This is a genomic window from Herbaspirillum sp. C9C3, from assembly GCF_013359625.1.
GTDB lineage: Bacteria > Pseudomonadota > Gammaproteobacteria > Burkholderiales > Burkholderiaceae_D > Herbaspirillum.
Genome location: NZ_JABFMQ010000006.1, coordinates 1 through 115,343, shown reverse-complemented (window position 1 = coordinate 115,343; position 115,343 = coordinate 1). Strand labels below are relative to the sequence as shown.

General features: G+C 62.7%; 98 protein-coding genes and 1 tRNA gene (1 of these 99 running past the window's edge). 50 read left to right on the top strand and 49 right to left on the bottom strand.

Annotated elements, in window-relative coordinates:
- Window positions 1–17, bottom strand: the beginning of a protein-coding gene (locus HNO82_RS08245; protein ID WP_175343349.1) for a hydratase. It extends 727 nt beyond the left edge of the window; only the first 17 of its 744 coding nucleotides appear in the window; it begins with the start codon at window positions 15–17; its stop codon lies beyond the left edge, outside the window.
- A gap of 129 nt (window positions 18–146) precedes the next feature.
- Here HNO82_RS08245 and HNO82_RS08240 point away from each other — a divergent pair, with 129 nt between their 5' ends.
- Together HNO82_RS08240 and HNO82_RS08235 are read left to right on the top strand one after the other, a co-directional pair.
- Window positions 147–590 carry a MerR family transcriptional regulator gene (locus tag HNO82_RS08240; RefSeq protein WP_175343348.1) on the top strand — a complete coding sequence of 148 codons (444 nt, stop codon included), beginning with the start codon at window positions 147–149 and terminating at the stop codon, window positions 588–590.
- Window positions 587–1,618, top strand: coding sequence for an aldo/keto reductase (locus HNO82_RS08235; protein WP_175343347.1), 1,032 nt, complete (start codon window positions 587–589; stop codon window positions 1,616–1,618). The genes HNO82_RS08240 and HNO82_RS08235 overlap by 4 nt, the downstream gene beginning before the upstream one ends.
- Before the next feature lie 31 nt (window positions 1,619–1,649).
- Here HNO82_RS08235 and HNO82_RS08230 read toward each other — a convergent pair whose 3' ends face one another.
- Window positions 1,650–2,288: a carbonic anhydrase gene (locus tag HNO82_RS08230; RefSeq protein WP_008330998.1), complete on the bottom strand. Its 639-nt coding sequence runs from the start codon at window positions 2,286–2,288 to the stop codon at window positions 1,650–1,652.
- A 290-nt stretch (window positions 2,289–2,578) separates the two neighbouring features.
- On the opposite strand from HNO82_RS08230, the gene HNO82_RS08225 reads away from it, so the two are divergent.
- Genes HNO82_RS08225 through HNO82_RS08215 form a run of 3 tightly spaced genes read left to right on the top strand, consistent with a single transcriptional unit; the run spans window position 2,579 to window position 4,310 of the window.
- The gene (locus HNO82_RS08225; RefSeq protein WP_008331000.1) at window positions 2,579–3,247 is read left to right on the top strand and encodes a CsgG/HfaB family protein; all 669 of its coding nucleotides are present in this window, start codon (window positions 2,579–2,581) and stop codon (window positions 3,245–3,247) included.
- 29 nt (window positions 3,248–3,276) lie between these two features.
- Window positions 3,277–3,648 carry a DUF4810 domain-containing protein gene (locus HNO82_RS08220; RefSeq protein ID WP_008331002.1) on the top strand — a complete coding sequence of 124 codons (372 nt, stop codon included), beginning with the start codon at window positions 3,277–3,279 and terminating at the stop codon, window positions 3,646–3,648.
- A complete protein-coding gene (locus HNO82_RS08215; RefSeq protein ID WP_034350810.1) occupies window positions 3,645–4,310 on the top strand; it encodes a DUF799 domain-containing protein in 666 nt (221 codons plus the stop codon). Before HNO82_RS08220 ends, HNO82_RS08215 begins: the two co-directional genes overlap by 4 nt.
- Before the next feature lie 102 nt (window positions 4,311–4,412).
- Here HNO82_RS08215 and HNO82_RS08210 read toward each other — a convergent pair whose 3' ends face one another.
- The 4 genes from HNO82_RS08210 to HNO82_RS08195 all read right to left on the bottom strand — a co-directional run bounded on the left by HNO82_RS08210 (window position 4,413) and on the right by HNO82_RS08195 (window position 11,808).
- Complete coding sequence (locus HNO82_RS08210) at window positions 4,413–5,744, bottom strand: sigma-54-dependent transcriptional regulator (RefSeq protein ID WP_175343346.1); 1,332 nt, start codon at window positions 5,742–5,744, stop codon at window positions 4,413–4,415.
- On the bottom strand, window positions 5,737–7,557 hold the full coding sequence (locus HNO82_RS08205) for a sensor histidine kinase (protein WP_175343345.1): 1,821 nt from the start codon (window positions 7,555–7,557) through the stop codon (window positions 5,737–5,739). Before HNO82_RS08205 ends, HNO82_RS08210 begins: the two co-directional genes overlap by 8 nt.
- 107 nt (window positions 7,558–7,664) lie before the next feature.
- Window positions 7,665–9,047: an MFS family transporter gene (locus HNO82_RS08200; RefSeq protein ID WP_008331010.1), complete on the bottom strand. Its 1,383-nt coding sequence runs from the start codon at window positions 9,045–9,047 to the stop codon at window positions 7,665–7,667.
- A 448-nt stretch (window positions 9,048–9,495) separates the two neighbouring features.
- On the bottom strand, window positions 9,496–11,808 hold the full coding sequence (locus tag HNO82_RS08195; RefSeq protein WP_034350812.1) for an NADP-dependent malic enzyme: 2,313 nt from the start codon (window positions 11,806–11,808) through the stop codon (window positions 9,496–9,498).
- 402 nt (window positions 11,809–12,210) lie between these two features.
- Here HNO82_RS08195 and thiL point away from each other — a divergent pair, with 402 nt between their 5' ends.
- The 3 genes from thiL to HNO82_RS08180 all read left to right on the top strand — a co-directional run bounded on the left by thiL (window position 12,211) and on the right by HNO82_RS08180 (window position 14,349).
- Window positions 12,211–13,176 carry a thiamine-phosphate kinase gene (gene thiL, locus HNO82_RS08190; RefSeq protein WP_175343344.1) on the top strand — a complete coding sequence of 322 codons (966 nt, stop codon included), beginning with the start codon at window positions 12,211–12,213 and terminating at the stop codon, window positions 13,174–13,176.
- Window positions 13,173–13,715: a phosphatidylglycerophosphatase A family protein gene (locus tag HNO82_RS08185; protein ID WP_034350814.1), complete on the top strand. Its 543-nt coding sequence runs from the start codon at window positions 13,173–13,175 to the stop codon at window positions 13,713–13,715. The genes thiL and HNO82_RS08185 overlap by 4 nt, the downstream gene beginning before the upstream one ends.
- A gap of 151 nt (window positions 13,716–13,866) precedes the next feature.
- A complete protein-coding gene (locus tag HNO82_RS08180; RefSeq protein ID WP_008331030.1) occupies window positions 13,867–14,349 on the top strand; it encodes a CinA family protein in 483 nt (160 codons plus the stop codon).
- Window positions 14,350–14,422: 73 nt separating this feature from the next.
- Here HNO82_RS08180 and pyrF read toward each other — a convergent pair whose 3' ends face one another.
- A complete protein-coding gene (pyrF, locus tag HNO82_RS08175) occupies window positions 14,423–15,241 on the bottom strand; it encodes an orotidine-5'-phosphate decarboxylase (protein WP_175343343.1) in 819 nt (272 codons plus the stop codon).
- 163 nt (window positions 15,242–15,404) lie between these two features.
- Here pyrF and HNO82_RS08170 point away from each other — a divergent pair, with 163 nt between their 5' ends.
- From HNO82_RS08170 to HNO82_RS08160, 3 genes are read left to right on the top strand one after another with little or no spacing between them, the layout of a single operon-like run.
- Window positions 15,405–15,998: a LemA family protein gene (locus HNO82_RS08170; protein WP_008331032.1), complete on the top strand. Its 594-nt coding sequence runs from the start codon at window positions 15,405–15,407 to the stop codon at window positions 15,996–15,998.
- A gap of 21 nt (window positions 15,999–16,019) precedes the next feature.
- Complete coding sequence (locus tag HNO82_RS08165) at window positions 16,020–16,895, top strand: TPM domain-containing protein (RefSeq protein ID WP_175343342.1); 876 nt, start codon at window positions 16,020–16,022, stop codon at window positions 16,893–16,895.
- A 1-nt stretch (window position 16,896) separates the two neighbouring features.
- Window positions 16,897–17,430: a TPM domain-containing protein gene (locus HNO82_RS08160; protein WP_175343341.1), complete on the top strand. Its 534-nt coding sequence runs from the start codon at window positions 16,897–16,899 to the stop codon at window positions 17,428–17,430.
- Window positions 17,431–17,547: 117 nt separating this feature from the next.
- Here HNO82_RS08160 and dacB read toward each other — a convergent pair whose 3' ends face one another.
- Window positions 17,548–19,002 carry a D-alanyl-D-alanine carboxypeptidase/D-alanyl-D-alanine endopeptidase gene (dacB, locus tag HNO82_RS08155; RefSeq protein ID WP_175343340.1) on the bottom strand — a complete coding sequence of 485 codons (1,455 nt, stop codon included), beginning with the start codon at window positions 19,000–19,002 and terminating at the stop codon, window positions 17,548–17,550.
- A 337-nt stretch (window positions 19,003–19,339) separates the two neighbouring features.
- Complete coding sequence (locus HNO82_RS08150) at window positions 19,340–19,522, bottom strand: hypothetical protein (RefSeq protein ID WP_008331036.1); 183 nt, start codon at window positions 19,520–19,522, stop codon at window positions 19,340–19,342.
- Between the two features lie 885 nt (window positions 19,523–20,407).
- On the opposite strand from HNO82_RS08150, the gene mgtA reads away from it, so the two are divergent.
- Window positions 20,408–23,170: a magnesium-translocating P-type ATPase gene (gene mgtA, locus HNO82_RS08145; RefSeq protein ID WP_175343339.1), complete on the top strand. Its 2,763-nt coding sequence runs from the start codon at window positions 20,408–20,410 to the stop codon at window positions 23,168–23,170.
- Between the two features lie 74 nt (window positions 23,171–23,244).
- Here the strand turns inward: mgtA and HNO82_RS08140 are convergent, their stop codons facing one another.
- Window positions 23,245–24,138: a LysR family transcriptional regulator gene (locus HNO82_RS08140; protein WP_175343425.1), complete on the bottom strand. Its 894-nt coding sequence runs from the start codon at window positions 24,136–24,138 to the stop codon at window positions 23,245–23,247.
- 108 nt (window positions 24,139–24,246) lie between these two features.
- Between HNO82_RS08140 and HNO82_RS08135 the strand changes: the two genes are divergently transcribed.
- A complete protein-coding gene (locus tag HNO82_RS08135) occupies window positions 24,247–25,197 on the top strand; it encodes an SDR family oxidoreductase (protein ID WP_175343338.1) in 951 nt (316 codons plus the stop codon).
- Between the two features lie 78 nt (window positions 25,198–25,275).
- On the opposite strand, the gene HNO82_RS08130 is transcribed toward HNO82_RS08135, so the two are convergent.
- From HNO82_RS08130 to HNO82_RS08080, 11 genes are all read right to left on the bottom strand, one after another.
- On the bottom strand, window positions 25,276–25,776 hold the full coding sequence (locus HNO82_RS08130; RefSeq protein ID WP_175343337.1) for a cupin domain-containing protein: 501 nt from the start codon (window positions 25,774–25,776) through the stop codon (window positions 25,276–25,278).
- Window positions 25,777–25,916: 140 nt separating this feature from the next.
- Entirely contained in the window at window positions 25,917–26,474 is a 558-nt protein-coding gene (locus HNO82_RS08125) for a TetR/AcrR family transcriptional regulator (protein WP_175343336.1), read from the bottom strand.
- A 9-nt stretch (window positions 26,475–26,483) separates the two neighbouring features.
- Window positions 26,484–26,954 (bottom strand): nuclear transport factor 2 family protein, encoded by a 471-nt coding sequence (locus HNO82_RS08120; protein ID WP_008331044.1) that lies wholly within the window; start codon window positions 26,952–26,954, stop codon window positions 26,484–26,486.
- A gap of 246 nt (window positions 26,955–27,200) precedes the next feature.
- Entirely contained in the window at window positions 27,201–28,319 is a 1,119-nt protein-coding gene (locus tag HNO82_RS08115) for a hybrid sensor histidine kinase/response regulator (protein WP_175343335.1), read from the bottom strand.
- Window positions 28,316–28,951 (bottom strand): chemotaxis protein CheB, encoded by a 636-nt coding sequence (locus HNO82_RS08110; RefSeq protein ID WP_008331050.1) that lies wholly within the window; start codon window positions 28,949–28,951, stop codon window positions 28,316–28,318. The genes HNO82_RS08115 and HNO82_RS08110 overlap by 4 nt, the downstream gene beginning before the upstream one ends.
- Window positions 28,948–29,799 (bottom strand): CheR family methyltransferase, encoded by an 852-nt coding sequence (locus HNO82_RS08105; protein WP_008331052.1) that lies wholly within the window; start codon window positions 29,797–29,799, stop codon window positions 28,948–28,950. The genes HNO82_RS08110 and HNO82_RS08105 overlap by 4 nt, the downstream gene beginning before the upstream one ends.
- Window positions 29,784–33,272, bottom strand: a complete 3,489-nt coding sequence (locus tag HNO82_RS08100; protein WP_175343334.1) for a response regulator — start codon at window positions 33,270–33,272, stop codon at window positions 29,784–29,786. The genes HNO82_RS08105 and HNO82_RS08100 overlap by 16 nt, the downstream gene beginning before the upstream one ends.
- A gap of 232 nt (window positions 33,273–33,504) precedes the next feature.
- Window positions 33,505–34,164: a DUF1345 domain-containing protein gene (locus HNO82_RS08095; RefSeq protein WP_175343333.1), complete on the bottom strand. Its 660-nt coding sequence runs from the start codon at window positions 34,162–34,164 to the stop codon at window positions 33,505–33,507.
- A 111-nt stretch (window positions 34,165–34,275) separates the two neighbouring features.
- Complete coding sequence (locus HNO82_RS08090) at window positions 34,276–34,494, bottom strand: hypothetical protein (RefSeq protein WP_008331060.1); 219 nt, start codon at window positions 34,492–34,494, stop codon at window positions 34,276–34,278.
- Between the two features lie 106 nt (window positions 34,495–34,600).
- The gene (locus HNO82_RS08085; RefSeq protein ID WP_175343332.1) at window positions 34,601–36,022 is read right to left on the bottom strand and encodes a sensor histidine kinase; all 1,422 of its coding nucleotides are present in this window, start codon (window positions 36,020–36,022) and stop codon (window positions 34,601–34,603) included.
- Between the two features lie 16 nt (window positions 36,023–36,038).
- Window positions 36,039–36,701 carry a response regulator transcription factor gene (locus HNO82_RS08080; protein WP_008331064.1) on the bottom strand — a complete coding sequence of 221 codons (663 nt, stop codon included), beginning with the start codon at window positions 36,699–36,701 and terminating at the stop codon, window positions 36,039–36,041.
- Between the two features lie 357 nt (window positions 36,702–37,058).
- On the opposite strand from HNO82_RS08080, the gene HNO82_RS08075 reads away from it, so the two are divergent.
- Complete coding sequence (locus HNO82_RS08075) at window positions 37,059–39,287, top strand: TonB-dependent receptor (RefSeq protein WP_175343424.1); 2,229 nt, start codon at window positions 37,059–37,061, stop codon at window positions 39,285–39,287.
- Between the two features lie 16 nt (window positions 39,288–39,303).
- Window positions 39,304–39,990, top strand: a complete 687-nt coding sequence (locus HNO82_RS08070; protein ID WP_175343331.1) for a Fe2+-dependent dioxygenase — start codon at window positions 39,304–39,306, stop codon at window positions 39,988–39,990.
- 33 nt (window positions 39,991–40,023) lie between these two features.
- On the opposite strand, the gene mdtD is transcribed toward HNO82_RS08070, so the two are convergent.
- The 5 genes from mdtD to HNO82_RS08045 form a co-directional block, all read right to left on the bottom strand.
- Window positions 40,024–41,439 carry a multidrug transporter subunit MdtD gene (gene mdtD / locus HNO82_RS08065; protein WP_175343330.1) on the bottom strand — a complete coding sequence of 472 codons (1,416 nt, stop codon included), beginning with the start codon at window positions 41,437–41,439 and terminating at the stop codon, window positions 40,024–40,026.
- Between the two features lie 112 nt (window positions 41,440–41,551).
- Window positions 41,552–42,406 carry an ABC transporter permease gene (locus HNO82_RS08060; protein WP_008331071.1) on the bottom strand — a complete coding sequence of 285 codons (855 nt, stop codon included), beginning with the start codon at window positions 42,404–42,406 and terminating at the stop codon, window positions 41,552–41,554.
- Between the two features lie 58 nt (window positions 42,407–42,464).
- Window positions 42,465–43,292: an ABC transporter ATP-binding protein gene (locus HNO82_RS08055; protein ID WP_008331072.1), complete on the bottom strand. Its 828-nt coding sequence runs from the start codon at window positions 43,290–43,292 to the stop codon at window positions 42,465–42,467.
- Window positions 43,293–43,429: 137 nt separating this feature from the next.
- Window positions 43,430–44,443 (bottom strand): ABC transporter substrate-binding protein, encoded by a 1,014-nt coding sequence (locus tag HNO82_RS08050; protein WP_175343329.1) that lies wholly within the window; start codon window positions 44,441–44,443, stop codon window positions 43,430–43,432.
- Between the two features lie 66 nt (window positions 44,444–44,509).
- A complete protein-coding gene (locus tag HNO82_RS08045) occupies window positions 44,510–45,565 on the bottom strand; it encodes an ABC transporter substrate-binding protein (RefSeq protein ID WP_175343328.1) in 1,056 nt (351 codons plus the stop codon).
- A gap of 167 nt (window positions 45,566–45,732) precedes the next feature.
- On the opposite strand from HNO82_RS08045, the gene HNO82_RS08040 reads away from it, so the two are divergent.
- From HNO82_RS08040 to HNO82_RS07975, 14 genes are all read left to right on the top strand, one after another.
- Window positions 45,733–46,404: a response regulator gene (locus HNO82_RS08040; RefSeq protein WP_008331081.1), complete on the top strand. Its 672-nt coding sequence runs from the start codon at window positions 45,733–45,735 to the stop codon at window positions 46,402–46,404.
- Entirely contained in the window at window positions 46,397–47,776 is a 1,380-nt protein-coding gene (locus HNO82_RS08035) for a sensor histidine kinase (RefSeq protein WP_175343327.1), read from the top strand. Before HNO82_RS08040 ends, HNO82_RS08035 begins: the two co-directional genes overlap by 8 nt.
- 201 nt (window positions 47,777–47,977) lie before the next feature.
- The gene (locus tag HNO82_RS08030; RefSeq protein WP_175343326.1) at window positions 47,978–49,249 is read left to right on the top strand and encodes an ABC transporter substrate-binding protein; all 1,272 of its coding nucleotides are present in this window, start codon (window positions 47,978–47,980) and stop codon (window positions 49,247–49,249) included.
- Between the two features lie 77 nt (window positions 49,250–49,326).
- Window positions 49,327–50,205, top strand: coding sequence for a carbohydrate ABC transporter permease (locus HNO82_RS08025; RefSeq protein ID WP_175343325.1), 879 nt, complete (start codon window positions 49,327–49,329; stop codon window positions 50,203–50,205).
- Window positions 50,193–51,005: a carbohydrate ABC transporter permease gene (locus HNO82_RS08020; RefSeq protein WP_175343324.1), complete on the top strand. Its 813-nt coding sequence runs from the start codon at window positions 50,193–50,195 to the stop codon at window positions 51,003–51,005. The genes HNO82_RS08025 and HNO82_RS08020 overlap by 13 nt, the downstream gene beginning before the upstream one ends.
- Before the next feature lie 9 nt (window positions 51,006–51,014).
- Complete coding sequence (locus HNO82_RS08015; protein ID WP_175343323.1) at window positions 51,015–52,052, top strand: NAD(P)-dependent alcohol dehydrogenase; 1,038 nt, start codon at window positions 51,015–51,017, stop codon at window positions 52,050–52,052.
- Between the two features lie 2 nt (window positions 52,053–52,054).
- Entirely contained in the window at window positions 52,055–53,275 is a 1,221-nt protein-coding gene (locus tag HNO82_RS08010; RefSeq protein WP_175343322.1) for an ABC transporter ATP-binding protein, read from the top strand.
- Window positions 53,211–54,092, top strand: coding sequence for an AraC family transcriptional regulator (locus HNO82_RS08005; protein WP_034350823.1), 882 nt, complete (start codon window positions 53,211–53,213; stop codon window positions 54,090–54,092). The genes HNO82_RS08010 and HNO82_RS08005 overlap by 65 nt, the downstream gene beginning before the upstream one ends.
- Before the next feature lie 32 nt (window positions 54,093–54,124).
- On the top strand, window positions 54,125–55,606 hold the full coding sequence (xylB, locus tag HNO82_RS08000; protein ID WP_175343321.1) for a xylulokinase: 1,482 nt from the start codon (window positions 54,125–54,127) through the stop codon (window positions 55,604–55,606).
- Between the two features lie 179 nt (window positions 55,607–55,785).
- Window positions 55,786–58,272 carry a type VI secretion system Vgr family protein gene (locus HNO82_RS07995; protein WP_175343320.1) on the top strand — a complete coding sequence of 829 codons (2,487 nt, stop codon included), beginning with the start codon at window positions 55,786–55,788 and terminating at the stop codon, window positions 58,270–58,272.
- 16 nt (window positions 58,273–58,288) lie between these two features.
- Complete coding sequence (locus tag HNO82_RS07990) at window positions 58,289–59,182, top strand: DUF4123 domain-containing protein (RefSeq protein WP_175343423.1); 894 nt, start codon at window positions 58,289–58,291, stop codon at window positions 59,180–59,182.
- Window positions 59,179–61,680, top strand: a complete 2,502-nt coding sequence (locus tag HNO82_RS07985) for a T6SS effector BTH_I2691 family protein (protein WP_175343319.1) — start codon at window positions 59,179–59,181, stop codon at window positions 61,678–61,680. The genes HNO82_RS07990 and HNO82_RS07985 overlap by 4 nt, the downstream gene beginning before the upstream one ends.
- A gap of 3 nt (window positions 61,681–61,683) precedes the next feature.
- Window positions 61,684–62,763, top strand: a complete 1,080-nt coding sequence (locus tag HNO82_RS07980; protein ID WP_175343318.1) for a DUF6708 domain-containing protein — start codon at window positions 61,684–61,686, stop codon at window positions 62,761–62,763.
- Window positions 62,764–62,774: 11 nt separating this feature from the next.
- Window positions 62,775–63,038: a PAAR domain-containing protein gene (locus HNO82_RS07975; protein ID WP_175343317.1), complete on the top strand. Its 264-nt coding sequence runs from the start codon at window positions 62,775–62,777 to the stop codon at window positions 63,036–63,038.
- Between the two features lie 31 nt (window positions 63,039–63,069).
- On the opposite strand, the gene HNO82_RS07970 is transcribed toward HNO82_RS07975, so the two are convergent.
- The 5 genes from HNO82_RS07970 to HNO82_RS07950 form a co-directional block, all read right to left on the bottom strand.
- On the bottom strand, window positions 63,070–64,479 hold the full coding sequence (locus tag HNO82_RS07970) for a DUF2130 domain-containing protein (protein WP_175343316.1): 1,410 nt from the start codon (window positions 64,477–64,479) through the stop codon (window positions 63,070–63,072).
- A 141-nt stretch (window positions 64,480–64,620) separates the two neighbouring features.
- A tRNA-Val gene (locus HNO82_RS07965) sits at window positions 64,621–64,695 on the bottom strand.
- A gap of 147 nt (window positions 64,696–64,842) precedes the next feature.
- Window positions 64,843–65,577 (bottom strand): DNA polymerase III subunit epsilon, encoded by a 735-nt coding sequence (dnaQ, locus tag HNO82_RS07960; RefSeq protein ID WP_008331101.1) that lies wholly within the window; start codon window positions 65,575–65,577, stop codon window positions 64,843–64,845.
- Between the two features lie 61 nt (window positions 65,578–65,638).
- Window positions 65,639–66,073 carry a ribonuclease HI gene (rnhA, locus tag HNO82_RS07955; RefSeq protein WP_034350828.1) on the bottom strand — a complete coding sequence of 145 codons (435 nt, stop codon included), beginning with the start codon at window positions 66,071–66,073 and terminating at the stop codon, window positions 65,639–65,641.
- 89 nt (window positions 66,074–66,162) lie between these two features.
- Entirely contained in the window at window positions 66,163–66,957 is a 795-nt protein-coding gene (locus HNO82_RS07950) for a class I SAM-dependent methyltransferase (RefSeq protein ID WP_008331105.1), read from the bottom strand.
- A 62-nt stretch (window positions 66,958–67,019) separates the two neighbouring features.
- On the opposite strand from HNO82_RS07950, the gene gloB reads away from it, so the two are divergent.
- Window positions 67,020–67,814: a hydroxyacylglutathione hydrolase gene (gene gloB / locus HNO82_RS07945; protein ID WP_175343422.1), complete on the top strand. Its 795-nt coding sequence runs from the start codon at window positions 67,020–67,022 to the stop codon at window positions 67,812–67,814.
- Between the two features lie 340 nt (window positions 67,815–68,154).
- On the top strand, window positions 68,155–69,681 hold the full coding sequence (locus tag HNO82_RS07940) for a transglycosylase SLT domain-containing protein (protein WP_008331107.1): 1,527 nt from the start codon (window positions 68,155–68,157) through the stop codon (window positions 69,679–69,681).
- 150 nt (window positions 69,682–69,831) lie between these two features.
- Here HNO82_RS07940 and HNO82_RS07935 read toward each other — a convergent pair whose 3' ends face one another.
- From HNO82_RS07935 to HNO82_RS07920, 4 genes are all read right to left on the bottom strand, one after another.
- The gene (locus HNO82_RS07935) at window positions 69,832–71,421 is read right to left on the bottom strand and encodes an ABC transporter ATP-binding protein (RefSeq protein WP_175343315.1); all 1,590 of its coding nucleotides are present in this window, start codon (window positions 71,419–71,421) and stop codon (window positions 69,832–69,834) included.
- The gene (locus HNO82_RS07930) at window positions 71,418–72,464 is read right to left on the bottom strand and encodes an ABC transporter permease (protein ID WP_175343314.1); all 1,047 of its coding nucleotides are present in this window, start codon (window positions 72,462–72,464) and stop codon (window positions 71,418–71,420) included. The genes HNO82_RS07935 and HNO82_RS07930 overlap by 4 nt, the downstream gene beginning before the upstream one ends.
- Complete coding sequence (locus tag HNO82_RS07925) at window positions 72,461–73,531, bottom strand: microcin C ABC transporter permease YejB (protein WP_034351175.1); 1,071 nt, start codon at window positions 73,529–73,531, stop codon at window positions 72,461–72,463. Before HNO82_RS07925 ends, HNO82_RS07930 begins: the two co-directional genes overlap by 4 nt.
- Before the next feature lie 70 nt (window positions 73,532–73,601).
- Window positions 73,602–75,428, bottom strand: a complete 1,827-nt coding sequence (locus HNO82_RS07920; RefSeq protein WP_175343313.1) for an extracellular solute-binding protein — start codon at window positions 75,426–75,428, stop codon at window positions 73,602–73,604.
- 372 nt (window positions 75,429–75,800) lie between these two features.
- Here HNO82_RS07920 and fabI point away from each other — a divergent pair, with 372 nt between their 5' ends.
- Both fabI and HNO82_RS07910 read left to right on the top strand, forming a co-directional pair.
- The gene (gene fabI, locus HNO82_RS07915; protein ID WP_008331118.1) at window positions 75,801–76,583 is read left to right on the top strand and encodes an enoyl-ACP reductase FabI; all 783 of its coding nucleotides are present in this window, start codon (window positions 75,801–75,803) and stop codon (window positions 76,581–76,583) included.
- A 389-nt stretch (window positions 76,584–76,972) separates the two neighbouring features.
- Window positions 76,973–78,499, top strand: a complete 1,527-nt coding sequence (locus tag HNO82_RS07910; RefSeq protein WP_175343312.1) for a DEAD/DEAH box helicase — start codon at window positions 76,973–76,975, stop codon at window positions 78,497–78,499.
- Between the two features lie 78 nt (window positions 78,500–78,577).
- Here HNO82_RS07910 and HNO82_RS07905 read toward each other — a convergent pair whose 3' ends face one another.
- From HNO82_RS07905 to HNO82_RS07890, 4 genes are read right to left on the bottom strand one after another with little or no spacing between them, the layout of a single operon-like run.
- Window positions 78,578–79,216, bottom strand: coding sequence for a PqiC family protein (locus tag HNO82_RS07905; protein ID WP_175343311.1), 639 nt, complete (start codon window positions 79,214–79,216; stop codon window positions 78,578–78,580).
- Window positions 79,213–80,841, bottom strand: coding sequence for a PqiB family protein (locus HNO82_RS07900; protein WP_175343310.1), 1,629 nt, complete (start codon window positions 80,839–80,841; stop codon window positions 79,213–79,215). The genes HNO82_RS07905 and HNO82_RS07900 overlap by 4 nt, the downstream gene beginning before the upstream one ends.
- Window positions 80,838–81,599 (bottom strand): paraquat-inducible protein A, encoded by a 762-nt coding sequence (locus HNO82_RS07895; RefSeq protein WP_008331136.1) that lies wholly within the window; start codon window positions 81,597–81,599, stop codon window positions 80,838–80,840. The genes HNO82_RS07900 and HNO82_RS07895 overlap by 4 nt, the downstream gene beginning before the upstream one ends.
- Entirely contained in the window at window positions 81,596–82,237 is a 642-nt protein-coding gene (locus HNO82_RS07890) for a paraquat-inducible protein A (RefSeq protein WP_008331138.1), read from the bottom strand. The genes HNO82_RS07895 and HNO82_RS07890 overlap by 4 nt, the downstream gene beginning before the upstream one ends.
- Before the next feature lie 535 nt (window positions 82,238–82,772).
- Here HNO82_RS07890 and HNO82_RS22355 point away from each other — a divergent pair.
- From HNO82_RS22355 to HNO82_RS07880, 3 genes are all read left to right on the top strand, one after another.
- The gene (locus HNO82_RS22355) at window positions 82,773–82,904 is read left to right on the top strand and encodes a hypothetical protein (protein WP_008331140.1); all 132 of its coding nucleotides are present in this window, start codon (window positions 82,773–82,775) and stop codon (window positions 82,902–82,904) included.
- Between the two features lie 124 nt (window positions 82,905–83,028).
- Window positions 83,029–84,732 carry a 2-isopropylmalate synthase gene (gene leuA / locus HNO82_RS07885; protein WP_175343309.1) on the top strand — a complete coding sequence of 568 codons (1,704 nt, stop codon included), beginning with the start codon at window positions 83,029–83,031 and terminating at the stop codon, window positions 84,730–84,732.
- 317 nt (window positions 84,733–85,049) lie between these two features.
- Window positions 85,050–86,780: a methyl-accepting chemotaxis protein gene (locus HNO82_RS07880; RefSeq protein ID WP_175343308.1), complete on the top strand. Its 1,731-nt coding sequence runs from the start codon at window positions 85,050–85,052 to the stop codon at window positions 86,778–86,780.
- A gap of 72 nt (window positions 86,781–86,852) precedes the next feature.
- Here the strand turns inward: HNO82_RS07880 and egtB are convergent, their stop codons facing one another.
- Window positions 86,853–88,205 (bottom strand): ergothioneine biosynthesis protein EgtB, encoded by a 1,353-nt coding sequence (gene egtB / locus HNO82_RS07875; RefSeq protein ID WP_217509846.1) that lies wholly within the window; start codon window positions 88,203–88,205, stop codon window positions 86,853–86,855.
- 45 nt (window positions 88,206–88,250) lie between these two features.
- The gene (egtD, locus tag HNO82_RS07870) at window positions 88,251–89,225 is read right to left on the bottom strand and encodes an L-histidine N(alpha)-methyltransferase (protein WP_175343307.1); all 975 of its coding nucleotides are present in this window, start codon (window positions 89,223–89,225) and stop codon (window positions 88,251–88,253) included.
- 314 nt (window positions 89,226–89,539) lie between these two features.
- Here egtD and HNO82_RS07865 point away from each other — a divergent pair, with 314 nt between their 5' ends.
- Both HNO82_RS07865 and HNO82_RS07860 read left to right on the top strand, forming a co-directional pair.
- A complete protein-coding gene (locus HNO82_RS07865) occupies window positions 89,540–91,381 on the top strand; it encodes an ABC transporter transmembrane domain-containing protein (protein ID WP_175343306.1) in 1,842 nt (613 codons plus the stop codon).
- A gap of 96 nt (window positions 91,382–91,477) precedes the next feature.
- Window positions 91,478–92,617, top strand: a complete 1,140-nt coding sequence (locus HNO82_RS07860) for an NADH:flavin oxidoreductase/NADH oxidase (RefSeq protein WP_175343305.1) — start codon at window positions 91,478–91,480, stop codon at window positions 92,615–92,617.
- 67 nt (window positions 92,618–92,684) lie between these two features.
- On the opposite strand, the gene HNO82_RS07855 is transcribed toward HNO82_RS07860, so the two are convergent.
- A complete protein-coding gene (locus tag HNO82_RS07855; protein ID WP_175343304.1) occupies window positions 92,685–93,326 on the bottom strand; it encodes a DedA family protein in 642 nt (213 codons plus the stop codon).
- A gap of 374 nt (window positions 93,327–93,700) precedes the next feature.
- Here HNO82_RS07855 and HNO82_RS07850 point away from each other — a divergent pair, with 374 nt between their 5' ends.
- The 4 genes from HNO82_RS07850 to HNO82_RS07835 all read left to right on the top strand — a co-directional run bounded on the left by HNO82_RS07850 (window position 93,701) and on the right by HNO82_RS07835 (window position 97,713).
- Window positions 93,701–94,486, top strand: coding sequence for an SDR family oxidoreductase (locus HNO82_RS07850; protein WP_175343303.1), 786 nt, complete (start codon window positions 93,701–93,703; stop codon window positions 94,484–94,486).
- Between the two features lie 41 nt (window positions 94,487–94,527).
- Window positions 94,528–95,460 carry a 3,5-dioxohexanoate:acetyl-CoA acetone transferase gene (kce, locus tag HNO82_RS07845; protein ID WP_175343302.1) on the top strand — a complete coding sequence of 311 codons (933 nt, stop codon included), beginning with the start codon at window positions 94,528–94,530 and terminating at the stop codon, window positions 95,458–95,460.
- 162 nt (window positions 95,461–95,622) lie between these two features.
- Window positions 95,623–96,594: a thymidylate synthase gene (locus tag HNO82_RS07840; RefSeq protein WP_175343301.1), complete on the top strand. Its 972-nt coding sequence runs from the start codon at window positions 95,623–95,625 to the stop codon at window positions 96,592–96,594.
- 57 nt (window positions 96,595–96,651) lie between these two features.
- Window positions 96,652–97,713 (top strand): NAD(P)H-dependent flavin oxidoreductase, encoded by a 1,062-nt coding sequence (locus HNO82_RS07835; protein WP_175343300.1) that lies wholly within the window; start codon window positions 96,652–96,654, stop codon window positions 97,711–97,713.
- A 12-nt stretch (window positions 97,714–97,725) separates the two neighbouring features.
- On the opposite strand, the gene HNO82_RS07830 is transcribed toward HNO82_RS07835, so the two are convergent.
- From HNO82_RS07830 to HNO82_RS07815, 4 genes are all read right to left on the bottom strand, one after another.
- Complete coding sequence (locus HNO82_RS07830) at window positions 97,726–99,204, bottom strand: efflux transporter outer membrane subunit (protein ID WP_249776961.1); 1,479 nt, start codon at window positions 99,202–99,204, stop codon at window positions 97,726–97,728.
- An 88-nt stretch (window positions 99,205–99,292) separates the two neighbouring features.
- Window positions 99,293–100,483, bottom strand: coding sequence for an efflux RND transporter periplasmic adaptor subunit (locus HNO82_RS07825; RefSeq protein ID WP_008331166.1), 1,191 nt, complete (start codon window positions 100,481–100,483; stop codon window positions 99,293–99,295).
- Window positions 100,484–100,592: 109 nt separating this feature from the next.
- Window positions 100,593–103,259 (bottom strand): glucans biosynthesis glucosyltransferase MdoH, encoded by a 2,667-nt coding sequence (mdoH, locus tag HNO82_RS07820; protein WP_175343299.1) that lies wholly within the window; start codon window positions 103,257–103,259, stop codon window positions 100,593–100,595.
- A complete protein-coding gene (locus tag HNO82_RS07815) occupies window positions 103,232–104,857 on the bottom strand; it encodes a glucan biosynthesis protein G (protein ID WP_008331171.1) in 1,626 nt (541 codons plus the stop codon). The genes mdoH and HNO82_RS07815 overlap by 28 nt, the downstream gene beginning before the upstream one ends.
- Window positions 104,858–105,200: 343 nt before the next feature.
- On the opposite strand from HNO82_RS07815, the gene HNO82_RS07810 reads away from it, so the two are divergent.
- Window positions 105,201–105,695: a dihydrofolate reductase gene (locus HNO82_RS07810; protein ID WP_175343298.1), complete on the top strand. Its 495-nt coding sequence runs from the start codon at window positions 105,201–105,203 to the stop codon at window positions 105,693–105,695.
- A 211-nt stretch (window positions 105,696–105,906) separates the two neighbouring features.
- On the top strand, window positions 105,907–108,159 hold the full coding sequence (locus HNO82_RS07805) for an arginine/lysine/ornithine decarboxylase (protein WP_175343297.1): 2,253 nt from the start codon (window positions 105,907–105,909) through the stop codon (window positions 108,157–108,159).
- A gap of 79 nt (window positions 108,160–108,238) precedes the next feature.
- Here HNO82_RS07805 and HNO82_RS07800 read toward each other — a convergent pair whose 3' ends face one another.
- Together HNO82_RS07800 and HNO82_RS07795 are read right to left on the bottom strand one after the other, a co-directional pair.
- A complete protein-coding gene (locus HNO82_RS07800) occupies window positions 108,239–108,769 on the bottom strand; it encodes a chromate transporter (protein ID WP_008331175.1) in 531 nt (176 codons plus the stop codon).
- The gene (locus HNO82_RS07795; RefSeq protein WP_175343296.1) at window positions 108,766–109,383 is read right to left on the bottom strand and encodes a chromate transporter; all 618 of its coding nucleotides are present in this window, start codon (window positions 109,381–109,383) and stop codon (window positions 108,766–108,768) included. The genes HNO82_RS07800 and HNO82_RS07795 overlap by 4 nt, the downstream gene beginning before the upstream one ends.
- A gap of 100 nt (window positions 109,384–109,483) precedes the next feature.
- Here HNO82_RS07795 and HNO82_RS07790 point away from each other — a divergent pair, with 100 nt between their 5' ends.
- The 5 genes from HNO82_RS07790 to arsH all read left to right on the top strand — a co-directional run bounded on the left by HNO82_RS07790 (window position 109,484) and on the right by arsH (window position 113,454).
- Window positions 109,484–110,410, top strand: coding sequence for a LysR family transcriptional regulator (locus HNO82_RS07790; RefSeq protein WP_008331177.1), 927 nt, complete (start codon window positions 109,484–109,486; stop codon window positions 110,408–110,410).
- A gap of 160 nt (window positions 110,411–110,570) precedes the next feature.
- Window positions 110,571–110,939, top strand: coding sequence for an ArsR/SmtB family transcription factor (locus tag HNO82_RS07785; protein WP_175343295.1), 369 nt, complete (start codon window positions 110,571–110,573; stop codon window positions 110,937–110,939).
- Window positions 110,940–110,991: 52 nt separating this feature from the next.
- Complete coding sequence (locus HNO82_RS07780; protein ID WP_175343294.1) at window positions 110,992–112,275, top strand: arsenic transporter; 1,284 nt, start codon at window positions 110,992–110,994, stop codon at window positions 112,273–112,275.
- A 47-nt stretch (window positions 112,276–112,322) separates the two neighbouring features.
- On the top strand, window positions 112,323–112,751 hold the full coding sequence (gene arsC, locus HNO82_RS07775) for an arsenate reductase (glutaredoxin) (RefSeq protein WP_175343293.1): 429 nt from the start codon (window positions 112,323–112,325) through the stop codon (window positions 112,749–112,751).
- Window positions 112,717–113,454, top strand: coding sequence for an arsenical resistance protein ArsH (gene arsH / locus HNO82_RS07770; RefSeq protein ID WP_175343418.1), 738 nt, complete (start codon window positions 112,717–112,719; stop codon window positions 113,452–113,454). The genes arsC and arsH overlap by 35 nt, the downstream gene beginning before the upstream one ends.
- A gap of 104 nt (window positions 113,455–113,558) precedes the next feature.
- On the opposite strand, the gene dcd is transcribed toward arsH, so the two are convergent.
- Window positions 113,559–114,128: a dCTP deaminase gene (dcd, locus tag HNO82_RS07765; RefSeq protein ID WP_008331199.1), complete on the bottom strand. Its 570-nt coding sequence runs from the start codon at window positions 114,126–114,128 to the stop codon at window positions 113,559–113,561.
- Between the two features lie 586 nt (window positions 114,129–114,714).
- Here dcd and HNO82_RS07760 point away from each other — a divergent pair.
- Entirely contained in the window at window positions 114,715–115,203 is a 489-nt protein-coding gene (locus HNO82_RS07760) for a hypothetical protein (RefSeq protein ID WP_175343292.1), read from the top strand.
- Window positions 115,204–115,343 lie beyond the last annotated feature (140 nt).

Sequence of the window (115,343 nt, the reverse complement as noted above, 5' to 3'; positions counted from 1 at the left end):
GCGGCAGCGATGTGCATGCGGAAAATCTCCGGAACAGAAGGGAAGGCAGCGCGCATTGTACTGGCTGCCAGCGCACTCCGACCAGGATGCCGATAATGGCGGGAGCGCTTGACTTGGAGCGCACTCCAACTTCTAGACTGGCTGCCATGACAACTTCTCTCACCATTGCCCAGGCGTCCGAGGCCACTGGCCTGTCGGTGCATACCCTGCGCTACTACGAACGCATCGGCCTGCTCGACCCGGTGGAGCGGCGCGACAACCGCCATCGCCGCTACACCCAGGAAGACCTGAACTGGATCGCCTTCTTGAAAAAGCTCAAGGCCACCGGCCTGCCGGTACGCGCCATGCTGCGCTATGCCGAGCTACGCCGCATCGGCAATACGGTGGAAAGCGTCAGCCAGCGCCGTGCCATGCTGCAGGCGCATACGCTGTGCGTACAAGATACCCTGGCCGAGTTGCAGGAGAACCTGGCGGTCCTGCAGCACAAGCTGGCCCTGTATGACGACCTGGAGCAGCAAGTACGCGCTGCACTGCCCGCCTCTGCTGGCGACAAGGCCGCCGCTCCCCAACCCGAAAGGATGACACCATGACGCAACCCCACACCTCGCACCTGCCAGCGCAATCACCCGTCGGCACCCGCCGCCTGGGCAGCAACGGCCCGCTGGTCTCGGCCATCGGCCTGGGCTGCATGGGCATGAGCGATTTCTATGCGCAGCGCGACGACGCCGAATCCCTGGCCACCATCGACCGCGCCCTCGAACTGGGCATCAACCTGCTCGACACGGCCGACATGTATGGCCCCTACACCAACGAAGAACTGATCGGCCGCGCCCTCCAAGGCCGCCGCGACAAGTTCTTCATCGCCACCAAGTTCGGCATCCGGCGCGATCCGGCCCATCCATCTGCACGCGGCGTGGATGGCAGCCCGGCCTATATCCGCCAGGCCGTGGAGGGCAGCCTCAAGCGCCTGGGCATCGAGACCATCGACCTCTACTACCAGCATCGCATCGATCCGAACACGCCCATCGAGACCACCATGGGTGCGCTGGCGGACCTGGTGCAGGCCGGCAAGATCCGCTACATCGGCTTGTCCGAAGCCTCCTCGGCCACTCTGGAGCGCGCCCACCGGGTACACCCGGTGACGGCCCTGCAGAGCGAATATTCCTTGTGGACGCGCGATCCTGAAACGGATGTGCTGGCCACCTGCCGCGCGCTGGGCATCGGCTTCGTGGCCTACAGTCCGCTGGGACGGGGCTTCCTGACCGGTGCGTTGCAGCGCTTCGAGGATCTGGCCGAGGATGATTTCCGCCGCACCAATCCGCGCTTCCAGGGCGAGAATTTCGCCCGCAACCTGCGGCTGGTGGCACAAGTGAAGGAAATGGCAACGCAGCACGGCTGCACACCGAGCCAGCTGGCACTGGCCTGGGTGATGGCGCAGGACCCGCACGTCGTGCCCATTCCCGGCACCAAGCGTCGCCGCTATCTGGAAGAAAACGCGGGCGCGTTTTCGGTGAAGCTTTCTTCCGAAGATCTGCAGGCGCTGGAGGCGGTCTTCCCGCGCGGCGCGGCCGCCGGCGAGCGTTACACCGAAGCCAGCATGCAGATGCTCAACCTCTGAAGGCTGAGGCGAGCGCCGCCCGCCGCCAGTCTCAGTGGTCGCTGCTGGCCGCCGGATGCAGAGCCAGCGGCACGAAGGTATTGGTGGCGGTATCGTGCGCCAGGATGGAGCCGGTCTCGATGTCGTAGACCCAGCCATGCAGTCCCAGGCGGCCCTGTGCCAGCGCCACCGCCACCGAAGGATGGGTGCGGATGTTGTTGAGCTGGGCGATCACGTTCTCGCGCACCATGCCATCGATGCGATCCTTCTCGGTCTCGTGGTGACGCGATTCATTGATCATCCGCGCGGCATCGGTATGGTGCAGCCAGTTGCGTACCGCCGGCATGTGGTCCAGGCAGGCACAGGTGGCCACCGCCGTCATGGCGCCACAATCGGAGTGACCGCAGATGACGATGTCCGACACCTTCAGCTGTGCCACAGCATACTCCACGGTCGCACTGACGCCGCCCGGCTCGGGGCCGAAGGAGGGCACGATGTTGCCGGCATTGCGGATGACGAACAGGTCGCCCGGTTCGCGCTGGGTCACCAGTTCGGGCACCATGCGGCTGTCGGAGCAGGAGATGAACAGCGCCTTGGGGGTCTGCCCGGTCGCCAGGCTCTTGAACAACTCTTTACGGGAAGGAAAGACATCCTGCTGGAAACGCAGGAAGCCATTGATGATGTCGCGCATGGGGGAATGGCCTTGATTCTCGATGAAGATGGACGCCCGGCGTCCGCGTGAGCCGGATCATATCATCGGCGCTTGCAGCGGCCGCGACGCACAATGATGAACGTCATCAGGAATAACGCCGTCTTGTTAAATTTGATCAAGATATCGCCAAATTACTACAGATTTTGCTCCTGTCCGCTGATAAAATTGCCGGATCGAAACTCGCTGGTGTGCAAGGCACGGGCGCTTTCGAGGTGTTTGAAGGGCAGTTGGGCTGCCCTTGTCGATATCAACAATTCGGGGAAACAACTATGTTCAGCAGGTATGTCACGACCGTGGCGGCAGTCGCCATGGCAACGGCGCTCGGGGGTTGCGCCACAGAGAATTCACGCAGTCTGCCGGTGGCCCAGGTGGCCAGCGCCAAGCAGGTGTACCAGGGGGCGCGCAGCCCGATCGCCGTCGGCAAGTTCGATAACCGCTCCAGCTATCTGCGCGGCATCTTCTCGGATGGCGTGGACCGTCTGGGCGGACAGGCCAAAACCATCCTGATCACCCATCTGCAGCAGAGCAACCGCTTCTCCGTGATGGACCGCGACAACATGGGCGAACTGGCCCAGGAAGCCAAGCTGAACAAGCAGACCCAGTCCCTCAAGGGCGCCAACTACGTGGTCACCGGTGATGTCACCGAGTTCGGCCGCAAGGAAACCGGCGATCGCCAGCTGTTTGGCATTCTCGGTCGTGGCAAGTCACAGGTGGCCTATGCCAAGGTCAACCTGAACATCGTGGACGTGAACACCTCGCAGGTGGTGTACTCGTCGCAGGGCGCAGGCGAATACAGCCTGGACAACCGCGAGATCATCGGCTTCGGCGGCACCGCCAGCTATGACTCCACGCTCAATGGCAAGGTACTCGACCTGGCCATCCGCGAAGCGGTGCAGAACCTGGTCACCGGCATCGATTCCGGCGCATGGAAGCCCTGACTCCCCAACACGAACGCAAGAGACCGACCATGATGAACAAGAAGCTCGCTGCCGGGTTCGCCCTCGGCCTGGCGCTGGCCCTCTCCGGCTGCGCCAAACACCAGCAGAAGTCCCTCTACGGCTGGGGCAATTATCAGGACCAGCTGTACGAACACTTCAAGACGGAAGGCAACGGCAATGAAGCCGAGATCGCCGCGCTGGAAGAAAACCTGCAGAAGATGCGCGCCAACAACGAGGCCGTGCCGCCGGGCTACCACGCCCACCTGGGCATGCTGTATGCCTCCATCGGCAAGGAAGACCAACTGGTCCAGGAACTGCAGACCGAAAAGGCGCTGTTCCCGGAATCGGCACCGTATATGGACTTCCTGATGCGCAACTACAAGAAGGGACTGAGCAAATGATGATCAACAAATTCAAGGCACTGGGCGCCCTGCTGCTGGTCCTGCTGGCCTCGGGCTGCGCCACCCACAAACAGCAACCGTATGACTACGCCGAATTCAAGGCGGCGCGTCCGGCCTCGATCCTGGTGCTGCCACCGATGAACAGCTCTTCCGAAGTCATCGCTCCCTACGGCATGCTCGCGCAGGCCACGCTACCCTTGGCGGAATCGGGTTACTACGTGATCCCGGTCTCCCTGGCGGCGGAGACCTTCAAGCAGAACGGCCTGGCCAACGCCGCCGACATCCACGAGGTGCCGGTCAAGAAGCTGCATGACATCTTCGGTGCCGACGCTGCGCTGTACATCAACATCACCGACTACGGCACCTCCTACAAGGTGGTGCAGAGCGATACGGTGGTGGCCGCCGATGCCAAGCTGGTCGACCTGCGTTCGGGCAAGACGCTGTGGCAGGGCTCGGCCAGCGCCTCCAGCGCGGAGCAGCGCCAGAACCAGAACAATGGCCTGTTGGGCATGCTGATCTCGGCCGTGGTCAACCAGATCATCAGCACCACCACCGATGCCAGCTACAAGATGGCCAGCGTCACCAGCAACCGCCTGCTGCGCGCGGGCAGCACCAACGGACTGTTGTATGGTCCGCGTTCACCGCAGTACCAGAAGGACTGAGTCCAAAGCCCCTCGCAGCGCTTGCGCAAGCAAGTCCTGCAGAGGGCAATGACGCCGCTGCGCAGCATCACCGCAGCGGCGTTTTTTACGTACGTAGCAGTCTCAAGCGGACGCCAGCTGATATTTGCGGATCTTGTCGTAAAGCGTCTTCTTCGGGATGCCCAGCCGCTCCGCGGCCTGCGCGACACTGCCCTCGCTCTCCCTGAGCGCCGTGGCGATCATCCCGGCCTCGAATTGCTCCACCTGTTCCGGCAGGGACAGCGTCAAGGACGCCGAGCCCCCCACGGCAGCGATCTGTTCCACTCCCAATACCCAGCGGTCGGCAAAGTTGCGCAGTTCGCGCACATTGCCCGGCCATTCGCGCTGCTGCCATTGCTGCATCTGCGCCGCCGTCCAGGCCGGTATCTCTCGCCGGTAGCGCATCGCGGCCGCCTGGCAGAAATGCGCCAGCAACAGCGGGATATCACTGCCACGCTGGTTCAAGGCCGGCAGGTCGATGGAAACCACGCCGATACGGTAATACAGGTCTTCACGGAACTGTCCCTCGGCGGAGAGCTTGAGCAGATCGACCTTGCTGGCCGCCACCACCCGGCAATCAATGGCCACGGACTCGTTGCCGCCCAAGCGTTCCAGGCGCCGCTCCTGCAGCACGCGCAAGAGCTTGACCTGCAACGCCAGCGGCATGCTCTCGATTTCATCGAGGAAGAGCGTGCCGCCATGCGCATATTCCAGCTTGCCGATGCGGCGCTTCTGGGCACCAGTGAAGGCCCCGGCCTCATGACCGAAGATCTCGCTCTCGAACACCGTTTCCGGCAAGGCCCCGCAGTTCAGCGCCACGAAGGGGCCCTTGCGGGCACTGGCGGCATGCAGCTGGCGCGCCACCACTTCCTTGCCGCTGCCGGTCTGGCCATTGATGAGCACATCCACATCGGCCGGACCGAGGCTGCGGATGAGCGTACGCACCCGCTCGATGGCAGGTGACTGGCCCACCAGCGGCGGCAGCTCCGGGTCGTGCGCCCAGGCCTCGCGCAGGCGGCGGTTTTCCAGGACCAGACTGCGCTTCTCCTGGGCGCGCAGGGCGATCTCGAGCAGACTGTCCGAACCGAAGGGCTTCTCCACGAAGTCATAGGCCCCGGCACGCATGGCCTCCACCGCCATGCTGACATCGCCATGACCGGTCACGACGATCACCGGCAGGTCCGGATCGATCTGCATGACATGGGTCAGCACCTGCAAACCGGACCAGCCAGGCAGGCGTACATCGGTCACCAGCACGCCCGGGAAATCGCGGGTCAGCAGCGGCAGGGCCTCTTCGGCGCTGGCGCAGGCGCTCACCGTAAAGCCCTCCAGCTCCAGTGCCTGGGCCGTGGCGCGGCGCACCGCCTGTTCATCTTCGATCAGCAGGGCGCTGGGGGCAGCGGCGTGTTTATCCATCAGATCCATTCTCCGTCTTCAGCAGGGGCAGGCGCACCACGAATTCCGCGCCGCCTTGTTCATGATTATGCGCACTCAGTTGACCGTTCATGGCCTGCACGATGGAGGACGAAATCGCCAGTCCCAAGCCCAGCCCCTTGCTCGACGACTTGGTCGTGAAGAAGGGCTCGAACAGATGCGGCACGACCTCGTCGGCAATGCCCGCGCCGGAATCGCGAATGCGCAGCACTGCCTGCTGGCGTGCCGTATCGACCTCCAGCATCACGCAGACACACTTGCGGGGCGCCTCCTCGACCGCATCGAGGGCATTGCGCAAGAGATTGACGATGACCTGCTCGGTGCGCACCGCGTCTCCGGTCACCTGCACGGTCAGCGGCATGTCGATGCGGGTTTCCACTTCCTGCTTCTGGAAGTCGCTGGAAAGCAGCCGTACCGAGGTCTCCACGGCCTGGCGCAGGTCGACCACCGCCACGGCCTGGCCGCTCTTGCGCGCAAACCCCTTCAACTGGCCGATGATCTTGCCCATGCTGACACTGGCATGGCTGATGTGTTCCAGGTTCTCGGCCACCTGGGCGGTCTGACCCCGCGCCAGGAATTTCACCGAGTTGTCGGCAAAGGCTCGGATGGCCGCCAAAGGCTGGTTCAGTTCATGCGTCATGCCCGCCGCCATCTGGCCCAGCATGGCCAGCTTGCCGGCCTGCACCAGCTCGTCCTGGGTAGTGCGCAACAGGCTCTCGGTCTGCTGCAGCTTGGCGTACTTGGCCGCGATGGCCTGGTTGGCCGCGGTCAGTTCCCCGGTACGCTGGGCGATCTTCTGGTCCAGTTCCTCGGCAGCACGGCGCAGGGCGTTGCGCGAGGCCAGTCGTTCCTGCAAGCGGCGCCGGTGCTGGTACCAGGCCAAGAGCGAGATGGCCAGCGCCAGCATCAACAGTGCCGCCGCCATGGTCGACTGCATCGCGGACCGCTGCATGCGTGCCTTTGACGGAAACAGCATCAACTTCCATCCCAGCCGCCCCACCGGGCGCGACACGTGCATGCCGAATCCGCGCTGCAAGGCCGGCGGCAGGGTCGTCACCGGCGTGATGGGCAGGTCCGCATACTGGTGGGTGCCCGCCAGCTCGCGCTGCACCGGTGCGCTCAGGGCTTGCAGGCTGTGGTACTTCCATTCGGGACGATTGCTCAGAAACACCACGCCGCCGGCATCAGTGAGCGTGATCGGATCATTGCTGCTGCGCCAGGTATGCTCAAACTCCGCCAGGTCCACCTTGACCACCATCACGCCGATGGGCAGGTCGCCCTCGGCCTGATCCTGGCGCCGAAAGATCGGCTGGGCGATGAAGTAGCCCGGTTCGCTGGAGATGTTGCCGATGCCGTAGAAGCGCCCAGCCCGCCCCTGGATGGCTTCGCGGAAGTAGGGGCGGAAACCGAAGTCGCGCCCGACATAACTGAATTCCTCATCCCAGTTGCTGGAGGCCAGCGTCACGCCGTGACGGTTGAGCATGAAGATATTGACCGCACGCGACTGTTGCTGGATGGTCTTGAAGGCGCGATTGAGGCGGTCCACCGACAGCGCATCCTCGGGATGCTGCAAGACCTGGCGCACATCGGACTGGAAGCCCAGCGCAAAGGGCAAGGCTTCATATTTCTGCAGGATCGATTCCAGATCCAGCGCGGCAATCTGCAACTGCGCGGCGGCCAGGGCCTGCTGGTCGCTCTCGGCCCGGCCCAGCGCCACGCGATAGGTCAACCCGCAGACCAGCAGGGTGGCCGCCAGGAACAGAGTCAGGATCAGCAGATTTCGTCGTGCGCGCATGAAGAGAACGGAAGAAAACAGCGCGGCGCCCCGCAGGGCGCCGCGTTGAAGGCATCATCATAACGCGCCGCGCGCCACCGCAGGCAGTGGCGCAACGGCGGGCACGATCAGGCCGGCTTGTGCAGCTTGCCGGCAGCGGCAGCGGCGTCGCCGTGCTCGTCGTCCGGGTTCATGGAGACATCGCCCTTGAGGTGACCGTCACGTTGCGGATCCGGCATGCGCAGGCTGATGATCAGCGCCACCAGGCACAGTGCACTGACGTACCAGTAGAAGGCCGATTCCACCCCCGCCGACTTCAGCGACAGCGCCACGAATTCGGCCGAACCGCCGAAGATGGCATTGCCCACCGCATAAGACAGGCCCACGCCCAGGGCGCGCACTTCCGGCGGGAACATCTCGGCCTTGATCAGGCCGCTGATGGAGGTGTAGAAGCTGACGATGGTCAGCGCCAGAATCGCCAGCGCCATGGCCACGCCGGGGCTGCTGACGTCTTTCAGGAAGTGCAGGATGGGGAAGGTACCGATCATGCCGAAGAAGGCGAAGCACAGCATGGAGTTGCGGCGGCCGATCTTGTCGGAGAGGGCACCGAAGATCGGTTGCAGGATCATGTAGACGAACAGCGCGCCGGTCATGACACCATTGGCCATCTTCGGGTCCATGCCGGCGGTGTTGACCAGATACTTCTGCATGTAGGTGGTGAAGGTGTAGAACATCAGCGAGCCGCCGGCGGTGAAGCCCACCACGTTCAGGAAGGCGCGCTTGTGCTGCAGCAAGCCCTTGAGGGTACCGGCTTCCTTCTTCTTGCGGGCACCGGCCGAAGAGGTCTCGGCCAGCGAGCTGCGCAGATACATCGCCACCAGCGCACCGACCGCGCCCAGCACGAAGGGAATGCGCCAGCCCCAGGCCATCAGCTCGGCCTTGGTCAGCCACTGCTGCATGGCGAACAGCACCAGCACGGCCAGCAGCTGGCCACCGATGAGCGTCACGTACTGGAAGGAGGCGAAGAAGCCACGGCGGCCATTGGGCGCCACTTCACTCATGTAGGTCGCCGAGGTGCCATATTCACCGCCCACCGACAGGCCCTGGAACAGGCGCGCCAAGAGCAGCAGCGCCGGCGCCCAGGCACCGATGGTGGCATAGGTCGGCAGGACGGCCACGGCCAGCGAGCCGCCGCACATCATCAGTACCGAGATCAGCATGGAGGTCTTGCGGCCATGCTTGTCGGCGATGCGACCGAACAGCCAGCCGCCGATGGGACGCATCAGGAAACCGGCCGCGAACACGCCGGCGGTATTCAACAACTGGGTGGTCGGATCGCCCTTGGGGAAGAAGGCCGGTGCGAAATAGATCGCACAGAAGGAATAGACGTAGAAGTCGAACCATTCCACCAGGTTGCCGGAAGAGGCGCCGAGGATGGCGAAGATGCGCTTGCGGTATTCAGCAGCGCTCAAGGGCGTGGTTTGCGCATGGCTTTGCGGGGTGACACTCATGGATATCTCCTGTGATGGCCACAGTCCGGTCCGGCGGACAGGACCTGCGGCGGGTCATCTTGCTTTGATGGAACCGGAACAAGGCATAACGCAGAGGCCAGCAGGACCAGGCGCGTGAAGACGATGCAGAGAGCGCATCAGGTGTCTGTCTCCGTGTTTGCTTTTTTGTTTTGAGCTTCATATTGCAGGCTTCGTGCCAGCATGAAAAACACGGCAAAAAAATCGCAAGCCATTGATTTCAAACGATTTTATTTAATCCAATCCAAACAGCTCCGCAAACCCGGTGCGGATTCCCGGAATGCTGCTGCGCGACATGTGCGGAAATCCATCCAAACCATCGGCTGGTGCCACGCTCGCCCGGGCCCAATGAAAAGCGGCGCATGTCTTTCGACATGCGCCGCTTTCACGGTCTTGCTGAGCCGGCTTGAGCCGTGGACTGACGCTGCGATCAGCGCTCCGACAGGGCATCCATGACGCACAGGGCGGTCATGTTGATGATGCGGCGCACCGTCGCCGACGCGGTCAGGATGTGGACCGGCTTGGCGCAACCCAGCAGGATGGGGCCAATGGCCACGCCGTTGCCCGATGCCGTCTTGAGCAGGTTGTAGGCGATGTTGGCGGCGTCGATATTGGGCATGACCAGCAGGTTGGCGTCGCCCTTCAAGGGCGAGTCCGGAATCACGGCGTTGAGCAGCTTGGAATCGAGCGCGGTATCGCCGTGCATTTCGCCATCGACTTCCAGGTCCGGCGCGATTTCGCGCAGGATGGCCAGGGCGTCGCGCATCTTGCGAGCCGATTCGCTGTTGCTGGAACCGAAGTTCGAATGCGACAGCAGCGCCGCACGCGGATGCAGGCCGAAGCGACGCATTTCCTCGGCGGCCAGCATGGTGATTTCGGCCAGCTCGCGGGCGTTGGGGTTCTCGTTGACGTGGGTATCGACCATCACCAGCTGGCGATTGGGCAGGATCACCGCATTCATCGCCGCATAGACGTTGACGCCTTCACGCTTGCCCAGCACCTGATCGATGTAGTGCAGGTGCAGTTGGGTGGTGCCGTAGGTACCGCAGATGAGACCGTCGGCATCGCCCTTGTGAATGGCCATGGAACCGATCAGGGTGTGACGGCGGCGCATTTCCAGCTTGGCGTATTGCTCGGTGACGCCCTTGCGGCGCGACATTTCCAGGAAGGTCTGCCAGTAGTCGCGGTAGCGGTTGTCGAAATTGGGGTTGATGACCTCGAAGTCGGTACCGGCACGCAGGCGCAGGCCGAACTTCTTGATGCGCTGTTCCAGCACTTCCGGACGGCCCACCAGGATGGGCTTGGCCAGGTTTTCATCGACGATCACCTGCACCGCGCGCAGCACGCGCTCTTCTTCGCCTTCGGCGTAGACGATGCGCTTCTTGGCCTCGGCGGCCTTCTTGGCGACCTGGAAGATCGGACGCATGAAGGTACCGCTGTGGTAGACGAACTGTTCCAGCTTCTCGATGTAGGCATCCATGTCCTGAATCGGACGGGCGGCCACGCCCGAGCTCTCGGCGGCACGGGCCACGGCCGGCGCGATCTTGATCATCAGGCGCGGGTCGAAAGGCTTGGGAATGATGTATTCCGGACCGAAGGACAGGTTGGCGATGCCATAGGTCGAGGCCACGATATCGGACTGCTCGGCCTGGGCCAGCTCGGCGATGGCGTGGACGGTGGCGATCTCCATCTCGCGGGTGATGGTGGTGGCGCCGGAGTCGAGCGCACCGCGGAAGATGTAGGGGAAGCACAGCACGTTGTTGACCTGGTTCGGATAATCCGAACGGCCGGTGGCGATGATGGCGTCGTCACGCACGGCCATCACTTCTTCGGGCAGGATTTCCGGGGTCGGGTTGGCCAGGGCCAGCACCAGCGGACGGGCGGCCATCTGCTTGACCATCTCGGGCTTCAACACGCCGGCGGCGGACAGGCCCAGGAAGATGTCTGCATCCGGAATCACTTCGGCCAGGGTGCGGGCGTCGGTTTCGCGGGCGAAACGTTCCTTGTCCGGGTCCATCAGTTCCTTGCGGCCCTTGTAGACCACGCCGGCCAGGTCGGTAACGAAGATGTTCTCGATCGGGAAGCCGAGGTCGACGATCAGGTCCAGGCAGGCCAGCGCGGCCGCACCGGCGCCGGAGACCACCAGCTTGACGTCCTTGATGTCCTTGCCAACGACCTTCAGGCCGTTGAGGATGGCGGCGCCGACGATGATGGCGGTACCGTGCTGGTCATCGTGGAAGACCGGGATCTTCATCTTCTCGCGCAGCTTGCGCTCGATGTAGAAGCATTCGGGCGCCTTGATGTCTTCCAGGTTGATGCCGCCGAAGGTCGGCTCCAGGGCCGCGATCACGTCGATCAGCTTGTCCGGGTCGGTTTCGTTGATTTCGATGTCGAAGACGTCGATGCCGGCGAACTTCTTGAACAGCACGCCCTTGCCTTCCATGACTGGCTTGGACGCCAGCGCACCGATGTTGCCCAGGCCCAGCACGGCGGTACCGTTGGTGATGACGGCCACCAGGTTGCCACGGGCGGTATAGCGGAAGGCGTTGAGCGGGTCGGCGACGATTTCTTCGCAGGCCGCAGCCACGCCCGGAGAATACGCGAGGGAGAGATCACGCTGGTTGGTCAGCAGCTTGGTGGGCGTGACCGCGATCTTGCCCGGGGTCGGAAACTCGTGGTAATCGAGCGCTGCCTGACGAAGTTGCTGACGCACTTCTTCTTTCTTACTGATCATCGAATCCATACTCTGTATTCTCTAGTTGACTTGCGAAGGGGGTCGATTCTAGCAGAGGTCGGCCCTCAATCATAGGCCGACCGCCCCATGCTGCCCCGCGCAAAGCCTTTTCCGGACTGGCTTTGCGGCAGGTCGACCGAAACCCGTGATGACCGCGAACATGGTCTTTCCGGGGCCAGATGACGACCGTTTGTCGCCTGATGTGCGCAGTTGCACGCAGCTTGATTTGCTGCACGAGAGGCTGCCACCGCCCCTGTCTGTCTGGTATTGGGGAAAACCCCTAGGCTTTGCGGCGCTGCGCGCTGACGCAACTGCAGCAAGACGCGAGGCCAAGTTGCGCTGCATCGCAACATCCCCTGTCGCGCCGATATTGTGCGACTGAAGCCGTGACGGATTGGTTACAATCGCGCCATGCTTTCCGAATTCGAACTCATTGCGCGCTATTTCAGCCGCCCACCCGCCCCCGACAGCCGCACGGCGCTCGGCGTGGGGGACGACTGCGCGCTGATGACACCGGCGCCGGGGATGCAGCTGGCCATTTCCAGCGACATGCTGGTAGAGGGCCGCCACTTCTTCCCCGATGCCGATCCCTTGCTGCTGGGCCACAAGTGCCTGGCCGTCAATCTGTCCGACCTGGCCGCCATGGGCGCGCAGCCGATCGCCTTCACGCTGGCCCTGGCCTTGCCGCAAGCGCGCGCCGAATGGCTGGCACCGTTCTCGCGGGGCATGCTGGCGCTGGCCGATGAACATGGCTGCGAGCTCATCGGCGGCGACACCACCAAGGGGCCGCTGACCATCAGCATCACCGTCTTCGGGGAAGTCCCGCCGCAACAGGCGCTGCGTCGCGACGCCGCGCGCGCGGGCGATGACATCTGGGTCTCCGGCACGCTGGGCGATGCCCGGCTGGCCCTGGCAGGATACCGCCAGGAATTGGACATCAACAGCGAGGCGCTGCAGCAGGCCGCCCCACGCATGCACGCACCAAGCCCGCGGGTGTCGCTGGGCCTGGCCTTGCGTGGCATCGCCCACGCCGCCATCGATATTTCCGATGGGCTGGCTGGCGACCTCGGCCACATCCTCGACCGTTCGCACGTAGGCGCCACGCTGGATGTGGATGCTCTGCCGCCCGGACCGGCCCTGCAACAGCGCGACCTGCATCTGCGCCGCCGCTTCTGCCTGTCGGGTGGCGACGATTATGAACTCTGCTTCACTGCCCCGGTGCGCCAGCGCGAGGCCGTTCTCCATGCCGCCCAGTCGGTCGGCACCGCCGTCACCCGCATCGGCCACATCGATGCGCAGGCCGGTCTGCGCCTGCTGGACGCGGCCGGTGAGCCGCTGCAGGACACACCGGATTCCTTCGATCATTTCCGTTCATGAACCAAGCTTCTTCGCCCTTCCCGCCGCCTCCGGCGTCACCGCGCAAACGCAAGGCGACTCCCCACTTCATGCTGGCCCATCCGGCGCACTGGATCGCGCAGGGCTTCGGCAGCGGCCTCTCACCCATCATGCCGGGTACCGCCGGTACCCTCTTCGCGTGGCTGTCGTATGCGGTACTGTCGACGCGCTGGCCGCATGTCTTCACGGCGGCAAACTGGCTGGCGATCATTGCGGCCGGTTTCATCATCGGCATCTGGGCATGCCATCGCACCGGCCAGGCACTGAACTCGCCTGATGACGGCAGCATGGTGTGGGATGAGATCATCGCCTTCTGGCTGGTCATGGTGCTGGTCATGCCGGCCAATTTGAAGACGCAGTTTGCGGCCTTCCTGGTGTTCCGCTTCTTCGACATGGTCAAGCCGCCGCCGATCGCCTGGTTCGACCGCCGCTTCAAGGGCGGCTTCGGCGTGATGTGGGATGACATCGTGGCAGCCTTCTATACGCTGCTGGTGTTTGCGTTCTGGCGCACTTATTGGTGAGGGAATTGGTAACGGGAAGTGAACAATCAGACCTTGTCTGATACAACACTTCCTGACATCGGAGTATGCTAGTTCGCGCACGTCGTTGATCAACCGACCGCAGTGCGCCCGCCACCCGGCGCAGACTGCGGCACAGCCGAGGATGACACTCATGGACAGCACCCTGGACCTGGCCACCCGCGTAGGCCACACCCTCAAAGCCCGTGGCCTGCTCCTGGCCACTGCCGAATCCTGTACCGGCGGCGGCATTGCCCACGCCATCACCGAAATCGCCGGATCCTCGGAATGGTTCGATTGCGGTTTCGTCACCTATTCGAATGCTTCCAAGAATGAGTTGCTGGACATCTCCGAAGCCCTGATCGCCCAGCATGGTGCGGTCAGCGAGGAAATCGCCGGTGCCATGGCCGAAGGGGCCGTGGCCAACAGCAGCTCGGATGTAGCCGTCTCCACCACCGGCATCGCCGGCCCGGGTGGCGCCGTGCCCGGCAAACCGGTCGGCACTGTCTGCTTCGGCTGGCGCGTAGGCGACAAGACCTATACCGAGCGCCTGGTCTTCAAGGGCGACCGCCAGCAGGTGCGGGCGCAGACCGTGGAACATTCGCTCAAGGGCTTGCTGAAGCTTCTGGCAGACTGAAGCAGTGAACATGAAGAAAAAGGCGGCGCTCCCCTGGGAACGCCGCCTTTTTCTTCACATCTGCTTGCGCGAATCAGCGGAATCGATTGATGGCGTCACGCGTCTCGATGGCCACGCGGCGGGCCGCAGCGGCGAAATCCTCGCCGGCTTGCGGCTTGGCGTAGAGGATGGCACGTGAAGAATTGATCATCATGCCCGTTCCCGAGGCCGTCTTCCCGGATTTCACCGTGGCTTCCACATCGCCCCCCTGCGCACCCACGCCGGGCACCAGCAGCGGCATGTCGCCGATGATGGCGCGCACCTGGGCCAGTTCATGCGGGAAGGTGGCACCGACCACCAGGCCGCACTGGCCATTGGTATTCCACTTCTCGGCCACCAGGCGCGCCACGTGCTGATAGAGCGGCTTGCCATCGACTTCCAGGAATTGCAGATCGGAACCACCGGCGTTGGAGGTACGGCACAGCACGATGACGCCGCGATCCTTCCATTCCAGATAGGGCGAGACCGAGTCCCAGCCCATGTAGGGGCTGACCGTGACGACGTCGGCGTCATAGCGTTCGAAGGCTTCGCGGGCATATTGCTCGGCGGTGGCGCCGATGTCGCCGCGCTTGGCGTCCAGCACCAGGGGAATCTCCGGGTAGTTGCTGCGCAGGTAGGCGCAGATGCGTTCGAGCTGCTCTTCCGCGCCCAGGGCGGCAAAATAGGCGATCTGGGGCTTGAAGGCGCAGGCGGCTTCGGCGGTGGCATCGATGATGGCGCGGCAGAATTCGAAGATGGCATCCGGCTTGCCCTGCAGCTCGGCGGGGAATTTCTTCAGGTCGGGGTCCAGGCCGACGCACAGCAGGGAATTGCGCGAAGTCCACGCAGCGTTGAGTTTCTCGATGAATGTCACGGTGATGCCTTTAACTGAAAGATGCGCTATTGTAGCGCGCCGGCCTGTCCCGATCTCGATTTTTGACTGATGTTCAGGGGTTTTCGCTGAACATCGGGCACTTCGTGCGGGTTCCATGGTCTCATGCGCTCCCTTTGCTTCACTTTGCTACGAGGAAAACAACATGAAAAAACTCTTCGCCTGGCTGGCCATTGCCATCACTGCCCTCACCCTCTCCGGCTGCGGCTACAACGAATTCCAGGCCAAGGACGAGGCAACCAAGGCCGCCTGGGGCGAAGTGGTGAACCAATACCAGCGCCGCGCCGACCTGATCCCCAACCTGGTCAACACCGTCAAGGGCTATGCCTCGCACGAGAAGGACACTCTGGAAGCCGTCACCCGCGCCCGCGCAGCGGCCACCAGCTTCCAGATCACCCCGGAGGTGCTCAACGATCCCAAGGCGTTTGCCCGGTTCCAGGAAGTGCAGGGACAACTGTCCTCGGCCCTGTCGCGCCTGATGGCGGTCTCCGAGAACTACCCGCAGTTGAAGGCCGACACCAGCTTCCGCGATCTGCAATCCCAGCTCGAAGGCACCGAGAACCGCATCACCGTGGCCCGTCAGCGCTATATCGCCGCTGTGAAGGATTACAACATCCTGGCGCGCAGTTTCCCCACCAACATCACGGCCAAGCTGTTCAGCTATGAAGTAAAACCCTCGTTCACGGTAGAAAACGAAAAAGCCATCTCGACCGCGCCCACGGTCAACTTTGGCAAGTAAGCCGGGGAGCCGCGATTGGCCATGCGCAAGCTGCTTCTGACCTGGCTGTTGACCGCGCTGCTGGTGTGGATCGCGCCGGCCGGCCCGGCCCGCGCCGATGACGGGCTGGTGCCGGTACCGCCGTTGTCGGCCCGCGTGATCGACCAGGTCCACCTGCTGCAACCGCAGCAGCGCCAGGCCCTGGAAGGCGTGCTGGCCGACATCGAACAGCGCACCGGCAGCCAGATCGGCGTGCTGCTGATGTCCTCCACCGCGCCCGAAGCCATCGAGCAATACAGCATCCGCGTGGCCGATGCGTGGAAACTGGGCCGCAAGGGCATTGACGATGGCGTGATCCTGATCGTCGCCAAGGACAATCCCAAGTCCCTGCGCCGTCTGCGCATCGAAGCCGGACGCGGGGTGCAGGGCAGCCTCACCGATGCACAATCCAAACGCATTCTGCAAGACGTGATCGCCCCGCACTTCCGCCAGAACGATTTCTACGGTGGACTGGCGGCCGGCGTGACGGCCATCACCACCCTGCTGGAACAGGAACAGCTGCCCCCCGTCAAACATCGGAGCAGCACCGCACAGGTACAGATCGACAATGGTGCAAGCTGGATCACGCTGCTGGTGATCGGGCTGTTTCTGGTGGTGTTCTTCTCGGTACTGCTCAGGTCGCGCCGCAGCAGCCGCAACGTTCTGAACAACAATGACTGGGGACACGGCGGCAGCACCACGGCTGGCGTCATCATCGGCAGCCTGGTCGATGAGGCCTTGCGCCAGGCCAGTTCCGGACGGGGCGGTTCGCGGTCGGGCGGGGGTGGATTCGGTGGCGGCTTCGGCGGCTCGTCGGGCGGGGGATTCTCCGGTGGCGGCGGCACATTCGATGGCGGTGGTGCCTCGGGAGACTGGTGACATGGCGCACAACAACGCATCCCCTTCCCTGCCGGCGCGCCTGCTGCGTCATCTGCGCATGACGCGGGCGGCAGCGCGGCGCATCTTCCCCTCGTCCACGCTCAAGGCGATCCAGGCCAGCATCGGGGAAGGTGAACGGCGCCATCGCGCGCAAGTGCGCTTGATCGTCGAAGCCTCACTGTCGCTGGGCGCGGTGCGGCGTGGTGAAAGCGCCCGGCAGCGCGCACACGAATTGTTTTCGCATTACCGCATCTGGGATACCGAAGAGAACTGCGGGGTGCTGGTCTACCTCAATCTGGCCGACCGCAAAGTCGAGATCGTGGCCGATCGCGGCATCAATGCGCGCATCACGCGCGAGCAGTGGCAGCAGGTGTGCAGGCAGATGACCTCAGGCTATGCCCAGGGCGACTACGAGGCCAGTACCTTGCAGGCGCTGGCCACCTTGCACGCCCTGCTGGAATCCGTCCTGCCGCGCGGGGACAACGGCAGCGGAAAAGCGACCAACGAGCTATCCGACAAACCCCTGCTGCTGTAGCGCCGCCTTCAGGGCCGGTCGCTGGCAGCCAACTTCCTATGGCTTTCTTCGGCAAAATGGTCCTGGCGGCGGTGATGGCGGGGCGGCAGTTGCGACTGACTCCGCCCGCCTCCCGGTTCAACCGTTCTCGTACACCCACTGCAACAAGGCATCCTGCGCCTGCTGCCCGTTCGGCGCCGCAGCGTGATTGATCAGGAACACCACCACATAAGTCTTGCCCGAGGCTGCCTGCACGTAGCCTGCGATCGATCTCACGTCATTGAGCGTGCCGGTCTTGATGTGCGCCTGTCCGGCGACACCTTGCTCCTTCAGGCGACGGCGCATGGTACCGTCGTAACCCACCAGCGGCAATGAAGAGACGAACTCCGGCATCAGCGGCGAGCGATACGCCTGCACCAGCACACTGGCCAGCAGCGCCGGGGTCACGCGATCCACGCGCGACAGACCGGCACCATTCTCGATGACCAGCCCGGCGGTATCAATGCCCTTGTCGCCCAGCCAGCCGCGCACCGCACGCGCGCCATTGGTGGTATCCCCTGGCTGGCCGCTCATCTCCGCGCCCAGCGTCAGCAGCACCTGACGCGCCATCACGTTGTTGCTGTACTTGTTGATGTCGCGGATGACTTCCGGCAGCGGCGGCGACTGCACTTCCACCATCAGCCGTGCCGATGGCGTGACCTGGCCGTTGACCACGCGCCCGGCAAAACTCCCCCCCAGGTCGGCCCACATCTGGACAAAACTCGCACCGACATATTGCACATTGCTCATGCGATAGGGATGGACATACCACACCCGCGGCCCGCAGTCGGCACTGTAGGTGCCGGCGAAATTGACCGCACTGGCGTCGTTGTTCATCTTGAGCTTGCCCTGCCAGTCGCCGCAGGGCTCCTGCGACAGGCGCGGCGGCGTGATGGTGACCCCGGCCATGGGCGGGTCCATGCTCACATTGACCAGGCCGCTGGCAGCGTCCGGTTCGAAACGCAGGGCCTGGGTACGATAGTTCAGCAACAACGCATCGGGACCGGCATTGTAGGGCTTCTGCGGGTCACCATCGAACTGCGCCGGATCATAGCTGGACTCGGCAAAATAGCTGCGATCCAACACTAGGTTGCCGCGAATGTCCTTGATGCCGCGCGCGCGCAACTGGCGCAGGAACAGCCAGAAGTTTTCCAGCACCAGCTTGGGATCGCCCCCGCCCTTGAGGATCAGGTCGCCATTGAGCACGCCCCCGGCAAGCGTGCCATCGATGTAGGCCTGGGTCTTCCAGGTGAAGGTAGGGCCGAGGATTTCGAGTGCGGCATCGGTAGTCACCAGCTTCATCACCGAGGCCGGATTGAAGGGCTGCCCCGTATTGTTGGCCGCCAGCATGCGCTTGCCGGTCTCGGCATCGACCACGACCACGCCGGTGCTGTTCTGCGCAATGCGCGCCACGCGCAGCGCGCCCACCACCGCTGGCGGCAAGCCCTGCGCCAGCGCAGCGCTGCCGGCGGCGCAGGCCACGGCGAAGACGGCACGAGTCAGGAAACGGGAAGCAGCAGACCGGGATGGGGTGAAGCAGGACGAAAGCAACATGGATGAACACGAAGATGAGAAGCGGAACAGGAGCAGGCATTATAGGGTAAGCATGCCGACACGGCGGGCCGTGAGCAGGACCGTCTGGCCATCGACAGCGAAATCGGGAAAAGATCAGGAAGGGACCGGCAAACATTCATCCATCCGGCCGATGGACGCAAAAAAGGCCGATGTTTTCGGGGCCGCCACGAGACCACTGTGAAAACATCGACCTAGGGAAATCAAGGCGGGGCGATCAGCATGACGAAATGATAGGCGTGCTTTCCTCGGAAAAATGCCTGCGCCGATGCCCCGGCCACTGCCGCAACGCGCGGCAAAGCGGGCCGCAGAAAGCCCGCTAAATTAGCACTGGCAGTGCTTCCAGTACTAAGAGGGCGAGCAGTGCGCCGAACACCGCACCCACTGCTCTCAAACTGGTTCGAACCACGCGGGACGCCACCGGCACCTCGCCGCATAGCAACAATCCGGCCAACGCCATGGGGATGAAGAACAAAAGATTGTTCATGATGAGGTTGGGCATGATGCGTCTCCTGGTCGAGTTTATTGGTTTGGCGCGGCTTGCTGCGCGTACTCTGTTCGGGCTTGCCTCGTTTCGAGTATAGGCCGACCACCATGGAAGACAAGGCTCACCGGGCGAGAATCGGTGCTGCACAGCAGCGTCCAGGACAACGAATTACAGTAGCCCGATCTGTATCGTGAAGCAGAAAGCTACCCTTCCCGCTTGTTGCAGATGCACAAATATTCCGCAACCGGGCTGAATTTGCCTTGACCCTGTTTTCAGCGCGGGCGTAGAATTCGCCCGTTCTCATTTTCTGGAGTCCCTCTCATGGGCACTTGTTCGGGTGACAGTTGTTGCCGGTTAATTCCGGGTTAAGCCTAGGCAAGGATTTCAGCAGGACGTTTCCTGTCGTCATCTTGCACCAGGCAGATGACGGCATTTCATGTCGGCAGCGCACGGCCTTTTCAGGCTGATTTTGAGCAGCGCCGTCGGCAACGATATTCCCTCACAACGACAGATCGACGATCGACCGCCGCAGACACGGCGTCAGGACGCAGGCTGCATCGCGACCGCCCTGCCGGCTTTTTGAGCCGGCAGCCGGATCGCCTGACGCCGTCCGCATCGTGACGCAGCGCCTTTCGCATGGCCAGCCGCCATGCGGCTGCACGTCTGTTTGCGCCATCAGGCGCCGATGACAGGGGCTCCGCTCAACCAGGCGGAGGCTGCAATGCGACAGACATATCCATCATGAACACGCGAAGACCCAGCGCGCCGCAGCCGCTCGCCCGTTCTGACGGGGGCCGGAGACGGCGCTGACCCCGATGCCGGTCTGCCTTTGCCGCAGCACCGACGCGATGCACACCGCTTCGTCCCCGGGACGAGGCCCAACAAGAAAAGAAGCACGCCATGAATCTGAACCTGCTGAAAGAAACCTTTGTCAGCTTCATCCGCGCACGCGGTATGGACCGTCACTTCCGCCGCCTGGGCATGGACATGTTCCGCAGCGCCCCGGTGACAAAGGAAGTCCCGCAAACCCTGGCCCAGCAGTTGAGCGAGGCCTCCCGTACCGAAGCCCGGGCCCTGCTGCAGCGCCTGCACACACGCCTGGATGGACTGACCGAATCGGAAGCCGATGCCATCCGCGAACACAGCGGCCCCAACGAAGTCGAGCACGAGAAGCCGCTCACCTGGTATGTCCACCTGTGGCACTGCTACAAGAATCCGTTCAACCTGCTCTTGACCCTGCTGGCCGGCGTTTCCTTCTACACCGAGGACATGAAGGCCGCCATCGTCATCGGCACCATGGTGGTGGTCTCCACACTGCTGCGCTTCGTGCAGGAAGCGCGTTCCAATACCGCTGCCGACAAGCTCAAGGCCATGGTCAGCAATACCGCCACCGTAATGCGCCACGACCAGGTCGAAGAGATCGCCGCCGAAGCCCAGCGCTACTTCGACGTGACCCTGCATCCCAAGGGTGCGCGCCGCGTCGAAGTGCCTATTCACAAGCTGGTGCCAGGCGACATCGTGCTGCTCTCGGCGGGCGACATGATCCCGGCCGACCTGCGCCTCTTGGCCGCCAAGGACCTGTTTGTGAGCCAGGCCGCGATGACCGGCGAATCGCTGCCGGTAGAAAAATTCGTCACCCCGAGCAATCTCGACACCAGCAGCCCGCTGGAACTGGACAACCTCTGCTTCATGGGCACCAACGTGGTCAGCGGCTCGGCCACGGGCGTGGTGCTGACCACCGGCAAGCGCACCTATTTTGGCGCGCTGGCTGAGCGCGTCACCGCCACCGACCGCACGCCGACGGCTTTCCAGGCGGGCGTCAACAAGGTCAGCTGGCTGCTGATCCGCTTCATGCTGGTGATGACGCCGGTGGTGTTCTTCATCAATGGTTTCACCAAGGGCGATTGGGTCGAGGCTTTCCTGTTCGGCCTTTCCGTGGCCGTGGGCCTGACGCCCGAGATGCTGCCCATGATCGTAACCTCGACCCTGGCCAAGGGCGCGGTGGCCTTGTCGCGCAAGAAGGTGATCGTCAAGCGGCTGGACGCCATCCAGAACTTTGGCGCCATGGACGTGCTGTGCACCGACAAGACCGGCACGCTCACGCAGGACAAGATTTTCCTGGAACGTCATACCGACATCCACGGCGAGCCCGATGATGAAGTGCTGCAATACGCCTATCTGAACAGTTATTACCAGACCGGCCTGAAGAACCTGTTGGACGTGGCCGTGCTGGAGCACGCCGAGCTGCAACGTGAAATGTCCATCGCCTCGGCCTATCGCAAGGTCGATGAAATTCCTTTCGACTTCCAGCGCCGCCGCATGTCGGTGGTGGTGTCCGAGCGCGAGGATCACCATGAGCTGATCTGCAAGGGGGCGGTGGAAGAGATCGTCTCGGTCTGCTCGCACGCCCGCGTCAATGGCGAAGTGGTACCGCTGACCCCGGCGCTGCTGGAAGAAATCCGTGCCACCACCGGCAGCCTGAACGCCGAAGGTCTGCGCGTGGTCGGGGTAGCCGCCAAGGACCTGCCGCCGACCAAGGAGGTCTACAGCCTGGCCGACGAATCGGACCTGGTACTGATCGGTTACATCGCCTTCCTCGATCCGCCCAAGGAATCGACTGCGCCCGCTCTGGCCGCACTGCGTACGCACGGCGTGAAGGTAAAGATCCTGACCGGTGACAATGAGCTGGTCACTGCCAAGATCTGCCGCGAGGTCGGGCTGGAGGTCAAGGGCATGCTGCTGGGTTCGTATGTGGAAAAGATGAGCGATGCCGAACTTTCCGAAGCGGTGGAGACGGTGACGGTTTTTGCCAAGCTCTCACCTGCCCACAAGGAGCGCATCGTGCGCGCGCTGCATGATCGTGGTCATGTGGTCGGTTTCATGGGGGACGGCATCAACGACGCCCCTGCCCTGCGCGCCGCCGACATCGGCATCTCGGTCGATACGGCCGTGGATATCGCCAAGGAAGCGGCCGACCTGATCCTGCTGGAGAAGAGCCTGATGGTGCTGGAAGAAGGCGTGCTGGAAGGGCGCAAGACCTTCGCCAACATGCTGAAATACATCAAGATGACGGCCAGCTCCAACTTCGGCAATGTCTTCTCGGTCCTGATTGCCAGCGCCTTCCTGCCTTTCCTGCCGATGCTGCCCTTGCATCTGCTGGTGCAGAACCTGCTGTATGACGTCTCGCAGATCTCGATTCCCTTCGACAACGTCGACAAGGAATTCCTGGAAAAGCCGCAGCGCTGGGATGCCGGTGACATTGGCCGTTTCATGGTCTTCTTCGGCCCGATCAGCTCGATCTTCGACATCACGACCTTTGCGCTGATGTGGTTTGTCTTCGGTGCCAGCTCGCCGGAACATCAAACCCTGTTCCAGTCCGGCTGGTTCATCGAAGGGCTGCTGTCGCAGACGCTGATCGTGCACATGATCCGCACGCGCCGCATCCCCTTCTTCCAGAGCCGCGCCTCATGGCCGCTGATGGGGATGACGCTGGTCATCATGGCCATCGGCATTGCGATCCCGATGACGCCGCTGGCGCATTACTTCAAGCTGGAGGCGCTGCCGCTGTCTTACTTCCCGTGGCTGGTGGCCATCCTGGTCGCTTATGCGGTGCTGATCCAGGCGATGAAGGGGTGGTATGCCAAGCGGTATGGGTGGCAGTGACATGTGCCCTGGCTTTTGAGATGAAAATGCCTGCTCTTCGGAGCAGGCATTTTTTTGACCAAGGCAGGCGCGCATCAGCCTCGGATATAGGCCCCCAATCCCGCCACCAACGCAGCAAAAGTCACGGCACAACGCGGACTGGCGCGCAGATCCTCGTGCATGGCGATCCAGGTTTCCATCTTGACCGAGAATTTCCTGGGCAGCAGATGCACCAGCGCCTCTTCCCTGGCCGCCACGCCCACCTGGCAAATACCGATACCGAAGCCCGCACGAATGGCGGCCAGTTGCGCCAGATCACTATCGGCCCGAAACGCCAGGCCGGTGCGCGAGAGCCAGGGGAATTGTTCCAGCACCTTGCGCACGTAGGCATTCTCCTGATCGAAGCCAATGAGCGCATGGCCGGCCAGCGCGGCGATTGACTGCGGGACTCCGTGCGCCGCCAGGTAACGCTGGTGCGCATGCAATCCAACTTCGATGTTGCCCAGCCGCTTGGCCACCAGCGCATCCTGGGCCGGCTTGAACATGCGCACGGCAATATCGGCCTCGCGCTGCAACAGGTCACCGGCCCGGTTCGACATTACCAGCTCGATGCACAGGCCCGGATGACGATGCTTGAGTTCGGCCAGGATGGGTGGCAGCACCTCCACGCTGATGACCTCACTGGCGGTCAGTCTCACCGTGCCTCGCACTTCCCTGCCGTGACTGCTGGCGACCCGGCGCAGCGCGGCAGAGGTGGCCGCGATGCCGGCCGCATAGGGCTTCAGTTCCAGCGCCGCATCCGTAGGTGAAAAACCATCAAAGGAACGCACGAACAGCTTGAGCCCCAGTGCCGCTTCCAGTTGCTCGATGTGGCGACCCACGGTGGGCTGCGTCAGGCCCATCTCGCGTCCGGCCGCCGAGAGCGATCCCGTTTCCAGGACCTTGAGGAAACTGCGGTACCACTCCCAGTTGGGTTCGATGTCGGCCATGGTATTCATTTATGTATAGCTGCTAGGCTGATTTATGCAATTTTCATTTATACCTCAATTTTGCATACTGGGGATGTTCACACTCACGCCCTCACCCAGGAGAACCCCATGTCCAGGATTGCCCTCTTCGGCGCCGCCGGCGTCATCGGTCAAAGCATCGCCTCTGCCATCAGTGCCCAAGGGCAACCCTACCGCGTGGTCGGGCGCAACGAAAGCAGCTTGCGCAAGGCCTTCGGCGCCGATCCCCTGGCCGAGATCATCACCTGGGATCCCGATTCCCCGGCTTCGGTCGAAGCGGCGGCGCACGGCATCGATACGCTGATCTACCTGGTGGGCGTGCACTACACGCAGTTCGAGCTGCATCCGGAACTGATGCGCAAGACCCTGGCCGGTGCCATCCGCGCGGGCGTCAAACAGATCCTCCTCATCGGTACGGTGTACCCCTACGGTCTGCCGCAGTCCTCGCCGATACGCGAAGACCATCCGCGCAACCCCCATACCTTCAAGGGCCGCATGCGCAAGGCGCAGGAAGACCTGCTGATGCAGGCGCACAAGGAAGGTCACCTCCGCACAGCCGTATTGCGCCTGCCGGATTTCTACGGCCCCGGCGTCGAAGCCAGTTTCCTGCATGGCGCGATCAAGGCCGCAGCCCAGGGCGGCACGGCCGACATGATCGGGCCGCTGGACCGTCCGCACGAGTTCGTCTTCGTGCCCGATGTCGGGCCGGTAGTGGCCAGGCTGGTCAGCACGCCTGCCGCCTTCGGCAAGGTGTGGCACCTGGCCGGTACCGGCGTGACGACACAGCAGGCCCTGGTTGCGGAAATGGAACGCCAGACCGGACGCAAGCTGAAAAAGCGCGTGGCAGGCAAGACCATGCTGCGTCTCATCGGACTCTTCCATCCGATGATGCGCGAGCTGGTGGAGATGCACTATCTGCAGACGCAGCCAGTGATCATGGACGATACGGCGCTACAGCAATTGATCGGGCCGATCAGGAAGACGCCTTATGACGACGGGATAAGGATGGCGCTGGAAGCCCAGGGCTGGAGGGGCTCCTGAGCAGGCGACAAGTGCGCAGCATCGGCAGATGCTGGCCGCCACCGACCTGCGTCGTACTTCCGTCGATCTGCACCACCGTCACTTTCGCGCCAGCCGTTCAATCAGTTCTCCATGCTGCGGCCAATCCCCCAGCAGCTGATCTGCCCGGGCGATTTCAAACGTATCAAATTCGAAGCCCGGCGCCACCGTGCACCCAACCAGGCTATAGCCCTCCTGAGTCGTGCACTCGGCCGCAAACCAGGCGCCTGCCGGGACCAGCGCCTGGAAATGGGCGCCCTCATGCTCCAGCGCATTGCCCAGGCACAAGGTCTGAAGCTCCCCCTGCGGCAGCAGGACATGGACGTGCAGGGGGTCGCCTTCATAGAAGTGCCACATCTCTTCCGAATCGATCCGGTGCCAGGTTGACCGGTCCCCGCCAGCAAGCAGGTAATAAATGGCGGTCGCCGCCGAGCGGCCAGCACCGCCCGATGCGCGCGCTACACGCTCCGGGCTGCGATGGCTCTCCCGAAAGAAACCGCCCTCCGGATGGGGTTCAAGATTGAGGTGGGAAATCAATTCTTCGGGGCGATGTCGGGACATGGTCAGGGTGATGGACAGAGTTGATGGGGATTGGCTCCATGGAGCCTTCGAAGTGGCTTGCTGCAATCCGCAGTGTAATTCGCCAGCGCTGTCCAGGAAATGGAAAAGGCCATCCCTGGCCCCTTGCTTGAATAGCGATATCAGCTTGAAAGCCGTTTCTCAAACCGCTTCAAGGTCTCCGCAAACACATCGGTACTGTCCAGCGCGCGCGCCAGCACCAGCGCCCCCTGTATTCCCCCCACGACCTCTTCGGCCAGGGCACGGGCTTCCTTGGGCTTGCGCCCGGTGCGCACCAGCGCCGAGGCCAGCGCCTCGATCCAGGCGGCAAAGTAATCACGCACCATCACCGCAAAGCGGTCGCGCTCATTGCCCAGCGCGAACACGCCCACCAGGCAAACCCGTTGCCCCGACAGGAAGTAGCGACTCACATCGCCGAACATGGCCTTGATCCCCGCAACCGCATCTTCGCTCTCGTTCAACGGATCAAACACATGCCGCCTGAACCACGCATCCACATGGCTCAGCACGGCTTCGGCCATTTCCTCTTTGCCACCAGGGAAAAAGTGATAGATGCTGCCCTTGCCCAGCCTGGTCCCTTCGCTGATGCGCGCCAGGCTCGCCCCCTCGAAACCGTAGGTGCGAAACACTTCCGCCAGCAAGGGGATCACATCGTCCTTTTCCGCAATGACTCTAGCCATTCATTTTCCTCAGATACCGAAATCGCTCAGCCCGGGATGATCGGCCGGGCGTGGGCCGCTATTGTCCCACAGGAATTTGCGTTCTTCCGGCTTGATCGGATGCTCGTTGATGCAGGCGTGACGATGGTGCATCAGGCCGTTCTCGTCGAACTCCCAGTTTTCATTGCCGTAGGCGCGATACCACTGGCCGGAATCGTCATGGTACTCGTAGGCGAAACGCACCGCGATACGCGCACCGTCAAAGGCCCACAGCTCCTTGACCAGCCGGTAATCCAGCTCGCGCGTCCATTTGCGCTTGAGCAAGGCGGTGATCGCTTCGCGGCCCTGGGCGAACTCGGCACGATTGCGCCACCAGCTGTCTTCGGTATAGGCAAGCGCGACCTTTTCGGCATCGCGGGTGTTCCAGCCGTTCTCGGCAAGACGGACTTTTTCGATGGCGGTTTCACGGGTGAACGGCGGAAGTGGCGGACGGATCGACATGGTTATTCTCCTTTAATGTACCGATCAATACACTATGTACTGATCGGTACAGACAATATAGACCGATCAACTTTGATTGGCAAGCATTTTTGCCGTGCCATGTCGCATTGGCGACACCCGCTTCGTGAGACCATCAACCTAGGGCCTGCTGCAAACGCGCAGGAGCGCCAGCACCAATGAAAAAGGCCCGCTTGGTGGAGCAGGCCTTCATCTCATGCAGTGGCGATCAACGGGGTTGAGCGTTCGTCAGCGCCTTGGCAATCTCACCGTCACCATGGTCTGCACCTGATCGTCCGAGGTCATGGTGATACTCCCCCCATGCGCCTTGACGATCTGCTGTGCGATGAACAACCCGAGCCCGAGTCCTTCCTTGCGGCCGACCTCGCGCTCGCCGCCACGGAAGGGGTCGAAAATCACCGGCAGCAAGGCCGCCGGAATCACGCCCCGATTGGCGATGGTCATCACCACTTCCCGCTCGCTGCGGCCATCGATACCGATGCAGATCGGGCTGCCCGGCGCACCGTGCTGCAAGGCATTGCCCAGCAGATTGGCCGCCACCTGGCCGAGGCGGTCGCCGTCCCAATAGCCGTTGTCATCGCCTTCGATGCGGCGCTCCACGACGCTACCCGCATAGGTGGTCTGGTACTCCTGCACCACCCGTTCGGTGATCTCACCCAGGCAGGCACTGGCACGTACCAGCGGGATGCCGCCGGCCAGTCGCGCACGGGCCAGGTCAAGCATGTTCTCGATCAGCTTGGCCATGCGCTTGCCGCCATTGAGGATTTGCTGCGAGGCCTTCTGCGCCACCTCATCCTTGTAGGTCCGCTGCAAGAGCGTTGCGGCCATCACCACCGCACTCAAGGGATTGCGCAGATCGTGACCGAGGATGGCCACGAACATCTCATTCATGCGCAGGGTCTCGGTGCGCTCCTGCAACTCCAGCGCCAGCAACTGCTTCTGGCGATACAGCTGGAAGAACACCTCGGCCTTGTTGCGCAGGATGTGTGGTTCGATGGGCTTGTAGAGAAAATCCACCGCGCCGCTCTCATACCCTTTGAACAGGCGACGCTCGTCCCGCACACCGGCCGTGACGAAGATCAGCGGCACGTTGCGGGTACGCTCGCTGCCACGAATCAGCTCGGCCAACTCGAAACCGTCCATGTCCGGCATCTGCACGTCCAGGAAAGCCAGCGCCACCTCATGCTGCAACAGCAGTTCGAGCGCTTCCAGGCCCGAACGCGCCAGCAGCAGTTCCACATCGTTCCGCTGCAGCAGGGCGGAGAGGGCCAACAAGTTTTCATCGAGATCATCGACCAGCAGGAATTTCACCCGCGGCAGGTCTCTCTCTTTATGCTTTTCTATCACCTGCTTTCCTTTTTCTGGTCATTCCCCGTTACGCCCAGCGAGCGCAACAAATCGGCGATCTGCGAGAGCGTGAGCACATGATCGATCTGTCCCAATGCCAATGCCTGTGCCGGCATGTAAGGCACCTGTGCCTGTTGCGGACTTTGTACCACGGTAACGCCGCCGGCGCGCGCAATGGCCTGCAATCCGGCCGCACCATCGTGATTGCCACCGGTCAGCACGATGCCCAGCAGGCGCTCACGATAGACATCTGCGGCCGATTCGAAGAGCACATCGATGGCCGGACGCGAATAGTTCACCAGCTCATCGTTGGACATGGCCAGTATCGGACCTTCGTCGCCGCGATCGACCAGCAGATGATAATCCGGTGGGGCAAAGTAGATCATGCCGGGCTGTACCGGCTCCTTGTCCTGCGCTTCCACCACCGGCTGGCGGCAGCGGTCGGCGAAGATGGTGGCCAGCAGACTGGGGCGCTCGCGCGGAATATGCAGCACCACCATGGTCGCCACACGCGCACCACGCTGCAGCGCCGGCAGGATTTCCGACAAGGCTTCCACCCCACCGGCAGAAGCACCGATGACGATCGCATCAATGGCACGCCCCCCCAGGGCCGGCAGCGGGACGGAGCTCACAGGTCCCCCTTTTTCTGGAAGATGCGATCTTCCCGCACCACTTCATCGAAGGCAGGACCGTGCGTCGAGAACCGCATCGACTCCTTTGAACCCAGTCCCAGGAAGCCCTTGCGCACCAGCGACTCGCGGAACAGGCCGAGCGCACGTTCCTGCAGATGGCGATTGAAATAGATCAGCACGTTGCGGCAGGACACCAGGTGCATTTCGGCAAAGACGCTGTCGGTGGCCAGGCTGTGATCGGAAAAGACCACGTTCTTGCGCAGTGATTTGTCGAAAACCACGGCCCCATAGGCGGCCGTATAGTAATCCGAAAGCGAGGTCCTGGCTCCGGATTTCTGGTGATTGCTGGTGAAACCGGGGATACGGTCGAGCTCGTAGACGCCCGCCTCGGCCTTCTTGAGGGCGGCCTGGTTGATATCGGTAGCATAGATGATGCTGCGTTCCAGCAGCCCTTCCTCGCGCAGCAGGATCGCCAGCGAATAGACTTCCTCGCCGCTGCTGCAACCAGCCACCCAGATCTTGAGCGAAGGATAGGTGCGCAGCAATGGAATCACCTTCTCACGCAGCGCAAGAAAATAGCTGGGGTCGCGGAACATCTCGCTGACCTGTACCGTCAGGTAATCCATGAGCGCCGGGAACACGGTCGCATCATGCAGCACCTTGTCCTGCAACTGCGACAGCGTCTCGCAGCCGAAACGGATCATGGCCGTGGCCAGGCGGCGCTTCAACGACGCGCCGGCATAGCCGCGAAAATCGCAGTGATACTTGAGGTAGATGGCATCGAGCAACAACTGCATCTCGATATCGAAATGCTGGTTGGCCAGCGCCTGGTTTATTTCGGCATCCATACACGTACCAGGGACAGCAGTTTTTCCACATCCAAAGGCTTGGCGATGTAATCGTTGGCGCCGGCGGCCAGGCATTTCTCCTGGTCATCCTTCATGGCCTTGGCCGTCAGGGCGATGATGGGCAGGCGCTTCCAGACGGCCTGCTTGCGGATCTCGCGCATGGCGGTCAGGCCATCCATCTCCGGCATCATGATATCCATCAGGACCAGGTCGATCGGCGCACCGGGCTGTTCCTGGCTGCGTTGCAGGGCCTCCAGGGCTTCGCGGCCGTTGCGGGCGATGTCGACCTTCATGCCCTTGGGTTCCAGCACCGAGGATAGCGCAAAGATGTTGCGTACATCGTCCTCCACCACCAGGATGCGGCGGCCTTCGAAGACCGTCTCGCGGTCACGCGCCACCTTCAGCATGCGCTGGCTCTCCGCCGGCAGCGTGGTTTCCACCTGGTGCAGGAACAGCGTCACTTCATCGAGCAGGCGTTCCGGCGAGCGCGCATCCTTGATGATGATGGAGCGCGAGAAGCGGCGCAGGTGCTGTTCTTCCTCGGCCGACAGCGAGCGTCCGGTATAGACGATCACTGGCGGGAAGGCCACGTGTTCCTGCTCGGCCATCCGCTCCAGCAGCTGGTATCCGGACAGGTCGGGCAGGTTCAGGTCCATCACCATGCAGTCGAAGGTGGTCTCGCGCAGGCGGGCCAGCGCATCGGCGGCGGTCCGCACACCCACCAGGTTGATGTTCTCCCCGGCCAGCAGCTGGCGGATGCTGTCGAGCTGGCGCGCATCGTCTTCCACTACCAGCACGTGGCGCAGGCCCTGCAGGAACTTGGCTTCCAGCTTGCGAATGGCACCCACCAGTTCCTCTCGCTGCACCGGCTTCAAGGCATAACCGATGGCGCCGCGCTCCAGCGCCTCGTGCGAATAATCGGCCACCGACACCACGTGCACCGGAATGTGGCGGGTCTTGGGATTGCGCTTGATCTGGTCCAGCACGCCCAGGCCGGAGAAGTCCGGCAGGTTCATGTCCATGAGGATGGCGCTGGGACGATACATCTCGGCGGCCGCCACGCCATCGTTGGCCGAATGCGTGACCACGCACTGGAAGCCCATCTCGTGCGACAGGTCGCGCAGGATCATGGCGAAGGCGGCATCATCCTCGATCACCAGGATCAGGCGCGAGGACGATTCGATGCGATGACGGTCATCGTCGATGGTGATGTCCTGCAGTTTCACCGGCGCACCCGGCACTACCTGCGGGCTGGGGATACGGACGTCCGGCGCGGTGGCCACCTGCGCGGCCTGCAGGGTCGCAGCCGCCGCCGAAGGCGCGGCAACGACCGCCGGCGTACGCACCACGGCCTGCTCGCCACTGTAGACCTGCGGCAACGAGAGCGTGAAGATACTGCCCTCGCCCACCCGGCTCTGCACCTGGATGTCGCCGCCCAGCAGATGCGCCAGGTCGCGCGAGATCGACAGGCCCAGACCGGTACCGCCGTACTTGCGATGAGTGCTGCCATCGGCCTGGCGGAAGGCTTCGAAGATGAACTGATGCTGGTCGGCACCGATGCCGATACCGGTGTCGCGCACGGCGAAGGCGATGCGGCCACCTGCATCCGGATAGATGCGCAGGCTGACCTCGCCCTTCTCGGTGAACTTGATGGCGTTGGAGAGCAGGTTCTTCAAGATCTGGCCCAGGCGCTGCATGTCCGTTTCCATGCGCTGCGGCACGCCCGGGTCGACCTCGACCTTGAAGCCCAGCCCCTTCTGCTGCGCCGTCATGGCGAAGCTGGCCTTGAGTTCCTCGGCCATCTTGCTGACCACGAAGGATTCGGAAACGATATCGAGCTTGCCCGCTTCCATCTTCGACAGATCGAGGATGTCATTGATCAGGGCCAGCAGGTCATTGCCCGCCGAGGAAATGGTTTGCGCGAAGCGCACCTGCTCCTCGGAGAGGTTGCCCTGCTTGTTGTCGGCCAGCAGCTTGGCCAGGATCAGGGTGGAGTTCAGCGGTGTGCGCAGCTCGTGGCTCATGTTGGCCAGGAACTCGCTCTTGTACTGGTTGGCACGCTCAAGCTCGGTGGCCTTTTCCACCAGCACCACCTGGGTCTTGGCCAGGTCATCCTTCTGGATTTCCAGCAGCTGGGTCTGTTCTTCCAGCTGGGCATTGGTTTCTTCCAGCTCGGCCTGCTGGGTTTCCAGGCGCAGTTGCGAGGCCTTCAAGGCCTGGCCCTGTTCTTCCAGCTCTTCGTTGTTGACGCGCAGCTCTTCCTGCTGGGCCTGCAATTCCTCGGACTGGCGCTGGGTCTCTTCAAGCAGTTCTTCCAGGCGGGTACGATCCTTGGAGGAGCGCACGGCAATGGCGATCTGGTCCGACAGCCGCGCCAGCAACTCTTCTTCCTCGGTGCGCAACTGGCGCAGGAAGCCCAGTTCGAACACTGCCTGCACCATGCCATCGGCCGAGGCCGGCACGATCATCAGTTCGCGTGGCGCATGGCGTCCCACGGAAGAAGCCACGGTGAGGTATTGCTCCGGCACCTCCTTGACGTGCATGACGCGGTTGAGCTTGGCAGCCTGGCCCAGCAGACCCTGGCCATCGCGCAGGTGCGGCGGCTGTTCGCTCTCCTCTTCTGCCAGCGCATAGGCAGCGAAGCGCCGGAACTCGCCGTGCTCGGTACGCAGATAGATCGCACCGACCTGTGCATTCAGGTAGGCGGTCAGGAAGGCCAGGGTATTCTCCCCCAGCGCGTCCAGGCGTTGTTCGCCCTGCAGTCGTTCGGCCAGGCCCATCTGTCCGGCACGGATCCATGCCTGCTTTTCGCGGGCGCGATAATCGCGCGAGGTGGTCACGGCCGCGGCCATGATCAGGACCAGCAGCAAGCCCGAACCACCCCACGCCACGGCGGTGGAGAACACCACGGCATCGCGCCAGTCGGCCTGGCGGCTGGCCAGCAGGTCACGCTCCTGTTCTTCCATGTCGTGCGTGAGTACGCGCACGCGGTCCATGAACATCTTGCCGCGATCGGATTGCACCACCGCCAGTGCGCCGACGGTATCGCCGTTGCGGCGGCGGCTGACGGTCTCGGCCAGCTCTTCGAGCTTGTCGGCGACCACGCGCTCGATCTGCGAGAGCCGCTGCAACTGATCCGGATTGTCGGAGAGCAGCCCGCGCAGCTTGGCAATCTCGCCGGGCAGCGCGGCGCGTGCCTGGTTGTAGGGACTCAGATAGGACTCGGTGCCGGTGAGCAGGAAGCCGCGCTGGCTGGTCTCGGCATCCTTGAGGGTGGAGACCAGCATCTGCAATTGCTCGCGCACCTTCATGGTGTGCGAGACGGCGCTGGCAGCCTCGCCCCGGCTGACCGAGGCCTCCCAGGTGAACAGGGCAATCAGTACCACCGCCAGGATGGCGACGGCAAACCCGATCAGCGGCCCCAGGGGCAGCGGTGGTCCGGAAAAGGCGCCCTTGCCCTGGCGCCTCAACATGGCAATACGTTCTTCAGCTTGGCTGGAATAAACCCGCACGGTGCGCTCCGTTGTTCGAATCGTTGGTCGAGCTGCGGGGGTTCTGTGTGTCGCTGTGTCCCCCTCCCCTTGGTCTTGCCACCGGGAAAGCCGCCGATTATACGGGCCGCTTCCGGTTTGCGCAGAGCGCCGGTAGGACAAAGTGCCGGCAGTTCAGTTCCACGGCACGGTCATCCTGACATGGACAGTCGTTTCAGCTGCCGGCCAGGCCGGCGGCGATATTGATGGACAAACCGATGATGGCGGCATTGAAGACAAAGCAGATCAGCGAATGCGCCAGCACCGATTTGCGCAGCGCGCGCGAGGCCACGGCCACGTCCGAGGTCTGCACCGCCACGCTGATGGTGAAGGCGAAATACAGGAAATCCCAGTAACCGGGATTGCGTATGCCATCGGGAAAACGCAACGGCAGGGCTTGCGCATCGTCGTCCTCGGCATAGAAAAGGCGCGCGTAATGCAGCGTGAAAATGGTCCCGATCAGAGACCAGGAGCCGAAGACGGTAGAGGCCGTGAAGGCATAGCGCAACAACCGTCCACGCTCGTCGTGATGACTGCTGCCGCCGAGCTCCAGCAGGATGGCCAGAAGACTGGCAATGGCAGCCACGCAGATCATCACCAGCACCACCTGGGCGCTCTCATCCTCGGTCTCGGCCAGACGCCTGACGGCCCCGGCATCGGCGCGCAACATCATCAGCCACAGGCTCAGCAGATAGAACCAGACGCCGACATTCCAGCCGATGAGGCTGCGGCCTGTCCAGTTGCCGGCAGGAGCAAGGAGGGCGGCGGCAATCCCCACGCCGATGCCGATGAGCAAGCGCGGGTGGACCTGGAGGATGTGGCGGGCGACAGACATTGTTCTTCTTGGTAGGGTGAGCCTTCTGGAGCGACGCCTGCATCCTCAGGCTGCGGCGTCACGCAGGGGCAGGTTAGCATGGCCTGTGCGCTCCCGCCAGCGGCGCGCGGCTCAGAATTCATGCTCCTTCAAGGCGCGCCTGGCGCGTTCGCGGGCGCTGGCCAGGGCTTCTTCCTCGGTCGGGAAAATGCCCACGGGAATGTAAGTTTCGGCAATCTCGGGCTCACGCGAGAGACGCACGAAGACTTGGGCCTCGAAGCCTTCATCGGGTTTTTCCACCGCATCGTAGCGGGCGATATGGGTGCCACTTTGCAAGACCTTGTCCGTCATGCTGCCTCCTGTGTCGTTCACGATGAAGCCCGTTTGACACAGCCGCAGGCATGAGGTTCTGTGCAAGCATGATGTCCTGCGGCAAGTACGGCCATCGCCGGCGACGTCAGGCCGCCAGAGGAAAGCGCACGGTGAAGATGGTGCCCTGCCCCTGCTCCTTGCAATCGACCGTGATGACGCCGCCATGGTCATGCGCGATCTCGCGCACGATGGCCAGACCCAGGCCGCTGCCGGCGATCTTGTCATTGGCGCGATAGTAGCGGTCGAAGATCAGCTCGCGGTGCTCGGGAGCAATGCCGGGACCGGAATCTTCCACCGTCAATACGGTGGCGCCCGCTTCTTCCAGGCAGCGCACCGTCACCGTCCCGTGTTGGGGAGAGTAGCGCACGGCATTGTCGATGAGGTTGTCGATCAGGTCGGCGAGCAGGAAACGGTCGCCGCGCAGACGCGCCGGTTGCAGATCGAAGCCGAGGTCGATCTGCTTCTTGTCGGCCTCCTCGATGAAGTGCTGCACCGATTCTTCCACCAGCTTGTGCAGCGACAGTTCTTCCAGCTTGCGGCTTTCGAACAGGCCCGGTTCGGAGCGGGCCAGTGCCAGCAGTTGCCGGCTCTGACGGATCATGCGTTCCACCGAGGAATTCATCATCGCCAGCGAGCGGGCGGTATCGGGCTGGTCCTGGTGCTTGTCGTGCAGCAGCTCCAGTTGCAGCTTCAGGCCGGTCAGGGGCGTACGCAACTGATGGGCGACATCGGCCATGAAGTTCTGCTGCGCCTCTTCGCCCTTGCTGATACGGGCCATGAGTTCATTCATCGCCACGATCAGCGGCTGCAGTTCCACCGGCGCGCCGAGTCCGTCGATGGCCCCCAGCTTGCCGTGGCCGCGCTGCTCCAGGTTGCGCTGCAGGCTCTTCAAGGGACGCAGACCACGCCGCACGGCGATCAGCACCACCGACAGCGAACCGAAGGTCAGCGCGCCATCCAGCAGCAGGAAGGACAGCAGGATGGTGTAATGGGCGCGGTCGCGCTTGCGCAGGGTCTCGGCCACGGCCACCGAGATCACGCCATTCTTGACCCGCACCTGCATGGCCGAAATACGGACCGGTTCACCGCGCATCTGGCCGTCATAGTTGAAGGGACGATCGTAGATCTCGCTTTCCGGCAATTGCGGGAATCCCTTGTCGCCCACCAGGATCTCGCCCTCGGTATTGCGCACGGCAAAGAAGGTGGTGTCGGAGTGATTGCTGCGCAGGATCTGTTCGGCCTGCTGGGTCAGCTCGGCCGTGGTGCGTTCCTGGCGATGGCGCACCTGCGCATACAGGCCCCAGGTGGAATCCATCAGGTTCTGGTCGAAGGCATGCTGGGCCGGCAGCCAGGCCAGCCAGTAGGTCAGGCCGGCCCCCACCAGGTTCAGCAGCAGCAAGGGCGCGATCAGCCACCTGAGCAGGTCGCGCCGGATGCTGAGGTGAGGGTTCCCGGAAGGACGCCGGGCCGCAGCAGTGCTGTCCGCCTGCTGGTCGATGACCGTCATGGTGCGGCGTACCGGTTCAGTTCTCGCTCTTTTCGAGCATGTAGCCGAAGCCGCGAATGGTGCGGATGACCACGCCCGAATCAGCGATCTTCAGGCGGATGCGCGAGACATAGACCTCCACCGCATTGATGGTGAAGTCCTCGCCCCAGGGCAGGACGGCATCGATGATCTGCTGCTTGGAAACCACGCGCGAGGCGTGCTGCATCAGGTATTCCAGCACCGTCCATTCGCGCAGCGACAGCTCGATCTTGCGACCATCGATATCGGCGCGCTTGGTGGCATTGTCCAGCGACAGACCACCCACGGTCAGTTGCGCCGGTTGCGGCGCGCTGCGGCGGATCAGCGCCTTGATGCGGGCCACCAGCTCGGGCGTGGCGAAGGGCTTGACCAGATAGTCATCGGCCCCCAGTTCCAGGCCATGCACACGGTCGGGAATGGTATCGCGGGCGGTCAGCAGCAGCACGGGCGTGTTGTTGCCGTTGGCGCGCATGCGGCGCAGGACCTCGAAACCATCGATGCCGGGCAGGCCGATGTCGAGTACCAGCACGGCCGCGTTGAAACGCTGCGACAGCGCATCGTTGCCGTTGTTGACGGTATGCACGGTGAAACCATGCGAGTTGAGTACCCGCGACAGACCGTCGGTGAGTACCGGGTCGTCTTCGACCAGCAAAACATTCATAGGGGGACTTCTGTTGAGAAAAACGGCGCAAAACATCTGCGTAACGCTGCATCGTATTGCAGCCCAGGCCATGCTGCAAATGAGGCGTTCGCCCAGGCGGGGGGCGGCATGCGCAGAGTGTTTCTTTTTTGTCACACTCAGTTCGGCGTCAGCTAGTTGACAGCACTTTGTCAGGCTTGCCCCTTAATCTTGCCAGCCATGCGAATGAGAATCCCAATCATTAGCATGTAAAAAACACTGGTCACCAGCCAGCCAAACGTCCCTCCTTGTCGAAGGACGGAGTAGCCAGCCATGCGAGGCGGTCCTGCGCGAGCGGACCGCCTCATCATTTCCTACTCCACTAGCGACAAGAACAACATGAACCGTCTCACGCCGATGGCCGCCGCATTGGTCGCCATCTTTGCCGTCCCCCTCGCCGCCCACGCGCAGCAGGCCACTCCCGACAGCGCCACCACCACCGCGCCGGCCGACAGCCAGCTCGCCCCCGTCACGGTGGAAGGCCGTCGGGATGATTTCGCCAGCACCGGCACCGCCCTCACCAAACTGCCCGCCGACCTGCACGACGTGGCGCAATCGGTGACCGTGGTCAACAAGGCGCAGATGCAGTCGCAAGGCGTGAGTTCGCTGGCCGATGCGCTGCGCAACGTGTCCGGCATCACCCTGGGCGGTGCCGAAGGCGGTCAGATCGGCAACAACATCAACCTCAACGGCTTCTCGGCGCGCACCGACATCTATCTCGATGGCTTCCGCGACCGTGGCCAGTACTACCGCGACACCTTCGCCATCGAGGAAGTGGAAGTCCTCATGGGCCCTTCCTCGATGCTCTTCGGGCGTGGCTCCACCGGCGGCATCATCAACCAGGTCAGCAAGAAGGCCAATCTGAAGGCTGCCACCGAAATCTCCGGTTCGGTCAGCACCAATGGTCTGGTGCGCAGCACGGTCGATGTGAACCGTCCGCTCTCGGACACCTCGGCCCTGCGCATCGAAGCCATGGCCCAGAACGGCGCGGCCAGCACGCGCAACCAGACCGACGTGCAGGACTTCGGCCTGGCCGGCTCTTATGTCTGGGGCATCGGTACCCCCACCGAGATCACCCTGTCGGCCCTGTTGCAACACAACCAGGACCAGCCCGATTACGGCCTGCCGGCACTGAACGGCCATCCCGTCAACGTTGACCGCAATACCGCCTATGGCCTGGACAGTGACCGCACCATCCAGGACGTGGCTTCGTTCAATGCAGGCATCAAGCACCGAATCGCCCCGGACGTCACGCTGCGCAATCAGACCCAGTTCAACTACGTGCACACCGATGCGGTGGAAACCGCGCCCAATACCATCGGCACGATCTCTTCCAGCGGCTTCACGGCGCTCACCAATGCCAGCAGCAGCCTGCCGCTGTCCAGTCTCTACGTGCGCGGTCAGAGCCATGACCGTGTGATCACCGACTATTCCATCTTCAACCAGACCGAACTGGCGGCCAAGTTCGCCACCGGCAGCGTCAAGCACGATGCCATCGTCGGTGTGGAAGTCGGCCACGACGGCTACGACAACCAGGCCTCTTACCGCAACGGCAGCTGCAATGGCCGCTCGCTCAATGCCTCCGGTGCCACCACCGGCTACCTGGATTGCGTGAGCGTGGTCAATCCGTCCTACAGCGCTGCCGGCAGCAGCGTAGCCGATACCGCCGGCAACCATGCCGGTGGCAGCGCCAACACCATCGCCGCCTATGTGGGCGACACCATCGCGCTGGTGCCGCAATTGAAGCTGGTGGGCGGCCTGCGCTATGACCGCTATGTGGCCAGCATCACCAATTCGATCAACTCGGGCAATACCACCGGTTCCACCGCACTGGGCTATGCCCAGCAGAGCGTGAACTTCCTGAGCGTACGTTCGGGCGCAATCTGGCAGCCCAGTGTCGCGCAGTCCTATTACGTTTCCTACGGCACCTCATTCAATCCTTCGCTGGAGCAGTTGACCGGTACCGCAGGCCAGCAGAACCTGGATCCGGAAAAGAACCGTTCCTATGAAGTCGGTGGCAAGTGGGATGTCGCCGAAGGCCTGGCGCTGACTGCCGCCGGCTTCCAGATCACCAAGGAAAACGCCCGCAGCCAGGTGGCTACCGGCGTCTACGCACTGGCCGGTACGGTCCGCGTGAACGGTGCGCGCGCCGGTGCCACAGGTCGCATCACGCGCGACTGGCAGATCGCCGCCAACTACACCTACCTGGATGCCAAGGTCATCGGCGGTGCCGTGGCCGACACGTCGGTAGGCAAGATCCCGGTCAACACCCCCAAGCACACCCTGACCACCTGGACCACCTACGACCTGGCCCCGCACTGGCAGGTCGGTGGCGGCGCGACCTATATGTCGCAGCGCTATGCCAACGCTACCAACACCGTGCAGGTCGGCGGCTACACCCGTTACGACGCGATGCTGGCCTACACCACCAAGGCCTACGACATCCGCCTGAACCTCTACAACCTGAGCAACAAGATGTATTACGATGCGCTGATCCAGTCCGACGGCGGCCGTTCGGTCCCGGGTTCGGGCCGTACCGCCCTGCTGTCACTGACCTATCGCATGTAAGAAAGAAGACGCGCCCATGCTCATCACCATCCCTCAGCTGCTGGACCCGCAAGCCCTGCAGCACGTACGCAACTTGCTGGACCAGGCGGGCCAAGCCTGGGTGGATGGACGCGTCACGGCGGGCTACCAGGGTGCGCCGGTGAAGTTCAACCAGCAGATCGACGAGCATTCGGAGGTCGCCCTGCAATGCCAGCGCATCATCGTCTCTGCGCTGGAGCGGCATCCGCGCTTCATCAGCGCGGCACTGCCCAACCTGATCTACCCGCCCATGTTCAATCGCTATGGCCAGGGCATGCACTTTGGTGCCCACGTCGACGGCAGCGTGCGCATCCATCCGCACACGGGACGCAAGCTGCGCACCGACGTTTCGGCCACGCTGTTCCTGGCCGACCCGGCTGACTACGATGGCGGTGAATTGCAGATCGACGACAGCTACGGCATGCACAGCGTCAAGCTGGCCGCCGGCGACATGGTGCTCTATCCGGCCACCAGCCTGCATACCGTGACACCGATCACGCGCGGCGTACGCATGGGCTGTTTCTTCTGGATTCAAAGCCTGGTGCGCGACGATGGCCAGCGCCAGATGCTGTTCGACATGGACAACGCCATCCAGCGCCTGAACCAGACCGATGCCGATGCGCTCGCACGGCGCACCCTGGTGGGCTGCTACCACAACCTGCTGCGACAATGGAGCGAGACCTGATCGCTCCTGCGCCGGCCCAATGATTGATATCGTTTATCGGAAGTAGCGCGGATCCATCTTGCGGAACACCCAGGCCGAGATCAGGGTGATCGCGCCCACGATCACGAAGGTGATCTGGAAGCTGGCGTTGGTCGCCGTGCCCGCCTCGTTCTTGAACAGATTGACCATGGTGCTGCCGATGGTCACTCCCAGCCCGATGGCCAGCATCTGCACCATCGAGAACAGACTGTTGCCGCTGCCCGCATCTTCCTTGCGCAGCCCCTTCAAGGTCACACTGTTCATGGCCGCGAACTGCATCGAGTTGGAGGCGCCGAAGACGGCCAGTTGCACGATCGACGCCGCCAGCGGCCAGCCGGGCGTGATCAGCGCGAAGGAGACGATGGACAGGCCGACGATGGCCGTATTGACCAGCAGGAAGCGGTCATAGCCGAAACGCTTGACCAGCGGGGCGATCCACGGCTTGGCGATGGTGCCGGCAATGGCCGCCGGCAGCAGCAGCATGCCCGCATGCAGCGGCGAATAACCCAGCCGCACCTGCAAGAGCAGGGGCAGCAAAAAAGGTACCGCCGAAGAACCGATGCGACACACCAGGTTGCCCGCCAGTCCGATGCTGAAATTGGGCTCACCAAACAGACCGAGCCGGAACAGTGGACGCGGATGAACGGACGCATGGCGCCAGTAGACCAGTACAGTCAGCGCTGCCAGACCGAACAGTCCGATGCTCCAGCCAGTACGGTTGTGATCGAAAGGCACGTCCAGCGCCAGCGAGAAGGCCACCATGCAGGCGGACAGCAAGACGCACCCGATCAGGTCGAAGCGAAGTGGACCGGCAAGCTTGTCATCGGGGAGAAAGTACAGTACGGCCCCCATCCCCAGTACACCTACAGGCAAGTTGATCAGAAAGATCCAGTGCCAGGACAGGCTTTCCACCAGCCACCCGCCCAGTACAGGGCCGACCACCGGCCCAAGCTGCCCGGCAATCGAGATCGAGGCCAGCGCGGCAATATACTGCGCGCCCGGCACGGCCCGCAACACGGCCAGGCGTCCGACCGGCAGCAACATCGATCCCCCCAGCCCCTGCACCACACGCGCGGCCAACAGCAATGGCAGCGTCGACGCCACCGCGCACAGCACCGAGCCCAGCGCGAACAGCAGGATCGCCGCAAAATACACGCGGCGCGTGCCGAAACGGTCGGCCAGCCAGCCGGAGGCCGGCGTGAGCGAGGCCATGGTCAGCGTATAGGCCACCACTACCGGGTGCATGTTCAGGACCGGTTCGCCCAGGCTGCGCGCCATGGCGGGCAAGGCGGTGTTGACGATGGTGGTGTCCAGCGTCTGCATGAAGAAGCCCGACGCGACGATCCACAGCAAGGCACGCTGGGTCACGGGATCGTTGAGAGAGGCGGGGGCGGGCGTGTCGCGAAGACGCGGCGGCAAGTTGGCGGACATGGCGAAGTCGAAGTGGGAATGCGCTGGCGAAAATACGGCGGGGACACGTCGCTCGCAAGCATCCGTGTCCCCGCGTACTACCGCCACATTCTACGCCTTGAGCGCCTTCTCATCAGAAGGCCTGCGGACGCCACTTCAGCAGGCGTCGTTCCAGCGCATGCAGCAGCCAGTCCGCCGCCAGGGCCACCACCGCCAGCACGATCATGGCCGCGAACACGCCGCTGGCATTGAAGGCGCCCTGAGCAGTGGAGATCAGCAGGCCAATACCCTGTTTGGAACCGAGGAACTCGCCCACCACGGCCCCCACCAGTGCAAAGCCGAAGCTCACGTGCAGGCTGGCCAGGATCCACGACAGCGCCGAGGGAACCACTACCGCCATGGTCACCTGGCGGCGCGAGGCACCGAGGATCTGGGCGTTGGCGATCATGTAGCGGTCAGCCTCGCGTACGCCCTGGAAGGCATTGGCGAACACCACGAAGAACACCATCACCACCGCCAGCGCCACCTTGGAGGCCATGCCCAGGCCGAAGGCGATGACGAAGATCGAACCCAGCACCACGCGCGGAATCGAATTGGCGATCTGGATGTAGAGGCTGAAGACATCCGAGAGCAGCTTGTTGCGCCCAAGGACGATGCCGGCGATGACCCCGGCCACCGAGCCGATCAGGAAGCCCAGCACGGTCTCTTCCAGCGTCACCAGGACCTGGGTCCAGAGCGAACCCTGGGAAGTCCCTTCCACCATCCAATCGTAGATCTGCGCCACGATCAGCGAGGGCTGGGAAAAGAAGAACGGATCGATCCAGCCGATACGCGCGCAGACTTCCCAGCCGCCCAGGACGATCACCAGGATGGCGATGCGCAGGCCGATCACCAGTTGGTGACGCGCGCGGATCTTGCGTTGCGCCTCCGCTTCGACGGCGGCGATGTCCATCATCGGGGCATTGTGGCTTGCTTGTGCTTGTGTCATGGGATTCCCCTGTATTTCAGAATTGAATAGGCGATGTACGTACGCGCGTCCAGGCGCATCACGCGATGTGGACTTCCTCGCGCAGATCGGCCCAGATACGGCGCGAGATATCGATGAAGCGCTGCTCGTAACGCACCTCCTCCATCACGCGCGGACGCGGCAGATCGATGGGGTAGACGCTCTTCAAGGTGGCCGGACGGGCGGTGAGCACATAGACCTTGTCGGCCAGGGCGATGGCTTCCTCCAGGTCGTGGGTGACGAACACCACCGAGCCCGAATGGGCCGACCACAGGCGCAGCAGTTCATCCTGCATCAGGGTGCGGGTCTGCATGTCGAGCGCCGAGAAGGGTTCATCCATCAGCAAGATCTCGGGGCTGTTGATGAAGGTCTGGGCCAGCGCCACGCGCTTGCGCATGCCGCCGGAGAGCTGGTGCGGATAGTGGTCGCCGAACTTGTCCAGACCCACGCGGCGGATCCATTCGTCGGCCAGGGCATGCGCCTGTTCCTTGGACTGGCCACGGAACATCGGACCGGCGGCGACGTTGTCACGCACGCTGCGCCAGGGGAAGACGGCGTCGTTCTGGAACACGAAACCGATGCGCGGATCGATGCCGTTGACCGGCTGCCCCATCACCCGCACCTCGCCCACGGTGGGCTTGAGCAGGCCGGTGATGAGCGAGAGCGTGGTCGACTTGCCGCAACCGGTCGGGCCGACCACGGCGACGAATTCACCGCGCGCCACGCTCATGGAGAAATCACGCAGCGCCACGGTGGCCTTGCCATCGGCGGTAATGAAGCGGCAGCTCACGTTGCGCAGTTCGATGGCCGGCGTTGCCTGGGCGGCCTGGCCGGCGGGGGTGAAGGCCTGCTGGTTGATGGCGTTCATCGTGGTGCTCTTTCGTAGCTGAAGGTTGAGTGCTGCCCTGACGCGCGCAAGCGCATCATGGCGTAGATCATTGACGGGATCGATCGAATGCAGGAAAGGACTGGCCAATGCTCACTGGTCACTGGCCAGTCCCGGCTTCATTTCACGGTGCTGACGAATTCATCCGTATAGGTCTTGGAGAGGTCCACATGCTTGCCCTTGACGTTGGGGTTGAAGCCCGACAGCACGGCCAGCACGGTTTCCGGGCCGCCCTTGGGCATCTTGCCGTCCTGCGAATACATCGGCAGCGAATTGCTCAGCGCCTGGACATACAACGGCTTGTTGTTGCCGTAATAGTCCTTGGGCATCTTGTCGGCGATCTGCTCGGCGGTATGGGTGTTGATGAACTTGAGTGCCTTGACGAAGGCGTGCGCCAGCTTCTCGGCCTCTTCCTTGTGGCCGTTGAGCCAGCTGCGCTGCACGTAGACGCTGGAGGCCGGATACAGTCCGCCCAGCGCCTTGACGGTACCCTCCACGGTACGCATGTCGATGAGCACCTTGGCATCCCCCGTCTTGAGCAACTGCGAGACGGTTGGTTCGGTGGTCATGCCGGCATCGATGCGGCCCTGCTTCATGGCGGCGATGAAGGTATTGTCGGCGCCCACCGGCAGCACCGAGAACTGCTTGGAGGTGATGCCCTCGCGGGAGGCCAGGTATTGCGTCAGGAAGTTGGTGGACGCACCCAGTCCGGTCACGCCCAGAGTCTTGCCCTTGGCATCGGCCATGCTCTGGAAGTGTGGCGCGGCCTTGCTCGAGACCAGTTCCACTTCACCCGGCACCTGGCCCAGGATGGTGATGGCGGTGACTTCCTTGCCCTTGGTCTGCAGGTCGATGGAGTGATCATAGAAACCGACCACCGCCTGCACGGCACCGGCCAGCAGTTCATTCTCGGCATCGACCCCGGCCGGCTGCGACTGCAGCTCCACGTCCAGGCCCTCTTCCTTGAAATAGCCCAACTGTTCGGCCAGCTTGGCCGGCAGGTAGATCATCTTGTTGATGCCGCCCACCATGATGGTGACCTTGGCGGCAGCCGACGCCTGAATCGGCATGGCGGCCAGCACGGTGCCGGCAACGGCCAGCGACAACAGGCCACGACGGAAATTTTTGTTCATGTCAGCTCCTCGAAATGGATGCAGCAGCCCGCGAATTCTACGGGGTCTTCATATAGACGGCGCAATTCACTGTGCCGCGTCGACAAACTCGTTGGTATAGGTCTTGGCAAGGTCGATGTTCTTGCCCTTGATGTTGGGATTGAAGCCGGCCATCACCTTGAGCACCTGCTCGGGGCCACCGGCGGGCATCTTGCCATCAGGCGAATACATCGGCAGCGAGGCCTTGAGCGCCTGCACGTAGATAGCCTTGTTACCGCCGTAGTAATCCTTGGGCATCTTCTCGGCGATGTCTTCGGCGGAATGGGTCTGGATGTACTTGAGCGTCTTGACGAAGGCGCGCGCCAGCTTCTGCGCCTCGGCCTTGTGGCTGTTCATCCAGGAACGGTGCACATAGACGCTGGAGGCCGGATAGAGTCCGCCCAGCGCGGCCTTGGTGCCCTCCACGGTGCTCATGTCGACCAGCACCTTGGCCGCACCCGAGGCCAGCAGGATGGAGGTGGTCGGTTCAGTGGTCCAGGCCACATCCACGCGCTTCTGCTTCATGGCGGCAATCAGGGTATTGCCGGCACCGACGGGCAGCATCGAGTAATCGCCCGACTTCAGTCCGGCGCGGGCGGCCAGGTATTGCGCCAGGAAGCTGGAGGACGAACCCAGCCCGGTCACGCCAAGGGTCCGCCCCTTGAGGTCGGCCATGCTGTGGACACTGTCAGCCAGGTCGGCGCGCACCATCTCCATGCCGCCGGGTACCCGCAGCAGCTGGGTGATGGAGGTCACTTCCTTGCCTTTGCTCTGCAGGTCGATGGAGTGGTCATAGAAACCCACCACCGCCTGCACGGCCCCGGCCAGCAGTTCATTCTCGGCATCGACCCCGGCCGGCTGCGACTGCAGTTCCACGTCCAGGCCTTCGTCCTTGAAGTAGCCCAGGCTTTCGGCCAGCTTGGGCGGCAGGTAAATGAGCTTGTTGATGCCGCCCACCATGATGATGATCTTGTCGGCCGCATGGGCCTGCGGGGCGATCAGGCCGAGCGTGCAGGCGGCCATGGCGCCGATGGCCAGGGCGCGCACACTACGGCGCAATGGGGCCGCGAGCGAACGCGGGAACACAGGGGTATCGTGACGCATTATGATTGTCTCCATATTTTTTGGGGTGGGATGGTCTGTCGCCATCTTCACTTCTTGTAGACTTGCGGGCCTATTCTAAGAAGCCGAAACCTTCATCCAGCTTTCCAAATTTCGGCTTTTTGCTTTGCAGTGCAACAAAAAGAACGTCAAGAACAAGAGACCAACGCATGAAATTGCTCCTCATCGAAGACAATCCCCAGCTTGCCCACTGGCTGGAGCAGATCCTCAAGGAACACAAGTTCAAGGTCGATATCGCCGCCGATGGCGAGATCGCCGACCAGGTGCTGCGCGACGAGAATTACGATGTCGTGCTGCTGGACCTGATGCTGCCCAAGCTGCACGGCAAGAACGTGCTGCGCCGCCTGCGCGAGCGCCACAACGGTGTGCCGGTGATGATCCTGACGGCCAGCGGCTCCATCGATGAAAAGGTCGAGTGCCTGGGCGCCGGCGCCGATGACTACCTGGTCAAACCCTTCGAGATCCGCGAGCTGGTGGCCCGCATCAAGGTGCTGGTGCGCCGCCAGACACCCGACAAGGCCGCCGAGATTCATTGCGGTGACCTGGTCTATGACAGCAATACGCGCCAGTTCGCCATCGCCGGTGCCACCCTGGCGCTACCGGCACGGGAGCATGACGTACTGGAAGTGCTGATGTTGAAGCAGGGCAAGACCGTATCGAAAACGGCGCTGATGAAGGGTGTCTTCAGTCTTTCCGAAGAGCCCAGCGCGGACGCCATCGAAATCTACATTTCGCGCCTGCGCAAGAAACTGGAACACTCCAGCGCAGCCATCATGACCCTGCGCGGCCTGGGCTACCTGTTGAAGCAGAAAGATGATTGACAGCCTGCGCCTGCGCCTGCTGTGGTGGCTGCTGATCCCGATGGCGGTCTACGTGGGCTTGTCCACCAGCGATGCCTATGACAACGCCGTCTCCAGCGCCACCCTGGTGCAGGACCGCGCGCTGCTGGCGTCGGCCCGCATGATGGCGGGCCAGGTGGGCTGGAATGATGGCGCGCCGGTGGTCTCAATACCGCCTGCCGCACTGGAACTGTTTGCCTCGCCGGCCCAGGATGCGGTGTATTACCAGGTGCGCTTGGATGACGACACACTGCTGGCAGGACGCCCGGACTTTCCCGCCCGGCCTGACTTTGCGGCACTCTATCCGGTCTATGCCACGACCACGTTCGAAGGCAAGCCGCTGCGCGTGGTCAGCTACATCCGCGCGCTGTTCGACGAAGGCACGCTGCGCATGGTGGCCGTGTCGGTGGGCCAGACCATGCAGGGACGCCAGGAAATGATCGCCGACCAGTGGCATGCCTCGCTGCGTCGTCAGATCGTGCTGCTGTTGCTGGCCATCAGCCTGGTGGTGCTGGGCCTGACGATGGAACTGCGCCCCCTGCTGGCGCTCAAGGATGAACTGACCACGCGCGAGCCAGACTCACTCACGCCGCTGCGTGCCGGCGGTCTGCAGCAGGAATTGCGGCCCATCGTGGAAGCCATCAACCAGTACATCTTCCGCCTCAATGCCCAGGTGACGGTGCAGAAGCGCTTCGTGGCCGATGCCGCGCATCAGTTGCGCACGCCCCTGGCGGTGATCGATTCACAGATCCAGTTCGCCCGCCAGCTGGACGATCCGGCACGGGTCAAGGAAGTGCTGGCCGCGCTGCAGGACAGCAGCCGCAGCATGACCGACCTGACCAACAAACTCTTGCTGCTCTCGCAGGCCGAAGCCTCCAACAGCATCGCCTTCCCGCGCGCGCCGGTGGACCTGATGGCGGTGGCGGCCATGGTGCTGGAAGAACTGGCCGGGCTGGCCCTGAAGAAGGGCATCGATCTCGGGCTGGAGAGCACGCTGGAAAGCGCCATGGTCAACGGCAACGAGGCGCAATTGATGGGCCTGTTCATGAACCTGATCGACAATGCCCTGCGCTATACGCCGCCGGGCGGCAAGGTCACGGTGGGGCTGGCACACAGGCGCGGCCAGGTCGTCATCACCGTCACCGACAATGGCCCCGGCATTGCGGCCGAGGTGCGCGAACGCGTCTTCGAACGCTTCTATCGCAATGCCGCACCGGACCAGCCGGGCTCCGGACTAGGGCTGGCCATCGTGCGCGAGATCGTGCAGGCTTCGCAGGGATCGATCCGGCTCGACGCGCCGGCCGGGGGGAGCGGGCTGGTGGCGACCGTGAGCCTGCCGGCATTGGAAAGCTGACGCCTGGGCGCGCAGCAATACAAAAGCGCGCAGCGCCCAATACAAACGATCAAAAAGTATCAGCCCGCGGCACGCTTTTGGCGTGGAGCGGCGCGCCCTGCCCTCGTACTCTTGCTCCTGCCCTCAAGGCAAATGGGGCTGCGCAGTGTCCCCCGCTGCACCGGCACCCGCCTGAACGATAAAAAAACCAGGAGACAAACCGTGAACAAGATCCGCTTGGGCGCCGCGTGCGCCGTCCTTGGCGCTGCCCTGCCCTTGGTGGCATCGGCGCAGTCCTGCAATGTCCCCGTGCTGAAGGTGCTGGCGCAGAAGAGCCTGGGCCTGACCGTGATGGAAAAATCGCTGGCCGATTACCAGAAGCGCACCGGCACCCGTATCGAGATCAGCTACTTCGGCGAGAACGACCGGCGCGCCAAGTCGCGCCTGGATGCCTCCACCAGGGCCGGTTCCTACCAGGTGTATTACGTCGACGAAGCCAACGTGGCCGAGTTTGCCTCGGCGGGCTGGATCGTGCCGCTGTTGAAGTATTTCCCCAAGGACGCCGACTACCAGGACTTCCTGCCCGGTCGCCGCGCCGTGGCCAGTTACAAGGACGTGGCGTATTTCGCACCGCTGATCGGGGGCTCGGACTTTCTCTTCTATCGTCGCGACCTGCTGGAAAAAGCCGGGCTGCCGGTGCCACGCACGCTGGACGAACTGGTGGCCGACATCAAGAAACTGCATTCTCCCCCGAACGTCTATGGCTGGGTGGCACGCGGCCAGCGCGGCTCGGGGATGAACGTCTGGCGCTGGGCGCCCTTCATGCTGGCGCAGGGCGGCCAGTGGACCGACAAGAACAACCAGCCGGCCTTCAACTCGCCCGCTGCGGTCAAGGCCACGCAACTCTATGCCGAATTGTTCAAGTACGCGCCCCCGGGCGCGGCTACCTATGACTGGAGCAATGCGCTGGAAGCCTTCCGCTCCGGCAAGGTGGCCTTCATGATCGAGTCCACGCCCTTCGCCGACTGGATGGAGGACAGCAGCAAATCCAGCGTGGCCGACAAGGTCGGCTATGCGCGTCCGCCCGCACCGCTGCCTTCGGCCGCCTACGGCCACGGGCTGGCCATTTCCGCCGTCGGCGCCAAGGATGAGTGCACCCGCCAGGCGGCGGGCAAATTCATCGCCTTTGCTACCGGCAAGGAACAGGAACAGGCCCGTCTGCGCGAAAAGGTCTTCAGCGACTACAACCGCACCAGCACCATCCAGAGCGATTACTTCCAAAAGCACGTCAAGCCGCAAATCCTCGCCGGCCTGAAGGACACCACGCCGGTCTCCAGGCTGACCATCTGGCCCAGCCCGCAATGGCCGGACATCGGCGACAACCTCGGCGTGACGCTGGAAGAAATCTTCACCGGTACCCGCAAGGATATTCCGCGCGCCCTGGACGAAGCCGCGCAGTATGCGCAGGACGCGATGGAACACGCGCGTAAATAATTTACTTCATTCAATCGCGTTACACGCTGCAGCCGCCCTATTCCCTTGCCGGACCAGGGCGGATTCCGGAGTCCTGCATGTTCAATCGTGGAAAGACCTCGCTGCCCTACCTGTTCCTCGGCCCCTCACTGTTGGTGATGTTGGTGCTGGGGCTGGTGCCGACGGTGGCGGCGATCAACCTGGCGCTGAAAAATCGCGTGCTGCGCTATCCCGACAGTGACTATGTCTGGCTGCGCAACATCGAGCGGCTGATGTCGGACCGGCGCTTCCTCAACGCCATCGAAGTCTCGGCCATCTGGGAAGTGGTCACCGTACTGGGTGCGGTGGCGCTCGGCATCCTCATCGCCATCTACCTGTTCGAAAACGTCCATGGCAAATGGCGCCAGGCCATGTGCGTGCTGCTGATCACGCCGGTGCTGCTGCCGCGCGTGTCGGCCGCCTTCATCTGGAAGTTCATGTATTCGCCGCTGACCGGCATCCTGGGCTGGCTGCTGGGGCTGGTGGGCATCCATGACACGGCCTTCCTGTCGGACCCGGTGCTGGCGCTCTATGCGGTGGCCGCCGTGGATATCTGGCAGTGGGGACTGTTCTTCGCCGCGATCGTATTGAAGCTGCTGGAAACCTTGCCACCCGAACCGCTGGAAGCGGCCCGGCTCGATCATGCGCGCACCTGGCAGGTGTATGCCTATATCGCCCTGCCGATGTTGAAGGCCCCGCTCATCAGCCTGGTCTTCATCAAGATGGTGGAATCGCTGCGCTCCTTCGACCTGATTTACGTGATGACCAAGGGTGGGCCGGGCGTGGCCACCGAGACGCTGGACATGTATGCCTATGCACAAGGCATCGGACTCTCGGGCAAGGTCTCCTATGCCTCCACCATGGCGGTGCTGATGATGGTGGCGACCACACTGATCTTTACCCTGATCTGGAAACGGGTGAGCCAATGGGAAGATTGATCACACGCTGCGCCATCTGGGGCGTGGGCATCCTGCTGGTGCTGGTGGCGGTGTTTCCGCTGTTGTGGGCGCTGCTCAATTCCTTGAAGACCTTGCTGGACATCGTCACACCGACGCCGCGCTTCATCTTCACACCCACGCTGGGAAACTATCGCCAGGTCATCGGCAGCCCGGAAGTGCTGGTGGGCCTGAGCAACAGCATCGTCATCGTCGGCAGCGCCGTGCTGCTGGGTACGCTCATGGGCGTACCGGCGGCCTACGTGATTGCGCGCTACCACGTGCCGGGCAAGCGCGACATCCAGTTCTTCCTGCTCTCGCTGCGCTTTCTGCCGCCGGTGGCGGTGGCCATTCCGCTCATTGCGATCTGGGTCGATCTGGGACTGTATGACACGCGTTTCTCGATGATCGTGACCTACCTCCTGACCACGCTCTCGACCATCACCTGGCTCTCGATTCCGGTATTCCAGCGCATGCCGCGCGAGATTGAAGAAGCCGCCACCCTCGATGGCTACGGCCCCTACGCGGTGTTCTGGAAGATTGCCCTGCCCAACTGCGCCGGCACCTTGCTGGGCGGGATCATCTTCAGCTTCGTGCTGGTCTGGAACGAACTGATGATCGCCCTGGCGCTGACCTCCTACAACAGCGCCACCCTGCCGGTGGTGGCCTCGGCCTTTACCTCCATGGGGCAGGAAGTGCCGTGGGGCGTGATCAACGCTTCCACCGTCTTGCTGGCGCTGCCGCCCCTGATCTTTGTCGGCGTGTTGAGCCGGCTGTTGAATTCCATCCTCACCGGAAAATAAGGAGACCCCATGCAAGCCCTCGTACTCGAAGCCACGCGCGAACTGGCTCTGCGCGACATCGACCTGCCCCAGGAGCTCGGCCCGCAGGATGTGCGCATCCGCATCCATACCGTCGGCATCTGCGGCAGCGACCTGCACTACTACACCCATGGCCGCATCGGCCCCTTCAAGGTGGACGCGCCCATGGTACTGGGACACGAAGCCTCGGGCACCATCACCGAGGTCGGCAGCGAAGTCAGCCAGCTCAAGGTCGGCGACCGTGTCTGCATGGAGCCGGGCATCCCGCGCCTGGATTCGCCGGCCACCCTGCGCGGCCTGTACAACCTCGATCCCGCCGTGCGCTTCTGGGCCACCCCGCCCATCCACGGCTGCCTCACCGGCAGCGTGGTGCATCCGGCGGCGTTCACCTACCGGCTGCCGGACAATGTCAGCTTTGCCGAAGGCGCCATCGTCGAACCCTTGTCCATCGGCCTGCAAGCCGCTACCAAGGCACGCATGAAACCGGGCGACACCGCCGTGGTGATCGGTGCCGGCACCATCGGCGCCATGACCGCGCTGGCCGCCCTGGCCGGGGGCGCGGCGCGCGTGATCCTGGCCGATGTAGTGGCGCAGAAGCTGGCGCATTTTGCGCACAATCCGGCCGTCATCACGGTGGATGTGACACGGCAGGCGCTGACCGATGTGGTACGGCAAGTTACCGAGGGCTGGGGTGCCGATGTGGTCTTCGAAGCCTCCGGCCATGCCGGGGTCTACCAGACCCTGCTGGACCTGGTCTGCCCGGGCGGCTGCGCGGTGCTGGTCGGCATGCCGCCGGAACCGGTGGCGCTGGATGTGGTGAGCATGCAGACCAAGGAAGTACGACTGGAATCAGTGTTCCGCTATGCCAACATCTTCCCGCGCGCACTGGCCCTGCTGAGCTCGGGAATGATCGATGTGAAGCCTTTCATTTCACGCAGCTTCCCCTTCTCGCAGGGGATTGAGGCCTTCGAGGAAGCCGCGCGCGCTCATCCTCAGGATGTGAAGATTCAGATCGAAATGGAAGGCTGACCATGGCTGACATCCACTGCCAGGGCCTCTCCAAGCATTACGCCGGCGGCCCGCCGGTGCTGCATCCGCTGGACTTGCGTATCGGCGACGGTCAATTCGTGGTCCTGCTCGGCCCCTCCGGCTGCGGCAAATCCACCATGCTGCGCATGATCGCGGGGCTGGAAGAAATCAGCGGCGGCACACTCTCCATCGGTGGCCAGGTGGTCAACGACCTGCCCGCGCGGGAGCGCAACGTGGCCATGGTGTTCCAGAACTATGCGCTCTATCCGCACATGAACGTCTATGACAATATCGCCTTCGGCCTGCGGCGCTTGAAGCGCCCTGCGGATGAAATCGATCGCCGCGTACGCGAGGTGGCTGCCATGCTCAATCTCGAGACCCTGCTCGACCGCAAGCCGCGAGCCATGTCCGGCGGACAGCAGCAGCGTGCCGCGATTGCGCGCGCCATCATCAAGACGCCCTCGGTGTTCCTCTTCGATGAGCCGCTCTCCAATCTCGATGCCAAACTGCGCGCCCAGTTGCGCGGCGACATCAAGCGCCTGCACCAGCGCCTGCGCACCACCACCGTCTACGTCACCCATGACCAGCTCGAAGCGATGACCCTGGCCGACCGCGTCATCCTCATGCACGGCGGCCGCATCGTGCAGGCAGGCTCACCGGCCGAGCTGTACCGTTATCCACGTACGCTCTTTGCGGCGGGCTTCATCGGCACGCCCGCCATGAACTTCCTCGATGGCGTGGTCGAACGGGACGGCGCCGTGCTGGCCGTACGCTGTGAAGAGCGGCGCTGGATTCTTCAGGATGAAAGGTTTTCACGCCTCACGCCGGGAATGACGGTAAAGTTGGCGGTACGTCCTGACTACGTCCGCATTGCCGACGAGCGGGAAGCCATCCGCAGCCTGAACTGCCCGGTCAGTGTGGAACTGGTGGAGATCCTGGGAGCCGATGCGCTCCTGACCACCCGCTTCGGTCAACAGACGCTGACCGCCCTGGTGAGCGCGCAGCACCTGCCGCAGGCAGGCGAGCGCCTGCACCTGGCCTTCGATGAGCAGGCGCTGCATGTGTTCGATGTACAAAGCGGAGAGAACCTGTCGCTGCCCGCAGCCGCCTGCGCGGCCAGCGGGCATGATGACGGCCCGCATGGCAAGGAGACCAAGCATGAGTCCGGATCTGGAGCTGGTGCATACACGCCAGGACGAATCGTTCAGGGCCTGGGTGCATGACTACCCGCACACGGTGGCCAAGTGGCATTTCCATCCAGAATACGAAGTTCACATCATCACGGCCTCCAGCGGCAAGTTCTTCGTGGGTGACTTCATCGGCGACTTCGCCCCCGGCAACCTGGTGCTGACCGGCCCCAACCTGCCGCACAACTGGGTCAGCAATCTCGGTGCGGGCCAGCAGGTGGCCGCGCGCGACCTGGTACTGCAATTCTCGCGCTCCTTCGCCGACCGCATGCTGGGGGCCATCCCGGAGCTCTCGCCCTTGCAGGATCTGCTGGAGGGGGCGGCGCGCGGCTTGCAGTTTCCTGATGCCCTGGGCAGGTCGATCATCCCGCTGATGCGGGACCTGGCACAGGCCAATGGCGCGCGCCGTGTGGTGCTGATGATGAGCGTGCTGGAACAGCTGGCCTCCTGCCGCGAACGCAGACCACTGGCCGGACCGGGCTACGATCTGGATGCCCAGCGCCACATGTCCTCCACCATCAACCAGGTGCTCTCCTGCATCCGCCAGAACCTGGGCGGCAATCTGCGCGAGAGCGACGTGGCCGAACTGGCCGGCATGAGCGTGAGCAGCTTTACCCGCTTCTTCAAGCGTCATACGGGCTGCACCTTCATCCAGTACCAGAATGGCCTGCGTCTGAACGAAGCCTGCGAACTGCTCATGTGCACCGCACTGAGCGTGACCGAGGTGTGCTACCGGGTCGGATTCAACAATCTCTCCAATTTCAACCGCCAGTTCCTGGCCCACAAGGGCATGCCGCCCTCGCGCTTTCGTGCGCTGCACCGGCTCAACGACGACGTCCGGGCAGTTGCGTAAAGCCCATCCACGTGTACGCAAAGGAAAACGATTTGAGCTATCTCGGCATCGACCTCGGCACTTCCGAAGTCAAGCTCGTCCTCACCGACGACGCCTCCCAAGTCATCGCCACCAGCAGCACCCGGCTGCGCGTGGACAATCCGCATCCGCTGTGGTCCGAGCAGGCTCCGCAGGCGTGGTGGAATGCCACCCTGGACGCCATCGCCGCACTGCGCAGCCAGGCCCCGCAGGACTTCCAGGCACTGCGCGGCATTGGCATCTCCGGTCAGATGCACGGGGCCACGCTGCTGGACCGCAACGGCAACGTACTGCGTCCGGCCATCCTGTGGAACGACATGCGCGCGCATGCCGAATGCGTGGAGCTGGAAGCCCTGGTACCCGACGCGCCGACGATCACGGGCAACCGAGCCATGCCGGGATTGACGGCACCCAAACTGTTGTGGCTGTCGAAATACGAAGCTGCGGTGTACCGCGCCATCGACAAGGTCCTGCTGCCCAAGGATTACCTGGGCTGGAAGCTGACGGGTGAATTCGTCTCCGAGATGTCGGACGCGGCCGGAACGCTGTGGCTGGATGTCGCCCGGCGCGACTGGTCCGATCGCATGCTGGCCGCCACCGGGCTGGATCGCAGCCACATGCCGCGCCTGGTCGAAGGCAGTGACGTGGCCGGGCATCTGCGTGAAGAGTTGCGGCGCGAGTGGGGCCTGAGCGGCCCGGTCGTGGTGGCCGGTGGTGCCGGGGACAACGCCGCCAGCGCGGTGGGCATCGGCGTGATCGAGGCGGGCGATGCCTTCCTGTCACTGGGCAGTTCGGGCGTCCTGTTTGCCGCCACGGCGCGACATGCGCCCAATCCACAGCAGGGTGTGCATGCGTTCTGCCACTGCCTGCCGGGGCAATGGCACCAGATGAGCGTGATCCTGTCGGCGGCGGCCAGCCTGCATTGGCTCGCAGGTGTGACCGGGCAGCCCGTGGCCACGCTGGTGGCGGGCGCGGCGCAACTGACGGCGATGCAGCAGGCGCAGGCGCCGCTGTTCCTGCCCTATCTGAACGGCGAGCGTACGCCGCACAATGATGCGACGGCCAAGGGCGTGCTGTTCGGCATGACACCGGCGCATGACAGTGCACACCTGGCCTATGCGGTGATGGAAGGGGTGGCCTTTGCGATGGCCGATGGCTATGCGGCTTTGCAGGCGGCAGGTACGCTGCTCAACAGCGCAGCCCTGGTCGGCGGCGGGTCGCGCAGTGCGTTCTGGGGGGAATTGTGTGCGACGGCCTTGGGCATTGCACTGCGGCGACATGCGGGGGCGGAGGTGGGAGCGGCCATGGGCGCGGCCAGGTTGGCGAGGTTGGCCGATACCGGTGAAGAGGCGGGCCGCGTGTGCGTGGCGCCCGAGGTACTGGAGTGGTACCGGCCCGACTCGGCAAGGCAGGCACAACTTCAGCGCAGGCTGACACAATACCGGCGTCTCTATCGCGGTCTTGCAGACGAATTCATCGCCTTCTCGCAGTCCTGATGTTGGCTGATGGCTGAGCTCCCATCTACTCCGCGACAAAAATAAAACCAAAGCATTTATCGAAGAAATTCAACAGACTTCATGCAGGTCCTCGGGCAACATCTGCGCTTCCCGATGCGGCCTGCTGAGGTCTTCTGCGCCTTCTTCGGGACATTCATTTTTCCCGCAGAAGGACACGCATGCACGCCAGTACCACCCGCTGGGACAAGCTCACCCGGCAGCGCCAGCACCATCGCATCCTGCAACTCTCTTTCGTCAATGACGACGCTCCCGACGCCGAACTGCTGATCAATCGGCTTGAGGCCAGCGAGGCGCTCAGCCGCGATTACGCTTACACGCTGGAACTGCTGAGCAACGATGCCGACATCCCGCTGGAAGCCGTCATGGGCAAGCTGCTGTGCGTGGCCCTGGTCCGAGCGGACGGCACGCTGCGCCATTTCAGCGGATATGTGCAACGTTTCTCCTTCTTGCGCACCGACGGCGGCATCGCCTTCTACGAAGCACGGCTGGCACCCTGGCTGGCCTTCCTGGCGGCGCGCAGGAACAATCGCATCTTTCATCAGCGCAGCCTCGAAGGACTCAGTGCCGAGGTCTTCCAGGACTACCCTTCGCATGCCCGATGGGATTGTCAGCTGCACCACGCCGATCCGATCCGCACCGAGCTGTTTCAGTTCGACGAGAGTGACGGCAACCTCCTGCATCGACGCTGGGAAGATGCCGGATGGCACTACCACTATGAACATCAGGCAAATGGTCATCAGCTGAGCTTGTCGGATGATTCGACCTATGCCAATCCCATCGATGGCACAGGACAAATTCCCTTCCAGTACCACGGCGGTGCCATCGAGGAAGATGGCATGGCACAGTGGTCGGCGGTGCGGCAATTTCAGCCCGCCAGTACGCGCCTGTCGAGCTACGACTTCAAGACTGCGCAAGCGCAACAGGTGGACGTGCCGACGCTGAACCGGCAAGGGGCGGTACTGCCGCTGGAGCACTACGAATATACCGGCGCCTATGGATTTTCCCATCGTGAAGACGGCGACCGGCAAAGCCGCCTGCGCATGGAAGAATTCGAGGCATCGGCCCTGCTATTCGAGGGCGCAGGCAATTGTCGCTACCTCCAGCCGGGGCGGACCTTCCGCCTCACTGGGCATTTTTCGGAGCAAACTGGCGCGCTTGCCGACAGTCGCGCTGGCCACCAGGACCAGGAATTCCTGATCGTCAGTGTGGAGCACAGCGCCACCAACAATTATCTGCAGGAGGCGGACACTCCGCCCCTTTATACCAATCGCGTCCGCTGCATACGCAAGCATATTCCCTGGCGTCCTGGTCGCGGCTACTACAGTCAAGCCACGCACTTGCACGGCATGCAGACCGCCACCGTGGTCGGGCCGGCCGGCGAGAACCTGCATGTGGATGAATATGGCCGGGTCAAGGTGCAGTTCCATTGGGACCTGCATGGCCGTCACAATGAACACAGTACGACATGGATGCGTGTGGCCAGCAGTTGGGCCGGTGCGGAACAGGGGCTGGTGGCGGTACCGCGCATCGGACAACTGGTGATCGTGCAGTGGCTGGACGGGCATCCGGATCGCCCCATCATCACCGGTGCGGTGGTCAATCAGCGCAACATGCCACCCTGGGCCCTGCCCTCCCAGGCCGCCTTGTCCGGGATGCGCAGCCGCGAACTGGCCCCGCAGGCGGGCAATGCACCTGGCGGACGTTGCGGCCATGTGCTCTTCGACGATACCCACGAGGCCATCCAGACCCAGATCCGCAGCGATGCCTTCGACAGCCAGCTGGCACTGGGTCACATCACCCGCATCGAACACCATGGGGGTCGTCGCGATGCACGGGGTGAAGGCTTCGAACTGCGTACCGACGCTCATGGCGTGGTGCGCGCTGCCCAGGGCTTGTTGCTGACCAGCGAACCGCGACCCAAGGCGCACGGACATGTCACCGACATGGGCGAGACCGTTGGCCGCCTGACCCAGGCGCAAGCCACGCTTGCCAGTCTGAGCAAACTGGCGCAGGAGCACCAGGCGCAAGACAGGGATGCGGATCAGCACGATGCGGCACAGGCGATCAAGGCACAGAATGCGGCGCTCAAGGGAGATGGGAACGCCAGCCGCGACCGCTTCCCTGAACTGGGCGAACCACATCTGGTCCTCGCCAGCCCGAGCGGCATCGAAGCCAGCTCGGGGGCCTCCACGCATCTGGCCAGTGCCGAACATGCGGCGCTGACGGCCGGCAGCCATATCTCGGTCGCGGCTGGCAAATCCTTCTTTGCCAGCGCAGCAGAAAAGCTCTCGCTGCTGGCCTATCGTCTTGGCGCCAAACTGATTGCTGCCAGCGGTCGGGTAGAGATCCAGGCACAGAACGATGGGATGGAGATCCTCGCGCAGAAGGTGGTGGACATCATCAGCACCCGTGACTGGATCAATCTCAAGGCCAAGAAAGGTATCCGTCTCAACGGTGGGGGCAGTGAACTGGTGATTGCGGAGGGCATCACCGGCTTTACGCAGGGCGCGCACCACATACATGCTGCCGACCACCAGACCTTGGGACCGCAGGCCAGGCCCGCCGAGTTCCCCGGGTCTCGGCTCTGCCCGTCGCGCGCCAGCGGTGCGGCACAGTCCGGCAGTGCCAGTGTGGCGCTGTCCTGAGCGCTGGGTGGATCACATGCACGCCATTGCGCTTCCCGCTGAACTCATCACCACGGGCCATGTGCTGGTGGAACCGGCCAATCTGGATCCCCGCTCGCCATTACATGACTTGCCCATGCAGGTGTGCGAGGTCGCCCGGCTCCGGGATGCGGACGAGCTGACGCCGCGCCTTATCAATATCAGCGGACTCACTGCGGCCCAGCAGGAGTACCTGAACACTGCGCTGCGATGTGCTCCCCATGCCGATGAACCGCCGCTACTGTGTGCCTGGCTGGGGACTGAAGCCGACCCTGAGCGGCTCATGCGCGCGCTCACACGCTTCCTGATCGGGGTCGGCCTGGACGGGCGGGAGACTTATTGGCGCTACTACGACCCCCGTGTCTTTGCGCTGACCATGCACTTGTTCTCGGATGAACAGACCCGCGCCTTGCTGGGACCGATTACGCAGTGGCGTTTTCCATGGTGCGGTCACTGGTGGAGCGTGGCCGGCCCCGGTGAAGAAATCGAGGTACTGGGCGGCAGCCGACCGGCCTGGCCTGGCACCAACCAGTGGAGCAGTCTGGCGCACTGCGATGTGCTCAACAGCATGTTGCGCGCACTGGCGGACAAGCTTGCCGGATGTACACCGCCTGAAATCCTGCTGTATCAGCGACGCGCCGATCTGGCCCTGGTGCGCGGGCGGCAGGTACTCAAGCTCAGCGATCCGGACGAACTGAGGGAATACGCCCTGCATTGCCTGCGTTATGACAACGCGTTTCTCGACCACCCCCACCTGTACGAAGCCTGGCCAGCGCTGGCCAGTGGGCAGATCAGCTGGAGCGCCCTGCTGCAGCGCCTGGGCCCTGACGATTATCGGCAGATGGAAGCCCTGCGCCATCTGATGTCCCCTGCCAAAGGAGCAGCACAATGAACGGATGCAATTTTTGCGACAAGAAAGGCTTGCTGATCTATCCGGTCCGTTATGCCGTGGCCAGTCCTTACGGCGCGGCTGGCGTGCCGGGCTTGTCCGGCAATTTCAGAATCGAGGGTGCGCCACAGTCCATCGGCGCAGCCAAATACACCTTGCGTGCGCTACGTCCCGGCTATCTCTACACCTATGACGAGAAGCGGAGGCGACTCAAGGCTTATGTGGTCATGCCGACCGGGCATCTCTGGAATTATCCGCTGGAGTACAACGCCCCCCATCCGGCGAAGATCCGCTTTGCGTGCATTGATCCCGGCGAGCTGGTGCGGGCCTATTGTGTCGATATCTCCCACACCGCAGCCGACCCGGCCGGCAATTTCTGGATAGGCTGGTCCAATGTGCAGTGGACCAAGACCCTGATCAAGAAAGTCAGTGAAGCGGGTTGGCGCAGGAAGCACATGCAGTGTATTGACGTTGCCGCGATGCTGGCGGGCGGTGCAGCGCACACTGCGGAGTTCAACGCGAGCGCGGACAAGGTAGCGCATTTCGTGGCAGAAGAAGCTGCGATGAAAAAGGCCTATGCCTTCAGCAATGCGCCCGTTGAATCCGAAACACGCAAGCTCGCCACGGCCGTGCGCTTCAAGGCGATCATGGCCGAACATGGACCGCATCACAAGGGCTACATCGCTGCTCTCAATGATCCGGTAGGCATGACCAATGACTTGAGTGAATTGACGATACCGGACCTGCAGGCCGGGTTCGATGAGAAGATGCACCAGTCCAGGATGATTGCCGACCTGTTGGCGATTACAGAAAAATGCGTGCGCAAAGAGGCTCGGGAGGACGTTGAGTTCAGTGACAACGTTGCCGAGATCTCGGCCACCTTTCCTGATGGCGACACCTACAACAGTGCGAAGACCGTGTTCGCGGTGATAAAGGCGGGCGGCCCAAGACGCTACGCCGAGCAGCAGAAGGAAAGGCGGAAAAAGTATGGCGTAGATCTGGCCGGTCGTCAGCAGGCAGCGGAAGACGAGGCATGGTATGACTTGACCCATGACAATGGCAGGCCAACTCTGGATGAAGCACGGCTGAAGGCTTTTCCTCCGATCTACGAGGCTGCGCTCAAGGAATTCGAGCCGCAACTCTTGCAGCTGGTGATGGCACATCTTGGCTGGCTCAAGAGCGAACAATTGGCGAACTGGATGGAAGGTGTTCATGACGATGCCGACATCCTCAGTGGCTATGCCTATAGCGAATCGATGTCGCAATGTATCGGCAAGGCTGCCTGCTCCAAGCCCTGCATCGAACAGCTCACCCAATGGATCTCCAGCGGCAATCTCAAGGACACGCGCAATTTGTATGGTCGCGCCTTGTTGCTCAATCAGGCCGATATCATTGCGGCCACCGAGGTACAAATCAAGGGCAGCGATGTCCAGATCGAGAACATCCTCAACATCTACAAGGGTGCTGTTGAGCGATTGCACAACCAGGGGCATGCGGAACAATTGATTGACCGCCTGGCGCTGACCACGGGCAATGTCATCGCCAAGGCCATCAGTGAGAGTGGCAGCGCACTGGCAAAGGGACTGGCGCAGGTTCATCTTCAGTTGATGTCGGGGGTTGCCATCAAGGTCAGCAACATGAGCAGTGTCGATGTGGCGAGATGGGCAATCGCACAAGCGAAAGAGCAAGGCATCAAACTGGAGACGGCGCGACAGCAGACCCGAACCGATGCACGCAAGGAAGCCGGCAGAGCAGTCAAGCAAGCCAAGGTGCAGAAGCACTTCGTCTATGAACTGGATATCGCCAGACTGGAGAAGGAGGGGCGCATCGTGCCGGGGACCATCAAGGGGATTGGACTTCCGGGTGTCGCGATGACGCAGAAGTGGCTTGGCTCCGGCTCGCCTCGAGACTTCAGGCTCGGTGTTGCGACCATGATCGTGCAGATGGTGGCGCTGAATTTTGCGATGAAGGATCTGGCCAATAGCGACCAATTCAACCAACAGGAAACACGCCTCAAAGCAGTGCTGGCGATCGTTAGCCTGACAGCAACCATTGTAGAAATGGCTGCGTTGAGTGTTGACCAATCGATAGAGCATCCATTGGGAGCGTTTCTACGGAGGCAATGGGCAGCGGGCGAAAAAATTTCCAGAAGAATACTAAAAGGAGCTCGATTTTTCGGGATGCTCGCAGGAATCGGCGCGGGAGCATACGATATCTTCGTCAATGCACAAAATGCGGAAATGAATGGAGACAAAGAGCTTGCCAAGCTCTATTTCATTAATGGCTCATTAGGAATAGCTCTCTCGATTGCAATCTATGTCTCGATAGGTGCAATAACCTGGCCTCTCTTCCTTGTCTCAATCGTCTTAGGAATTGCAATTGCGAATAACAGCCCAAGCGCATTAAAGAGCTGGATTTCACGATGTGAATTTTCCTCCGGCGAAAAGTACAACTCATTTGACTCGCAATTGAAAGCATTTCGCGAGGCGACGGAAGGATGAACTATGGATGAACGTATATTTCAATTCAAAGCAGGGCAGCCAATTCCTGAATGGGATCTGATGCACCGCCTCGATATCGAAAGACCTGTCGGTCCTGAACGCAAAGACTCATCGACGATCTTCAAAATCAATTCGACCTACATGGATGTAACAGACCAACCTTATAGAGACCGCCAATGGCTAGCAGGCGGGATACTTGCTGCCTGCTTTGGAATCATTGCATCTCTTTATCATGGCCACAGTGTTACACAAAACTCAAACAATACGTTTGACAGTCACCTGATCATGACGATGATATTAGTCATAGGCTCAATTTCAGCTTTCGGATGTATGGCTTTCAAATACGGCCAAGACGAATTCTTTTCACTAACCCGCCGCCCCATTCGCTTCAATCGCAAAGAGAAAAAAATCTACGCCATCCGCCGTCGTAGATTCTTCGCCAGATCAGGCGAGGGCGATATCACATGGGAGGTTCCCTGGAATGAAAATTCGATCTTCTGCATCCACCGCAGAATGGTTGATCGCCGACACGTCTACCATATTCGATACTACGAGATTGATCAGAATAGCAACGTAGTCCGCGCATTCGCACTAGGGCGAAAATGGGAGGAGGACGAGTGCCTGGAAGATCTTCTCTCTCAGTGGAACTACTGGTGCTGGTACATGAATCACGGCCCGGCGGAGTTACCCAAGCCCCTGCTCTTCTTCAAGGAAAAGGAGAACATGCTGGAGAGCTTCCTGTTCTGCATGTATGACTTCGGCATGCGCGCCAGTGCTGCCTATCGTATCGTGATGATACCGGCCATCCTGCTGATGACCAGCCACCGCCTGATGGCACTCTGGACCTGCCGCGATCCAATCTGGCCTGACGCGGTAGCCAAGGTCAGCGTCATTGAGCCTGACGATCCATTCGATCAACCGTCCGGGAACACTCCCGTGGGTTGGGCAGAAACTATCCACACTATTGATCGTGGCGAATATCCTGATGGCGATAAACGAGAAATGAAAAACTGGTCTGGCGAAAAGAATCCTGCTCTTAACGCTCTACTTTGGGCCAAAGACATCCCTCCCCCAACAAGATAATGAAAGCGCCCATGAAAGACCATCAAGGCCGAGCCGTGATCCGCCTCGGCGACAAAACCTCCCACGGCGGCGAAGTCATTTCCGCCTGCGACTCGCTCAAAGCCATGGGCAAAGCCGTCGCACTCGAAGCAGACATGACATTCTGCCCCAAGTGCAAGGGCCAGTTCGCCATCCAGCCCGATGGCGGCGGCAGCACCCGCAAGCATCATGGCAAGCAGGTGGCCTATCACGGAGATACCACCGCCTGCGGTGCCACCCTGATCGCTTCACTGTAAAAAGCTGAAGCTGTCACCAGCAACCAGACCATCATTGCCCGTCGTCAGACTGCTCCTTCTTGAGCTCCGCAAACTTGGCCGCCATGGTTGGATTGCCCCGCGTCAATCGCTTGATGGTCACATCCTGCGCCTTGTCATTGGCCAGACGCAGGTTGCGGTCAGTACCGAGCAGGGCTTCCTTGGTCTTCTGCAAGTGGTCGATGGATTTGTCGATCTCATCGATGGCCGTCTGGAAGCGGCGCGAGGCCAGGTCGTAGTTCTTGGCGAAGGCCGCCTTGAAGGTGTCCAGCTCGGATTCGAAGTTGGTGATGTCGATGTTCTGCGCCTTCACCAGCGCCAGCTCGGTCTTGTATTTCAGCGAGTTGAGCGCAGCATTGCGCAGCAACGTGATGATGGGAATGAAGAACTGCGGACGTACCACGTACATCTTCGGATAGCGGTGGAAGACATCCACGATCCCGGTGTTGTACAGCTCGCTCTCCGGCTCCAGCATCGAAACCAGGACGGCGTATTCGCAGCCCTTCTCCTGACGGTCCTTGTCCAGTTCCTTTAGGAAGTCTTCATTGCGATTCTTGGTGGCGGTGTGATCGTTCTCATTCTTCATCTCGAACATGATGGAGACAATCTCGGTGCCGGCTTCATCCGTATCACGGAAGATGTAGTCACCCTTGCTGCCGCTGCGCGCATCGTTGTCCTTCTCGAAATACGCGCGCGGGAAGGCGGTGGCGCGGATACGGTTGAACTCGGTTTCGCAATGCTGCTCCAGCGTCTCGCCGACCATCTTGGTCGATAGCCGCGCCTTCATGTCGCGCAGGCGCTCGATCATGTCTTCGCGGTCCTTGAGCTGGGTCTCGTATTTGTCCTTGAGTGATTTCTCGGCCAGCTGTTTTTCCAGCTCGGCGCGCATCAGGTTGTTCCTGAGTTCGTCGCGCTCCTTCTCCACCACGCCGACGGCCTCGTTCACGGCCAGCTTCTGGGTCAGCGCGATGGAATCCATCTTCGCTTTCAATGCCTGGATCTCGGCATCCTTCTCACTGACGGTCTGCTGCAATTGCCCGGCGAGGCGAGCCTCGGCCAATTGCTGGTCGGCGAGCTTTTCTTTTCTGGCCTGTTCGAGTTCATTGGCCAGCTTGTCGCGCTCGCGCTCGACGTTGGCCATGGCTTCGGCCACGGCCATCTTCTGCGCCATTTCACCGGCTTCCAGCCTTGCCTTCAATTCCTGGATCTCGGCATCACGCGCGGCTGCGGCCTTCTGCAATTGCGCCTCGGCCTTGGCGCTCGCCAGCGCGATGGCGTTGCGCTTGTCCTGCTCGGCCAGCTCCAGGCGCTCGTGCAATTGCTGCTCGAAGGCACTGTCGCGCACTTGCGAGAGGATGTCGGCATAGCCGGCCTCATCGATCTTGAAGGCTTTGCCGCAGTGGGGGCAGATGATGTCGTGCATGGATGCTCGGGTCCTGTTCTTGTCAGATGACCGCTAGCTTAACGGATCGCGCCCGCGGTGCAGAGAGAGAAAACGAGGAAAGAAAATCGGCAGGAAAGGCAGGAATGCAAAAAGCCCGCACAAGGCGGGCTTTTCTGAATTTGGTGGAAAGTGCAAGGTTTGAACTTGCGACCCCTGCAGTGTGAATGCAGTGCTCTACCACTGAGCTAACCTTCCTTACCTGACTGGTTTGTTGCTGCAGAACTAATCGAGAAGCGAGATTATGCCAACGTTTTTCGACCTGTGCAAGTGCTTCGTAAATAATTCTTCATTTTTTATCGAAAGCGCTGCCGGATGACGACAAAGACCTGACCAACATCAGCCTCACGCCGCTTCAGCGGCCGCCTCCGGTGGCGGCGGTTCGAAGCGCCACACACAGCTGCCGCGCGCTTCCTTGTCAAGCTGGTTGAGCACGTCTTCATGCAGGCCCAGTTCTTCCTCGCTGGCCGTCACCACGATCACTTCGGCCAGCGGCGCCAGCTCCAGCTTGCCCTCGCCTTCACTGACCTCTTCCTCGGCACCCAGATCCATGGTCAGCGAGTTCTGCCCGCGCGTCATCGACAGATACACTTCGGCCAGCAACTCCGCATCCAGCAGCGCACCGTGCAGCACGCGATGGGCGTTGGAGATGCCGTAGCGGTCGCACAGCGCATCAAGCGAATTGCGACGGCCCGGGTGCAGTTCCTTGGCCATCTGCAAGGAGTCCACCACATCGGCCACGTGCTCCTTGAACGGCGGCAGGCCCAGCAAGGCCAGCTCCGCATCCAGGAAGCCGACGTCGAAGGGCGCATTGTGGATGATGATCTGCGCACCACGCACATAGTCCAGGAACTCGGCGGCAATCTGCTTGAAGGTCGGCTTGTCAGCCAGGAACTCGGTGGTCAGGCCGTGCACGGCCAGCGCGCCTTCTTCGGAGTCGCGCTCGGGATTGATGTAGAAGTGAAGATTCTTGCCCGAAAGCTGGCGATTGAGCACCTCCACACAGCCGATTTCCAGGATGCGGTTGCCGTTGCGCGGCGAAAGGCCCGTGGTTTCGGTATCGAGGATGATCTGACGCATGCTTGCTCCTGCTGATGTTGATGCTGCTAAAACACTGATATGAAAGAAAAAACCGCCCCGCTCAGCCTATGCTGTCCACGCCGCGATTGGCCAGCTGGTCGGCGCGCTCGTTGCCGGCGTGGCCATTGTGCCCGCGCACCCAGCGCCACTCGACCTGGTGCTGCTGCTGGGCGGCGTCCAGCGCCTGCCACAGGTCGGCATTCTTGACCGGCTCCTTGCTGGCGGTCTTCCAGCCGCGCGCCTTCCAGCCGTGGATCCACTCGCTGATGCCCTTCTGCACATACTGGCTGTCGGTATGCACCACCACTTCGCAGGGGCGCTTCAAGGCATTGAGCGCCTGGATCACCGCCATCAGCTCCATGCGGTTGTTGGTGGTGTTGGGCTCGCCACCGAAGATTTCCTTCTCCTTGCCACCGGCCACCAGCAACGCGCCCCAGCCGCCACGACCAGGATTACCCTTGCAGGCACCATCGGAATAGATCTCTACTTTGTCCATACTCTTCACTTCAATCGGTTTGCCCATGCACATTGGCGCATGATAAGCGGGCCGCGATGATACCTGATCTCGCTGCAAGGCCCGTAGATTCAGTCGGTCTTGTGGATGCGATTGGTCACCGGCACGCCACGCGGGGCCTTCAGCTTCTGGCGTTGCAACGCCGGGCCGATCAGGCGCATGCCCGGCACCCGCTTGATGGCCTGGACGATGTAGACCGCGCCGAAATACGGCCACCAGCGGTCGCCGGCCTTTTCCATGAAGCCGAAGCGGTCCAGCCATTGCGCGGTCTCGCAGGGCGGGGCGTAGCAGCCGAAGTGGCCGCGATTGACCTCCATGTTCAACAACTTGAGCCAGTCCTTCAGGCGCGGCAGGCGGATGAATTCACCATCCTGCGGCAGGAAATGCGCACCGGTCAGGCGGCCGGCAGCCTGGCGCATGCCCCACAGGCTGCTGGGATTGAAGCCGCAGATGATGACCTGCCCTTCCGGAATCAAGACCCGCTCCACCTCGCGCAGTACCTGATGCGGCTCGGCGGCAAACTCCAGCACGTGCGGCAGCACCACCAGGTCCAGGCTCTGCGTGGCGAAAGGCAGTTCGCCGAAGTCCGGCGTCACCACCTGCGGGATTTCCAGCTCGGACTGGCCTTCCACCGGCATGCGCTTGTCGGCCAGCCAGCGATAGGGCATGCGGTTGGCCTGCAGCGCGTGGATCTGGGGTGAACCGATCTGCACGGCGTTGAAGCCGAAGATGTCCGCCGTCAGGGCATTGAGATGGCGCTGCTCCCACTGGCGCAGATAGTCGCCGATAGGCGTCTGCAACCAGGCGGCCAAGTCTATAATTTCGGCGTTGTTCGCAGTCACTGCAGTGTCAGCCTTGTCAGCCATCTCTTCTTTCGCGCCTCATGACCCAGCCAGCCCAGCCAGCTCAAGCAGATCAGAAAACTTCATTGGACGTCCTGGCCGTACCGGCGTTCGACGACAATTACCTGTGGATCATCCATGACGGCCGCCATGCCGCCGTGGTCGACCCCGGCGACGCGGTCCCCGTCCTGGCCGCATTGCAGGCCGAGGGCCTGACATTGGCCGCTATTCTACTGACTCATCACCATGCTGACCATGTCGGCGGTGTGCTTGAGCTGGCGCGCAGTGCCGTCAGCGACGCCTTCCCGAACATCCCCGTCTATGGCCCGGCGCGCGAGCATTCCCGCATCAAGGGCATGACGATCCCGCTGCACGGGAATGACGAAGTGAAGATTGCTTCCCTGGGCCTGTCGCTGCAGGTCATCGACGTACCCGGCCACACGCTCGGTCACATTGCCTATTACGCGGCAGATCAAGGCCTGCTGTTCTGTGGCGATACGCTTTTTGCAGGAGGATGCGGGCGCCTCTTCGAAGGCACGCCCGCACAGATGGTCCAATCACTGACCAGGCTCGCCAGCCTGCCCGGCGATACACAAGTGTATTGCGCCCATGAGTACACCCTCTCCAATCTGAAGTTCGCTGCCGAGGTCGAGCCCGGCAATGAAGCGCTGACCGCACGGATCCTGCGCGAGCGTGCCAGACGCGAACGCGGGGAGGCGACCGTACCGACCAGCATCGCCTTGGAGCGCGCCACCAACCCCTTCCTGCGCACCGGCGAAAAGGAAATCCTCGAATCGCTGCAAAAGGCAGGTCGTTTGGCGCAGTTGGACGACGTTAGCAGCTTCGCAGCCCTGCGCGAATGGAAAAATACCTACAGATAAGGGGATATTGACAGACGTTCAGGAGCAAATTCCTGCCAAATCAAGGACTTGGCTTTGTAACAGAGGCCAATTTTTGCTTGACTGCCGAAAAGGGTCTTTCGTACACTCCTTCAATTCCCCAAAATGGGCACCAGCGTTTTTACGAAGTTTTACGAACGCTGTCCACTCTGCACCACGCCGGGGAGACTCGCAGCTTCCGACCTTGCATTACCGTCAACCTGCACGCGCCCGTGATCGGACTGATCCGGACTCCGCCGGCAGGAGGTGTCGAGCTTAATCACAGCTCTGCAACGGAAGCGCCGCACGCAAACTTTTGCCTCTGGTACAGGATATCGCCCACATGCAGCGTACTTTGAAACAACTCGCCATTGCCGCCCTGTTCTGCGCTGGTACCCCGCTGCTCTCCCACGCCAACGATATCTCGATCTACCCCGCCCCCTTCAATGCGATCAATCCCGAACTGGCCGGCAATGCCCTGCCGGGGATGAACGACATCGACATCTGGACGCGCATTCGCAAGGGCTTCGGGATTCCCGATCTGGACAATGCCTTGGTGGAGAGCCAGACCCAGTGGTACAGCTCCCGTCCCGACTACATCCAGCGCACCACGGTGCGCGCCTCGCGCTATCTGTTCCACGTCGTGCAGGAGCTGGAAAAGCGCGGCATGCCCACCGAACTGGCGCTGCTACCTTTCATCGAATCGGCCTTCAATCCGGAGGCACTGTCCACCGCCAAGGCAGCGGGCATGTGGCAGTTCATTCCCTCCACCGGGCGTGACTACAACCTCAAGCAGAACATGTTTACCGACGAGCGCCGCGACGTGCTGGCCTCCACCGATGCCGCGCTGACCTATCTGCAGAAGCTCTATGGCATGTTCGGCGACTGGCAACTGGCGCTGGCAGCCTACAACTGGGGCGAGGGCTCGGTGCAGCGCGCAGTCAACCGCAATCTTGCCGCCGGCCTGCCGATCGACTTCAATACGCTGTCGGCGCAGATGCCCGCCGAGACCCGCAACTACGTACCCAAGCTGCAGGCAGTCAAGAACATCATCGCCAATCCGGCCGCCTACGATATCGCTCTGCCCAAGGTGGACAACCAGCCCTACTTCGTCACCATCGGCAAGACCCGCAATATCGACGTGAAGGTCGCCGCGCAACTGGCTGAACTGTCGGTCGACGAGTTCAAGGCGCTGAACCCGCAGTTCAACCGCCCCGTCATCATCGGTGGCGACGATACCAAGATCCTGCTGCCGGAAAGCAATGCCGAGAAGTTCAAGGCCAACATGTCCAAGTGGACCCAGGCCTTCTCAACCTGGACGGCGCACACCGTCTCCAGCGCCCGCGAACGCATCGAGACCATCGCCAGCAAGTTCGGCACCACTCCCGAAGTCATCCGCAGCGTCAACCAGATCCCGCCGCGCATGGTCTTGAAAGCCGGCTCCACGATTCTGGTGCCCAAGAACGAAGAGACTGCCTCCCTCGATACCGACCTGACCCCGGAAATCGCCGACAACGCCCGCCTGGCCATCGCTCCTGACGTTCCGGAAACCCGCCGCATCTATGTGAAGGCCGGCAAGCGCGACACCCTGGGCGGCATCGCCAGCCGCTACCACGTGAGCGTGGCGCAGATCAAGCAATGGAACGGCTTGAAGCACGATACCCTGGCAGCCGGCCAGAGCCTGCAACTGCACGTGGCCAACGTCGCCGTCCATGCGGCGCCGCGACGCGTTGCCTCCCATCGCGCCGCCCCGGCGCGACGTCAGGTCGCCTCGGCCAAGGCACCGGTACGCAAGGCAGCCCCGCCGGCCCGCAAGGTGGCCGGCAAGCCGCTGACCCTGGCCTCCGGCAACGGCGCCCGCAAGCAATAATCCGGAGGAAACCGGAGGAGACCCGGGCGGCTCGACCGCCCACTACAAGAAGACGCGCCCCAAGCACGGAAGAAGAAAAACATTGCAGTCTGTATGGACCCGAAGCCCCGGAGCTGATCCGGACTTCGGGTTTTCTTTTTGGCGAGACCTTCAGCGCGCGGCTTCGGCGTAGGTGGCGGCGGCCACCAGGCGGCGCGTGTAGTCCTGCTGCGGATGCTGCAGTACCTGCTCGGCAGGGCCGCTTTCGACCACCTTGCCATCCTTCATCACGATCACCTGGTGCGCCATGGCCTGCACCACGGCCAGGTCGTGGGTGATGAACAGATAGGCCAGGCCATGTCGGCGCTGCAGGTCGGCCAGCAGTTGCAGTACCTGCTGCTGCACGGTCACGTCCAGGGCCGAGGTCGGCTCGTCCAGCAACAGCAGTTCCGGCTGCAACACCAGCGCGCGGGCGATGGCGATACGCTGGCGCTGGCCGCCGGAGAATTCATGCGGATAGCGCTCCAGGGCGGCTGTCGTCAGACCGACCTCTTCCAGCGCGCCGACGATGGCCTGGCGCTGCTGCGCGGGGGTCTTCTCGGGATGGTGCAGGGCCAGGCCTTCGCCGACGATCTGCTCCACCGTGCGACGCGGCGAAAGCGAGGCGAAGGGATCCTGGAACACCACCTGCAGGCGCGAGCGCAAAGGCCGCAGCGCACGGCTGCTGCGCTCGGAAATGGGCTCGCCGTCGAAGCGGATACTGCCACTCACGCTGGCCGCCGACAGCCGCAACAAGGCCATGCCCAGCGTGGACTTGCCGGAGCCGGATTCACCGACGATGCCGATGGTCTCGCCACGACGCAGTTGCAGGTCGATGCCATCAACAGCATGGAAGGCGCGTTTGGCAAACCAGCCCTGCTTGATGTGATAGGTGCAGCGCAGTTGCTCAGCCTGTAGCACAACAGGCGCCTCGGCCGGCATCTCTGCCGCATTGCGCTGCGGACGGCTCTGCAACAGCTTGCGAGTATAAGGCTGCTGCGGATTGGCGAAGAGCTCGGCGACGCTGGCGCTTTCGACCAGCATGCCCTTTTCCATCACGCCGACGCGGTCGGCGAAGTGGCGTACCAGGTTCAGGTCGTGCGAAATGATGAGCACGGCCATGTTCTCTTCCCGCTGCAACTGGTTCAGCAAGGCCAGGATCTGTACCTGGATGGTCACATCCAGGGCCGTGGTCGGCTCATCGGCAATGAGGAGCCTGGGCTTGCAGGCCAAAGCCATGGCAATCATGGCGCGCTGGCGCTGGCCACCCGAGAGTTCATGCGGATACGACAGCGCACGCCGCGCCGGTTCGGCAATGCCGGTCTTCTCCAGCAACGCCACGGCGCGTCTGGCCGCATCGCGCGCATGGAGACCCTCGTGCAGCATCAACACCTCGGCGATCTGGTTGCCGATGGTAAAAAGCGGGTTCAGGGCCGTCATCGGCTCCTGGAAGATCATCGCCACATCCTTGCCGCGCACCTGCTGCATCTGGCGCTCGTTCTTCTTCAGCACATCCTGGCCGTCGAGCAGGATGCTGCCTTCGTAGCGGGCATCCTGATTGAGCTGCATGACCGCCAGCGACGACACGGTCTTGCCCGAACCCGATTCCCCCACCAGGGCAAACTTCTCGCCAGGGGACATCGCAAAGCTCACGCGGTCCACCACCACGGTGTCGCCGAAGCGTACCGTCAGATCCTTCACTTCCAGCAGCGGGGCGCTCATGCCTTCCTCCGTACGTCCAGGGCGTTGCGCAGGCCGTTGCCGATATTGGTCAGCAGCAGCAGGGTCACGGTCAGCACCACGAAGGTGGAGACCGCGATCCACCAGGCATCCAGGTTGTTCTTGCCTTGCGCCAGCAGTTCACCCAGGCTGGGGGTGGAGGGCGGCACGCCCAGGCCGAGAAAGTCCAGACTGGTCAGCGCCAGGATGGCGGCGCTCATGCGGAAAGGGAGGAAGGTCACCACCGTCGTCATGCTGTTGGGCAGCACGTGGCGCCAGATGATGAGGCGGTTGGGCAAGCCCATGGCGCGCGCGGCCTGCACGTATTCCAGGTTGCGATTGCGCAGGAAATCGGCGCGCACGTAATCGGACAGGCTCATCCAGCCGAACAGCGACAGCAATACCAGCAGCAGACCCAGGCTGGGCTGGAAGATCGAGGAGAAGATGATCAGCAGGTACAGCTCCGGCATCGATCCCCATATCTCCAGCAGGCGCTGGGTGATGAGGTCGGTGCGTCCGGCAAAGTAACCCTGCAGCGCACCGGCGGCCACGCCCAGCACCACCCCGATGAACGTGAGCGCCATGCCGAACAGCACCGACACGCGGAAGCCATAGAGCAGGCGCGCGAACACGTCGCGACCGCGGTCGTCGGTGCCCAGCCAGTTCTCGGCCGAGGGGGCCGCCGGGTTGGGTTCCTTGGCGAAGTAGTTCAGGGTGTTGTAGCCATAGCGGTTCAGCGGATAGATGACCCAGTTGCCGTCCTTGCGGAATTGCTGCTCGATGAAGGGATCGAGGTAGTCGGCGGGCGAGTCGAAGTCGCCGCCAAAATGCTTGTCTGAATAATCTTTCACTATCGGGAACATCAGCCTGCCCTGGTAGCTGGCCACCAGCGGCTTGTCGTTGGAGATCAGTTCGGCGCCCAGACTCAGTATGAAGAGAAGGGAAAAAATCACCAGACTCCAGTAGCCGGTGCGATCCGCGCGAAACCGCAGCCAGATGCGACGGCTGGGCGAGAGGGAGGGGGTGGCGGGCGTAGTCATGCTCATTGCGCCAGGCTTTCGAATTGGACGCGCGGGTCAGCCCACACATAGCAGAGATCGCCCACCAGCTTGACCACCAGGCCGATGAGCGTGAACAGATAGAGCGTGCCCATGACCACCGGATAGTCACGCCGGATCGCCGATTCATAGGCCAGGAGCCCCATGCCGTCCAGCGAGAACAGCGTTTCGATCAGCAGGCTGCCGGCGAAGAAAGAGGCGATGAAGGCCGAGGGAAAACCGGTTACCAACGGAATGAGTGCATTGCGAAACACGTGCTTGTACAGCACCTTGCGCTCTGACAAGCCCTTGGCGCGGGCGGTCAGCACGTATTGCTTGCGGATCTCTTCGAGGAAGGTGTTGCGGGTCAGCATGGTGATGACGGCGAAGGCGCCGATGACCGAGGCCGTTACCGGCAGGGTGATGTGCCACAGGTAATCGGTGATCTTGCCCATGAAGGAGAGGCTGGCCCAGTTGTCCGAGGTCAGGCCGCGCAGCGGGAACCACTGCACGAAGCTGCCGCCGGCAAACAGCACCAGCAGGAACACCCCCAGCACGAAACCGGGAATGGAATAGCCGACCAGCACCAGCCCGGTGGTGGCGGTATCGAAACGGCTGCCCTCGCGCACCGCCTTGGCGATGCCCAGCGGCACCGAGATCAGGTAGCTCAGCAGGAAGGTCCACAACCCGATGCTGATGGAGACCGGAAGCTTGGATTTGACCAGGGTCCAGACATCGCCGTGGTGGTAGAAGCTCTTGCCGAGGTCGAAGGTCAGGAAACCCTTGAGCATGATCCAGAAACGCTCGACCGGCGGCTTGTCGAAACCGTAGAGCTGCTTGATCTCGGCGATGCGCTGCTCGTCGATGCCCTGCCGTCCGCGATAGGCCGAGGCACCGCTGGCGGCGCCGCCACCGGAGGCTTCACCGCCACCGCCGCGCCCTTTCATCTCCAGCATGGCCTGTTCCACCGGACCGCCGGGGACGAACTGGATCACCGCGAAGGTGATGGCCACCACACCGAAGAGCGTGGGAATCATCAACAGCACCCGCTTCAAAATATAGGACCAGATATTCATGCCTGCCACCATCCTCGTTCCTGCCCGCCGCACCGGGTGCGGGCCTTGGTCTTTTCATTCATTTTTTGCCTCACCGCGCCTTTTCCTCCCACCAGGTGCTGATCACATAGGGATCGGCCTGGTAGTAGAGCGGCGCCACCGCCGGGATACCGAAACGGTTGCGGTAGGCGATGCGATGCGTGGAGGAATACCAGTGCGGCACCACGATGTACTTGTGCAGCAACACACGGTCGAGCGCGCGGGCAGCCGCAGTCAACCTGGCGCGGGTATCGGCGGCCACTACGGTCTGCACCAGCTGGTCCACCACCGGGTCCTTGAGCCCCCAGGCATTGTTGGAACCCTTTTCGTCAGCGGCCCTGGAGCTGAACATGTCGAACAGTTCGTTGCCGGGGCTGCTGGTATCGGGAAAGCGCACGCTGGTCATGTCGAAATCGAAGTCTTCCATGCGCTTGGCCACCAGCGCATAGTCGGCACTGCGTTGGACCACGTCGATGCCCAGCGTACGCAGGTTGCGGGCGAATACGCTGATGACGCGCGACATCGAACTCTGGTCATCGAGTATCTCGAAGGACAGCGGCACGCCCTGGGCATTGCGCACGGCCCCATCACGATAGACCCAGCCGGCCTGGGCCAGCAGCGCGCGGGCCTGGCGCAGGTTGGCGCGCAAGGAAGACGGCGGGTCGGTCGAGGGCGGAACCGGCGCCGGTCCGAAGACCGCAGGATCAAGCTTGAAGCCCTTGGCCTGCAAGGACTTCAGCAGGGCCAGCTCATCGCCTTGCGGCTCCCCCGTGGCGGCCAGTTGGCTGTTGTTGAAGAACGAGTAGATACGCTTGTACTGGCCGTAAAACAGCTGACGGTTCATCCATTCATAATCCAGCGCCAGCCCGATGGCCTGGCGCACGCGTACATCCTTGAACTGGTCGCGCCGCAGGTTCATCACGAAGCCCTGCATGCCGGCGCCGTTGGAATGCCTGAATTCCTTCTTGATGATGCGACCATCGCGGAACTGCGGGCCGGTATAGCTGCGCGCCCAGTTCTTGGCGCTGTATTCCACGACCACGTCAAATTCGCCGGCCTTGAAGGCTTCCAGCCGCGCCAGGTCATCCTTGTAGAAGCGGTAGACGATGCGCTCGAAGTTGAACATGCCGCGTCGGGCCGCGACGTCCTTGCCCCAGTAATCCGGGTTGCGTTTGTAGATGATGCTGCGACCGGTGTCGTAGCTCTCGATCAGATAGGGGCCGGTGCTGATGGGCGGGGTCAGCTGGATCTGGTCGAAGGGCGTGCCCTGTGCCCATTTCCTTGAGAACACCGGTACGCTGGAGACGATCAGCGGCAACTCGTGGTTCTTGCTGGCGAAGTCAAAGCGCACGGTGGCGGCATCGACCACCACGCAGCCCTTGACATCGGCGAAGACCGACTTGTACTGGGGCGCGCCCTTGGCGATGAGGGTGTCGAAGGAGTATTTCACATCCTCGGCAGTGACCTTGTCGCCATTGTTGAAACGCGCCTTGGGGTTCAAGTGGAAGGTCATCGACATGCGGTCCGGGGCCAGCTTCATGTCGTCGGCCAGCAGGCCATAGACGGTGGCGACTTCGTCGGAAGAGGACACGGCCAGGCTCTCGAACATCAGCTGGTCCAGGCCAGCGGCGGCCACGCCCTTCATCGACATGGGATTGAACTTGTCGAAACTGGTGCGACGGTCCGGATTGGCCAGGTACAAGGTGCCGCGCCGGGGCGCATCCGGATTGACGTAGTCGAAATGAGTAAAGCCGGGCCCGTACTTGGGCGTGTCATACAGTGAAAAGGCAGGCTCGGCGAATGCCAGGGTGCCATGGGCCAGGGCGGCGGCCAGCAGGCAGGAGAGAAAAATCTTGGCTGTCTTCAGGGGCGGGACCATGCGGTTGTCTGTCTGCACTCTCGTGGGCTGTGATGTCTCGGGGGCAAGCAAGTCCCGCGCCTGATGGGCTCCGGCCGAATGCCAGCAGCCTGGGGGACAGGATCAGGAAACGATTTCCGTGTCGGGGCATTGTAAAGAGAGCGGCGATTACAGGGAAGCAATTAAAGCAACTTGACGAATGCTGCTTGGCTTGCCGCGTCATGCCCTGCCGGTGCCGCAAAGGTTGCCGCGCCTGCCGCAAGCCCCTACAATCCGGGTCTGTCCCATCCCGGCCGCCGCCGCTGCGCGGCGCCGCTATCATTTACCGGCCGCGCCGCGCCTGCTTCTGCCCCGCAGAAACACGCAATACGCGGCGGACCCTACGGAGTCAACATGGCATTTCTGCAAGGCAAAAAAATCCTGATCACCGGCTTGCTGTCCAACCGTTCCATCGCCTACGGCATCGCCCAGGCGTGCAAGCGCGAAGGTGCTGAACTGGCCTTCACCTATGTGGGTGAGCGCTTCAAGGACCGCATCACCAAGTTCGCCGAGGAATTCGACAGCAAGCTGATTTTCGACTGCGACGTCGGCAGCGATGAGCAGATCAATGCCCTGTTCGCCGATTTGGGCAAGTCCTGGAGCCAGCTGGACGGCCTGGTGCACGCCATCGGCTTCGCCCCCTCCGAAGCGATTGCCGGCGATTTCCTGGAAGGTTTCTCGCGTGAAGGTTTCAAGATCGCCCACGACATCTCCGCCTACAGCTTCCCGGCCATGGCCAAGGCTGCCATGCCGCTGCTGTCCTCCAACGCCGCCCTGCTGACCCTGACCTACCTGGGTTCGGAGCGCGTGGTACCCAACTACAACACCATGGGCCTGGCCAAGGCCTCGCTGGAAGCCTCGGTGCGCTACCTGGCCGAATCGCTGGGCCCCAAGGGCGTGCGCGTCAATGGCGTCTCGGCCGGCCCCATCAAGACCCTGGCAGCCAGCGGCATCAAGGGCTTCGGCAAGATCCTCGGGGCGGTTGCCGCTACCGCCCCGCTGCGCCGCAACGTCACCATCGAAGATGTCGGCAATGCCTCGGCCTTCCTGCTCTCCGACCTGGCCTCGGGCATCACCGGCGAAATCACCTATGTGGATGGTGGCTTCTCCCGCGTCGTGGGTGGAATGGCAGAATAATCAAGCACCGCCCACAATAAAGAGACAGTTTCTCGAAATAGCTTCGTGCCAATTTCGATGTTTTAGGGTATGATTCGCCTTGTGCATTGCAATAACCAATGCACAGGCGAATCGGACGTGAAATCTGTCCTGCAGTGTTTCCAGCCGTATTTGTCCAAGCAGCTTCGCAAGCCTTACCTGTCATTACGACAAGTTCCCAGTAAAAGCCCCCCGCCCCTGGCATCCCTTGATGATGCCGTCCCGGCGCAAAGCTTTTGTGCCGAAATTTCTTTGTATTTTTCATAGTCATTTCGTCGGTTGGCGTTGCTTTTTTTCGTTCAGGCACTCGATGCCCGGCGCGCTCGCGTGCGCCCGTCTCGTGCCTGGCGTTCACTTTCACGAAAGAGATTATGACTTTTGAAGCACTCGGCCTGAACCCTTCGATCATCAAAGCCCTGACCGAAGCAGGCTACACCTCCCCGACCCCGGTGCAGGAAAAGGCCATCCCCGCCGCCATCAGCGGCCAGGATCTGCTGGTGTCCTCGCAGACCGGCTCGGGCAAGACCGCCGCTTTCATGCTGCCGTCGCTGCACCAGCTGGCAGACCTGCCGCAGGCGCCGCAAGCAGCCCGTACCCCCAACCAGGAACGCCAGGCTACCCGTGCCCGTGGCGAGCGTCCGCGTTACCAGCCGGCACAGCCGAAGATGCTGGTGCTGACCCCGACCCGCGAACTGGCCCTGCAAGTGACCACCGCCACTGACAAGTACGGTGCCTACATGCGCCGTGTGCGCGTGGTGTCCATCCTGGGCGGCATGCCTTATCCGAAGCAGATGCAGCTGCTGTCGCGCAACCCGGAAATCCTGGTGGCGACCCCGGGCCGTCTGATCGACCATATGGAGTCGGGCAAGATCGACTTCTCGCAACTGCAGATCCTGGTGCTGGACGAAGCCGACCGCATGCTGGACATGGGCTTCATCGACGACATCGAAAAGATCGTCGCCGCGACCCCGGCCACCCGCCAGACCATGCTGTTCTCGGCCACGCTTGACGGCGTCGTGGGCAACATGGCCAAGCGCATCACCAACAACCCGCTGACCATCCAGATCGCCAGCTCGTCGACCCGTCATGAAAACATCATGCAGCGCGTGCACTTCGTGGATGACCTGTCGCACAAGAACCGCCTGCTGGATCATCTGCTGCGCGACACCAGCATCGACCAGGCCGTGATCTTCACCGCCACCAAGCGTGACGCCGACACCATCGCCGATCGCCTCAACATCGCCGGTTTCGCTGCCGCCGCACTGCATGGCGACATGCACCAGGGCGCCCGCAACCGTACCCTGAACAGCCTGCGCCGCGGCCAGGTGCGCATGCTGGTGGCTACCGACGTGGCCGCGCGCGGCATCGACGTGCCGGGCATCACCCACGTGTTCAACTACGACCTGCCCAAGTTCGCTGAAGACTATGTGCACCGCATCGGCCGTACCGGCCGTGCCGGCCGCAATGGCGTGGCGATCTCGCTGGTCAATCACGCCGAAGGCATGCAGGTCAAGCGCATCGAGCGCTTCACCAAGCAGACCATTCCGGTGGATGTGGTCGAAGGTTTCGAGCCGAAGAAGTCGGCTGCACCGCGCAGCCCGCGCAAGCCGGGTGGCTGGCGTCCGGGTGATGGCCGCAGCAACAGCGGCCCGCGCTTCGGCGCCGGCAACCGCGAAGGCGGTGGTCATCGCGAGGGCGGTTTCGGTGGCAACCGTGAAGGTGGTTTTGGCGGCAATCGTGAAGGCGGCTTCGGTGGCAACCGCGAAGGCCGCAGCTTCGGCGGCGCCAAGCCGAGCAACGGCCCGCGTCGTGAAGGCGGCGGCGGTGGCGGCTACAAGGGCAACAACGGCGGCGGCTTCCGCGCCGATGGCCCGCGCCGCTCCTACGGCGATCGCTGATCGCTGCAAGCTGTCCTGATGTTGAAAAGCCGCTTCCTTGGAAGCGGCTTTTTCTTTGGTGCGACAAAATGCGCCAGCTCAAGCTGAGCACTGTCCTCCCTGCCCCGCCTGCAAAGCGCGAACATCATCGGCAATGGCCTGCACCGCCTTCCCGACCGCCCTCTGCGTGGCAGCGACGACATCGGCATTGGCAGCGCCAGCCACCCGCTCCACCACCGTCAGGCGGCACGCCGCGCTGCGACGGTCATCCGAGCGTGTGATGGTCCAACCGAAGCTGGCCTGGACATGGCCGTTGCGCGCTGCATCGAAATCGCGCAGTTCCACATGGATGCGGTAGCTCGGCTGGTCTGCCGGACGACCACCGCGCGAGACGTCGATGGCGCCCAGTCGCCACGCCACACCAGCGGCCAGTGCATCGCGCAATTCATTGTTGAACGGTGAGGCCCAGCGATCCTGCTCCAGCACTTCCACCTGCGTGCCATCGCTGCGTACCACCAGTTGCGGACGCGCCAGGCGGTCGGGCACGGACACCGGCATGACTTCGATGAAGGTCTGCGGCCCCTGGCTGGTCGCACGTACGGACGCGCCGCCATCGGCCGGGGCCGCCAGCGTGTAGAAGCGCGTCGGCGGTGAACTGCCGCAGGCGGCCAGCAGGGAAGCGGCCAGTACGGTCGCCACCAGGGTCTTGAGGGAGAACGAAGTCTTGTCTTGCATCATGGCTCCTGTTTGCCCCGGATCAGCGCTTCCGGATGCTGTTGCAGGTAATCGGTGAGGATACGGATCGAGGCCGCAGCCTTGGACAGTTCCTGCATGGTCTGGCGGATGTCCGACTGCAGCGGTGCATCATCGGAGAGCGTGCGCTCGGCGGCATTCAAGGACTTGCGGGCATCCTTCATGGTCGCCTGCATCTCCGGCGCGATGTCGTTGTTGATGTGTGCGGCCGTCTGCTCGGCCGTGGTCAAGGTCTTGTTCAAGGTCTTCAGAGTAGTCTGCAGATCGCGACCGATCTCGTCGAACGGTACCTTGGAAAGCTTGCCCGCAATGTCGGAGAGCTGCTTCTGCAGTTCGTCCAGGCTGCCCGGGATGGTCGGCAGCTCCAGCGGCACCTTGTCCGGATCGATCTGCGCCGGCTTGGCCTTGGGGAAGAAATCGATCGCCACATACAGCTGGCCGGTCAGCAAGTTGCCATTGCGCAGTTGCGCACGCATGCCGCGCTTGACCAGCATGCGCAACAACTGCGCGTTGGAACGGCGCTGCTCGCCGGTCTCTTCGTGGAAGCGGCGGCCCAAACGATCCGGATAGATCTGCACCAGCACCGGCATGCGGAATTCACCGCGCGCCTTGTCGTACTCCACGCCGATGCTCTTGACCTCGCCCAGCACCACGCCACGGAAGTCCACCGCCGCACCCGGCTGCAGGCCACGCAGGGACTGGTCGAAATACAGCAGGGCCGTTTGCGGCGCGCCATCCGGCTCCTTCATGGCAGTGCTTTCATCTTCCACCAGCGCATACTCGGTGCCCTCCTTGGCCGGTGGGCTCACGTGCTGTTCATCGCGCTCGCGGAAGGCGATGCCACCCAGCACCACCGTGGAGAGCGCCTGGGTGTGCAGCTTGAAGCCGCTGGCGTTGAGTTCCATGTCGAAGCCGCTGGCATGCCAGAAGCGCGAAGCCTGGGTGACAAACTTGTCGTAGGGCGCATTGACGAAGATGCGCAGGGTCACCCCCCGACCATCGCTGTCGAGGTCATAGGCAACTACCTGACCGACCTTGATGCGCCGATAGAAGATGGGCGAGCCGATATCCAGCGAACCCAGGTCATCGGTATGCAGCACGAACTGCCGTCCCGAGGCATCGCGCGTGACGATGGGGGGCTGCTCCAGGCCGACGAAGTCTTTCTTGGTCTCTTCCGAGACACCGGCATCGGCGCCGATGTAGGCCCCCGAAAGCAAGGTGCCCAGGCCCGAGATGCCCGAGGCGGCAATGCGCGGACGCACCACCCAGAAACGCGTGTCCTCGGCATTGAAACCGGAAGCGTCCTGGTTGAGCTGGATGCCCACCAGCACGTGCGAACGATCGGCGGCCAGCTTCAGGCTCTGCACCTGGCCGATCTCGACATCCTTGTACTTCACCCTGGTCTTGCCGGCCTCCAACCCTTCTGCGGAACGGAAGCTGACCGTGACCATGGGGCCGCGCTCGACCAGGATCTTGGCCACCAGCGTCAGGCCGACGATGGCCGCAACGATGGGAATGAGCCACACCAGCGAGGGCAGCCAGTTGCGCTGGCGCGCGCGGCGCGGTTGCAGCAGCGCCGGCTTGTCATCGGAATGATCGGGTGGAGTCATGCGGTTTCCTGTGGCTTGTTGACGTTGTCATGGGGAGAAGCAGTATCGGGGAGCGGCTGGCCAGGTGCAGGGAAGGCCTGATCGGTCTCGCGCTCGTCCCAGATGAGGCGCGGGTCAAAGGCCAGCGAGGCCAGCATGGTCAGCACCACCACTGCGCCGAAGGCGGCGATGCCGATACCGGCGTGGATATTGGCAAAGCCGTGGATCTTGACCAGCCCGGTCAGGACCGAGACCACGAAAACATCCAGCATGGACCAGCGTCCGATGGCCTCGACCACGCGATACAGCCTGGCGCGCTGCAGCCGGCGCCAGCGACTGCGGCGACGGGCCGAGAAAACCAGGATGCCCAGCGCCACCAGCTTGAACAGCGGCACCAGAAAGCTGGCCACGAATACCACCAGCGCCAGGCCCCATTCACCGGATGTCCAGAAATAGATGACGCCGGAGAGAATGGTGTCGCGCTGTTCATCGAACAGGGTACGGGTCACCATCACCGGCATCATGTTGGCCGGAATGTACATGATGCAGGCCGCAATCAGGAGCGCCCAGGTACGGGTGAGGCTATCGATCTTGCGTACGTGCAGCCGCGCATGGCACACGCCGCAAGCTTGATGGGGCTGGGCCCCTTCCCACACGGTGCCGCAGTGATGGCAGCCGATCACGCCCAGCGCAGCGGCATCCTGCACGGGCAGGTCTTCATCCGGCTCTTGAGTGAGGTCGGGCGCATGCGATGTCACCTGGCGGGTGAAGAAGCTCATGCACCGACCTCCTTGTCACCGTATTGCCCGGCTTGCTGCTGCTCCCACACGTGCCAGAGGTAGCGTGGATTGAAAGACACCACGACCGTCAGCAGCACCGTCAGTCCACCGAAGGACCACAAGGCCGGACCGGGGATGACCTCGGCCATGTTGGACAGCTTGATCAGCGCCACCAGCACGCCCAGCATGAACACCTCGATCATGCCCCAGGGCCGTGCCACCTGCATGAGCCGCAGCAGCAGCACGAAGCCGGGCGGACGTGACTGGCGTCCCCCCGGCAGCAACAGGTAGAGCAACACCCCCAGCTGGATCAGCGGGAACAGCAAGGTCGTGGCCAGCACCAGCAGGGCCACCTCCGACATGCCGTCACGGGTCAACGCCACCACCGCGCCGATCAGCGTGGTCTGGCTGGAGAGCCCCTGCAGCTCGATGGTCACGATGGGAAAGGCATTGGCGATCACGAACAGGATCAGCGCAGCAATGGTCAGCGGCAGCAGGTGCTGCAGGCGGCGACCGGTATCACGCTCCAGTTCGGCGCCACAACGCAGGCAGCGGGCGACCTCGCGCTCGCCCAGCGTCATGCGCTGGTAGACGGCGTCGCATTCTTCGCAAACGATGAGGTCGGTACGTTTCTGCATGGATGTTGGCGGTTATTGACTATCCTTCCGGGGTGGCGGAGGCGTCGGCATTCTGTTGTTTGTTCTTCGTGGCAGGCGACGCAGAGAGCGGTGCCGGCGCAACAAGTCAACCCTGGTTGGCAAAAGGACTACTGCAGCGCTCGGTTTGGAGCATTTTCACCCGGCGGCGTTCCATCCTCACAAGGAATTGATATTGCAGCAATGCAGATAAATGACCAGCCGGTTATTAACAAGACGATTCTAGCAACGAATTTATTGGAATGTACCTTTCTTTTACGTGTGTCAACCGTGTGTAAAAAAGATAGCCCTTGACAAGCGGATGCCCAATCTTCTACATTGCTCGGATGAACTCCGCAGCAACCACCTCCATCCGCCACAACAGCGCCAGCAGCCTGCTAGCGTTGCTATCGGTGTCGCTACTACTAGCCTCGCGCTAAAATCCGTTTTCCTGTCGTATCCGCTGACTTTACGCGATCCGGCAAACCCACAAAATCCAGCAGGTCCGGCAGTACAACCAGGCAGTGACGCGCGTTCCATGATGAAAGCCGACGTCGCCGCCCACCAGGCCAAGCATATGTATTCGATGATCCGCACAATCTGCAACCAGCGCGCGCAACTGCCCCAGGCAGGCGCCCCGCTGCGGGAGATGCCGCCTCTGGCTCTATGAAGGGTTGCCTGGCCACGCGCTCGTGGCAGCCAGGCAACCCGATCGGCCACATCTGACGCACTGAAGCATTCACGTATCCAAGCACTGAAGCATTCCACGCCATCCGGAAACCAAGAGGTCCATCATGATGTTAAGCAACCCCGCCGCCAAATACCGTCCCTTCCCTGCCATCGACCTGCCCGACCGCACCTGGCCCGGCAAGGTCATCGACACTCCGCCGATCTGGATGAGCACCGACCTGCGCGATGGCAACCAGGCCCTGATCGAACCGATGAACGCCGAGCGCAAGCTGCGCTTTTTCGAACTGCTGTTGAAGACCGGCCTGAAGGAAATCGAAGTCGGCTTCCCCTCCGCCTCGCAGACCGATTTCGATTTCGTGCGCAAGCTCATCGTCGAGAACCGCATCCCCGATGACGTCACCATCATCGTGCTGACCCAGTCGCGCGAAGAACTGATCCGCCGCACCGTCGAATCGCTGGAAGGCGCCAAGAAGGCCATCGTCCACCTGTACAACTCGGTGGCCCCGGCCTTCCGCAAGATCGTCTTCAACATGTCGCGCGAGGAGATCAAGAACATCGCCGTCACCGGCACCCGCCTGGTCAAGGAACTGACCGATGCGCGCCCGGGCACCGAATGGCGCTTCGAATACTCGCCGGAATCCTTCAGCACCACCGAGCTGGATTTCTCCAAGGACATCTGCGATGCCGTCTGCGAAACCTGGGGTGCCACGCCGCAGCGCAAGATCATCCTGAACCTGCCCTCCACCGTCGAGTGCGCCACCCCCAACGTCTACGCCGACCAGATCGAATGGATGTGCCGCAACCTGAAGCACCGCGACAGCACCATCATCTCGGTGCACCCGCACAATGATCGCGGCACCGCCGTGGCCTCGGCCGAGCTGGCCGTGATGGCCGGCGCCGACCGCGTCGAGGGCTGCCTGTTCGGCAACGGCGAGCGCACCGGCAACGTCGACCTGGTCACGCTGGCATTGAACCTGTACACCCAGGGCGTGAACCCGGGCCTGGACTTCTCCGATATCGACGTGGTGCGCCAGGTGGTGGAAGAATGCAACCAGATCCCCGTTCACCCGCGCCACCCGTATGTCGGCGATCTGGTCTTCACGGCCTTCTCCGGCTCGCATCAGGACGCGATCAAGAAGGGCTTCGCCAAGCAGCAGCCCGACGCCATCTGGGAAGTACCCTATCTGCCGATCGACCCGGCCGACCTGGGCCGCAGCTACGATGCCGTCATCCGCGTCAACAGCCAGTCCGGCAAGGGCGGCATGGCCTACCTGCTGGAACAGGAATATGGCCTGGCCCTGCCGCGCCGCTTGCAGATCGAGTTCTCGCGCGCCATCCAGCGCGAGGCCGATGCCACCGGCAAGGAAATCGCCGCCTCCGATATCCACGCCATCTTCCAGCGTGAATACCTGGAGCGCGTAGAGCCCTATGTCTACCGTGCGCACCGCATGTCCGAAGACAGCTCCAAGGCCGAATCCATCAACATCGAAGTCGACATCGTACGCAATGGCCAGCCGGTGACCGTGCGCGGCAGCGGCAATGGTCCCATCGATGCCTTCGTGCATGCGCTGGGCCTGGACATCAAGTTGATGGACTTCCATGAACACGCCATCGGTGCCGGCGCCGACGCCAAGGCTGCCAGCTATATCGAGCTGCGCCTGAACGAAGCCCCGACCGGATTCGGTGTGGGCATCGACGCCAACATCGTGACTGCCTCCTTCAAGGCCGTGCTGTCTGCCGTGAACCGCCAGATCGCCATCAGCGAGAGCGCCAACCAGGCTGGCTCCGCACAGGCCAAGGCTGCCTGAAACGGAATCCGGCCGGCGATCCCGGCCGCTTTCTGAACGCGACGCCGCCCTACCGGGCGGCGTTGTTGCATCCCCCTCCCCCGCCCTCTTGCCGTCTGACGTCGTTGCACGGCCGCCACGTTGATGCGCGGCAATCTGCGCTGATCCTCGTTTTCCCTGACGCCGAACAAGTTCGCAGAATTTACGTGTGCCAAACGTTCTCAATGTACGTAACTGGCTTATTATTGCTTGCTGGTCGTCATACCAGTCAAAAGTCACATGCCACGTGTGACATCTCTCATCAGCAAGCCGCATCCACATTTTTCGGGGGGAAAATCATGCGCTTCAACAATCTCAGCATTTCCATACGACTCACACTCGCGTTCTCGGTACTGATCCTGGTGATCGCCGCCATCGTCACGCTGGGCCTGGCCCGCTTGAGCAACATCAACCAGGCGCTGGACCTGGTGGTCAATGACCGCTACAAGAAGATCGACATCATCAACAACATTTCCGGCAGGGTCGACGATCTGGCCATCTCGCTGCGCAACCAGTTGCTCATGAGCGATCCGGCGCAGATTGCCAACGAACAACAAACCATCGAGCGCCTGTCAGCGGAAAACACCAAGCTCTACGATGAACTGGGCCGCCTGATCGTCAATGCGGAGGCCCGCGCCAAGTTCGAAAAGGTTACGGAAACGCGCAAGAGCTACGCCGCCCTGCGCAAGGAGATCGACCGTCTCTACAACAGTGGCGAGAAGGATGCCGCCATCAAGCTCATGCTGGAGCAGATGATGCCGCTGCAGAAACTCTATTTCGGCCATCTCGATGCGCTCTCGGACATGCAGCAGAAACTGATGGATCAGTCGGTTGCCGATGCCGAAGCCATCTACAGCTCCACCCGCACCATCATGCTGGTCTCCGGCCTCCTCTCGGCGCTGTTCGCCGCCTTCATCGCCTGGACCATCTCGCGCAGCATCACCCGTCCGCTCAGCCGTGCCGTGGAAGTGGCCGAGACCGTGGCGGCGGGGGATCTGACCGCCGTCATCGCCGCCCACTCCAACGATGAAACCGGCCGACTGCTGCAGGCGCTGGCGGCCATGAACCAGAAGCTCAAGGCCATCGTGCAGGAGGTGCGGCGCGGTACCGACTCCATGGTCACCGCCTCGACCCAGATCGCCAGCGGCAACCTGGACCTGTCCTCGCGCACCGAGGAGCAGGCCAGCGCCCTGGAAGAAACCGCCTCCTCGCTCGAACAGCTGACCTCCAGCGTCAAACAGAATGCCGACCACACCCGCAAGTCCAGCGAGTTGGCCGGCAACGCCACGCAAGTGGCCAACCAGGGCGGCCAGACCGTCAAGCAGGTGGTGCAGACCATGGGCGCCATCAATGATTCCTCGCGCAAGATCGTGGACATCATCTCGGTCATCGACGGCATCGCCTTCCAGACCAACATCCTGGCGCTGAATGCGGCCGTGGAGGCAGCACGCGCAGGGGAACAGGGCCGTGGCTTCGCGGTGGTGGCGTCGGAAGTGCGCGGCCTGGCCCAGCGTTCGGCCACCGCCGCCAAGGAAATCAAGGAACTCATCAATGATTCCGTCGGCCAGGTCACGGCCGGCACTGAACTGGTGGCACAGGCCGGCAGCACCATGGATGAGGTGGTCCACAGCATCGAGCAGGTCAGCCACATCGTCGGGGAAATCTCGGCCGCCACGCGCGAGCAGAGCGATGGCATCGAGCAGGTCAACCAGGCCATCATGCAGATGGACAACACTACCCAGCAGAATGCCGCGCTGGTGGAGGAAGCCGCCGCCGCCGCGCAGGCCTTGCAGGATCAGGCGCAGCGACTGCTGGAACTGGTGAGCGTGTTCCGTCTCGATGACCTGGGCACGGCACCCGCACCGGCTCCGGTGGTGCGCGCCGCACCGTTGCGCACGGCGACACCGGCATCGACGACGGCCCTGCCCGGCAAGCCGCCCGCAGTCCGCGCCGCGGCTGCCGCGCCGGCACCACGCGCGCTTCCGGCCACCAGCAAGGAAGACAAATCGGAAGAGTGGGAAACCTTCTGAGAGGTCAAAGTCGGTACCGCCACCAGGGCCGGCTGCGGCCCTGGTGGCAGCTTGAAGACGCAAGCAAGGCCATCAGCCCTGGCGGGCCAGACGTATGCCGCTGACCTGCCAGCGTGCGCTGGCCGGGAAGAAATTGCGATAGGTCAACCGTGCGTGGTTCAGCGGCGTGGCCGAAGATGACCCACGCAGCACGTACTGGTTGACCATGAATTTGCCATTGTATTCACCTACCGCACCCGGTGCGGCGGTGAAGCCGGGGTAAGGCCCATAGCTGCTGCTGGTCCACTGCCAGGCCACGCCAAAAAATTCACGTCCGCGCCCATGCAGCCGCGCGGCGGCATGTTCCCACTCGGCCTCGGTCAACAGACGGGCCTGAGCCCAGCGGGCATAGGCATCGGCCTCGTAATACGAGAGATGCACGGCAGCCCGATGCGGCTGCAAGGGCTGTACGCCATACTCGGTGAATTCGCGCCACTGGCCGTCGGCGCCGCGGCGCCAGTACAGGGGATGCGACAGGCCAGCCTGCCGCTTCCATTCCCATCCCTCGGACAACCACAGTGCGGCATCTTCATAACCGCCCGCCTCAACGAAGGCCAGGTATTCGGCATTGTTCACCAGCCGCGAAGCGCACTGGTAGGGCTCGACGAACTGGCGATGGCGCGGCGTCTCGTTGTCGAAGCAAAAGCCGCCACCGGCATGACCGATCTCGACGATACCGGCCTCGATGCGATGCCAGCGCAGCGCCAGCTCGGCCGGGTCGTCCAGCTGCAGGTTCATCGGCAGGGGTTGATAGGCCGGTTGCAGCGGGTTCATCGACAGCAGGAACTTGATGTCGGTGAGCATCAGCTCCTGATGCTGCTGCTCGTGCTGCATGCCCAATTCCAGCAGCGCAAGGAAACCCGACAGTTGCGGATGCGCGCTGCCCGCGTCGCCGGGTTCCGACTCCAGGGCATCGATGAGCAGCAGCATGCGTGCATCGACCTGCTCGCGATAGGCCAGCACCTCCTCCAGCGCGGGCCGCGTGAGCAACCCGCGCTGCGGACGCGGAAACTTCTCGCCCACGCCCTCGTAGTAGGAATTGAAGAGCACGCGGAACTGCGGATGGAAGGGCGTAAAGCCGCTCTGGAAACGCTCCAGCAGGAAGGTTTCGAAGAACCAGGTGGTGTGGGCCAGGTGCCACTTGACGGGGCTGGCATCCGGCATGGCCTGCACGCAGCAATCCTCGGCCGAGAGCGGTTCGGCGATGAGCAGGGACTGCCGGCGCAGGCGCCGGTAACGGTCGCCCAGGCGCTCGCGCGGGCGTTGATGGAGGTGCTGGACGGCAGCGTCGATGACGGCATCGATGGTGGCAGCGGTGGCGGCAGTGACGACGGCCTGGTCGTCTTCGCCTTGCGTGGTGGTGTCCTGGGTAATGACGGAAGGCATCCGGTCTCCTGCAAGAATCATTGAATCAATATGGGCCAGCGCCGCCTAGCGCGCCTGCGCATGGCAGACCGCGAACCAGCGCCGCTGGTCAAACCACAGGCGGCAATTGCCGAATCCGGCTTCGTCCAGCAGGCCCAGGATGTCCTGCTCGGTGAACTTGTGGCTGTATTCAGTATGGATGCGCTCGCCCTGATGGAAGGTGCGGCGTCCGCCCGGCCAGCGCACGATCAGGTCGCGCCGCGCTTCGAGGTGCATTTCGATGCGCTGCTGGCGGCCGTTGTAGAAGGCCACGTGGCGCCAGTCGCGGGGGCTGAAGTCAGCCCCGATCAAGCCGTTCACATGGTTGAGCAGGTTCAGGTTGAATGCCGCTGTCACACCGATGGCATCGTCATAGGCCGCTTCCAGCACGCGCGCATCCTTGACCAGATCCAGCCCGATGAGAATGCCGCCATCGCTGGCACCGAGCGGCAAGGCCGCACGCACCCGGCGCAGGAAGTCCAGCGCCTGGCGTGGATCGAAGTTGCCCAGCGAGGAACCGGGATAGAAGAACAGGCGGCGTTGCTGTCGCACCGTTTCCGGCAGTGCCAGCGTGGCGGAGAAATCCATCGCCAGCGGCAACATGGGCAGTTGCGGGAAACGCTCCTGCAAACCGGCCACCGACTGGTGCAGGAAATCGGTGGAGATATCCACCGGCACATATTGTTGCGGCTGCAAGGCCTCGAACAGCGCGGCGGCCTTGGCGCAATTGCCGGCGCCCAGATCGATCAAGGTACAGCCCTGGCCGATGGCCTGCGCCATGGCCTGCTGATGGGCGGCGAAGATGGCGGCTTCGGTACGGGTGGGGTAATACTCGGGCAGAGCACAGATGGCTTCGAAGAGCTTGCTGCCCAGCGCATTATAGAAATATTTGGGTGAGATGGCCGCCTCGGCGGCGGTGAGCCCGGCCAGCAGTTCATCATGTGATGTGCGCTCTGCTGGCGCGGCCTCCCGGCGGGAGGGGATCAGTGCGGGTTGGGCCAAGCGAATCTCCTTGCCTGTCATGGGGTTGGGATGATGCGGATGCCTGCTGCTGCGCTGCGCCGGTCGAGCTGATCGCGCTCGAATCCGCATACTGTAGCAGGGCAAGGCAGGCAAGCAATGGCTGACGGACAACATCGCGTTGTGAGACAAGCTGCGCGATGTCTGCACGGACTGTCTATACTTATGCCTCTTCCGATTAAGGCAAGCCCGGTTGGTTCAACGCAGCCAGCAGTTTTTCCCGGTGTTGACCGGCGACTCTGGCCGTGCGGCAACATGCACGCAACGATTGGCCCGGCAGCCTCAACAGCTCATCCATGTCCATGTCCTCCACGACTCCTTCCCGCATCAACTCCCCTGCCACCGACGCCACGCCAGCCTCGGATTCTCCCACCGCCCGCAAATCCGCGCTGGCCGCACTGCGCGGACTGCTCCCCTTTCTCGCGCCCTACCAGAAGCAGTTCCTGCTGGCCGGCCTGGCGCTGCTGGTGGCGGCCGCAGCCACACTGGCCGTACCCTATGCCTTCAAGCAGATGATCGACCTCGGCTTTGGCGCGGCCGGCAGCAAGAGCGCCAGCCACATCAACCTGTACTTCCTGGCCCTGTTCGGCGTGGCCTGCGTGCTGGGGGTGGCCACGGCGGCACGGTTCTACATGGTGTCCTGGCTGGGCGAGCGGGTCACCGCCGACCTGCGCAGCGCGGTCTATGCCCACGTGGTGACGCAGAGTCCCGAATTCTTCGAAACCACCAAGAGCGGCGAAGTCCTCTCGCGCCTGACCACCGATACCACGCTCATCCAGGCCCTGGTCGGCACCAGCATTTCGATGGCCCTGCGCAATGCCCTGCTGTTCCTGGGCGGCATGAGCATGCTCTTCATCACCAGCGCCAGGCTGACCTCCATCATCATCGTCATGCTGGCGGCCGTGGTGCTGCCCATCGTCTTCTACGGGCGCCGCGTGCGCAAGCTCTCGCGCGCCTCGCAAGACCGCGTGGCCGATGCCGCCGCCATGGCCGGTGAAATCCTCAACGCCATGCCGACCGTGCAAGCCTTCACGCATGAAGAGATCGAGGCGCGCCGCTTCGGCGATTCCGTCGAGCGTGCCTTCCAGACAGCGATGGACCGCATCCGCGCCCGCTCGCTGCTCACCGTCGTAGCCATCCTGCTGGTCTTCGGTGCCATCGTCTTCGTGCTGTGGCTGGGCGCGCATGCGGTCATGCAGGGCCGCATGACCGGCGGCGAGCTGGGCCAGTTCATTCTGTACGCATCCCTGGTGGCCGGTTCGCTGGGCGCCCTCTCGGAAGTGATGGGCGACACCCAGCGCGCCGCCGGCGCCACCGAACGCCTGCTCGACCTGCTGGCGGCGCAGTCGCCGGTACAGTCCGTACTGCTGCCGGAACAACTGCCGCCACGCACCGCCAACGGCGCAGCCCTGAAGATCGAAGACCTGGACTTCCACTATCCCTCGCGCCCCGGCAGCGCATCACTGTCCGGCTTCTCGCTGGATGTGCGTGCGGGAGAGACGGTGGCCGTGGTCGGTCCCTCGGGGGCCGGCAAGACCACGCTGTTTCAGTTGCTGCTGCGTTTCTACGATCCGCAGCACGGCAGTATCCGACTGGAGGGCGTGGACATCCGCTACCTGACCCTCCATGACCTGCGCAAGGCGATCGGCATCGTGCCGCAGGACACCGTGATCTTCTCGGCCAATGCCATGGAAAACATCCGCTTCGGTCGCCCCGATGCCAGCGATGCAGAAGTGATCGCGGCCGCCCGCATGGCCGCTGCGCATGAATTCATCGAACGCCTGCCGGAGGGCTATCAGTGCTTCCTGGGCGAGCGCGGCGTGCGCCTTTCCGGTGGCCAGCGCCAGCGCATCGCCATCGCCCGCGCGCTGCTGAAGAACCCACCGCTGCTGTTGCTGGACGAAGCCACCAGCGCCCTGGATGCCGAATCCGAGCGCCTGGTGCAAAGCGCCCTGGAAGCGGCCATGGTCGGCCGCACCACGCTGGTCATCGCGCACCGCCTGGCCACCGTGCAGCGCGCCGACCGCATCATCGTGCTGGAACACGGTCGCATCGTCGAGACCGGCACCCATGCCGAACTGGTGGCCCGCGATGGCCTCTATGCCAGCCTGGCGGCATTGCAGTTCGAGACGCAATAAGGCATACGGCGGGGGCCGCCGACGCAATTTGAAGAAATCCCCTAGACTGCGCATCTCGGCATCTTCCCGATGCCATGACATGACAGGAGTTCTTGCATGAGCAGTCTATTGTTTTCGCCGCTGACCCTGCGCGGGGTCACCTTGCCCAACCGCATCGCCGTCTCCCCGATGTGCCAGTATTCGGCCGAGGACGGCTTCGTCAACGACTGGCACCTGGTGCACCTGGGCAGCCGTGCCGTGGGCGGGGCCGGCCTGGTCATCATGGAGGCCACGGCGGTGGTTCCGGAAGGCCGCATCACCAGCGCCGATCTCGGTATCTGGAAGGATGAGCACGTCGCGCCCCTGCGCCGTCTCACCCGCTTCATCGAGCAGCAGGGTGCCGTGCCCGGTATCCAGCTGGCACATGCGGGCCGCAAGGCCAGTGCCCTGCGTCCCTGGGATGGCCCGGCGGCCAGTGTGCCGGTGGCCAAGGGAGGCTGGCTGCCGCAGGCGCCCTCGGCCCTGGCCTTCGATACCACCTACACCGAACCGCATGCCATGAGTACGGCGGAAATTGCCGCACTGGTGCAAGCCTTCGCCGAGGCCGCCCGTCGCGCCCTGGCCGCCGGTTTCAAGGTAGTCGAACTGCATGGCGCGCACGGCTACCTGGGCCATCAGTTCCTCTCGCCCCTGAGCAATCACCGCACCGACCAGTACGGCGGCAGCTTCGAGAACCGCATCCGCTTCCTGCTGGAAACGGTGCAGGCGACCCGCGCCGTCTGGCCCGCCGAACTGCCCCTGCTGGTGCGCCTGTCGGCCACCGACTGGACCGAGGGCGGCTGGGGCGCCGACGATACGGTGGCCCTCTCGGCCCGCCTGCGGGAAATGGGGGTGGACCTGGTGGATGTGTCCACGGGCGGCAACCTGCCCTCGGCGGCCATTCCGGTCGGCCCCGGTTACCAGACCGGCTTTGCGGCGCGCGTGAAAAACCAGACCGGCATCGCCACCGGCACGGTCGGCATGATTACCGACGCCTTCCAGGCCGAGCACGTGCTGCGGACCGGCCAGGCCGACCTGGTGCTGCTGGCGCGCGAACTGCTGCGCGATCCCTACTGGCCGCTGCATGCCGCTCAGCAATTGCGCGAAGACGTGGCCTGGCCGCCGCAATACGTGCGGGCGGCGTCCAGCAAGACACCGTTGCGGCCGGATGTGCAATACGGCGGCAAACAGGACCTGGGCCTCACAAGCAGCGCCTGAAAGAAAAACTGCCGTTCAGCCTTCAGGCTGAACGGCAGTTTTTTGCTGGCTTCGCGTCGTGAGGCGATCAGCCCGGACGACGCTTGTGGCGCAAGTACTCGATGATCCCCGGCAGGATCGACAGGATCACGATGGCCACGATCAACAGGCTCAGGTTCTTCTTGACGATGGGCAGGTTGCCGAAGAAGTAGCCGGCATAGCCGAAGCTGGCCACCCAGGCGATGCCACCGATGACGTTGTAGAGGAAGAAGCGCTTGTAAGTCATCGCGCCCACGCCCGCCACGAAGGGTGCAAAGGTGCGCACGATGGGGGCGAAGCGGGCGATGATGATGGCCTTGCCGCCGTGCTTCTCGAAGAAGGCATGGGTCTTGTCCAGGTATTCCTTCTTGAAGATGCGCGAGTTGGGCTTGTCGAACACCTTGATACCCAGCATCTTGCCGATCTGGTAGTTGGTGCTGTCGCCCAGGATGGCGGCCACGATCAGGGTCAGCAGCATCAGGTGAATGTCATAGGCGCCGGTAGCGGCCAGGGCGCCGGTCACGAAAAGCAACGAGTCGCCGGGCAGAATGGGCGTGACCACCAGACCGGTTTCGCAAAAGATGATCAGGAACAGGATCAGGAATAACCAGGGACCATAGGAAACGGCCAGTTCGGCCAGGTGACGGTCGATGTGGAGGATGAAATCGACCAGGAACAGAAGGATATCCATAAGCCTGTAGAGAGAGGGGAAGTGGCAGAAAGTGGGCATTGTACCAACAGCCCCGCCCCTCTCCGCGAAATTTGATGCAGTGCCGCAGCCACCCTTCCCGCCCCTCCTCCCCTCGCGCATTGATGAAAGTTTTTCCCTGTCGCGCAATCTGTTCATGCGCCACCCCAGCCATGGCCCAGGCCGCTGTGCCAGAGCCCGCTACCCGTGGGCTGTGGCGGCCGGATCGGGCGGTTTCACGGGAAGTCCCGGGTCAGAATGCTGCCGTTGACGCTCCTGCGCGGCTCCACTACAGTCGTTCGCACCGGCCTTTCCCCACTACGACAAGACCAGCCCACGCTGGCATCGGGGCCGGATCCCCCCCAGGAGACCAAACCATGGATCTGAACCTGCAGGACCATCACGTCATCGTCACCGCCGGTGCCCAGGGCATCGGCCTCGCAATTACTGAAACGTTCATCAAAGCAGGCGCGCAAGTGCACGTCTGCGATATCGATGAGGCTTTCCTGGCCGATGCACGTGCCCGACTGGCAGGCGCGGCGGTGAGTTTCAGCCGTACCGACGTGGCCAGTCCGGCGCAGGTCGATGCCATGTTCGCCGACCTGGCCGCGCGCTGGGACGGAAGACTGGACGTCCTGGTCAACAATGCCGGCATTGCCGGTCCCACGCTGCCGGTGGAAGACATCGATGCGGCGCAATGGGACCAGACCATCGCCATCAACCTGACCGGCCCCTTCCTCTGCACCCGGCGCGCCGTGCCCATGCTGAAGAAAAACGGCGGCGGCGCCATCGTCAATATTTCCTCGGTGGCCGGTCGGCTGGGCTTTGCCTTGCGCACGCCCTATTCGGCATCCAAGTATGGCGTCATCGGCCTGACCGAGACCTGGGCCATCGAACTGGGCCCGTCCAATATCCGTGTCAATGCCGTCTTGCCGGGCATCGTCGAAGGGCCGCGACAGGAGCGCATCGTGGCCGCCAAGGCGGCGGCCTATGGCATCGAACATGAAGAAATGCGCACACGCTTGCTTTCCAAGGTCTCGCTGCGGCGCATGGTCAGCGCCCAGGATATCGCCAACCAGATCCTTTTCCTCTGCTCGCCCGCCGGTGCTGCCATCAGCGGCCAGAGCCTGTCGGTGTGCGGCAACGTCGAAACGCTGGCCTAGCGCCCTTCCCCTTTTCTTTGTCCTCTCCAGGAGCAAGTCCCATGGCCCAGCCTCGCAAAGTCATCATCACCTGCGCCGTCACCGGCGCCATCCATACGCCTTCGATGTCGCCCTACCTGCCGGTGACGCCCGAGCAGATCCGCGATGAAGCCCTGGCTGCCGCCGAGGCGGGCGCGGCCATCGTGCACCTGCATGCGCGCGACCCGCACAATGGCAAGCCGACCCAGGATCCGGACGCCTTCCGCAAATTTCTGCCGCAGATCAAGGCCGCCTCCAACGTGGTCATCAACCTCACCACCGGCGGCGCGCCGACCATGGGGGTGGAAGAACGGCTGCAACCGGCGCTGCAACTGAAACCGGAAGTGGCTTCCCTGAACATGGGCTCGATGAACTTCGGCCTGTATGAAATGCTGAACCGCTTCAAGGACTTCAAGTACGACTGGGAACAACCCTACCTGGCCGGCTCGGACGACCGCATCTTCCGCAATACCTTCAAGGACATCGCCTACATCCTCGAGTCCTGCAGCGCCAACCAGACCCGCTTCGAGATCGAGTGCTATGACATCGGCCACCTCTACACGGCGGCGCACTTCATCGACCGCGGCCTGATCAAGCCGCCCTTCCTGATCCAGTCGGTATTCGGCCTGCGCGGCGGTATCGGCAACGATGTGGAAGATGTCATGCACATGAAGCGCACCGCCGACCGTCTCTTCGGCGATGCCTATTTCTGGTCGGTGCTGGGGGCCGGACGCGGCCAGATCCCGATTGCCACCATGGCCGCCGCCATGGGCGGACACACCCGCGTGGGGCTGGAAGATTCTCTGTGGGACGGCCCCGGCCAACTGGCCAAAAGCAATGCCGATCAAGTGCGTCGTATCCGTACCGTGATCGAGGCGCTGTCCTTGCAGGTGGCCACGCCGGACGAAGCGCGTGACATGCTACAACTCAAGGGCGGGCAGAACGTCGGATTCTGAAACAGGCCCGGGCTTGCGGGGAACACCGGGACGGAACAGCGTCTCCGGTGTTTTTCTTCATCTTGCTGCAATGACAAGCCGGTCCGGCATCGGGTGTTCGGGCGGTCGATACGCTACAATCCTTCATCTTTTGGCCACCCGGCCAGCCTCCCGAGCATTGCAATGAAACAATACCAAGACCTCATCCAGGACGTGCTAGAGAACGGCTCCTGGCAAGACAACCGCACCGGCATCCGTACCTTGAGCATTCCCGGCGCCATGATGCGCTTCGACCTGCAGAAGGGTTTTCCGGCGGTGACCACCAAGCGCCTGGCCTTCAAGTCGGTGGTGGGCGAACTGTGCGGCTTCCTGCGCGCCACCCGCAGCGCGGCCGATTTTCGTGCCCTCGGCTGCAAGGTCTGGGACCAGAACGCCAACGAAAACGCTGACTGGCTGGCCAATCCCTTCCGTACCGGCACCGATGATCTGGGTCCGGTGTATGGCGTGCAATGGCGAGAATGGCCGGCCTACAAGCTGATCGACGCCGCGCACACCGCGCAGATCGACGCGGCCCGGGCCAAGGGCTTTGCCATCGTCTCCTCGCTGCAGGACAAGGGCGAGGAAAAAGTCCTGCTCTACAAAGCCGTGGACCAGCTGCGCGAATGCCTGGACACCATCGTCAAGAATCCCGGCAGCCGCCGCATCCTTTTCCACGGCTGGAACTGCGCGGTGCTCGACGAAATCGCCCTGCCCGCCTGCCATCTGCTGTATCAGTTCCTGCCCAACCAGAGCACCGGCGAAATCTCGCTCTGCCTGTACGTGCGCAGCAACGACATCGGCCTGGGCACGCCCTTCAACCTGGCCGAGGGGGCGGCGCTGCTGCACCTGGTGGCACGCCTGACCGGCTACCGGCCGCGCTGGTTCAGCTACTTCGTGGGCGATGCGCACATCTACGAAAACCATATCGACATGGTCAAGGAGCAGTTGACGCGCGAGCCCTACCCGCTGCCGCAACTGGCCATCGCCGAGCGCGTGCCGGAATTCGCCAGGACCCGCGAGTACGCCCCGCAATGGCTGGAACGGGTCGAGCCAAGCGACTTCTCGCTGGTCAACTACCAGCACCACGCCCCGCTGACCGCGCCCATGGCGGTCTGATCCACTTCGGCAGGCCACGGCATCGCATCGGCGCCGGCCTGCGCTTCGGGAGTTCGCATGTCCACTGCGCTGCTGCAACGACTGGGCCTGGCCCATCCCATCATCCAGGCGCCCATGGCGGGCACCTCCACCGTCACCATGGCCGCTGCGGCGTCCAATGCGGGCGCACTGGGCTCGCTGGCGCTGGGCGCCTCTTCGGTGGCGCAGGCGCGCGAAGCCCTGGCGCAACTGCATGCCCTGACCGACAAACCCTTCAATGTCAATTTTTTCTGCCATCAGCCAGCGGTGCTGGACGGGGCGCGCGATGCGGCCTGGATCGCGCATCTGCAAGGGCATCTGGACGAATTCGGCGGCAGTATCAAGCTGCCGCTCAAGGAGATCTACCGCAGCTTCGTCGTCGATACCGAGATGCAGCAGCTGGTGCTGGAACTGCCCCCGGCAGTGGTGAGCTTCCACTTCGGTCTGCCGCAGGCGGGCGTGATCCAGGCGCTCAAGAATGCAGGCGTCTTCCTCATGGCCACCGCCACCAGCCTGGAGGAGGCGCGCCTGATCGAAGCGGCGGGCGTCGATGCCATCGTCGCGCAAGGTATCGAGGCCGGCGGCCATCGCGGCATCTTCGATGAACACAAGGATGAAGAAATCGGCACCTTCGCCCTGGTCCGCCTGCTGTCCACGCACTGCCGACTGCCGGTGATCGCCGCTGGCGGCATCATGGACGGCGCCGGCATCGCCGCGGCCCTGCAACTGGGGGCACAGGCAGTGCAGTTGGGGACGGCCTTCCTGCTCACCCGCGAATCGGGGGCCAATGCCGCCTACAGGAATTTGCTGAAAAGTTCACGTGCCCACCACACCCGCGTGACGGCAGCGATCTCGGGCCGCCGCGCACGGGGCATCGTCAACCGTTTCATGGAAGAAATCGACATATCGACTGCAAACCGCCTCCCTGCCTACCCCGCCGCCTACGACGCCGCCAAGCAACTGCATGCCCTGGCCAGCGCCAGGGACGTGCACGAGTTCGGTGCCCACTGGGCCGGACAGGGCGCCGCGCTGATCCGGGATGGTTATACGGTGGGGGAACTGGTGCACCTGCTGGTGCAGGAGTGGCGGGCGCAGGCCTGAGCCTGCCCGTGTTCAGGAAACGGTGTCGGTGCGGGTGACGGTGTCGTCCGGAACCTGCTTGTCCTGCCAGCCGCCGCCCAGCGCCTTGTAGAGCGAGACCGTGGCCTGCAGGCGCTGCAGCTTGATCTGGCCGAGCTGGTTCTGGGCTTCGGACAGGGTGCGCTGGGTATCGAGTACCACCAGCAGGTCTTCCGCACCGGCGCGGTAGCGGATCTCGGCCAGTTCGAAGGCGAAGCGCGCCTGGTCCACTTCATTGATTTTCAGGCGATAGCGCTCTTCCAGGCTGCGAATGGCGCCCAGCGCCTTTTCCACTTCCGACAACGAGGTAATGACGCGCTGCCGGTAGACCTGCACCAGTTCTTCCTTCTGCGCTTCGGCCAGCGCCTGCTGGTTGCGCAGGTTGCCGCCATCGAAGATCGGCGCGATCAGGCTGGTACCGAGATTGGCAAACAGATTGGGACCATTGAAGAGCGACAGCAAGGCATTGCTCTGCGCGCCGGTGGAGCCGGTGAGCGAAATACTGGGGAAGAGCGCGGCCCGTGCTACCGCCACATTGGCATTGGCGGCCGCCAGATTGGCCTCGGCGCGGCGGATGTCGGGGCGGCGGGTCAGCAGTTCGGAAGGCAGGCCGGCCGAGATGCGCGGCATCTGGATGCGCGCCAGCCCCTTTTCCTCGACCTTGAAATTCTGCGGCGGACGGCCCAAGAGGATGGCCAGTGCGGTCTGCGCATCCTGTTCCTGCTGCTGCAGGTCGGGAATCAACTGGCGCTGGTTGGCCAGGGCCGAACGCTGGCGCGCCAGGTCCAATGGCGAAGCTGAGCCGGCGCGGCTTTGCGCCTCCACCAGGCGTAACACGCGCTCGGCATTGTTGACGTTCTGGCGCGCGATCTCCAGCCGGTCGCGCAATGACAGCACCTGCAGATAGGTGGAGACGATGCCGCTGGTGACGGTCAGGGCCACCGTCTCGCGATCGTAACGATTGGCACGCAAGGTGGCTTCAGCGGCTTCGACGCCCGCACGGTTCTTGCCCCAGAAATCGATTTCGTAGCTGACCTGCAGGCTGGCATTGGCGGTGTTGGTCGGTGTGCCGCCGGAAATGGGCATCTCGCGGCTGGCACCCGCGTTCAGTGCCACGTTGGGCAACAGTGGCGCCCCGGCGATGCGGGCCTGTGCCTCGGCCTGCTTGACGCGCGAGAAGGCGGCGGCGATTTCATAATTGTTGCGCTGGCCTTCCTGCACCAGCGCGGACAATTCGCTGCTGCCAAACTGCTTCCACCAGTCGCTATCGGGCCACAGCTGCTCGGCGTGGGCGACGTCGGCGGAGGCGCCGCCGCCCCACTGGTCGGGCACCTGCATTTCCAGGATGGGATCGGGCTGCACGTCCCGCGTGACGCAGCCACCGATGGCCAGGACCAGCGCGACGGCCATCGCCACCCGCGTCAAGCGGGGCAACGGGAAAGAAGTCAGCAGCAGTGAACTACGCAATGTCATGGCCTTGAACGTCGAAAAACGGAAAACGGAGAAACCGGGCCGCCCGGGCAGCCGTTACTGTACAGCAAGCCCTGCCGGCCGTGCGCGACTACTTGGCAAGCGCCGGCGGATTGGCAGGCAGCAGCACCTGCTCGCCCTCCTTCAACCCCGACAGTACCTGGGCGCGTTCGCCATCGCGAATGCCGATCTTGATCTTGCGCGTCTCCAGCGTGCCATCGGGAGCCACCACCTTGACACTCTGGGTGCCGTCCATGCCCGGCTTGGTCACCAGCGAACGCGGAATGGTCGGCACATGCTCGGCGCGCGCCAGCACGAAATACACGTCGGCACTCATGCCGCTCATCAGTTCGCGGCTGGGATTGGCCACATCGAAGAGCACGGTGTAATACGCCTTCTTGCCCTGGCGTCCGGAGTCATCGGTGGGCAGCAGCATGATCTGGCGCAGCTTGCCGCTCCAGCGCTTGCCGGGGTAGCCGGGCGTGGTGAAATACGCCGTCATGCCCTTTTGCAGGCGCGTCACGTCCTCTTCCGCGACCGGCACCTGCACCGTCATGCGCGAGAGATCGGCGATGCGCATGAGCACTTCCTGGTTGGCGCTGACCATCTGGCCGGGACGTGCATTGAGGGTGACGATGGTACCGCCGGCGGGGGCTTCGATGCGGGTCTGCTTCTGCACCGCCTCATCTTCACGGATGGCCGCTTCGGTCTGCTGGATCTGGGCGTTGGTGGCGTCCACGCGGGACGCCGCCGCATACATGTTCATGCGGCTGGATTCATAGGATTCTTCGCGGGTGGCGTTCTCGGCCTTGAGCTGGGTCTGGCGCTGGAACTGCAACTGAGCAAAGTCGAGCTGGGCGTTCTGTCCGGCCAGTTCGGCCTTCAGGCGCGCCAGGGTGGCACGGTTGCTTTCGATGCGGCTGTTCTGCACGGCCGGCGCCACGGTGGCCAGCAGGCGCCCGGCTTTGACCGACTCACCGATCACCACTTCCACATCCGAGATCTGTCCGGCCACCTTGGAGCCGACATCCACGTAATCCTGAGCCACCACATTGCCGGTGGCGTTGACCACCTGTTCCAGGTCGGCGCGCTCTACCGCGACCGTCTCCAGCTTCACCGGAATCGGCTTGGGCGGCGGCGGTGGCGGCGCCTGGCGGGAATACAGCGCATAGCCGCCGCCCAGCACCAGCGCCAGGGCGATACCGCTCCACCAGGCTTTCTGCCGCGCAGGCGCATGGGTGGTCGGAATAATATGTGGAAGTGGTTCGTGCGGCTCGGTCATGTCACTGGCGGCAAGCGTTCAAGTCGGATTCAACAAGGCGTGATGATCCCTGCAAAACATGACGGCCGAATGTCTTCGGCCGTCCCTGTTGCGGTGCTGGCGCGCCCCCTCAGGCGGCCAGTACCGGTGCTTCGATGGCGCTGGCGGGTACGGCCTTCTGGCGGGCCGCGTACCAGTCGGGATGAACCTCGGCAGCACCGCTCCAGACCGCCTGGTGCAGTTGTGACAGCAGGCCCGGCTCTTCCAGGATGCTGTTCTTCTGCTTGTCGTTGAGCGCGTCCGGTCCATCCTTGAGCGCACTACGCACCAGCTTCTCGCGCAGGTGCTGGGTCAGTGCCGGCACCTGCGGGTGCGCATGCGCGGTGGCGCACACCAGCGCATTGAACGACGGATCGACCACGGCCTCGACGAAGCCCGGCAACGGCGGCGTCTCTTCGTGATGGCGCACGGTCTCGCGCAGTTCCAGCGGCGGCGAGGTCTCTTCCGGGATCTTGAACAGACCGGCACGGCGGAAACCACGACCATAAGTTACCCGCGAAGACAGCACCGACACCGGCACCGAAACGGCCAGCGAACCGGCAATCGGGATGAGCCACCAGATGAAGGAGGGATTGAGCCAGTACACCAGCGCGCCCCAGGCCACGCCCAGCACCGAATGCCAGCCATGGCGACGCACCGCCTCGCCCCAGCCGGTTTCATTGTCGGCCCGCGGCGGCGACTTCCAGCCGGCATTCCAGCCGAGGAAGGCCCCCAGCACGAAGCGCGTATGGAACAGCATGCGCACCGGGGCCAGCGCCATCGAGAACAGCAGTTCGATCAGCATGCTCACGAACAAGGCCAGCGCGCCACCGAAACCGCGTGCGCCCTTCACCGCAAACAGCAGCACGGCCAGGATCTTGGGCAGGAACAGGATGGTGGCCGTAGCCGACACCAGCGCCAGGGCCTTTTCCGGATGCCACTCGGGCCAGATCGGGAACAACTGGCGGGGCGCCGTGAAATATTGCGGATCGATCAGCGTATGGGCCGCCAGCAACACCGTGGAGAGGATCAGGAACAGGCCCCACAGCGGCGCCGACACATAGGCCATCACGCCAGTGACGAACACGGCGCGATGCACCACGTGCATGCCGCGCGCCAGGAACAGGCGGAAGTTCATCAGATTGCCCTGGCACCAACGGCGGTCGCGGCTCAACTCGTCGAGCAGGTTGGGCGGCATTTCTTCATAGCTGCCATCCAGGTCATAGGCGATCCACACCGACCAGCCGGCGCGCCGCATCAGCGAGGCTTCCACGAAGTCGTGCGACATGATCGGCCCGGACAGGTTGCTCTTGCCCGGCAGCGGCGCCAGCGCGCAATACTTCATGAAGGGCTGCAGACGGATGATGGCGTTGTGGCCCCAGAAGTGCGATTCGCCCAGCTGCCAGTAATGCAGCCCGGCCGTGAACAACGGGCCGTATACGCGCGTGGAGAACTGCTGGATGCGCGCATAGAGCGTATCGCGTCCGGCTGCACGCGGCGCGGTCTGGATGATGCCCGCGCCCGGATGGGCTTCCATCAGGCGGGTCAGCTTGGTAAGGCATTCGCCGGTCATGACGCTGTCGGCGTCCAGCACCACCATGTAGCGATAGGCGGCGCCCCAGCGGCGGCAGAAATCGTCCAGGTTGCCGCTCTTGCGCTTGACGCGGCGGCGGCGATGGCGATAGAAGATGCGCCCGAAGCCACCAGTCTGGCGGCACAGGCGATCCCATGCGGCGGTTTCTGCCGCGCAGATATCAGCTTCGCCGCTGTCGCTCAAGATGAAGAAATCGAAATGCCGGATCTGCCCGGTGCGTTCCAGCGACTCGTAGGTCGCCCGCAGGCCGGCGAAGACGCGCGCCACATCCTCGTTGCAGATGGGCATGACGATGGCCGTGCGGGCCTCGGGTGCAATCTCGGTATTGCCGGCCTTCTCATGCGAGATCAGGTACTTGTCGTCACCACGCATCAAGACCAGGAAACCCGTCATGGCCGTCCAGAACCCGGCCGAGACCCAGAGGAACAGCAGCCCGAACAGGAACAGCACCAGCATCTCCAGCGGCTTGGTGCCGTGATAGGGCAGCACGTCGCTCATGAAGTAGGTGGCCATCGAGGTCTGCAACACCATCAGCACCAAAAGCGTAATACGGCGCACGTTGCCCGTATGCTGCCAGTGCCCCTTGGGATCGGGGGCCTCGGACTGGTCCAGGTGATCTTCGATGTAGCGCGGTTCGTCATCCACCGGCGGCGCGGCTTCGAGCACCTTGGCGCGGCCCTTGCGGGCGCGGCGCCAGCGGCTGGGACGGCGTTCCAGGCGGCGGTTTTCTTCTTCCACCCAACGCGAGAACGGATTGAGTTCACCCCAGGGACGCGGCACCATGGACTTGCGCTGCAGAGGCGGCCCGACCGGAATGCGCGGCTGGCCGCGCTCCTGACCGATGGGTGGAACCGGGGCGCCCTGCACGGCCCGCGCAGCTTGCACGGCCGGCACCGCAACCGGCTGGGCGGCGGGATACATGAGGCGCAGGCGGGCATCGACCGAGGCTTGCGCCGCGGCCGGCACCAGGCTGGCATCGCGTCCGCTGGCCTCGGCCAGCACGCGGTGCAGGTCGACCACCGGATCGCCGGAGCCGATTGCACCCGCCCGCGCGGCCAGGTCCTGGCGTTGTTCAGGCGACAGCGGCAGGCACGCGAGGTAATCCTCCAGCGTCTGCGAGGCTGCCGAAGTCTGCCTTAGTTGGGGGGTAATATGTAGCTCCACGTTTCAGACAAGGTTGTGCCGCCATTGGCATTGCGCAGGAAACCGCGCAGCTCGACAGGCTTGTTTTCTTCCAGACGGCGCAGCTTGACTTCCACACGCCAGCCGCCGGTCACGTCATTCTTGCGGGTAGTCACGCTGGCCAGCTTGCCATTGGCATCGGCCTCGACCACCCCTTCCACCCGCGCGTTGGCGGGCAGCTTCTTGAGATTGCCACCATCGAAGTCAATCGCCAGCTGCTGCACCTCATCGGTCTTGCCGTCCTGCTTGGGACGATAGCCATGGCCGAACAGGGTCTGGGTGACGAAGGCCAGCGGCGGGCGCTTCTCGTTGTCCTTCTGCCAGGACAGGCGGTATTCCACGTTCAGCGGCTGGCCCGGCTTGGGCAGCGTGTTGGGGATCCAGTAGGCCACGATGTTGTCGTTGGTCTCGTCAGGCGTGGGGATCTGCACCAGCTCCACGCGGCCCGAACCCCACTTGCCCTTGGGCTCGACCCAGGCGCTGGGGCGCGACTGGTAGTTGTAGTCCAGGTCTTCGTAGTGCGAGAAGTTGCGGTCGCGCTGCATGAGGCCAAAGCCCTGGGGATTGTCGAAGGAGAACGAGGTCACCAGCAGGCGCTTGGGGTTCACCAACGGACGCCACAGCCATTCGCCGGTCCCCGACTGCATGGCCAGGCCGTCCGAGTCATGCACTTCCGGACGGAAGTCGTCGGCCGGACCCGGCTGGTTCTCGCCGAAGAGGAACATGCTGGTCAGCGGAGCAATGCCCAGCTTGGTGACGTTGCTGCGCAGGTAGATCTGGGCCTTGACGTCCATGACCGTATCCACCCCGGGCTTCAACACGAAGCGATAGGCGCCGGTGGCGCGCGGCGAATCCAGCAGCGCGTAGATCACCAGGTCCTTGGCATCGGCGGCCGGGCGCTCCAGCCAGAATTCGGTGAAGCGGGGGAATTCCTCGCCCGAATAGAGCGCCGTATCGATAGCCAGACCACGTGCCGACAGGCCGTAGCTCTGCCCTTTCCCCATGGCGCGGAAGTAGCTGGCACCGTGGAAGGTCAGCACGTCATCCTTGACCTTGGCCGAGTTGAGCGGGAAGCGGATACGAAAACCCGCAAAGCCGATATTGCGCAGGGTGCGCGGATCGACGCTGCGATTGGCGCTGTAGTCGAAGAGGGCCGGACTGAAATGGATCTCGCGCACGGCGTTGCCCACCACTTCATTGATCTTGACCGGCTCGGTATAGCTGGCGCCAAGATGGATGAAGGACAGTTCGAAGGGCAGCTTCTGCGCGCGCCAGACCGACTTGTCATCGCGGAAGTAGAGCCGGCTGGCCTGCTCGTAGCTCAGGTCCTTGAGCGACTTGGGCAGGTCATCGGCAGGCTTCTTGTAGGATTTGCCGGCCAGTGCCTTGGCGCGGGCGGCCACCGTGTTGAAATCGAAGGCCAGGGCCGCCTGCGGCAAGGCCAGCGCCAGCAGACCCGCCAGGGCCGCCGGAGCGGCAAGGCGACGCCACCAGGCCCGTCGTGCGGCACTGCGCGGGGAAACAAGTCCCTCGCCAGGCCAGGAGGTGGTGTGAAGCAGCATTATTGTTTTGTCGGACATGCAGTTTTCTGGTTGATTGCCCCGGCAGACACTGGAAGCAGCGCCGCACCGGAAGGCAGGCGCTAGTTTACCCAAATGTGGCCAGGATTGTTCGCTAGTTCATATCGGGATGGCATGCTTGCGGCCGGAATGGCCCCAATGGGTAATGTTTCATGAAAGAAACTTCATTCGGCCGCAAACCCGGCTTTAGCGCTCAAGGCAGCCGACCGGTTCAGATATAAGGGCAGATGGCGCTGCATAAAGTTCCGTGTTGCAGCATGGCTGCTGTAACATTATGTTTTGTCGCGCCTGCCTCCGGCCCCGTGCCGGCCTGCTTTCCCCTCGTTCCAACCCAGATTTGCGCATGACCACTGCTTCCGGCTCCCTGACCATCGTCGTCGCCACCGACCTCAACAACGGCATCGGTATCCGCAACACCCTGCCCTGGCATCTGCCGGAAGACCTGGCGCATTTCAAGCGCACCACCTCCGGGCATGCCATCCTGATGGGCCGCAAGACCTTCGAATCGATCGGTCGGCCGCTGCCCAACCGGCGCAACATCGTCATCACCCGCAATGGCGGGTGGCAACACGCGGGCGTGGAGACGGCCGGCTCCCTGCAGGAAGCCGCCGCACTGGTGCAGGCAGCGCCGGCCTTCATCATCGGCGGGGCGCAGATCTATGCCGAGGCGCTGCCGCTGGTGGACCGCCTCATCATCACCCGCATCGGGAAAGTCTTCGATTGCGACGCCTTCTTCCCGGCCCTGGACCAGGCGCTGTGGCAGGAGACGGCGCGCGAGAACCACCGGTCCGAAACTTCCGGATTGGACTACGCTTTTGTGACATACCAAAGACGTTGATCCGGCCCGACAACAGGCTGTTGTTTTTTCCCTTTTTTGCTTACACTGCGCAGCTCTTTAGCGCAGTTGGCGCACACGTGGCGCGCATATCTGCGACAATCCCGCTTTCATTTTTCCGGCGCGCAAGCACTGCCAGCCCAGGCGCTTTTCTTTTGACCCCCTGCGCGCGTGTGCCGAACCGGCTCCCCGCGCGCAAAGCCTGGAGAAATCCATGAAATTCCGATTCCCCATCGTCATCATCGACGAAGACTTCCGCTCCGAAAACACCTCGGGCCTGGGCATCCGCGCCCTGGCCGACGCCATCGAAGCCGAAGGCATGGAAGTGCTGGGCGTGACCAGCTATGGCGACCTGGCCCAGTTCGCCCAGCAACAGTCGCGCGCCTCGGCCTTCATCCTGTCCATCGACGATGAAGAAATGGGCGCCGGCTCGGATGAAGAGACCGACCACGCCCTGAAGGCCCTGCGTGCGTTTGTCAGCGAAATCCGTCATAAAAACGCCGACATCCCCATCTATCTCTACGGTGAAACCCGCACCTCGCGCCACATTCCCAACGATGTGCTGCGCGAGTTGCACGGTTTCATTCACATGTTCGAAGACACGCCGGAGTTCGTGGCTCGTCACATCATCCGTGAAGCCAAGTCCTACCTGGACGGCCTGGCCCCGCCCTTCTTCCGCGCCCTGGTCGATTACGCCCAGGACGGCTCCTATTCCTGGCACTGCCCCGGTCACTCCGGCGGCGTGGCCTTCCTGAAGTCACCTGTGGGCCAGATGTTCCACCAGTTCTTCGGCGAACGCATGTTGCGCGCCGACGTCTGCAACGCCGTGGAAGAACTCGGCCAACTGCTGGACCACACCGGCCCGGTGGCCAACTCGGAGCGCAATGCGGCGCGTATCTTCAATGCCGACCACTGCTACTTCGTCACCAACGGCACCTCGACCTCCAACAAGATGGTCTGGCACTCCACCGTCGCCCCCGGCGACATCGTCGTGGTGGACCGCAACTGCCACAAGTCCATCCTGCACTCCATCATCATGACCGGTGCGATTCCCGTGTTCCTGATGCCGACCCGCAATCACCTCGGCATCATCGGCCCGATCCCGCTGGAAGAGTTCACCCTCGAAAGCATCCAGCGCAAGATCGAAGCCAACCCCTTCGCCCGCGAAGCCAAGAACAAGAAGCCGCGCATCCTGACCATCACGCAATCGACCTACGACGGCGTGGTCTACAACGTCGAGACCCTGAAGAACATGCTCGACGGCGAGATCGAGACCCTGCACTTCGACGAAGCCTGGCTGCCGCACGCCACCTTCCACGACTTCTACAAGGACATGCACGCCATCGGCAAGGACCGTCCGCGCGCCAAGAAGTCGCTGATCTTCTCGACCCAGTCGACTCACAAACTGCTGGCCGGCCTGTCGCAGGCTTCGCAGATCCTGGTGCGCGAATCGGAAACCGTGAAGCTCGACGAAGACGCCTTCAACGAAGCCTTCTTGATGCACACCTCGACCTCGCCGCAGTACTCCATCATCGCCTCCTGCGACGTCGCGGCGGCCATGATGGAAGCACCGGGCGGCACGGCGCTGGTGGAAGAAAGCATCCTGGAGGCGCTGGACTTCCGTCGCGCCATGAAGAAGATCGACCAGGAATTTGGCGATGAGTGGTGGTTCCAGGTCTGGGGCCCCAACAGCTTTGCCGCCGACGGCATCGGCGAGCGCGAGGACTGGGTCATCAAGGCCGAGGACGACTGGCACGGTTTCGGCAACCTGGCGCCGGGCTTCAACATGCTGGACCCGATCAAGGCCACCATCGTCACCCCCGGCCTGGCCCTGAACGGCCAGTTCGGCGAGAGCGGCATCCCTGCTTCCATCGTGACCAAGTACCTGGCCGAGCACGGCGTGATCGTGGAGAAGTGCGGCCTGTATTCCTTCTTCATCATGTTCACCATCGGCATCACCAAGGGCCGCTGGAACACCCTGGTGACGGCGCTGCAGCAGTTTAAGGACGACTACGACAAGAACCAGCCGATCTGGCGCATCCTGCCCGAGTTCGCCCAGCGCAACCCGCGCTACGAGCGCCTGGGCCTGCGCGACCTGTGCCAGCAGATCCACGAGACCTACCGCGCCTACGACGTGGCCCGCCTGACCACCGAGATGTATCTCTCGGACATGCAGCCGGCCATGAAGCCTTCGGACGCCTTCGCCAAGATGGCCCACCGCGAAATCGATCGCGTCCCCCTGGACGAACTGGAAGGTCGCGTGACCTCGATCCTGCTGACCCCCTATCCGCCGGGCATTCCGCTGTTGATCCCGGGTGAGATCTTCAACAAGACCATCGTTGATTACCTGAAGTTTGCGCGTGATTTCAACGAGAAATTCCCGGGCTTCGAAACCGACGTGCACGGACTGGTCAAGCGTGAAGTCAACGGCCGCCGCGATTACTTCGTGGATTGCGTCAAGCAGTAAGTCTCAGTTCTGCGTGCAAAAAAAGCCGGTGCCTGCGAAGGCATCGGCTTTTTTCATGCTGCTGCCGGATGCAATCCGATCAGAAGCTACCGAGATAGAAATAACCCGCCAGTGCCCCGCCAAACAACAACCACAGCGGATGAATCTTGGTCTTGAGCGCAATGATGGCGGTGGTCGCCGTGATGGCCGCGAGGAAGCCATGCGTGATCGATGCCTGCGCGATCAACAGCGCCGAAGCCGCCACCAGCCCGCCGGTGACCGGCAGCAGGCCGGCCTGCACGTGACGCCGCCAGGGCTTGTCCTTGCACCTCTCCCAGACGTGCAACATGATGATGGTGATGATGGAGGACGGACCGAACTTGGCCAGGCTGGTCACCAGCATCCCCCAGAAGCCCGCCACATGCCAGCCCACCAGCGTAACCACCATCAGGTTGGGGCCCGGCGCGGCCTGACCCAATGCAAACAGCGCACTGAAATCCTCGGCGCTCATCCAGTGATGGACTTCCACCACCTGGCGCTGCATCTCGGGGAGGATGGTATTGCCGCCACCGAAGGCCAGCACCGACAACTGGGTGAAGATGATGGCCAATGCGATCAGGGTCTGGCTCATTGCGCGCCCTCCTTCTTGCCCGCAGTCTGCGGCTTGGCCGCGAAGCGGCTGCCATAGCGGGCGGTGAGCACCACGCTGACGGGCGTCATCACCAGCATCACCCACAGCAGCGGAATGCGCAGCAAGGCGATGGCAATGAAACAGACCACTGCCACGCCCGCCAGCACCAGGTTCTTGCGCAGGGGCAAGGCGATCTTGACGGCCATCTGGATCAACAGCCCCGCTGCCGCCGCCGCCAGTCCCGCGAACAGGTGCTTGACGTTGGGATCATGCTGGAAGTGCTGGTAGATCATGCCCAGCAGGATCACCACCATCGAGGGCACGGCGATGAGCCCGGTGATACCGGCCAGCGCCCCCTTCCAGCCCCGGAACTTCATGCCCAGCGCCACCGACAGGTTGATGATGTTGCCCCCGGGGAGGAACTGACACAGGCCCAGCAGCTCGACGAATTCGGGATCGGTGAGCCAGCGGCGGCGCTCCACGATCATGCGGTGCGCCAGCGGCAAGGCACCGCCGAAGGCGGTCATGCCCAGGCCAAGAAAGCCCAGGAAGATTTCCCGGGTAGAAGGAACGGCCCGCTCAGGGGCCGGCAGGTCAGGAGTACTCATCATCATCTCATGCGAACGCGGCGTGATTGCCGGATGAATGAAAGGCTACTCTTGGGGAGGGTTTTTGTCTAATATATGTCAGATACTTGATCCATATTTTAAAAATATGTCACCTTCCATCGATCTGCGCCTGCTGCGCTACTTCATCGCTGTGGCTGAAGAGGGCCACCTGACCAAGGCGGCCGAGCGCATCGGCATCCAGCAGCCGCCGCTGTCGCAGCAGATCCGCCTGCTGGAGCGCGAGCTGGGCGTGACCCTCTTCAACCGCCTGCCGCGCGGCATGGAGCTCACTGACAGCGGGGTGGCCCTGCTCAATGATGCACGCGCCCTGCTGGCGCAACTCGATACGTCGGTGGCCAGCGTGCGCCGTATCGCCCAGGGCAAGATGGGGCGCATTGCGGTGGGCTTTACCGAATCGGCTTCTCTGCATCCCTTCGTGCATTCGGTGATCCGCGCCTTTCGCGCCGATGCACCGGATGTCGCCATGACGGTGGAAGAAAGCAACACCAATGAACTGATCGAAGCACTGCGCGCCAAGCGGCTGGATCTGGCCTTCGTCCGTTCCCCGGTGGGCGATTCGGGCGGATTGACCATCGAGACCATGCTGGTCGAAGACATGGTGGCCGCGTTACCCATCGACCATCCGCTGGCCGAGCAGGGCAAGCGCAAGAGCCTCGCCCTGCACGCACTGGCCGAGCAATCCTTCATCATGACGCGCCGGCCCAACGGTCCTGGCCTGTACGACACCATCATCGCGGCCTGCCATGCGGCCGGATTCTCGCCGCAGGTGATCCAGGAGGCGCGCAAGAATCTGTCCACGCTATCGCTGGTGGCTGCTGGCGTGGGGGTGGCGGTGATCCCGGCATCGATGACGCGGGTCAATGCGGAGGGCGTGGTGTACCTGAAGCTGACCGGTGCGCCCGAGCTGAAGGCACCGCTGCACCTGGCTTACCGGACTGGCAGCATCAGCGGTGCGGCGCGCCTGATGCGGCAGGAAGCCTTGAAATTGAGTGCGGGGCGCAAACGGCGTTGATATCTGCTGCATATGGCAAGTTGCAGATCCATACAAAGCAGGCTTGCAGCTGATGAGAGTGTGGTTTTCAACCTGAAGGCAGGCGGCGATGTGGAAACGGACTCTTGCATCAATACAATATTCCAATAATAATTGAACTATTGAATTGAAGGAGAGCGAAATGGAAACCAGGACTGTCATCACCGCATTGGCCGCATTAGCCCAGGAATCGCGCCTGGCCATCTTCCGGCACCTGGTTCAGCTCGGCCCCGAAGGCTGCGCCGCCAGCAAGATCGGAGAAACCTTGGGCATCGCCCCCTCGTCCGTCTCCTTTCATATGAAAGAGCTGACACACGCGGGCCTGGTGAGCTCCCGCCAGGACGGGCGTTTCGTCATCTACGCGGCCAACTACGGTGCAATGAATGAAGTATTGAGTTTTCTGACGGAAAACTGCTGCGGGGGCAATCCTTGTTCGACCGTGAGCGCCTGCAGCGAGCGGTCCGCCACCACGTCAGCAACAGCGGGAACCATCAGACAGAGTTCATCATGAGCACCCACCGACTTAAACCCCTGCCCCCTCATTTACTGACCAAGGATAGAAAGTGCTGACTGCGCTCGTCATCTTCCTGCTCACCCTGATGTTTGTCATCTGGCAGCCCAAAGGACTGGGCATTGGCTGGAGTGCCTGCGCCGGTGCGGCCGTGGCGCTGGCGGCGGGCGTCATCCATCTTTCGGATATCCCGGTGGTCTGGCATATCGTCTGGAACGCTACCGGCACCTTCATCGCCATCATCATCATCAGCCTGTTGCTGGACAAGGCCGGCTTTTTTGAGTGGGCCGCCCTGCATGTAGCGCGCTGGGGAGGTGGACGCGGGCGTCTGCTGTTCGTGCTGCTGGTCCTGTTGGGCGCGGCGGTATCGGCCCTGTTCGCCAACGACGGCGCTGCGCTGATCCTCACTCCCATTGTCATCGCCATGCTGCTGGCACTTCGCTTTTCGCCGCAGGCAACACTGGCCTTCGTGATGGCGGCCGGCTTCATCGCCGACACGGCCAGCCTGCCGCTGGTGGTGTCGAACCTGGTCAATATCGTCTCGGCGGACTTCTTCAAGATCGGATTCGCGCAATACGCCTCGGTCATGATCCCGGTGGACGTGGTCTCGGTCGTGACGACGCTTATCGTCCTGTTCATCTACTTCCGCCGCGATATCCCCCGACACTATGACCTGACGCAACTGCAAGAACCCGCCGCAGCCATCCATGATCGAGCGACCTTCGTCGCCGGCTGGTGGGTACTTGCGATGCTGCTGGCAGGCTTTTTCTGGCTGGAAGACAGGGGCGTACCGATCAGCGCCATGGCAGCCGCGGGCGCAGTGATTCTCCTGGCAGTCGCAGGCAAGGGCCAAGTCATTTCCACGCGTGAAGTCATCAAAGGCGCGCCCTGGCAGGTGGTGTTCTTCTCGCTGGGGATGTACCTGGTGGTGTATGGACTGCGCAATGCAGGACTGACGGACCACTTGACGGGCGTGCTGAACGGTCTTGCCGAACATGGCGTCTGGGGCGCTGCACTCGGCACCGGTTTCCTGACGGCCTTGATGTCCTCCATCATGAATAACATGCCCACGGTGCTGGTCGGGGCACTATCGATCGATGCCACCACCGCACAGGGCGTCGTGAAAGAGGCAATGATCTACGCCAACGTCATTGGCAGCGACCTTGGCCCCAAGATCACCCCCATCGGCAGCCTGGCCACCTTGCTGTGGCTGCACGTGCTGGACAAGAAGAACATTCATATTTCCTGGGGCTATTACTTCAGGGTCGGCGCCTTGCTGACGCTGCCGGTCCTGCTGATCACCCTATCCGCTCTGGCCATCAGGCTGGGGGGATGAGCAGGATGGCCCTGCCCGCTCCGTCAACTTCAACACAGGCATTCATCATGACCACGATCTACCATAACCCCGCATGTGGCACCTCCCGCAACACCTTGGCCATGATCCGCAACAGCGGTGAAGAGCCGACGATCATCGAATACCTGCAGCACCCGCCCAGCCGCGAGCAGCTGGTCCAGATGATCCGGGATGCCGGTCTCGCCGTACGCGACGCCATCCGTCAAAAGGCTACGCCCTACGCCGAGTTGGGCCTGGATGATGCCGCTCTGAGCGACGACCAGTTGCTCGATGCCATGCTGACCCATCCCATTCTGATCAACCGGCCATTCGTGGTGACGTCCAGGGGAACCCGCCTGTGCCGCCCCTCGGAGCTGGTACTGGAGATCCTGGAAAATCCTCAGCAAGGTGGATTCACGAAAGAAGACGGCGAAGTCGTCGTCAATGCGGAGGGCCACCGTGTCAACTCTGCCAGGTGATCTGCCCAACGTCGACGCGAGTCAGTTCAAGGCCCCCTCCATCGCCGATTTCGCCAGGATCGGGGCGTCGTCACACCCTCCGCGATTTCTCTTGCTGTACGGCTCCGTTCGTGAACGCTCCTATAGCCGACTGCTGACCATGGAAGCGGCCCGCTTGCTGGAGGCATTGGGTGGCGATGTCAGGATCTTTGATCCGCGCGGCCTGCCGCTGCCGGACAGCGAACCGGAGACACATCCGAAAGTGCTTGAACTGCGGGAGCTGGCCAACTGGTCTGAAGGGATGGTGTGGTGCTCGCCTGAACGCCATGGTGCCATGACGGGGATCATGAAGGCACAGATCGACTGGATTCCACTCTCTCAGGGCGCCATTCGCCCTTCGCAAGGCAAGACGCTGGCGGTCATGGAGGTATCGGGCGGCTCGCAGTCCTTCAACGCCGTCAACCAGATGCGGATACTCGGTCGCTGGATGCGGATGCTGACCATCCCGAACCAGTCTTCGGTGGCCAAGGCATATCAGGAGTTTGACGAAGCCGGCAGGATGAAACCGTCGGCATACTACGAGCGCGTGGTGGACGTGATGGAGGAACTGTTCAAATTCACGCTGTTGACGCGCGACGTCTCGCCCTTCCTGACTGACCGCTATAGCGAGCGAAGAGAATCGGCCGAAGAACTGACCGGGCGCGTCAACCAGCGCGCCCTCTGATCCGACGGACATGCTGCGAGGCGCTTGATTGGCCGGCGCAGCCCGTCAATCATAGTGCAGCAACATTCCATAAATGATTTATATCATTTATGGAATTCAACCCATCAGGTCTTGGGCAGGGTCACGCCATGCTGCCCCTGGTACTTGCCGCCGCGATCCTTGTAGGAGGTTTCGCAGATTTCATCACTCTCGAAGAACAGCACCTGGGCGCAGCCTTCGCCGGCGTAGATCTTGGCGGGCAGCGGGGTGGTGTTGGAGAACTCCAGGGTGACATAGCCTTCCCATTCGGGTTCGAAGGGGGTGACGTTGACGATGATGCCGCAGCGCGCGTAGGTGGACTTGCCCAGGCAGATGGTCAGCACGCTGCGCGGGATGCGGAAGTATTCGACGGTGCGTGCCAGGGCGAAGGAGTTGGGGGGGATGATGCAGACATCGCCCTTGAAATCGACGAAGGATTTCTCATCGAAGTTCTTGGGATCGACGATGGTGGAATTGATGTTGGTAAAGATCTTGAATTCGTTGGCGCAGCGGATATCGTAGCCATAGGACGAGGTGCCGTAGGAAACGATCTTGCTCCCGTCGGCCGCCAGGCGCACCTGACCGGGCTCGTAGGGTTCGATCATTCCTTCCTGCTCCGCCATGCGGCGGATCCACTTGTCTGACTTGATGGCCATGGTTGTTTGCTGTATTCGACGGATTCGGAGAATGCGGCATTTTACGCGAAAAATGGGTCAAGTTGGGGCGATTGGGGGGAATCGGGGCGGGTGTGGCGCTGTTGGTGTTGGTCGATGTTGATTGCCTTGGGAGCCCCCCCTCGGGATAGCACCTCACCTTTCAACGTATTGAGAATATCTCCGATTACCCGGCATCAGCGGATTTCATCCGATCAGCGATGAACCTGACATTTCGGAGGGAGAGAGTCACCGCGATTGAGGTGTCCGAATTCGCCCCCTTCCCTCCCGCCTCTCTATTTCATACCGACCAATACTGACGAAGCAAACTATTCCACCTGACCGTCCAGATGGAAGTGTTGTGCTGAATATCATTTGATTTTTGATCGAAGGAAAAATCGTCAAGCCCTCGCTCAATCCAGAAGAATTTCAATATCCCCCCACCGCGATTTGCGCTTCAATGGCTCTCTTTCTTGCATACCGTTCAAGTAGCACAAAGGAGCCTTGAGCCGCTCTCCCAGAGACGAGCACTGCACGCTGAAGAACATCACGTTCAACAAGAAGACAACCCGACCGGAGGAAGCAGAACATGCTCAACAGGCGCCAATTTCAATGGTGCGCAGACCACCATCGTCAGATCAGAATTGTGTGCTGGACGCTGATCGCCATTTTCGTCTTTCGTTACGTCCTGCTGTTCTTCATCCGTTTCTATTGGAACGGCATTGGACCGCTGGACTACCGCCCGGCCGACTCGATGATGGAGAAAATGAATTGCCAGACCGACCAGATCAAGGCCATGTTCATTCCTTCGACCAACCAGGTTTTTCCTCCCCGGTGGAATCTTAGCCCCTTCAAATCCAGCAATCTGGACCGCACCGATGCGCGGTTCTGGATGCTCGAGAATTATCCAACCACCTTGATCGGCTCCGAAATATTGACCGAGGCGCCCGCCTGCCTGGGTGCCTACATTGCCGACATGAAGGACTATCCGGGGCCGTATGCCATCCTCATCGTTGACCGGGATTCGGGCGAGACCATTTTCCGTATTGCACTGCTCAAGGACTATCTGACGCGATAAAGCGGGATGGAATTATTAGAACCCATTTCATAAATAGGCGTGAGTGCGAGCGAGTCCCGTTTGGGATGAAGTGCAAGGCGCGAGTGGGTCAAGACTGGGCGTCTTGACCCAAATTCGTAACGCAGCAATTCGCCCAAACG

Bases quoted from the DNA above. Each gene is read 5' to 3' on its own strand.
- HNO82_RS08240 (WP_175343348.1), top strand. From the start codon at position 147: ATGACAACTTCTCTCACCATTGCCCAGGCGTCCGAGGCCACTGGCCTG.
- HNO82_RS08235 (WP_175343347.1), top strand. From the start codon at position 587: ATGACGCAACCCCACACCTCGCACCTGCCAGCGCAATCACCCGTCGGC.
- HNO82_RS08230 (WP_008330998.1), bottom strand. From the start codon at position 2,288: ATGCGCGACATCATCAATGGCTTCCTGCGTTTCCAGCAGGATGTCTTT.
- HNO82_RS08225 (WP_008331000.1), top strand. From the start codon at position 2,579: ATGTTCAGCAGGTATGTCACGACCGTGGCGGCAGTCGCCATGGCAACG.
- HNO82_RS08220 (WP_008331002.1), top strand. From the start codon at position 3,277: ATGATGAACAAGAAGCTCGCTGCCGGGTTCGCCCTCGGCCTGGCGCTG.
- HNO82_RS08215 (WP_034350810.1), top strand. From the start codon at position 3,645: ATGATGATCAACAAATTCAAGGCACTGGGCGCCCTGCTGCTGGTCCTG.
- HNO82_RS08210 (WP_175343346.1), bottom strand. From the start codon at position 5,744: ATGGATAAACACGCCGCTGCCCCCAGCGCCCTGCTGATCGAAGATGAA.
- HNO82_RS08205 (WP_175343345.1), bottom strand. From the start codon at position 7,557: ATGCGCGCACGACGAAATCTGCTGATCCTGACTCTGTTCCTGGCGGCC.
- HNO82_RS08200 (WP_008331010.1), bottom strand. From the start codon at position 9,047: ATGAGTGTCACCCCGCAAAGCCATGCGCAAACCACGCCCTTGAGCGCT.
- HNO82_RS08195 (WP_034350812.1), bottom strand. From the start codon at position 11,808: ATGGATTCGATGATCAGTAAGAAAGAAGAAGTGCGTCAGCAACTTCGT.
- thiL (WP_175343344.1), top strand. From the start codon at position 12,211: ATGCTTTCCGAATTCGAACTCATTGCGCGCTATTTCAGCCGCCCACCC.
- HNO82_RS08185 (WP_034350814.1), top strand. From the start codon at position 13,173: ATGAACCAAGCTTCTTCGCCCTTCCCGCCGCCTCCGGCGTCACCGCGC.
- HNO82_RS08180 (WP_008331030.1), top strand. From the start codon at position 13,867: ATGGACAGCACCCTGGACCTGGCCACCCGCGTAGGCCACACCCTCAAA.
- HNO82_RS08170 (WP_008331032.1), top strand. From the start codon at position 15,405: ATGAAAAAACTCTTCGCCTGGCTGGCCATTGCCATCACTGCCCTCACC.
- HNO82_RS08165 (WP_175343342.1), top strand. From the start codon at position 16,020: ATGCGCAAGCTGCTTCTGACCTGGCTGTTGACCGCGCTGCTGGTGTGG.
- HNO82_RS08160 (WP_175343341.1), top strand. From the start codon at position 16,897: ATGGCGCACAACAACGCATCCCCTTCCCTGCCGGCGCGCCTGCTGCGT.
- dacB (WP_175343340.1), bottom strand. From the start codon at position 19,002: ATGTTGCTTTCGTCCTGCTTCACCCCATCCCGGTCTGCTGCTTCCCGT.
- HNO82_RS08150 (WP_008331036.1), bottom strand. From the start codon at position 19,522: ATGCCCAACCTCATCATGAACAATCTTTTGTTCTTCATCCCCATGGCG.
- mgtA (WP_175343339.1), top strand. From the start codon at position 20,408: ATGAATCTGAACCTGCTGAAAGAAACCTTTGTCAGCTTCATCCGCGCA.
- HNO82_RS08140 (WP_175343425.1), bottom strand. From the start codon at position 24,138: ATGGCCGACATCGAACCCAACTGGGAGTGGTACCGCAGTTTCCTCAAG.
- HNO82_RS08135 (WP_175343338.1), top strand. From the start codon at position 24,247: ATGTCCAGGATTGCCCTCTTCGGCGCCGCCGGCGTCATCGGTCAAAGC.
- HNO82_RS08130 (WP_175343337.1), bottom strand. From the start codon at position 25,776: ATGTCCCGACATCGCCCCGAAGAATTGATTTCCCACCTCAATCTTGAA.
- HNO82_RS08125 (WP_175343336.1), bottom strand. From the start codon at position 26,474: ATGGCTAGAGTCATTGCGGAAAAGGACGATGTGATCCCCTTGCTGGCG.
- HNO82_RS08120 (WP_008331044.1), bottom strand. From the start codon at position 26,954: ATGTCGATCCGTCCGCCACTTCCGCCGTTCACCCGTGAAACCGCCATC.
- HNO82_RS08105 (WP_008331052.1), bottom strand. From the start codon at position 29,799: ATGGATGCCGAAATAAACCAGGCGCTGGCCAACCAGCATTTCGATATC.
- HNO82_RS08100 (WP_175343334.1), bottom strand. From the start codon at position 33,272: ATGTTGAGGCGCCAGGGCAAGGGCGCCTTTTCCGGACCACCGCTGCCC.
- HNO82_RS08095 (WP_175343333.1), bottom strand. From the start codon at position 34,164: ATGTCTGTCGCCCGCCACATCCTCCAGGTCCACCCGCGCTTGCTCATC.
- HNO82_RS08090 (WP_008331060.1), bottom strand. From the start codon at position 34,494: ATGACGGACAAGGTCTTGCAAAGTGGCACCCATATCGCCCGCTACGAT.
- HNO82_RS08085 (WP_175343332.1), bottom strand. From the start codon at position 36,022: ATGACGGTCATCGACCAGCAGGCGGACAGCACTGCTGCGGCCCGGCGT.
- HNO82_RS08080 (WP_008331064.1), bottom strand. From the start codon at position 36,701: ATGAATGTTTTGCTGGTCGAAGACGACCCGGTACTCACCGACGGTCTG.
- HNO82_RS08075 (WP_175343424.1), top strand. From the start codon at position 37,059: ATGAACCGTCTCACGCCGATGGCCGCCGCATTGGTCGCCATCTTTGCC.
- HNO82_RS08070 (WP_175343331.1), top strand. From the start codon at position 39,304: ATGCTCATCACCATCCCTCAGCTGCTGGACCCGCAAGCCCTGCAGCAC.
- mdtD (WP_175343330.1), bottom strand. From the start codon at position 41,439: ATGTCCGCCAACTTGCCGCCGCGTCTTCGCGACACGCCCGCCCCCGCC.
- HNO82_RS08060 (WP_008331071.1), bottom strand. From the start codon at position 42,406: ATGACACAAGCACAAGCAAGCCACAATGCCCCGATGATGGACATCGCC.
- HNO82_RS08055 (WP_008331072.1), bottom strand. From the start codon at position 43,292: ATGAACGCCATCAACCAGCAGGCCTTCACCCCCGCCGGCCAGGCCGCC.
- HNO82_RS08050 (WP_175343329.1), bottom strand. From the start codon at position 44,443: ATGAACAAAAATTTCCGTCGTGGCCTGTTGTCGCTGGCCGTTGCCGGC.
- HNO82_RS08045 (WP_175343328.1), bottom strand. From the start codon at position 45,565: ATGCGTCACGATACCCCTGTGTTCCCGCGTTCGCTCGCGGCCCCATTG.
- HNO82_RS08040 (WP_008331081.1), top strand. From the start codon at position 45,733: ATGAAATTGCTCCTCATCGAAGACAATCCCCAGCTTGCCCACTGGCTG.
- HNO82_RS08035 (WP_175343327.1), top strand. From the start codon at position 46,397: ATGATTGACAGCCTGCGCCTGCGCCTGCTGTGGTGGCTGCTGATCCCG.
- HNO82_RS08025 (WP_175343325.1), top strand. From the start codon at position 49,327: ATGTTCAATCGTGGAAAGACCTCGCTGCCCTACCTGTTCCTCGGCCCC.
- HNO82_RS08020 (WP_175343324.1), top strand. From the start codon at position 50,193: ATGGGAAGATTGATCACACGCTGCGCCATCTGGGGCGTGGGCATCCTG.
- HNO82_RS08015 (WP_175343323.1), top strand. From the start codon at position 51,015: ATGCAAGCCCTCGTACTCGAAGCCACGCGCGAACTGGCTCTGCGCGAC.
- HNO82_RS08010 (WP_175343322.1), top strand. From the start codon at position 52,055: ATGGCTGACATCCACTGCCAGGGCCTCTCCAAGCATTACGCCGGCGGC.
- HNO82_RS08005 (WP_034350823.1), top strand. From the start codon at position 53,211: ATGAGTCCGGATCTGGAGCTGGTGCATACACGCCAGGACGAATCGTTC.
- HNO82_RS07995 (WP_175343320.1), top strand. From the start codon at position 55,786: ATGCACGCCAGTACCACCCGCTGGGACAAGCTCACCCGGCAGCGCCAG.
- HNO82_RS07990 (WP_175343423.1), top strand. From the start codon at position 58,289: ATGCACGCCATTGCGCTTCCCGCTGAACTCATCACCACGGGCCATGTG.
- HNO82_RS07985 (WP_175343319.1), top strand. From the start codon at position 59,179: ATGAACGGATGCAATTTTTGCGACAAGAAAGGCTTGCTGATCTATCCG.
- HNO82_RS07980 (WP_175343318.1), top strand. From the start codon at position 61,684: ATGGATGAACGTATATTTCAATTCAAAGCAGGGCAGCCAATTCCTGAA.
- HNO82_RS07975 (WP_175343317.1), top strand. From the start codon at position 62,775: ATGAAAGACCATCAAGGCCGAGCCGTGATCCGCCTCGGCGACAAAACC.
- HNO82_RS07970 (WP_175343316.1), bottom strand. From the start codon at position 64,479: ATGCACGACATCATCTGCCCCCACTGCGGCAAAGCCTTCAAGATCGAT.
- dnaQ (WP_008331101.1), bottom strand. From the start codon at position 65,577: ATGCGTCAGATCATCCTCGATACCGAAACCACGGGCCTTTCGCCGCGC.
- rnhA (WP_034350828.1), bottom strand. From the start codon at position 66,073: ATGGACAAAGTAGAGATCTATTCCGATGGTGCCTGCAAGGGTAATCCT.
- HNO82_RS07950 (WP_008331105.1), bottom strand. From the start codon at position 66,957: ATGGCTGACAAGGCTGACACTGCAGTGACTGCGAACAACGCCGAAATT.
- HNO82_RS07940 (WP_008331107.1), top strand. From the start codon at position 68,155: ATGCAGCGTACTTTGAAACAACTCGCCATTGCCGCCCTGTTCTGCGCT.
- HNO82_RS07935 (WP_175343315.1), bottom strand. From the start codon at position 71,421: ATGAGCGCCCCGCTGCTGGAAGTGAAGGATCTGACGGTACGCTTCGGC.
- HNO82_RS07930 (WP_175343314.1), bottom strand. From the start codon at position 72,464: ATGAGCATGACTACGCCCGCCACCCCCTCCCTCTCGCCCAGCCGTCGC.
- HNO82_RS07925 (WP_034351175.1), bottom strand. From the start codon at position 73,531: ATGAATATCTGGTCCTATATTTTGAAGCGGGTGCTGTTGATGATTCCC.
- HNO82_RS07920 (WP_175343313.1), bottom strand. From the start codon at position 75,428: ATGGTCCCGCCCCTGAAGACAGCCAAGATTTTTCTCTCCTGCCTGCTG.
- fabI (WP_008331118.1), top strand. From the start codon at position 75,801: ATGGCATTTCTGCAAGGCAAAAAAATCCTGATCACCGGCTTGCTGTCC.
- HNO82_RS07910 (WP_175343312.1), top strand. From the start codon at position 76,973: ATGACTTTTGAAGCACTCGGCCTGAACCCTTCGATCATCAAAGCCCTG.
- HNO82_RS07905 (WP_175343311.1), bottom strand. From the start codon at position 79,216: ATGATGCAAGACAAGACTTCGTTCTCCCTCAAGACCCTGGTGGCGACC.
- HNO82_RS07900 (WP_175343310.1), bottom strand. From the start codon at position 80,841: ATGACTCCACCCGATCATTCCGATGACAAGCCGGCGCTGCTGCAACCG.
- HNO82_RS07895 (WP_008331136.1), bottom strand. From the start codon at position 81,599: ATGAGCTTCTTCACCCGCCAGGTGACATCGCATGCGCCCGACCTCACT.
- HNO82_RS07890 (WP_008331138.1), bottom strand. From the start codon at position 82,237: ATGCAGAAACGTACCGACCTCATCGTTTGCGAAGAATGCGACGCCGTC.
- HNO82_RS22355 (WP_008331140.1), top strand. From the start codon at position 82,773: ATGATGAAAGCCGACGTCGCCGCCCACCAGGCCAAGCATATGTATTCG.
- leuA (WP_175343309.1), top strand. From the start codon at position 83,029: ATGATGTTAAGCAACCCCGCCGCCAAATACCGTCCCTTCCCTGCCATC.
- HNO82_RS07880 (WP_175343308.1), top strand. From the start codon at position 85,050: ATGCGCTTCAACAATCTCAGCATTTCCATACGACTCACACTCGCGTTC.
- egtB (WP_217509846.1), bottom strand. From the start codon at position 88,205: ATGCCTTCCGTCATTACCCAGGACACCACCACGCAAGGCGAAGACGAC.
- HNO82_RS07865 (WP_175343306.1), top strand. From the start codon at position 89,540: ATGTCCATGTCCTCCACGACTCCTTCCCGCATCAACTCCCCTGCCACC.
- HNO82_RS07860 (WP_175343305.1), top strand. From the start codon at position 91,478: ATGAGCAGTCTATTGTTTTCGCCGCTGACCCTGCGCGGGGTCACCTTG.
- HNO82_RS07855 (WP_175343304.1), bottom strand. From the start codon at position 93,326: ATGGATATCCTTCTGTTCCTGGTCGATTTCATCCTCCACATCGACCGT.
- HNO82_RS07850 (WP_175343303.1), top strand. From the start codon at position 93,701: ATGGATCTGAACCTGCAGGACCATCACGTCATCGTCACCGCCGGTGCC.
- kce (WP_175343302.1), top strand. From the start codon at position 94,528: ATGGCCCAGCCTCGCAAAGTCATCATCACCTGCGCCGTCACCGGCGCC.
- HNO82_RS07840 (WP_175343301.1), top strand. From the start codon at position 95,623: ATGAAACAATACCAAGACCTCATCCAGGACGTGCTAGAGAACGGCTCC.
- HNO82_RS07835 (WP_175343300.1), top strand. From the start codon at position 96,652: ATGTCCACTGCGCTGCTGCAACGACTGGGCCTGGCCCATCCCATCATC.
- HNO82_RS07830 (WP_249776961.1), bottom strand. From the start codon at position 99,204: ATGACATTGCGTAGTTCACTGCTGCTGACTTCTTTCCCGTTGCCCCGC.
- HNO82_RS07825 (WP_008331166.1), bottom strand. From the start codon at position 100,483: ATGACCGAGCCGCACGAACCACTTCCACATATTATTCCGACCACCCAT.
- HNO82_RS07815 (WP_008331171.1), bottom strand. From the start codon at position 104,857: ATGTCCGACAAAACAATAATGCTGCTTCACACCACCTCCTGGCCTGGC.
- HNO82_RS07810 (WP_175343298.1), top strand. From the start codon at position 105,201: ATGACCACTGCTTCCGGCTCCCTGACCATCGTCGTCGCCACCGACCTC.
- HNO82_RS07805 (WP_175343297.1), top strand. From the start codon at position 105,907: ATGAAATTCCGATTCCCCATCGTCATCATCGACGAAGACTTCCGCTCC.
- HNO82_RS07800 (WP_008331175.1), bottom strand. From the start codon at position 108,769: ATGAGCCAGACCCTGATCGCATTGGCCATCATCTTCACCCAGTTGTCG.
- HNO82_RS07795 (WP_175343296.1), bottom strand. From the start codon at position 109,383: ATGATGATGAGTACTCCTGACCTGCCGGCCCCTGAGCGGGCCGTTCCT.
- HNO82_RS07790 (WP_008331177.1), top strand. From the start codon at position 109,484: ATGTCACCTTCCATCGATCTGCGCCTGCTGCGCTACTTCATCGCTGTG.
- HNO82_RS07785 (WP_175343295.1), top strand. From the start codon at position 110,571: ATGGAAACCAGGACTGTCATCACCGCATTGGCCGCATTAGCCCAGGAA.
- arsC (WP_175343293.1), top strand. From the start codon at position 112,323: ATGACCACGATCTACCATAACCCCGCATGTGGCACCTCCCGCAACACC.
- arsH (WP_175343418.1), top strand. From the start codon at position 112,717: ATGCGGAGGGCCACCGTGTCAACTCTGCCAGGTGATCTGCCCAACGTC.
- dcd (WP_008331199.1), bottom strand. From the start codon at position 114,128: ATGGCCATCAAGTCAGACAAGTGGATCCGCCGCATGGCGGAGCAGGAA.
- HNO82_RS07760 (WP_175343292.1), top strand. From the start codon at position 114,715: ATGCTCAACAGGCGCCAATTTCAATGGTGCGCAGACCACCATCGTCAG.